105 protein-coding genes, 1 tRNA gene and 2 pseudogenes (2 of these 108 only partly in view) are annotated in these 115,343 nt (G+C 46.3%); 60 read left to right on the top strand and 48 right to left on the bottom strand.

Going from position 1 to position 115,343, the window contains the following annotated elements; all coding sequences use genetic code 11:
• On the bottom strand, positions 1 to 601 hold the start of the coding sequence (locus AC5YB3_RS02405) for a sensor domain-containing diguanylate cyclase (protein WP_494526490.1). The gene continues 1,634 nt to the left of window position 1, outside the view; only the first 601 of its 2,235 coding nucleotides appear in the window; its start codon is at positions 599 to 601; the stop codon falls past the left edge of the window.
• A 465-nt stretch (positions 602 to 1,066) separates the two neighbouring features.
• Between AC5YB3_RS02405 and AC5YB3_RS02400 the strand changes: the two genes are divergently transcribed.
• Positions 1,067 to 1,143, top strand: a tRNA-Pro gene (locus AC5YB3_RS02400).
• 160 nt (positions 1,144 to 1,303) lie between these two features.
• Here the strand turns inward: AC5YB3_RS02400 and AC5YB3_RS02395 are convergent.
• The 15 genes from AC5YB3_RS02395 to AC5YB3_RS02325 all read right to left on the bottom strand — a co-directional run bounded on the left by AC5YB3_RS02395 (position 1,304) and on the right by AC5YB3_RS02325 (position 10,545).
• Positions 1,304 to 2,488: a site-specific integrase gene (locus AC5YB3_RS02395; protein ID WP_494526489.1), complete on the bottom strand. Its 1,185-nt coding sequence runs from the start codon at positions 2,486 to 2,488 to the stop codon at positions 1,304 to 1,306.
• 5 nt (positions 2,489 to 2,493) lie between these two features.
• The gene (locus AC5YB3_RS02390; protein WP_006082046.1) at positions 2,494 to 2,721 is read right to left on the bottom strand and encodes a hypothetical protein; all 228 of its coding nucleotides are present in this window, start codon (positions 2,719 to 2,721) and stop codon (positions 2,494 to 2,496) included.
• Between the two features lie 112 nt (positions 2,722 to 2,833).
• Positions 2,834 to 3,154 carry a hypothetical protein gene (locus tag AC5YB3_RS02385; RefSeq protein ID WP_494526488.1) on the bottom strand — a complete coding sequence of 107 codons (321 nt, stop codon included), beginning with the start codon at positions 3,152 to 3,154 and terminating at the stop codon, positions 2,834 to 2,836.
• Entirely contained in the window at positions 3,151 to 3,759 is a 609-nt protein-coding gene (locus AC5YB3_RS02380; protein ID WP_494526487.1) for a hypothetical protein, read from the bottom strand. Before AC5YB3_RS02380 ends, AC5YB3_RS02385 begins: the two co-directional genes overlap by 4 nt.
• Positions 3,756 to 3,986 carry a hypothetical protein gene (locus AC5YB3_RS02375; RefSeq protein ID WP_494526486.1) on the bottom strand — a complete coding sequence of 77 codons (231 nt, stop codon included), beginning with the start codon at positions 3,984 to 3,986 and terminating at the stop codon, positions 3,756 to 3,758. Before AC5YB3_RS02375 ends, AC5YB3_RS02380 begins: the two co-directional genes overlap by 4 nt.
• Entirely contained in the window at positions 3,983 to 4,261 is a 279-nt protein-coding gene (locus AC5YB3_RS02370; RefSeq protein WP_168825293.1) for a hypothetical protein, read from the bottom strand. The genes AC5YB3_RS02375 and AC5YB3_RS02370 overlap by 4 nt, the downstream gene beginning before the upstream one ends.
• Entirely contained in the window at positions 4,262 to 4,555 is a 294-nt protein-coding gene (locus AC5YB3_RS02365; protein ID WP_432351607.1) for a hypothetical protein, read from the bottom strand.
• On the bottom strand, positions 4,552 to 5,244 hold the full coding sequence (locus tag AC5YB3_RS02360; protein ID WP_494526485.1) for a hypothetical protein: 693 nt from the start codon (positions 5,242 to 5,244) through the stop codon (positions 4,552 to 4,554). The genes AC5YB3_RS02365 and AC5YB3_RS02360 overlap by 4 nt, the downstream gene beginning before the upstream one ends.
• Entirely contained in the window at positions 5,241 to 5,831 is a 591-nt protein-coding gene (locus AC5YB3_RS02355; protein ID WP_115334409.1) for an ead/Ea22-like family protein, read from the bottom strand. The genes AC5YB3_RS02360 and AC5YB3_RS02355 overlap by 4 nt, the downstream gene beginning before the upstream one ends.
• 10 nt (positions 5,832 to 5,841) lie before the next feature.
• Positions 5,842 to 6,006 carry a hypothetical protein gene (locus AC5YB3_RS02350; RefSeq protein WP_006083880.1) on the bottom strand — a complete coding sequence of 55 codons (165 nt, stop codon included), beginning with the start codon at positions 6,004 to 6,006 and terminating at the stop codon, positions 5,842 to 5,844.
• 36 nt (positions 6,007 to 6,042) lie between these two features.
• On the bottom strand, positions 6,043 to 6,390 hold the full coding sequence (locus AC5YB3_RS02345) for a hypothetical protein (RefSeq protein WP_006082041.1): 348 nt from the start codon (positions 6,388 to 6,390) through the stop codon (positions 6,043 to 6,045).
• A gap of 126 nt (positions 6,391 to 6,516) precedes the next feature.
• Positions 6,517 to 6,879, bottom strand: coding sequence for a hypothetical protein (locus tag AC5YB3_RS02340; protein ID WP_494526484.1), 363 nt, complete (start codon positions 6,877 to 6,879; stop codon positions 6,517 to 6,519).
• 407 nt (positions 6,880 to 7,286) lie between these two features.
• Positions 7,287 to 9,011 (bottom strand): P-loop NTPase fold protein, encoded by a 1,725-nt coding sequence (locus tag AC5YB3_RS02335; protein ID WP_494526483.1) that lies wholly within the window; start codon positions 9,009 to 9,011, stop codon positions 7,287 to 7,289.
• 87 nt (positions 9,012 to 9,098) lie between these two features.
• Positions 9,099 to 9,704, bottom strand: coding sequence for a DUF2971 domain-containing protein (locus tag AC5YB3_RS02330; protein ID WP_494526482.1), 606 nt, complete (start codon positions 9,702 to 9,704; stop codon positions 9,099 to 9,101).
• 109 nt (positions 9,705 to 9,813) lie between these two features.
• Positions 9,814 to 10,545 (bottom strand): S24 family peptidase, encoded by a 732-nt coding sequence (locus AC5YB3_RS02325; protein WP_494527215.1) that lies wholly within the window; start codon positions 10,543 to 10,545, stop codon positions 9,814 to 9,816.
• A 105-nt stretch (positions 10,546 to 10,650) separates the two neighbouring features.
• On the opposite strand from AC5YB3_RS02325, the gene AC5YB3_RS02320 reads away from it, so the two are divergent.
• The 10 genes from AC5YB3_RS02320 to AC5YB3_RS02275 all read left to right on the top strand — a co-directional run bounded on the left by AC5YB3_RS02320 (position 10,651) and on the right by AC5YB3_RS02275 (position 16,462).
• The gene (locus AC5YB3_RS02320) at positions 10,651 to 10,854 is read left to right on the top strand and encodes a Cro/CI family transcriptional regulator (RefSeq protein WP_012089053.1); all 204 of its coding nucleotides are present in this window, start codon (positions 10,651 to 10,653) and stop codon (positions 10,852 to 10,854) included.
• A 31-nt stretch (positions 10,855 to 10,885) separates the two neighbouring features.
• Positions 10,886 to 11,509 (top strand): toxin YdaT family protein, encoded by a 624-nt coding sequence (locus AC5YB3_RS02315; RefSeq protein ID WP_494526481.1) that lies wholly within the window; start codon positions 10,886 to 10,888, stop codon positions 11,507 to 11,509.
• Positions 11,510 to 11,514: 5 nt separating this feature from the next.
• Positions 11,515 to 11,841, top strand: a complete 327-nt coding sequence (locus tag AC5YB3_RS02310) for a hypothetical protein (RefSeq protein WP_006082030.1) — start codon at positions 11,515 to 11,517, stop codon at positions 11,839 to 11,841.
• A gap of 163 nt (positions 11,842 to 12,004) precedes the next feature.
• Entirely contained in the window at positions 12,005 to 12,742 is a 738-nt protein-coding gene (locus tag AC5YB3_RS02305) for a hypothetical protein (protein WP_494526480.1), read from the top strand.
• A gap of 143 nt (positions 12,743 to 12,885) precedes the next feature.
• Positions 12,886 to 13,677 (top strand): helix-turn-helix domain-containing protein, encoded by a 792-nt coding sequence (locus AC5YB3_RS02300; protein WP_494526479.1) that lies wholly within the window; start codon positions 12,886 to 12,888, stop codon positions 13,675 to 13,677.
• On the top strand, positions 13,674 to 14,357 hold the full coding sequence (locus AC5YB3_RS02295; protein WP_494526042.1) for a replication protein P: 684 nt from the start codon (positions 13,674 to 13,676) through the stop codon (positions 14,355 to 14,357). The genes AC5YB3_RS02300 and AC5YB3_RS02295 overlap by 4 nt, the downstream gene beginning before the upstream one ends.
• Positions 14,347 to 14,571 carry a hypothetical protein gene (locus AC5YB3_RS02290; protein WP_006082025.1) on the top strand — a complete coding sequence of 75 codons (225 nt, stop codon included), beginning with the start codon at positions 14,347 to 14,349 and terminating at the stop codon, positions 14,569 to 14,571. The genes AC5YB3_RS02295 and AC5YB3_RS02290 overlap by 11 nt, the downstream gene beginning before the upstream one ends.
• Positions 14,572 to 15,840 (top strand): tyrosine-type recombinase/integrase, encoded by a 1,269-nt coding sequence (locus tag AC5YB3_RS02285; RefSeq protein ID WP_494526478.1) that lies wholly within the window; start codon positions 14,572 to 14,574, stop codon positions 15,838 to 15,840. It begins immediately after the preceding gene.
• A 57-nt stretch (positions 15,841 to 15,897) separates the two neighbouring features.
• Entirely contained in the window at positions 15,898 to 16,113 is a 216-nt protein-coding gene (locus AC5YB3_RS02280) for a helix-turn-helix transcriptional regulator (RefSeq protein WP_012197023.1), read from the top strand.
• Positions 16,103 to 16,462, top strand: coding sequence for a hypothetical protein (locus AC5YB3_RS02275; protein WP_115334833.1), 360 nt, complete (start codon positions 16,103 to 16,105; stop codon positions 16,460 to 16,462). The genes AC5YB3_RS02280 and AC5YB3_RS02275 overlap by 11 nt, the downstream gene beginning before the upstream one ends.
• Positions 16,463 to 16,734: 272 nt before the next feature.
• Here AC5YB3_RS02275 and AC5YB3_RS02270 read toward each other — a convergent pair whose 3' ends face one another.
• Both AC5YB3_RS02270 and AC5YB3_RS02265 read right to left on the bottom strand, forming a co-directional pair.
• Positions 16,735 to 18,699 carry a tetratricopeptide repeat protein gene (locus AC5YB3_RS02270; RefSeq protein ID WP_494526477.1) on the bottom strand — a complete coding sequence of 655 codons (1,965 nt, stop codon included), beginning with the start codon at positions 18,697 to 18,699 and terminating at the stop codon, positions 16,735 to 16,737.
• Between the two features lie 53 nt (positions 18,700 to 18,752).
• Positions 18,753 to 18,980, bottom strand: a complete 228-nt coding sequence (locus AC5YB3_RS02265) for a ParE family toxin-like protein (RefSeq protein ID WP_494526476.1) — start codon at positions 18,978 to 18,980, stop codon at positions 18,753 to 18,755.
• A 984-nt stretch (positions 18,981 to 19,964) separates the two neighbouring features.
• On the opposite strand from AC5YB3_RS02265, the gene AC5YB3_RS02260 reads away from it, so the two are divergent.
• Positions 19,965 to 20,858 carry a hypothetical protein gene (locus AC5YB3_RS02260; RefSeq protein ID WP_494526475.1) on the top strand — a complete coding sequence of 298 codons (894 nt, stop codon included), beginning with the start codon at positions 19,965 to 19,967 and terminating at the stop codon, positions 20,856 to 20,858.
• 801 nt (positions 20,859 to 21,659) lie between these two features.
• On the opposite strand, the gene AC5YB3_RS02255 is transcribed toward AC5YB3_RS02260, so the two are convergent.
• Together AC5YB3_RS02255 and AC5YB3_RS02250 are read right to left on the bottom strand one after the other, a co-directional pair.
• A complete protein-coding gene (locus tag AC5YB3_RS02255; protein ID WP_494526474.1) occupies positions 21,660 to 22,922 on the bottom strand; it encodes a type II toxin-antitoxin system HipA family toxin in 1,263 nt (420 codons plus the stop codon).
• Positions 22,919 to 23,266, bottom strand: coding sequence for a helix-turn-helix domain-containing protein (locus tag AC5YB3_RS02250; protein WP_494526473.1), 348 nt, complete (start codon positions 23,264 to 23,266; stop codon positions 22,919 to 22,921). The genes AC5YB3_RS02255 and AC5YB3_RS02250 overlap by 4 nt, the downstream gene beginning before the upstream one ends.
• 613 nt (positions 23,267 to 23,879) lie before the next feature.
• Here AC5YB3_RS02250 and AC5YB3_RS02245 point away from each other — a divergent pair.
• Positions 23,880 to 24,434 (top strand): annotated as a pseudogene (locus AC5YB3_RS02245) (IS4 family transposase); the annotation flags it as partial.
• 452 nt (positions 24,435 to 24,886) lie between these two features.
• Here AC5YB3_RS02245 and AC5YB3_RS02240 read toward each other — a convergent pair.
• The 4 genes from AC5YB3_RS02240 to AC5YB3_RS02225 form a co-directional block, all read right to left on the bottom strand.
• Positions 24,887 to 25,843, bottom strand: coding sequence for a RexA family antiphage protein (locus AC5YB3_RS02240; protein WP_413483667.1), 957 nt, complete (start codon positions 25,841 to 25,843; stop codon positions 24,887 to 24,889).
• Positions 25,844 to 26,451: 608 nt separating this feature from the next.
• The gene (locus AC5YB3_RS02235) at positions 26,452 to 26,655 is read right to left on the bottom strand and encodes a hypothetical protein (protein WP_494526472.1); all 204 of its coding nucleotides are present in this window, start codon (positions 26,653 to 26,655) and stop codon (positions 26,452 to 26,454) included.
• Between the two features lie 1,245 nt (positions 26,656 to 27,900).
• Entirely contained in the window at positions 27,901 to 28,092 is a 192-nt protein-coding gene (locus AC5YB3_RS02230; protein WP_494526471.1) for a hypothetical protein, read from the bottom strand.
• A gap of 9 nt (positions 28,093 to 28,101) precedes the next feature.
• On the bottom strand, positions 28,102 to 29,007 hold the full coding sequence (locus tag AC5YB3_RS02225) for a hypothetical protein (RefSeq protein ID WP_494526470.1): 906 nt from the start codon (positions 29,005 to 29,007) through the stop codon (positions 28,102 to 28,104).
• A 2,481-nt stretch (positions 29,008 to 31,488) separates the two neighbouring features.
• On the opposite strand from AC5YB3_RS02225, the gene lodA reads away from it, so the two are divergent.
• The 7 genes and pseudogenes from lodA to AC5YB3_RS02190 all read left to right on the top strand — a co-directional run bounded on the left by lodA (position 31,489) and on the right by AC5YB3_RS02190 (position 38,518).
• Positions 31,489 to 33,537 carry a CTQ-dependent lysine 6-oxidase LodA gene (gene lodA, locus AC5YB3_RS02220; RefSeq protein ID WP_494526469.1) on the top strand — a complete coding sequence of 683 codons (2,049 nt, stop codon included), beginning with the start codon at positions 31,489 to 31,491 and terminating at the stop codon, positions 33,535 to 33,537.
• Entirely contained in the window at positions 33,537 to 34,676 is a 1,140-nt protein-coding gene (gene lodB, locus AC5YB3_RS02215; protein WP_494526468.1) for a lysine-epsilon-oxidase maturase LodB, read from the top strand. Before lodA ends, lodB begins: the two co-directional genes overlap by 1 nt.
• Before the next feature lie 159 nt (positions 34,677 to 34,835).
• Positions 34,836 to 34,988, top strand: a pseudogene (locus AC5YB3_RS02210) (transposase); the annotation flags it as partial.
• Positions 34,989 to 35,202: 214 nt separating this feature from the next.
• Positions 35,203 to 36,159, top strand: a complete 957-nt coding sequence (locus AC5YB3_RS02205) for an IS1595-like element ISSod11 family transposase (protein ID WP_311899235.1) — start codon at positions 35,203 to 35,205, stop codon at positions 36,157 to 36,159.
• Positions 36,160 to 36,224: 65 nt separating this feature from the next.
• Positions 36,225 to 36,632 (top strand): LexA family protein, encoded by a 408-nt coding sequence (locus tag AC5YB3_RS02200; protein ID WP_283629213.1) that lies wholly within the window; start codon positions 36,225 to 36,227, stop codon positions 36,630 to 36,632.
• Positions 36,632 to 37,888, top strand: coding sequence for a Y-family DNA polymerase (locus tag AC5YB3_RS02195; RefSeq protein WP_494526467.1), 1,257 nt, complete (start codon positions 36,632 to 36,634; stop codon positions 37,886 to 37,888). Before AC5YB3_RS02200 ends, AC5YB3_RS02195 begins: the two co-directional genes overlap by 1 nt.
• 147 nt (positions 37,889 to 38,035) lie before the next feature.
• Entirely contained in the window at positions 38,036 to 38,518 is a 483-nt protein-coding gene (locus tag AC5YB3_RS02190) for a low molecular weight protein-tyrosine-phosphatase (RefSeq protein WP_494527214.1), read from the top strand.
• A gap of 200 nt (positions 38,519 to 38,718) precedes the next feature.
• On the opposite strand, the gene ylqF is transcribed toward AC5YB3_RS02190, so the two are convergent.
• Positions 38,719 to 39,660, bottom strand: coding sequence for a ribosome biogenesis GTPase YlqF (gene ylqF, locus AC5YB3_RS02185; protein WP_012587827.1), 942 nt, complete (start codon positions 39,658 to 39,660; stop codon positions 38,719 to 38,721).
• Between the two features lie 150 nt (positions 39,661 to 39,810).
• Positions 39,811 to 40,650 (bottom strand): isopenicillin N synthase family dioxygenase, encoded by an 840-nt coding sequence (locus tag AC5YB3_RS02180; protein WP_006081351.1) that lies wholly within the window; start codon positions 40,648 to 40,650, stop codon positions 39,811 to 39,813.
• A gap of 379 nt (positions 40,651 to 41,029) precedes the next feature.
• On the opposite strand from AC5YB3_RS02180, the gene AC5YB3_RS02175 reads away from it, so the two are divergent.
• A complete protein-coding gene (locus AC5YB3_RS02175) occupies positions 41,030 to 41,935 on the top strand; it encodes a bifunctional methionine sulfoxide reductase B/A protein (protein ID WP_494526466.1) in 906 nt (301 codons plus the stop codon).
• Positions 41,936 to 42,035: 100 nt separating this feature from the next.
• Here AC5YB3_RS02175 and hemB read toward each other — a convergent pair whose 3' ends face one another.
• Positions 42,036 to 43,016, bottom strand: coding sequence for a porphobilinogen synthase (hemB, locus tag AC5YB3_RS02170; protein WP_063882850.1), 981 nt, complete (start codon positions 43,014 to 43,016; stop codon positions 42,036 to 42,038).
• Positions 43,017 to 43,367: 351 nt separating this feature from the next.
• On the opposite strand from hemB, the gene tsaB reads away from it, so the two are divergent.
• The 7 genes from tsaB (at position 43,368) to rnd (ending at position 50,189) form a co-directional block, all read left to right on the top strand.
• On the top strand, positions 43,368 to 44,081 hold the full coding sequence (gene tsaB, locus AC5YB3_RS02165) for a tRNA (adenosine(37)-N6)-threonylcarbamoyltransferase complex dimerization subunit type 1 TsaB (RefSeq protein ID WP_494526465.1): 714 nt from the start codon (positions 43,368 to 43,370) through the stop codon (positions 44,079 to 44,081).
• Positions 44,082 to 44,187: 106 nt separating this feature from the next.
• Positions 44,188 to 44,502, top strand: a complete 315-nt coding sequence (locus AC5YB3_RS02160; RefSeq protein ID WP_115334814.1) for a hypothetical protein — start codon at positions 44,188 to 44,190, stop codon at positions 44,500 to 44,502.
• The gene (locus AC5YB3_RS02155) at positions 44,495 to 45,223 is read left to right on the top strand and encodes a M50 family metallopeptidase (protein WP_259590419.1); all 729 of its coding nucleotides are present in this window, start codon (positions 44,495 to 44,497) and stop codon (positions 45,221 to 45,223) included. The genes AC5YB3_RS02160 and AC5YB3_RS02155 overlap by 8 nt, the downstream gene beginning before the upstream one ends.
• 210 nt (positions 45,224 to 45,433) lie before the next feature.
• Positions 45,434 to 46,246 carry a class I SAM-dependent methyltransferase gene (locus tag AC5YB3_RS02150; protein ID WP_494526464.1) on the top strand — a complete coding sequence of 271 codons (813 nt, stop codon included), beginning with the start codon at positions 45,434 to 45,436 and terminating at the stop codon, positions 46,244 to 46,246.
• A 21-nt stretch (positions 46,247 to 46,267) separates the two neighbouring features.
• On the top strand, positions 46,268 to 47,134 hold the full coding sequence (locus tag AC5YB3_RS02145) for an alpha/beta fold hydrolase (protein ID WP_494526463.1): 867 nt from the start codon (positions 46,268 to 46,270) through the stop codon (positions 47,132 to 47,134).
• A 201-nt stretch (positions 47,135 to 47,335) separates the two neighbouring features.
• Positions 47,336 to 49,009 (top strand): long-chain-fatty-acid--CoA ligase FadD, encoded by a 1,674-nt coding sequence (gene fadD / locus AC5YB3_RS02140; RefSeq protein ID WP_494526462.1) that lies wholly within the window; start codon positions 47,336 to 47,338, stop codon positions 49,007 to 49,009.
• Between the two features lie 70 nt (positions 49,010 to 49,079).
• On the top strand, positions 49,080 to 50,189 hold the full coding sequence (rnd, locus tag AC5YB3_RS02135; protein WP_494526461.1) for a ribonuclease D: 1,110 nt from the start codon (positions 49,080 to 49,082) through the stop codon (positions 50,187 to 50,189).
• 126 nt (positions 50,190 to 50,315) lie between these two features.
• Here rnd and minE read toward each other — a convergent pair whose 3' ends face one another.
• The 3 genes from minE to minC are packed head-to-tail and all read right to left on the bottom strand — an operon-like array spanning position 50,316 to position 52,078.
• Positions 50,316 to 50,573, bottom strand: coding sequence for a cell division topological specificity factor MinE (minE, locus tag AC5YB3_RS02130; protein WP_006081361.1), 258 nt, complete (start codon positions 50,571 to 50,573; stop codon positions 50,316 to 50,318).
• A gap of 2 nt (positions 50,574 to 50,575) precedes the next feature.
• On the bottom strand, positions 50,576 to 51,385 hold the full coding sequence (gene minD, locus AC5YB3_RS02125; protein WP_006081362.1) for a septum site-determining protein MinD: 810 nt from the start codon (positions 51,383 to 51,385) through the stop codon (positions 50,576 to 50,578).
• 27 nt (positions 51,386 to 51,412) lie between these two features.
• Entirely contained in the window at positions 51,413 to 52,078 is a 666-nt protein-coding gene (gene minC / locus AC5YB3_RS02120) for a septum site-determining protein MinC (protein ID WP_087486474.1), read from the bottom strand.
• A gap of 123 nt (positions 52,079 to 52,201) precedes the next feature.
• Here minC and AC5YB3_RS02115 point away from each other — a divergent pair, with 123 nt between their 5' ends.
• Genes AC5YB3_RS02115 through AC5YB3_RS02105 form a run of 3 tightly spaced genes read left to right on the top strand, consistent with a single transcriptional unit; the run spans position 52,202 to position 54,116 of the window.
• Complete coding sequence (locus AC5YB3_RS02115) at positions 52,202 to 52,480, top strand: YcgL domain-containing protein (RefSeq protein ID WP_006081364.1); 279 nt, start codon at positions 52,202 to 52,204, stop codon at positions 52,478 to 52,480.
• A gap of 30 nt (positions 52,481 to 52,510) precedes the next feature.
• Positions 52,511 to 53,623, top strand: coding sequence for a lytic murein transglycosylase (locus AC5YB3_RS02110; protein ID WP_494526460.1), 1,113 nt, complete (start codon positions 52,511 to 52,513; stop codon positions 53,621 to 53,623).
• A gap of 52 nt (positions 53,624 to 53,675) precedes the next feature.
• Positions 53,676 to 54,116, top strand: a complete 441-nt coding sequence (locus AC5YB3_RS02105) for a YcgN family cysteine cluster protein (protein ID WP_006081366.1) — start codon at positions 53,676 to 53,678, stop codon at positions 54,114 to 54,116.
• Between the two features lie 215 nt (positions 54,117 to 54,331).
• Here AC5YB3_RS02105 and AC5YB3_RS02100 read toward each other — a convergent pair whose 3' ends face one another.
• Complete coding sequence (locus tag AC5YB3_RS02100; protein ID WP_494526459.1) at positions 54,332 to 55,852, bottom strand: methyl-accepting chemotaxis protein; 1,521 nt, start codon at positions 55,850 to 55,852, stop codon at positions 54,332 to 54,334.
• 469 nt (positions 55,853 to 56,321) lie between these two features.
• Between AC5YB3_RS02100 and pheS the strand changes: the two genes are divergently transcribed.
• The 4 genes from pheS (at position 56,322) to lpxM (ending at position 61,054) form a co-directional block, all read left to right on the top strand.
• On the top strand, positions 56,322 to 57,305 hold the full coding sequence (pheS, locus tag AC5YB3_RS02095; protein WP_006081368.1) for a phenylalanine--tRNA ligase subunit alpha: 984 nt from the start codon (positions 56,322 to 56,324) through the stop codon (positions 57,303 to 57,305).
• Positions 57,306 to 57,320: 15 nt separating this feature from the next.
• Positions 57,321 to 59,708, top strand: coding sequence for a phenylalanine--tRNA ligase subunit beta (gene pheT, locus AC5YB3_RS02090; protein WP_115334808.1), 2,388 nt, complete (start codon positions 57,321 to 57,323; stop codon positions 59,706 to 59,708).
• Between the two features lie 3 nt (positions 59,709 to 59,711).
• Positions 59,712 to 60,008 (top strand): integration host factor subunit alpha, encoded by a 297-nt coding sequence (gene ihfA / locus AC5YB3_RS02085; RefSeq protein ID WP_006081370.1) that lies wholly within the window; start codon positions 59,712 to 59,714, stop codon positions 60,006 to 60,008.
• Between the two features lie 104 nt (positions 60,009 to 60,112).
• Complete coding sequence (gene lpxM / locus AC5YB3_RS02080) at positions 60,113 to 61,054, top strand: lauroyl-Kdo(2)-lipid IV(A) myristoyltransferase (protein ID WP_494526458.1); 942 nt, start codon at positions 60,113 to 60,115, stop codon at positions 61,052 to 61,054.
• A 157-nt stretch (positions 61,055 to 61,211) separates the two neighbouring features.
• Here lpxM and hypA read toward each other — a convergent pair whose 3' ends face one another.
• From hypA to hypB, 5 genes are all read right to left on the bottom strand, one after another.
• Entirely contained in the window at positions 61,212 to 61,565 is a 354-nt protein-coding gene (gene hypA, locus AC5YB3_RS02075) for a hydrogenase maturation nickel metallochaperone HypA (RefSeq protein ID WP_413472110.1), read from the bottom strand.
• On the bottom strand, positions 61,565 to 62,581 hold the full coding sequence (gene hypE, locus AC5YB3_RS02070; RefSeq protein WP_012089009.1) for a hydrogenase expression/formation protein HypE: 1,017 nt from the start codon (positions 62,579 to 62,581) through the stop codon (positions 61,565 to 61,567). Before hypE ends, hypA begins: the two co-directional genes overlap by 1 nt.
• Positions 62,574 to 63,713 carry a hydrogenase formation protein HypD gene (gene hypD / locus AC5YB3_RS02065; RefSeq protein ID WP_494526457.1) on the bottom strand — a complete coding sequence of 380 codons (1,140 nt, stop codon included), beginning with the start codon at positions 63,711 to 63,713 and terminating at the stop codon, positions 62,574 to 62,576. Before hypD ends, hypE begins: the two co-directional genes overlap by 8 nt.
• A gap of 63 nt (positions 63,714 to 63,776) precedes the next feature.
• Positions 63,777 to 64,022: a HypC/HybG/HupF family hydrogenase formation chaperone gene (locus AC5YB3_RS02060; RefSeq protein ID WP_011846641.1), complete on the bottom strand. Its 246-nt coding sequence runs from the start codon at positions 64,020 to 64,022 to the stop codon at positions 63,777 to 63,779.
• A complete protein-coding gene (hypB, locus tag AC5YB3_RS02055) occupies positions 64,022 to 64,849 on the bottom strand; it encodes a hydrogenase nickel incorporation protein HypB (RefSeq protein ID WP_494526456.1) in 828 nt (275 codons plus the stop codon). Before hypB ends, AC5YB3_RS02060 begins: the two co-directional genes overlap by 1 nt.
• A gap of 789 nt (positions 64,850 to 65,638) precedes the next feature.
• On the opposite strand from hypB, the gene AC5YB3_RS02050 reads away from it, so the two are divergent.
• The gene (locus tag AC5YB3_RS02050) at positions 65,639 to 66,604 is read left to right on the top strand and encodes a suppressor of fused domain protein (RefSeq protein ID WP_494526455.1); all 966 of its coding nucleotides are present in this window, start codon (positions 65,639 to 65,641) and stop codon (positions 66,602 to 66,604) included.
• A gap of 121 nt (positions 66,605 to 66,725) precedes the next feature.
• Here AC5YB3_RS02050 and hypF read toward each other — a convergent pair whose 3' ends face one another.
• Genes hypF through hyaA form a run of 6 tightly spaced genes read right to left on the bottom strand, consistent with a single transcriptional unit; the run spans position 66,726 to position 75,257 of the window.
• Positions 66,726 to 69,248: a carbamoyltransferase HypF gene (gene hypF / locus AC5YB3_RS02045; protein WP_494526454.1), complete on the bottom strand. Its 2,523-nt coding sequence runs from the start codon at positions 69,246 to 69,248 to the stop codon at positions 66,726 to 66,728.
• Entirely contained in the window at positions 69,241 to 71,151 is a 1,911-nt protein-coding gene (locus AC5YB3_RS02040) for a NiFe hydrogenase (RefSeq protein WP_494526453.1), read from the bottom strand. The genes hypF and AC5YB3_RS02040 overlap by 8 nt, the downstream gene beginning before the upstream one ends.
• Before the next feature lie 3 nt (positions 71,152 to 71,154).
• The gene (locus AC5YB3_RS02035; RefSeq protein ID WP_115334802.1) at positions 71,155 to 71,712 is read right to left on the bottom strand and encodes a HyaD/HybD family hydrogenase maturation endopeptidase; all 558 of its coding nucleotides are present in this window, start codon (positions 71,710 to 71,712) and stop codon (positions 71,155 to 71,157) included.
• Between the two features lie 7 nt (positions 71,713 to 71,719).
• Positions 71,720 to 72,394, bottom strand: a complete 675-nt coding sequence (gene cybH / locus AC5YB3_RS02030) for a Ni/Fe-hydrogenase, b-type cytochrome subunit (RefSeq protein WP_006081382.1) — start codon at positions 72,392 to 72,394, stop codon at positions 71,720 to 71,722.
• Between the two features lie 19 nt (positions 72,395 to 72,413).
• A complete protein-coding gene (gene hyaB, locus AC5YB3_RS02025) occupies positions 72,414 to 74,117 on the bottom strand; it encodes a nickel-dependent hydrogenase large subunit (protein ID WP_006081383.1) in 1,704 nt (567 codons plus the stop codon).
• Between the two features lie 3 nt (positions 74,118 to 74,120).
• Positions 74,121 to 75,257, bottom strand: a complete 1,137-nt coding sequence (gene hyaA / locus AC5YB3_RS02020) for a nickel-dependent hydrogenase small subunit (protein ID WP_006081384.1) — start codon at positions 75,255 to 75,257, stop codon at positions 74,121 to 74,123.
• A gap of 386 nt (positions 75,258 to 75,643) precedes the next feature.
• On the opposite strand from hyaA, the gene AC5YB3_RS02015 reads away from it, so the two are divergent.
• From AC5YB3_RS02015 to mepK, 10 genes are all read left to right on the top strand, one after another.
• Entirely contained in the window at positions 75,644 to 76,111 is a 468-nt protein-coding gene (locus tag AC5YB3_RS02015) for a TlpA disulfide reductase family protein (protein WP_006081385.1), read from the top strand.
• 3 nt (positions 76,112 to 76,114) lie between these two features.
• Complete coding sequence (locus tag AC5YB3_RS02010; RefSeq protein WP_006081386.1) at positions 76,115 to 76,333, top strand: DUF4266 domain-containing protein; 219 nt, start codon at positions 76,115 to 76,117, stop codon at positions 76,331 to 76,333.
• Positions 76,334 to 76,458: 125 nt separating this feature from the next.
• Positions 76,459 to 77,778 carry a DUF3570 domain-containing protein gene (locus AC5YB3_RS02005; protein ID WP_012587808.1) on the top strand — a complete coding sequence of 440 codons (1,320 nt, stop codon included), beginning with the start codon at positions 76,459 to 76,461 and terminating at the stop codon, positions 77,776 to 77,778.
• Positions 77,779 to 77,908: 130 nt separating this feature from the next.
• Positions 77,909 to 78,817: an FAD:protein FMN transferase gene (locus AC5YB3_RS02000; protein WP_494526452.1), complete on the top strand. Its 909-nt coding sequence runs from the start codon at positions 77,909 to 77,911 to the stop codon at positions 78,815 to 78,817.
• A gap of 34 nt (positions 78,818 to 78,851) precedes the next feature.
• Positions 78,852 to 79,511: a response regulator transcription factor gene (locus AC5YB3_RS01995; RefSeq protein ID WP_494526451.1), complete on the top strand. Its 660-nt coding sequence runs from the start codon at positions 78,852 to 78,854 to the stop codon at positions 79,509 to 79,511.
• An 83-nt stretch (positions 79,512 to 79,594) separates the two neighbouring features.
• On the top strand, positions 79,595 to 80,992 hold the full coding sequence (locus AC5YB3_RS01990) for an ATP-binding protein (RefSeq protein WP_006081390.1): 1,398 nt from the start codon (positions 79,595 to 79,597) through the stop codon (positions 80,990 to 80,992).
• 491 nt (positions 80,993 to 81,483) lie between these two features.
• Positions 81,484 to 83,112 carry a glucan biosynthesis protein G gene (locus AC5YB3_RS01985; RefSeq protein ID WP_071938787.1) on the top strand — a complete coding sequence of 543 codons (1,629 nt, stop codon included), beginning with the start codon at positions 81,484 to 81,486 and terminating at the stop codon, positions 83,110 to 83,112.
• Positions 83,113 to 83,135: 23 nt separating this feature from the next.
• Positions 83,136 to 85,319, top strand: coding sequence for a glucans biosynthesis glucosyltransferase MdoH (gene mdoH, locus AC5YB3_RS01980; protein WP_006086416.1), 2,184 nt, complete (start codon positions 83,136 to 83,138; stop codon positions 85,317 to 85,319).
• Positions 85,320 to 85,549: 230 nt separating this feature from the next.
• The gene (locus tag AC5YB3_RS01975) at positions 85,550 to 87,115 is read left to right on the top strand and encodes a L,D-transpeptidase family protein (RefSeq protein WP_494526450.1); all 1,566 of its coding nucleotides are present in this window, start codon (positions 85,550 to 85,552) and stop codon (positions 87,113 to 87,115) included.
• Positions 87,116 to 87,269: 154 nt separating this feature from the next.
• Positions 87,270 to 87,818: a peptidoglycan L,D-endopeptidase MepK gene (mepK, locus tag AC5YB3_RS01970; protein ID WP_006081395.1), complete on the top strand. Its 549-nt coding sequence runs from the start codon at positions 87,270 to 87,272 to the stop codon at positions 87,816 to 87,818.
• On the opposite strand, the gene AC5YB3_RS01965 is transcribed toward mepK, so the two are convergent.
• Complete coding sequence (locus AC5YB3_RS01965) at positions 87,769 to 88,203, bottom strand: hypothetical protein (protein ID WP_259521355.1); 435 nt, start codon at positions 88,201 to 88,203, stop codon at positions 87,769 to 87,771. The genes mepK and AC5YB3_RS01965 overlap by 50 nt on opposite strands.
• Positions 88,204 to 88,506: 303 nt before the next feature.
• Here AC5YB3_RS01965 and rplY point away from each other — a divergent pair, with 303 nt between their 5' ends.
• Entirely contained in the window at positions 88,507 to 88,794 is a 288-nt protein-coding gene (gene rplY / locus AC5YB3_RS01960) for a 50S ribosomal protein L25 (RefSeq protein WP_006081398.1), read from the top strand.
• 174 nt (positions 88,795 to 88,968) lie between these two features.
• Here the strand turns inward: rplY and tamB are convergent, their stop codons facing one another.
• On the bottom strand, positions 88,969 to 92,994 hold the full coding sequence (tamB, locus tag AC5YB3_RS01955) for an autotransporter assembly complex protein TamB (RefSeq protein ID WP_494526449.1): 4,026 nt from the start codon (positions 92,992 to 92,994) through the stop codon (positions 88,969 to 88,971).
• A complete protein-coding gene (locus AC5YB3_RS01950; RefSeq protein ID WP_494526448.1) occupies positions 92,991 to 94,844 on the bottom strand; it encodes an autotransporter assembly complex protein TamA in 1,854 nt (617 codons plus the stop codon). The genes tamB and AC5YB3_RS01950 overlap by 4 nt, the downstream gene beginning before the upstream one ends.
• A gap of 120 nt (positions 94,845 to 94,964) precedes the next feature.
• Here AC5YB3_RS01950 and AC5YB3_RS01945 point away from each other — a divergent pair, with 120 nt between their 5' ends.
• The 10 genes from AC5YB3_RS01945 (at position 94,965) to AC5YB3_RS01900 (ending at position 107,754) form a co-directional block, all read left to right on the top strand.
• Positions 94,965 to 95,996 carry an isoaspartyl peptidase/L-asparaginase family protein gene (locus AC5YB3_RS01945; RefSeq protein ID WP_494526447.1) on the top strand — a complete coding sequence of 344 codons (1,032 nt, stop codon included), beginning with the start codon at positions 94,965 to 94,967 and terminating at the stop codon, positions 95,994 to 95,996.
• A gap of 352 nt (positions 95,997 to 96,348) precedes the next feature.
• Positions 96,349 to 97,638, top strand: a complete 1,290-nt coding sequence (locus AC5YB3_RS01940) for a DUF2254 domain-containing protein (RefSeq protein ID WP_494526446.1) — start codon at positions 96,349 to 96,351, stop codon at positions 97,636 to 97,638.
• Between the two features lie 173 nt (positions 97,639 to 97,811).
• Positions 97,812 to 98,228 carry a CBS domain-containing protein gene (locus tag AC5YB3_RS01935; protein ID WP_494526445.1) on the top strand — a complete coding sequence of 139 codons (417 nt, stop codon included), beginning with the start codon at positions 97,812 to 97,814 and terminating at the stop codon, positions 98,226 to 98,228.
• Between the two features lie 122 nt (positions 98,229 to 98,350).
• A complete protein-coding gene (hrpA, locus tag AC5YB3_RS01930; protein ID WP_494526444.1) occupies positions 98,351 to 102,226 on the top strand; it encodes an ATP-dependent RNA helicase HrpA in 3,876 nt (1,291 codons plus the stop codon).
• 778 nt (positions 102,227 to 103,004) lie between these two features.
• A complete protein-coding gene (locus AC5YB3_RS01925) occupies positions 103,005 to 103,163 on the top strand; it encodes a nitrate reductase (RefSeq protein WP_006081405.1) in 159 nt (52 codons plus the stop codon).
• Between the two features lie 42 nt (positions 103,164 to 103,205).
• On the top strand, positions 103,206 to 103,463 hold the full coding sequence (locus AC5YB3_RS01920; protein ID WP_012089026.1) for a chaperone NapD: 258 nt from the start codon (positions 103,206 to 103,208) through the stop codon (positions 103,461 to 103,463).
• Between the two features lie 2 nt (positions 103,464 to 103,465).
• Positions 103,466 to 105,955 (top strand): nitrate reductase catalytic subunit NapA, encoded by a 2,490-nt coding sequence (napA, locus tag AC5YB3_RS01915; protein ID WP_494526443.1) that lies wholly within the window; start codon positions 103,466 to 103,468, stop codon positions 105,953 to 105,955.
• A 10-nt stretch (positions 105,956 to 105,965) separates the two neighbouring features.
• On the top strand, positions 105,966 to 106,451 hold the full coding sequence (locus AC5YB3_RS01910; RefSeq protein WP_494526442.1) for a nitrate reductase cytochrome c-type subunit: 486 nt from the start codon (positions 105,966 to 105,968) through the stop codon (positions 106,449 to 106,451).
• An 8-nt stretch (positions 106,452 to 106,459) separates the two neighbouring features.
• On the top strand, positions 106,460 to 107,047 hold the full coding sequence (locus tag AC5YB3_RS01905) for a cytochrome c3 family protein (protein ID WP_006081409.1): 588 nt from the start codon (positions 106,460 to 106,462) through the stop codon (positions 107,045 to 107,047).
• A gap of 341 nt (positions 107,048 to 107,388) precedes the next feature.
• On the top strand, positions 107,389 to 107,754 hold the full coding sequence (locus AC5YB3_RS01900) for a DUF1801 domain-containing protein (protein ID WP_494527213.1): 366 nt from the start codon (positions 107,389 to 107,391) through the stop codon (positions 107,752 to 107,754).
• Between the two features lie 253 nt (positions 107,755 to 108,007).
• On the opposite strand, the gene asnS is transcribed toward AC5YB3_RS01900, so the two are convergent.
• The gene (gene asnS / locus AC5YB3_RS01895) at positions 108,008 to 109,408 is read right to left on the bottom strand and encodes an asparagine--tRNA ligase (protein WP_006086433.1); all 1,401 of its coding nucleotides are present in this window, start codon (positions 109,406 to 109,408) and stop codon (positions 108,008 to 108,010) included.
• Positions 109,409 to 109,558: 150 nt separating this feature from the next.
• Here asnS and AC5YB3_RS01890 point away from each other — a divergent pair, with 150 nt between their 5' ends.
• On the top strand, positions 109,559 to 109,894 hold the full coding sequence (locus AC5YB3_RS01890; RefSeq protein ID WP_006081412.1) for a hypothetical protein: 336 nt from the start codon (positions 109,559 to 109,561) through the stop codon (positions 109,892 to 109,894).
• Positions 109,895 to 109,938: 44 nt separating this feature from the next.
• Here AC5YB3_RS01890 and AC5YB3_RS01885 read toward each other — a convergent pair whose 3' ends face one another.
• Both AC5YB3_RS01885 and pabB read right to left on the bottom strand, forming a co-directional pair.
• A complete protein-coding gene (locus AC5YB3_RS01885) occupies positions 109,939 to 110,526 on the bottom strand; it encodes a CoA pyrophosphatase (protein ID WP_006081413.1) in 588 nt (195 codons plus the stop codon).
• A 31-nt stretch (positions 110,527 to 110,557) separates the two neighbouring features.
• On the bottom strand, positions 110,558 to 111,970 hold the full coding sequence (gene pabB / locus AC5YB3_RS01880; protein WP_494526441.1) for an aminodeoxychorismate synthase component I: 1,413 nt from the start codon (positions 111,968 to 111,970) through the stop codon (positions 110,558 to 110,560).
• A 118-nt stretch (positions 111,971 to 112,088) separates the two neighbouring features.
• On the opposite strand from pabB, the gene AC5YB3_RS01875 reads away from it, so the two are divergent.
• Positions 112,089 to 113,633, top strand: coding sequence for a fumarate hydratase (locus AC5YB3_RS01875; protein ID WP_107950202.1), 1,545 nt, complete (start codon positions 112,089 to 112,091; stop codon positions 113,631 to 113,633).
• A gap of 321 nt (positions 113,634 to 113,954) precedes the next feature.
• Positions 113,955 to 115,343 carry the 5' portion of a dipeptidyl-peptidase 5 gene (locus AC5YB3_RS01870; RefSeq protein WP_494526440.1) on the top strand. Its footprint extends 663 nt past the window's final position, so only the first 1,389 of its 2,052 coding nucleotides appear in the window; its start codon is at positions 113,955 to 113,957; its stop codon lies off the right edge, out of view.

Here is a 115,343-nt window from a genome sequence, read left to right as displayed (position 1 = left end):
TGATCAAGGTAAATAAGTAACTGAGCTGCGAGCTAAAAGTGCGCCGGTCAAGATTGGTCAGTTTGCCTTTAAAATGCCACAGGCTTGGAATAGCAACCACGCAGAGTTCACCAATTGAAGCGTAGAGCATGCCATTAACGGCTTGTTTTATCGCGGTAAAAGGAATGTGGCTGGCGGGCATTTTAGCAATGACAGCCACATAAATGGCTAACAGCGGGATCCCCAATAACACCCAATAACTCACACTGGCATAGAGTATTTGAATATCTCGGCGCCTTGCAAAACCAAGCCATAATGCTTCGAGTAAAAACAGTAAATACACGTGCGGGCTCGACCACACGATCATGAGTCCCGTTGCGGTAAATAGGGCGGTGATCAACGCATACCAAGGCCCTAAGAGTATCGCCACTATCACTACGGCGACGTTGCCGAGAATCAATTGCACATTGGCGAATAGAGGGATGGGAAAAAGATTCAGGACTAAGCCGAATACCCCCAGAATAATGGCCAGTCTGAGATGGGCGGTTTGGAATGTGGGTAGATGCAAAGAAAAGTCCCTTTGAAAATTTGCTTCTGTTAACTGTTTGTGATTATGGCACAAATAAATACAGTGCCTCTATTTCAGAGCTTCAATTGAAGCCCCCAATATAAAGCCATAACAGAAATGAATTTGTAGAAACTGATTCTGGGAACGGATTAAAGAAACGAATTATTGATATTGAGACAAATTATAGAAAGGAATAGTGCCACCGATTTATCTAGGCAAACATAGGGTGAATTCTGGTCAGTAACAGACTGATGATTAGCAGAGTCAATGGATAAGGCCATTTCCGAACGGTTATCGACGAAAATTGTGTCATTCAGAACATAAACTAAGCAGTCGATCAAAGAGATGTAATGAAGCCCTTGCGCAGTTGCAAGGCAATTGCTACAGTTCTGGCTCACTTAAGATAAACCCCATAAACAGTATCTTAGGTGATGAGTGATTGAAGAAATTAGCTTGAAATAGCCACTAAGTTATAACGGACTAAATCAACGCTGATAATACAATTCACTTAAAAAATTTCGGTATGTAGCGCAGCCCGGTAGCGCACTGTCATGGGGTGTCAGGGGTCGGAGGTTCGAATCCTCTCATACCGACCAAATTCATAAACAAAAAAGCCTGCAATCTTAATCAGTTGCGGGCTTTTTTGTGTCTATAATTTGGCTTTTTACTGCTTAGAGGTGGTGAAACTGTGGTGAAATCGGGGTGAAACGGGTTTCAGAATTACAGTGGTCAAGTGCGCTGGTTGCATTAGTTTTATTAATGGCTGAATTTAATTTCAGCGTGAGGTACTTCGGTCCATTGCAGATGATCCCGCACATAGATTTTGGTGGACTTAGCATCGGTGTGAGCCATTCGGCCTTGAGGATCAACACCCATATCAGAAAACAATCTGGCGGAAAGCGCACGGATCTCGTGGAAGGTTGGGCGCTGGCTCATTTCTAAATGATTGAACAACGCTAACTCATCCCTTAATGCTGAAAACGCTCTGCTGAGATAATTAGGATCGAGCTGATAGCGGTGATCAGTCGCTTCACTTTGCTTATTGTGTTTGTCTGGTCGGCGATGAACCACATAAGGACAAAGCACTCCATCACGACTTTTATCAATAACGGCCTTTAATACCTCACCGATAGGGATTGCCACATGGCTGGCTTCTTGCTCTTCCACTTTTTGGCGATGAATAAATAATGTGCCGTAAATGCCATCGACAGGTTCATCAAACCATAGGCAACCACATTGGCCTTCCTTAGGTTTTTTAATGCTGTATTTTATCCGCGATACTTCAAGGCGTGCTTGGGTTGATTGCAAAGCAAGGTCCATCGCCGTTTGTAACCACAGTGGCGCAGCAGCATGGATTTGTTGATACACTTCAAAGCTTAAGCGTTGGCGTTCCTTACCTCTGGTTTTGCGTTTTTTCATCTTTCGAGAGGCCGAATTATCTAACATGATGGACTGGTCGATTGCGTAGTTAATCAGTTTCTCCAAAAATCCAAGTTTGCGGTTATGCACATTGGGGCTGGCATCAGGATGGTATTGGTTTAGATAGCCGTTGATGTGCTCAAGGCTAATATCTTGGCTGCTAACCTCAGCAAAATAGGTTTTAACCCGTTCGGCATCGTTGCGCATAGTGCTGCCCAGTTGCTTACTTGGTGCTTCCTCTTTAAATATCAACTCTAAAAGGCGGTCCACATGGCTGGCAAAGGACAGTCCATCAGCTTGAGGTGAGGCGCATGAGGCTTCAATCAATTGATCCACCGTTAACCCAACGGTAGGTCGCATAATGCGGTTGTACTCAACCGCAATTTGAATCGCCTGCACTTTATCTTTACCTAATGTTTTGCGAACACCATTTACCAGCGTAAAGCGGTAAGTGCCCTTGGAGCTATCAAACATTAGATGCTGAGGCAGATTTTTATTATGCGACTTTTTTGGGCGTACCATGTTAATTACCTTGAGGCTGCAATTAAATCAGACACCGCGCTGCTAACGGCGGGCGCGACACCAAAGTGCTGGTCTTCGTAAACATAGACCTTGTTATCTACAATGAGCCCGCGAATCACTCCACGTAAAATCCAACCTTTAATGGTACGATTTTGAGGCGCGGAATTGGCTGCAAACTCACGTTCAGACCACTCACTGGCCCTCATTAGTTTGGAAGGTTTTCTATAGGACATTTTAGACTCCTAGTATTTCAAATCGAGCGATAACGGCTTGTTCTCGGCTTTCAGTTGACGATAAATCGAACTTTGGGCGCTGGTTGAAAATTGCTGCTTCCTGCAGATTGCTTCATTCTGCTTCCTTATCTTTCGGAGCGAAGAACAGTGCGACGGGGCCATCTTCGGTGTCGTGAATGCTCAGCAAGAATGAGCCGGCCTTGTCGCAAACGGGTTGCCAATCGCTGATATCGGTGTCGCCCTCGTCAAAGTAGCGCTCGATCAGATGTTCAGGCGCGTCGAGTTCAAACCAAATCGCCACAAACTCGCCGCCTTGGCGTGCAGCCCATGCTTCACACTCTGCGCGGGTCACACCTTCATCCCACTCGGGCAAATCTGGATGGGTCCAATAACCTTCTTCACGTTCAACTGTTGCTGCTTGTATCGGGTTCATGCTGCTTCTCCTTGGCGCTGGGCTTGGTATGTTTGCCATGCGGGCAAATCAGTGTTTGATACTCGCCAATCAAGCTCGCCAGTCTTGTCATAGGCCACTGAGCCGCCATATTGAGCACCCTCAAAAGTAAATGTCGCAGTGCAATACAGTTGTGGATATGCACCGTTAAATGCCGTGAAGGTCAGATCAGGGCGCAGTGATAACAGTCGTTGCTTAAGGGCTTCGGCCTTAGCATTGTGATCCGTAATGTCAGCTTGCTTTTGTGAATGGCACGCCGCGTTGCAATAAAACGCCTCGCCGATGCAGATCACCGCTTCAATGTCCGTGGCATTGCCTTCATCGTCTTCGGCTTTAATTGGGTTGCCGCAGTGGTAACAGGTAAAACACCAACCATCCGCCAGTAACACTTGATAAGGCACGTTGCCTTGCGCAGCGTATTGGTCATATTCAGGGCAGCGAGTAACTGACATATCATCTTCAAAGGTCAGATTGAGTTCGCCCGCACCTATGCGGCGAGCGGCGGCAGCATGTTGATGAAACACAATGCACGCGGCGCCCTCGCAATGTTCTTGTACTTGAAACGCTTTAATCTTGGGTGTGCTCATGCTGCTTCTCCTTTTATCCTGAGTTTTGATTCTGCGTTGAGTGCGAATACTTCGGCGTCGGCTTGGCCGAAGTCGCTGCACTCGATGGCGTTAAAAGACTTACAAATGCCCCAACCGTGATAGTTGTTTGGGGTGTACTTCACTTCGATTTGTTGCTGATCGCACATCAAGGTGAAGTAGGGCTTAGATAGCGTAACCACGCCCTCTTTAGTGCTGAACGTATTCATGCCGCCTCCTTGTTTTGGTTGTCGCTTGTTTGGCTAACAGGTGGGTGGCAGGGCAGGCGCATTGGGTGATATCGGTACGAATACACTATGGTGCGGCTAATGCCCTTGGCTAAGTTGGTTAAGCCGTTGCCCAATGCTTGCCAGTAGAGGCAATCTAACGCGCCGAGCGCCAGCGCGATTTTGATGCTGTCGCCCGTTGTGGCCTTGAGTAACAGGCTTAACTTATGGCTGCGGTAATGATTTAGCAGATGGCGAAACGCCGCTGATTGAGTCATTTAGGCCACCTGCTTCGGTTGCAAAGGGTTTGATTGCAAATGAGTTAATTGCAGCTTGGCCCAGTCGATGGCCTTAATGGCCTCGACCGTGGCGGCGATTTGCTCTAGCTTCTTTTGCCCGCGCATAAAGTTTGAAAGCTCAATACCGTGGCGAGCCGCCGCACGTTCGGCGGGCAGGGCGCTGGTGTAATGCAGCGTTAACGCCGCAATCACCTCGGGCGAACTAATGCGGGTGAGTGACAGCAATAACGCAACGCGCTCTTGTGATTCAAAGCCTGGGAGTAAGTGGTTCATGCTGCACCGCCTGTGGTGCTGATCACCTTGAACTCGATAACCCATACCCACGGGTTGGCATCCCAATTTTCATAGATTGAGTTCCATAGGGACTTAAAAGCATGTTGTGGGTTTTTATACCAACGCCAATGAGGCGAATGAGGCTTATGGCTTGAATGCTTTTCAACTCCGCCCCATTGTTGGTAAACGGAGCTATATTGCAAACCTTCTGCTTTTGCATCTTGCTCGCTGATATCATTTAGCCTTTCTACCCGAACGGCAGTGACTTCCAGCAGAATACGCGCCGCCCAGCGTGGCATGTGGATAGACGGAATAAACCCGCGATACTCAGCGCCACGATAATCAAAGTCTTCATCACCCGTGCCTGCCGTTAATCCGCCACAGACATAATGCAAATCAGGCCAGTGTGCTTTGGTCATTGCCTCACGCACCCACAGCAGATCGCCAAGCGTGCCGAACGGTGAAACAAACGCGCAATCCTCACTGCTAACCCCAAAAACATCATCTTTTGCGGGTTGATAGAATCCGCGCTTATCAATGACTGTCGGTGTATACCATTCGGCATTTTTAGAAAATGGCGCCCATTCATCATGCGGTTGAGCTTTAAACATTCTCCGCGTCTGTGTTTTACGGCCATCAAGAATGGCGCGCACCATTTCGGTGTTGAAGATAATAGGGCGCTGTTTCATGCTTTCACCTCTGCCTTAGTCAGTGACAGGATCCAGTTGCGTAGCTCAATCATTTGAGGGCACAAATACATTGACGCGACATAGGTGTATAGATGTGGGTAATCATGCTGTTTACGCCTGATAAACCAATTCGCATCGGCTTCGGTGAGGCAGGATTTAATGACCTCTTCAATTTCTTGAAAGTGAAGTTTTGTGAGGTTTGATGGCAAATCGTAATGATCTGAATCAACATCAAAATCTTCGATAAATGCTTGAGTGAATACGTCGGCAAATGATTCGATTTCGTCGTGATAAGATTCGATCTTGTCGTTCTCGAATAACCACGTTTTGCACCATTCGGCATCATGCTCTAGCAACCATTCAGCAAGGTTACTTTTATCGCCATCATCAGAGCGATAGAGCGTTGAATAATCACCATCTTCCCCGTAAAAAATCTCCCAGTGATGTTCGTTGTAGTCTTTTTCGGTGAGCAAATAGCGCTTGCAGCGCACTTGCCAGATTGGCTCCGCAGTAATGCGATTATCTTGTTGGTGCATTTGCTGAGACATTTCAAGCAAGAATGCGGGGATTTCGATGTGTTGGCTCATGTTGATTTCCTTATCTTCTAACCAAGAAACGGTGCAGACCTTTGGCGGCACGAATGGCGACAGTGCGGTCGGTGGTAAACTTGCCACCGGGCAACATCCAACCTTCCTTAAACGCGACGATATGGCCAACGCCGATTTTGATATCGCTGTGTAGCGGTTTGTCATCAGTTAACATGCTGCTTTCCTTCTCTCGTCATCACACACCGCAGGGCTAAGCTGCGGCTTCGCCGTTAAACACCACCAGATTGATGATGGGTTTCTTGGTTTTTGGGTTCACCTTGTCCGACAGCTTGTGATAGCGAATATGCACATCGCGGTGGGCTTCTTGGGTCATGGCTAAAACTATGTATTGCTGGCACAGCGCGGGCGTCGATAACGAATGCGACAGGCGTTGTGGCTTCATGGTTTCAAACAAGTGCTGCGCCATATCATCCAACTTAGCTTGGTACTCGTCGGGGCTCAGTTGACGGCGGTTAGGGTGCGCGCCTACTGAGGTGCTGCACTTTTTGGCCGCTTGATTTTTCGCTAAGGTCATGGACACGCCGTAAACAAAAAACATAATTGCCTCCAACAAGGTGAAACTGTTGCCGTTATTGTTACAGGGATATGGACCATCACCCCTTGGTTGCTTTGCCTAGATAGCCTAAATCGTGAATGTTCGCGGCGGTTCTGCGGCTCTACCGCGTTAGCGGCCGACGGGCGCGGCTGTCGTCATAGTGTGCAGCGGATGCACATTAGTGACGGTTTGCGAGTCGTTACGCCACACCATCACCTTGCCGTACAAACCTTGTAGGGGCTCGGTAAAGCGCAGGCTGAAATTGAGCCCCAGTTCGCCCGTGTGGCGAATGAACTGGCGGTAAAAGGCAGGGCTTGGGTGGTGATAGGCAAAATGCTTGACCAGCTCGGCGCAACGGGCTTGCACTCGTGGGCAATCCATCGGGTCGGTGTGGCCCTTGGCCAGCGCCATCAAGCAGGCAAAACGTATTGCAACCAGTAGACGAAACTCATCGCGTTGCTTAGGTGTGGTGTGAACTTTCGCTAGAGTCATTTCCTTGTCCTCGGTAGTACCCATTGGGAGCAGAGTTCGAAAGGGCTGTCAGTCGTTTATGGTTCAGAATGTCAGTGCTTGGGATTCGCTTTCTGTTGGGGAGCGATTCATGCTAAATGTTAGTTATCTAACTTTGATGAGTCAAGTGAATAAGTTAGTTTTCTAACTTTTTATTGTGATTAAATAACTTTAGATATGTAGATTTGATGGTAAGTGGTTGAGTAAAAGGGTTTTATTGTGCGAGTGGATTAAAGGCTTTTATCTTTTATTGAGGAGGTATAGGTAGGTTCATTTCTCTACAGATAGTAAGAGGTATCAATGAATGACGACGTCATTGATTTTCTTGTGAAAACCACCATCATGTATAGCGGGCGGCAGGGCTTGGCACGAGAAGCACTGTATTGGATTCACTCAACGTCATATATAGCTCTAACTCGATATCTGTTGAGCTCATTTTCTGATGCGATGGCTTCGAGTGCTGCAATTACATTAGCTGTAATATTTTTAAATTTTTCATCATTGCTTGAGTGAAAGTCTTTAAAGGTAAGTAATCCACCTCTCACTTTTGTGACGAGTTGTTCTGGGCTGCTTTTCATCCACTTAATATAATCTTCTTTGGTTAGTGAATTTAAAAAATTAATATCTTCTGAGTTCCATGAACCATTTGTAGCAATTTTTAACGAAACTTCATCAAGGTTATAGTTTTTCGTATTATTATGTAATTCCTTTATTTTCTTCTTTAAATAATTGCTCTTGATTCTTCCAATATCCCATGAATTGATTGGGTCTATACTAGAAAGTGAATCAGAATTAATTTTCATGTAATGGTCAACGAAAGGGGTTATATCCTCTCCGAAATCTTCTAGAATATCTATGGCTGAGTAAAAATCTGAAAACTCTATTCTTGAAGTATCTTCATTGATTATTTCAATCAGAGAGTTTTTAAAGTCATCAATATTATCTAAAAAGGAACCTGAATAAATATTCCATGCCCTCTTCAACCTTGCACTAACAGCATAAATACGGACTTTTTCATTGCACTCAGCTACAGTGATTTTTAATTCTTCTTCGTTAATGTATCCATTCTCCAAAAAGAATGCTATATGATCATCGAATACAGAACTGCTTAACTGTATGTTTGATGTCAAATTTCTAAACTTTTTTTCACCTGCTGAGATATCAGTTTCTTTATCTGTTATAAATGATAACCATGAGTTTTCTGCAAGCTGTTCCCTCAATAGGGTAAAAGTCAAATCATTATCTCTAATGTAATAAAATCTACAAAGTAGTGCTGTGTGAACGATTAGTTCATCAATTATTTGAATGTCACTATTGCGTACATATTCATATAAAGATTCAAGTGCCCATTTTATTTTTCTAATAACTCTTATATTTCTGATGTTTAGAATGCGTGCTACATTTTCAAGTGTAGAATAACCTGTATCCTTTTCAGAAAAGATGCAAGCAAGATTTTCTTTATATGTTGGATTGTAATTTATCTCAATATCAACAACTTTCTCTCTGTATGAATCAAACTGATTTTTATCATCTTCATTGTCAAATGAGCTTTCATTGAAAATCAGTATAACCTTGCATTTTTTTCGATGAGCTAGCTCATCGACAAGACCCATGATTTCTTTTACTGCCAGTCCTTTTCCTTTTCTTTCCATGTCGTCAATGCAGACAATATAATTTTTAACTAAACTATATTCTAGGTTGGAAATTAGTCCTGAGTATTTTGAAACAATAGGAAGGCTTTGTGATTTTCTAGAAAACCCATTTAAAGAAAGGAGTTTTCTTTTTATTTTTTCTATACCACCGTGAACCCAATGTAATTTATTAGATAGCAAGCTTGACTCGTTGAACTCATGATCAAATGATTGATTAACGGCTTTGTCACTACCTATTGCTTTTGCATTATGAAATACTCTTTTTCTTACATCTTCTAATGAAGAACTACCAAAAAGGGAAATATAACTATATGCTAGCTGATGCAAACTACCTGAACCTATCTTTCTTGAAATGTATTGGTCCCAAAAATAGGTTTTTCCTACGCCCCAGTCGCCTTTTATAACAACTACTTTTGCTTCACTTTCGAAGAACGCTTGCAATGACTTTTCAAGATTATTCATAATTCTCTCTAAAGGTATAATGCCGCAGCTTAAATATAAAAGTTTCACTAAAATTAGCGTGCGATGAACACAAGTCAAGAGTTAAATCTAATAGCCATAAATATCTTTCGTGGTTTCAGGGACTACTTTTCCTTGAAAACCATCAAGTCTCATTTGAATTACTTGAACATGAGAAGGTAAAACAGACCTTAAAATTCGAGCTCTATCCGGAGGTATTTTGTGGCCTAAATAGACTTTGCTCACTGAATTTGGAAGCTCGTAGAACTGATCCTTACAGATAATCCTATATTCTTCTTCATAGCTCCAGTCTTGAGTCTTGACCTCAAATAAATTTCTTTGATCTCTCATGCTTTCAGAAATGTGTGTGAAAATTGGAGAAAATGGGCTGTAACTGACCTTCGTAAAGTCCTTGTTATCATCGGGTATGTCTATTTCTATGGCAATACCTTTATGTCCTGAAGCGTAGTGAGACCACAGCAAAAAACTATCAATTGAGCCAGAAAAAGCACAAATTCGCCATTCATTACGCCTGATATCAACTTGCTCATTGAATACATTACCAAAGCTAGAGTCATAATATCCTTCTAAAGGATCGTTTAAGGAGTCCCATTTAGAACACCAAACTCTATTATTAAGAATAATATCAAGTGATAACCACAGGTCATCTATCGCACGGTATTTAAATAGACGCATACTCTCTCTCAAAAACTAACAGTTTAGTTGTGATATAGGCTACGTACTTTGGAACAAATAACTTTTTGAAATCTATCTATAAATTTTTAGCCTTGGTACGTTTAAGTGTTTAACTCCAAATATTTAGTACAGACCACCAAAACACCCAACCAATAATTTTTATATTACTCATTTGTTCAGGTTGAATGAATTCATCTGGGTACTCATCATTGTTATAGCTTTTAATGCGAATACCACCACCTGGCATACGATAGAGGATTTTTACCCTTAGCATGCCATCGTGATCTATCGCATACATTCTTCCATCGATAATATTCCTCTTGCTGGTATCAACGCCGACAGTGGTGCCATCTTGCAAAACCGGTAACATACTATCACCTGAAACTGTGACACATGCTGCATATTGGGGATCGACATTGCTCTTTTTGAGGGTAGATTTAGCAAAACGAAGTTTGCAACCGCCATTTTCTTGCACAAAAGTGGAACCATTACCTGCGGCCAATTCGACTTCGCGGTAGAAAGGTAATGCGACTTCATCATCCCTTAGCGGTGTATCCCCATCCCAAAGATCAAAACCAGCGTGCCATTCTGCATTTGATTCAACAGTTGAAACGCGTGCTTGATTATCTTCTTTGCCTGAAAGAAGCCATTCAGGAGAGCAATTGAGTGCCTTACTGAGGTTTATGAGGTTCTTACCCTTTGGAGTGCTCATTCCTAGCTCCCATTGAGTAATAGAACTAGGCGTGACTTTGACAGTTTCAGCCACGTTTTTTTGCGTGAGCTTTAATTCTTTTCTTCGGCTTCTTATTCGATCGCCAATCATCTCACCTTGATAACTCATAAACTCAATTTCGCTAGTCAAATCTTGATAGTTAGATATCTTACATTTGTTTGACATTAGAATCCTTTTGTTGGTAATGTTAGAAAACTAACTTTTGAGGTGATTATGAAAACATCTGATGCTGTCGCTTTCTTCAAAACCAAGTCAAATTTGGCTAAGCAACTCGGTATTACCCACTCATCGATTTCTCAATGGGGTGAAGACGTTCCCGAACTCCGCGCTTATCAAATCGAGCGCCTAACCCACGGCGCCCTCAAAGTTAACCCCATCATTGTTTTAGATAATCCTAAGTCGGCGAGTGTGGCTTAGGTTCACTTTAGGTTGAAGGAGGTAAGTACACATGAAAACCAATTCACGTAAAAAAGATAGCCGTTTGAGTTTGTTGATGAAAACGATTCATCGGGTGTTGGAGTTACCCAAGATGACGCGCTTTGCATTGGCAATAGATTTTGTTGCGGCGGTTGAGCGCCTCGGGCTGAGTGAGGTGCTGGCGGCGGAGGGCATTAGCTTTGCCAGCAGTCAAGACGTGCACAACGATGCGCGGATCAATGCGCAAAAGCTGTTCCGTTGGCTCGGCCAGTACGAGGGTCAACATCCGCAGGCTGATCGCTTGTTTCATGTTGAGCAAGCATTGGTGGCGGCGCTGCCTGAGCATTTGCGGGTGCAGTATCTCAACGATGTATTTGGTTGCACTGGGGTGACGGTGATTGCCGACCGCATGAGTGACGGCCATGTGTTGCATGTGGCCGATATGGCAGCGTCGATCACCAAAGAGAACGCCGAGGCGCAAGTGGCGGTGATCCATTTGGGCTGTGAGCCCAAACGCGAGCAGTTAGTGGCGGCGCACCGCGAGTTAAAAGAGTCGGCGGCAACCACGCAAGCGAGCATGGCAGCGTTAGAGCTGGCGTATCCGTATTTAGCGAGTCATGGCGGCAAGGCGGCGCAATACGCGGCCGAGAAGTGACCGCGATGCCGCAATCGAACCTTAACATCAATGTTATCGCCAGTGCTAAGACCGAGTTGCATCAGCAGTTGGTCCGCTTGGGCGACATGATCGGCGACGGTTTGCACTTAGAACCCGATGGCAAATGGATTGCGAAAGAGTATGTAAAAGTGGCGCGGGCGTTAGGTTATCGGCCTAAACGCGCGAATCACAGTGCACAGATTAATGCGGTAATGCTTAAGCGGGTGGCTGATGTGCCGTGTGGCCAGTGCGGTTTGGCTTTAAAGCAAACCAAGTCGGGCTCAAAACGCGCCGTGTGTGCCAATGGGCATAAGTGGCAGTTGTTGAAATGAGTTGTTTGAATGACTTGTTGAAATAAGAGAAGGAGTGAATGACATGTTCACAAATCAGTTAAGTGATAACTGGGCGCGTAAAAAGTGCCGTTATCAAATTGCCCGCCACTGTTTGGCGACGAACGCGGGCTTGATACCTAAGTGGCTGTGAGGAGGATAAACGATGTTTGATCCTGAATGTTTAATTTGTTGTTTGGAGGGCGGCGCCGCGTGTTCGGTACATGGGCAAGTTAGCCGTGATGATGGGCCCGCCGTAACCGCGCTTACCGAAATGGAAACCGCGCAAGTGACGTTACTCGTGATGCAAGCAAGGCAGTTAATGCTTAAGGCGATGGCGCTTAAAGCTAAGTCGAACATGCCTAATAGTACTGAGCCTGACGCCAAAGATCTTAGCGCGGCAACCTCTGAACGGGCTGCGTTAAGTGGCGTGAACATGGGCAAAGATATTGCCTGTTTTCATGGGCATACCACGGCGGATTTGTTTAGACGAACGCAGGTGGGCCGAATGGTTGAGGTGTTAAGGAACTGCGATGAATTGCAGCATAGTCGCCCCGAGCGTTTGGCGGTTATCGCGACCGACATCGTGGATAAGGCGTTGCTGGGCAGTGAAAAGCAGTTGTTGCTGCCGACGGTGAGCATCGATTGGATTATGAATTATCTGCTGATGGAAGAACAACGCGCGGAGCGTTCTATTGCGCTATTGGCGGGTGATGTTGGCGCGGCTGATATGAGTGCAGCTAATGTGAATGCCGCTGATATGAGTGCAATCGCGAAAAGCCGCAACGTGCACATTAAACGGCGTGATTTTTTTAGCCAGTTGCGCAGTAACTTGGCGCAAAGGGTTTACTTGCTTGGCAGTGAAGGCGAGCGAGCGGAGGGCAACGGGGCGCATTGCAGTTGACCCGTTGCTGTAGACATAAGAAAGCCCGCTGAAGTTTTGGCGACGAACGCGGGCTTAATACCTAAGTGAGGCAATATCATGTTACTGAAGCATAGAGTTTGCGTCAATTCGAGTTTGTGGGTTGCTCCGTTTGGGGGTGACTTATGAGTATGGAATTGATGGTAAAAGCGATGAAGGCCAAGGTGGGGAATCCACTGCGCAAGCTGGTGTTAATCAAGCTGGCTGATAACGCAAACGATAATGGTGAGTGCTGGCCGAGCCATCAGCATATTGCTGACCAGTGTGAGATTGGTCATAGCACAGTGAGAAAGCACATTGCGGCCTTGGTTGATATGGGTTTTGTCACGGTTAAATATCGTAAGGGGCCTAAGGGAAATTTAACCAATATTTATACAATTTCAATCTGCTACGAGGTAGCACCCCCTGTGCTAGCAGATAGCATAGGGGTGCTACCAGATAGCAGACCCCCTCTGCCACGAGATAGCACAGGGGTGCCACCAGATAGCATAGGTATGCCACCAGATAGCAGACCCCCTGTGCCACCAGATAGCACCGGAATCAGTCACTCTTTTGAACCTATCAATGAATCTTTAAAAGATAGTTGTCCAGCAACGAGCGCTAAGTCGGTTTTCAATGCGTTTTTCAAAGCCTATCCCGCCCATCGCAAAGGCGGCTCGGATTCGGCTGCGTGGAAAGCGTGGAAGGCCGAAAAGCTAACCGACGCCGATTGTGTGTTGGCGGTGACGTGGTTGAAGGACGCTGCGGCGCTCGATACGAGTTGGGGCTTTAGCGCTAACGGCCAGTTTGTGTTGGGTATTACCAAGTTTATCCGCGAACGCCAATGGCTGACGCCGTTGCCAAGACCAATGGCAACGGCAGTTGGGCAAGTGGATTGGAGCTACGCGGTGTATGACCCAGAGGACCCCTTGATATGACTGCCAATCAAAATACGAGCATGAAATCACTGCAGACCTTGATACGCCAGCCGCTGGTTGGGCAGGGGCGTGTTAGCCAACCTGAGCCCACGGCGATGGACATGGCGATTGTGGACAGCGTGTTTAGCAAGTTGCGGGTGTTGTTTCCGGTGAGTGCGCCACGGCCTGAGGACGAAGCGACCCACAAAGCCGAGTGGCTTAAAACGTTGGCGGCGCAGGGGATTGCGAGCCGCGAGCAAGTGCAAGCGGGGCTGAATCGCGCGAGACGCGAGCAGGGCGATAGGCAGTTTTGGCCGACACCGCGCCAGTTTGCTTTGTGGTGCCAACCGACGGCCTGTGATTTAGGGCTGCCCAAGTTAGAGGCGGCGTTTAAGGAGGCTACGCGCCATTACCATCACCCTGATAAGCATACGTGGAGCCATGATGTGGTGCGCTTAGCGGTGCGCGAGACGGGCAGTTGGATGTTTGCAACAGGGCTCGAAAAGGACGTATTGATGACCTTTGAGCGCAATTACAAAGTCTTATGCAGACGTTTTAGCCGTGGCGAGTTGACCGATGTGGCGTTGCCAAAAGCACTACCCGAAACGGTGACGCGGCCGACTGAGGCGGCAAAGGCCAAATCAATTATTGCCAATTTACGAACCAACCTTGGACTTAAGGGGGCAAACGATGGCGACTAAACCACTGACCCAGCGCGAACGCTTGATGCGCATCATCACAGGTAAACGGTTTTGGACCCTGTTTGAAATCCAGCAAGAAAGCTTTAACCGCTTTGGGGTTCACGACAGTGAGACAGCCTTAAGTGCGCGGTTTCGGGATATGCCGATGAATCAGCGAGTAAAGCGCATACGCTCGGGTACCCATCACACCTTTGAATATCGGTTGGAGGGCTAGATGGCGCAGGTGATGACAGCAACAGGCGTGGAGCAAGGCAAGTTAAACGATGCAGTATTGCGCCGTTGGTTGCGGGCAGGGATAACACGGGACTTTCGGGACACGCAGTTTCCGGCAGTGCGGTTACGCGCCTCGACCGATAGACGCCAAGCCTCGGTGTATTTAGTGATGAACGAGGCGGGTAAAACCGTGTGGCAAAAGCAGGGCGTGTGGCCAGTGATGTGCTTGAAGACCTTTTTAACCGAGTTACCCAGTTTGCTCGCCAAACGCAGCATGGGACAAACGGTAATCAGCAACGAGTTTGCGACCGTCGCGCAATTGCTGGCGTGGTTTGTGAGCCATGTGGAGAGCAACCGCACCTTAAGCAACAGCTGGCGCAGTAACTGTAAATCGTTGGTGAGTAAACATCTCAGCGGCTGCTTTGGTGAGTTAGCGCTCAACGAGCTGAACTTTATCGCGGTGGACAGCTATTTAATCAAACCCATGTTGGCGCAGGGTTATTCGGCCAATTACATCAAAGCGGCGGTAAAGGTATTAAAGCGGGCGTTATCGGTTGCGGCTGATTTGCGAGTGTTAGACACCAATAGCTTGGCGGGGTATCGGGTGCAAATGAGTTTGAAGATGCCGCCTTTGGTGGGCACGCAGTTAAGCGAGTCGGATGTGGGGCCGTTATTTAGCGCCCTACGGAATGCAGCAAGACCGGTGGCGATGCTGTTTGTGCTGATGTTGATGTTCGGTACCCGCATAGGTGAAACCCGTTTAGCACGTTGGGACCACTTCGCCGGCGATTACTGGTTTATTCCCGCTGAGAATGCCAAGAACCGCCAAGAGCACCGACTACCCATGACGCCCACAGCCAAGAAGCTGATAACCCATTACGCCTACTGGCAATACACGCATGTGGGCAAGCGGGCGTTTTTGTTCCCAGGCGAAGTGGGGCCGGTGAGCATTCGTACTGCGCAGTATTGGAGTGAAACCATTCGGTTTAAGGCATTTACCTCCCACGCACTAAGAAAACTGTGCCGCACCATTATTGCGGATATGGGGGTAGATACGATGGTGGGTGAGCGGATTTTGAATCACACCTTGCCATTACTGCTGCGCACTTACGTCAACAGCACCTTAGATAAGGGCATGCTGATGGCGTTAGATGCCTACCATGCGCACTTAATCACGCTGGGGTTTGATGATGTGGCGCCCGAGATTATGCGCCAATCGACCATTGAGCCGAGTGAGCCAGACGAGCCAATGTTAGTGGGGTGGTTATGACGATGACAATTAGAACAACTAGAACAACTGGGTTATGGCCTGAGTACAGGGGGATTTATGGCTAATCGCGCTGCGGATGTATTGAAAGTAGGGCGCCGTTTACGGGGCATGACCCAAGACGAAGTGGCTGAGATTTACGGCATTAGCCGCAACACTTACCAACGTTGGGAAAATGGCCGTACTACTGCGCCCTATGACGATGTGACATCGATATGCATTGATGTGTTTAAGCTTTCCATCGAGAAGATAAATGAGGTGGCTAATGGGCTTTAGCGATGAACCCGAGCAGAGGATGAACATTAAGGCGTTGCGGCTAGGGCTGTATCGCTGGGGCCGTTATTGGGTGTACCAAGAATTGGGCAAGGGGTTTTCAAACCGCAGCGCCTGCGACCGTTTAGGTGAAGCGCTGGGCGGCGGCAACTTAAAGCACGAACTCAACGTGCCTGCCCACGTCGCCCATTTTGACCAGCTCGTTGAGCAGTTATCCATTAACTGCAAACGCGCTATTCGCGCCCATTACCTGTGTAAAGAGCAGTGGGCCTTAATGGGATTTGACAGCAAAAAGTCTTACATCTTCTGGCTAAGAAAAGCCGAAATGGCACTGCTGGATAGGATGAATTAGAAGGAACGCCCTCTTACGAGGGCTGGCGGGTTAGCCGGTTGTCCACCAAGACTGCTAACCCGTTGACTGGATTTTATCAAAGGTTCGGACAGATACCTATGCGAAATAATTCGCTATTCAAATACAAACACATTTGCCCCTTTCTGATTTAACGTAAATACTCAGTGATAATTAACACTTCCAAGCTTTAATACATTTTCTCATGTGAAACAATGAATAAAAAGGCACCCTAAAGAGGGTGTCATATGGCACTGCAAATGCACGGTTCTAAATCATTCAAATTGATCAAAATACACTTGTTCTGCAACTTCGGTTTCGTCAATCAATCGTTTCAAGACATGTTGAAGTGCGGGGTGATCTTTGAGCGCGCAAGTTTCATTAATCATGTCTATAAGATATTGAACTAGCTCCAAGGAAGTATCAGAAATCGCTATGCAGGAACGGAACCCCTGTGCTTCTTCTTCAAGCTTTAGTAAAACAGAAAGATTACAATCACTGTTCTTATCTAATGCAAGGTCTGTAAGAACACCATACAAAGAAATCGTTCTGATATAATAGGGCTCTGCTTGAGTGTTACAATGTCGGAGCCACACATCTTCATTGATAAAGGATTCCCAGTTCTTTAATTTTCCTTTAAGCAACAACATTTGCTCCTCAATTTCTTCTTTGACTTCTTCTGGAAACGAGGCTTGTTTGTTTCTGGAAACGGCATGTACTGTTGAAACTTTAATCGGTTCACTGGCAAACAAGTCTGCAAATTCATCATAGGGGCGTATCTTATACATCTTAAGGAGTGTACTGAGCTTATTGAGTACTGGTTGACACTCACCATAAAACCATGAGGCTCTTAAAGACAAGTTGTCGATCATACCTTGCTCATATTGATTTTTTAAAAGCCTATCAATCACTTCATACAGACTATCTTGGCCCACATAGCAACGATATAGATGACTAACATAAGGGTGTTTGAAAAATTCAAGACTTCCTTTACTGTATAATAATGGACCTTCTTGGACTGATCTGGCTTTCTTCCTTAGTTGAGCCGTCGCCAGTTTTGAATTGTAGTTATTGACAAGAGCCAGTATGTTGACCTCTTGCTGTAAAGATGGTGTCATCAAGCCAGTTATGAAGTAATAGCTATCTTCTTCAATACTCAAAGATGATTCAATAATACTATCGATCATCGCTTGTTCGTCTGCGTATTCTTTGGCAGTAATGTGCTCCGCTAGCTTTAAGAATAGACTGCTCCGTCTAACTTCTATATCGCTTTTGCGAAATGTGTTTAGCATTGGTAAATAGTTCTTAGTGCCATCGTGCGGACGATAGTCATGTTGAGGCCAATGGTACAATCCTTTCGTAGCAAATTTCACGAACGACAAGTGGATTGTTGAAAGCTGCTCCTCTTCGATATCCATTCTTTCATTTAGCCAGTGCTCTTCTGCATTAATCGGGTGTGCAATGGATCCTGAATAATCAGTTTGAGCATACAGCTGATTGAGAGATTTAGAAGATATTTTAAGTTTGTAATGGTAAATTAATGCCAGAATTACGTATGCAATACCGTTCTTGTTATCCATCTCGATAGATACTTCTAACGCATCTATAGCGTCATCTATTTCTCCGATAAGGTATAACTTCTCGCCAAGGTAGCGGAAGGTCTCGCTATCAGCATTACCATTACCAATCTCTTCATGTAACGAAATGATTTCGTCCCAAATACCAGTGGTATAGCTATTGCCCAAATCAGGGAGCTCATTAGGACAGCGGTTAATCAGATCGCGTAGAGAATCCTTCTTTATATCAATGGATGGATTGTTTTGCACTGCAGCAGCGAACGGTCCAAGCTGGTTTAAGCTATCTTGAGTAAGTATAAGGTGCCTATTCAACTTTCTTTTATGTTTGATAAAAGGCTCAAGAAAATCTGATTTCCGTTCATGACTTATTAATGTTCTGTAAGGAATATATTGGTGATTGCAACCTTCCTTTGCTTTGCCAAATACTGTGTTGTAAGGCAGAAGGATAGCTATATTATCAACTAATATTCGGCTTTCTTGCTTTACCAGAATTCGCTCGGGGCGACGATTGCTGCTTGGATCGTCAACTATGAAGCGGTCGAAATCCTCTTTTGTTTTTAAGATGTCTCGCACTTTATTTGACAATACTGTATGGTTTTTATAGCCGAGGCTCTTTATGAGGCTGGTGAGCGCTATAGGGGATGAGTCTGTGGATATTTCCATTTAAATCTCCTTAAAATACATGCCTGCTACCGATGATTTCAATAGACTTAGTATCAACGTAATCTATTGATTCTCCTTACGTAAGAATCATGGTTGCAAACGTAGGACTTTCCCTTTTGAGATAGAAGTAATCTATACCCCTTAGATAACTTTATCGTATAGTACTGCTCTAAAGTACGCAGCTTTCTTCTGCGTCGGAATCCATCTTTACAACGCGCAATATCTTTTGCTTTTTCTTTAATATGGTTGGGGCAAAATCCTAAAATGACGAGTTTACACATGTTCTATCCTCCAATTGAACGAGCCTTAAACCCAATTGGAGGTGCTACCAAGTTGGTAGCATAGCGTTTTTTTCTGGGATTTCATTTTATAAAGGCGCTAAATAAACTCACAGGGCTAGGCATGCCTGAAACTCAACATGCTATATGATATTTAAACAATTAAGAGGGATTTTGTGCCAAAATTCGATTTTGGAAATAAAGCCACGATCAGTTTGTTATAATCACTCATCACATACCAGATTTATATTTGCATGACATTATCTAGTGGTACGGTGAATTTGGTCACTACAGTTCTCTGTGTACTAAAGGAATTAGACAGCTCGATCAAGGTAGGCGTGAGTTGCAAGCCTAATCAATAGCTCAAGTTTACTCCGCCAGCCAAGGCCGGTTCCGTGTGACTTGCGCGTGGCGAAAGCCCCTTAGTAAAACGTTAAACCCATAGAAATTGTAATCCGAAACTCATTATTTAGAGCAAATAACCTAACATGTTTCTATACAAAAAATGAGCCTTTGAATCACTCTACACCAGACTGATCACGTCAACTGCTAAAACCCGCCTCTAGAGCACCATTTTCGGTTATCCTGGGGCGTTTTCCCTTAAAATGAATCAAATCTCTAGAGAACTGATTCACACAGATACCCCTATGTTGCAACCAAAATTAATATTGTTATTGGGGCCTGATTTCATTAGCTAGCAGACGATTTTAAAGTCGTTATGTAGCTTGGCCCAGTGAGCTTTTAAACAACATCTATATAACTACCACACCATTAACGCAGGTGTCCTTGTTTTATTTTGACTTGAAATAAGTTGTTAATCATAAGCAAAGTTTATGCAAGCGTTTCAAGTGTGGTTAAATATTGTTATCAAATGATATTTTTTGAACCAATTGTTTGCAGTCTGAGGCGTTTCCCTGTAATCAGTTAAAGGGTGATTCACAATAGAAACGCTTTGGATGCTATTGTTACCAACAACAAGGAGTTAAAATGAGAAAAAAAATTAAATTCAAAATGGGCAATAAACTTAAATTACTTAGTTTGCCTTTATCTATTTCCCTAGCTATTTGCTCATATAATGTAAGCGCAGAAGCCACGCCAGAAGAGTATAATCTGATATGTTATCAGAGTGATTGTAATTCATTGCAAAATGTAAAGAGTTTCATTAACGGCCAGCCAGATAAAACTTTCAACGATGCTGATGTTTTTTATATTTATGACGATGATGTAATTATTAACTCAACAACTTACTCAGATTATTTGATTAATGTTGATAAGTTTCGGACTATTTCAAAAAGAGATGCTGCACTTAATTGCAGTTTCGATTCAAACTATTCGTGTAGTGATTGGAAAAAAGATCCTAGTACAAGATATCTGGTTAATTATATTCAGAATGTCAAATGGAATACCGCCCCGTTAACACAAATCCAAGTGCAGTTAGATTCGTATCTAAATTCGATAGGAGCTACTATAGCTGTAGGCTCTTTATTAGCTACACCTGTTCTTGGAGTTGAATCCTTATCTGTCATTATGATCCGAATCGGTGGGCAGTATTTCGCTAAAGTTGTAGGTAATAGTGTATCTGGTGTAATTGGTACAACTATAGCTTTTGGATTAGATTTACAGACAGCATCAAAATTTTTACCAGGGGACGTGTTGATTTTCCAAAATGGTAAAGTAGTAAAAGTTATCCGCAATGGAAAAGAAATTGATATTAAAGACTTACCTTCAATCCCTACCAGTACTGGTGGGCAAAATGGTGGTGGTGGAGGCGTTGACAGTGGTGGTGGCGGCACAACTGGTGGCGGTGGAATAGTCGGCGGAGGAGGCGGTGGTGGTTGCTTCGTTAATTGTGGTTCTGTATATATAAGAGACATGAATTAATACTAATTCATAGTTATCCAAAAATACCGCCTTGGGCGGTGTTTTTGTCCCTTTAGGCTATAAAGAACACTTTTTATTAGAGTAAACCAGAGGCTATAGTGGATCACATATGTGTTGGTGTAGCAGTTATCGAATTCTTATGTTTATAAAAATAATCAATATGATAAAGTTGTTGGACATGAATCTTGATTATAATTTCAAATACAATACATTGTTAATGTAACCGTTATTTAAATAAATGTAAGTCATCAAGGTCGGTGGCTACTTAATTAAGTATCTTTAATGGATAAGTGAATTATCACCTATATAAATAAAAGGCTTTGTAATATGATGAATAAGTGCCCGCATTGTAATAAGTTGAACTTTAACAATAGGATTAATAAAAGAGTTAACAATTTCAAATGTAAAGCATGTGATAAAGTTTATTTTTCAAGATTAAATAAAATTAAATTTGTAATTTCCTCCATATTATTATGCTCTATTTTTTTTATTGAAAAAGAAACTATCAATCAATTAAACACTTCTGTATTGTGGACGTTTATAACATTTACATTAATTTCGTATTTTTCTTATTTTGTTTCAGAAGAGTATTACAAAATCGAATAGTCACCATTTTTCCTATGAATAAGTCTCTCTCAGACTGATTCATGCTCCTCGAAAAGCTCCGCTTGTGCCCCTTTTACACGATTCTGGGGCGGTTTTTTCCCTTAAGATGAATCGAATCTCTAGAGAACTGATTCACACCGATGCCCCTATGTTGCCACCGAAATCAATATTGTTATTGGGGCCTGATATCATTAGCTAGCAGAGAATTTTAAAGTCGTTATGTAGTTTGGTCCAGTGAGCTTTTAATATCGCTTTATGCTCTTCATGCATGGGGAGTTCAGCAAGTGCCTCTGGCCAAAGAGTACGGGCTTGTTGCATGGCATCCAGTAAATGAGCCTTTATTGCAGGCCATGGTAGGCCTGTTCTCGTTGCCCATGCTTGGAAGGTGGTGATATCAATGGCGTACCATAGCTTTTGTTTATTCATGTTGAGGGCAATGGCGGTTTCGCCTTCTATGTAGGGTAAGGTGCTCACAATATCGTAAGCGGGCGAGAGTATCGCATTTTGGGTATCTGGGTAGATAACACTCCAATTTTTTAAGTGGGCATCGCCGTTGGCAAGCAAGATATTGGCCAGCAACCGCCTTGCCATTTGCTGCACATCTTTTAATCCATTGTAGCTGCTCATGTATAGAGCTTTAGCTATGGCTTCGTAGTTGTATTTACCGTATTTATCATGAGCGTAAACTTCGAATATTTGGGCAAAGTCCTCTGCATGAATGCGGCCCGTATCACTGCGGTCAAAGCGCTTAATTGCATAAGCCGTTGGCTCATCTGGTAGTTTGATGTTGGGTAGATTATCCAATGCATTAAGCGAGATGAGCTCAATTTCAGGGATGTTCACTTCGATTATTTGTGCCAATTTCATTGCAGTGTATTCATTTTGCGGGACGTTGCGGTGTACTGTTGAAGGCGTCTTGATAATCCAACTATCTTGGCCTTCTTGATTGGCATTTATGTTGAATCGTCCATCGTTTCTGCTTGTCGAGAATTTCATTTGAACACCAGCAAGTGAGAACTTATTACTGGTGTGGGTGATGTCGATTAAAATAGCTTCTGTTCTTTCCCGTGGTGATAGTGCCCAGGCTGGAATATCTTCTTTTGCTATGGCTGATGCGATTAAGCCGCCGGGAAGATTGTTCCCTGCCCATGCCAATATGGGAAATTCGTCGTTCTCATGTACTTTTAGCGCGGCAGACATCCAATGCCGCAATGCGCCCTCGGGGAGCAAGTTGGACAGCACCGGTGATAATCTTTGTGTTCTGACTTGTATTTTATCGATGTAGTGGGGGTCTAGCAGCTGGGTGAGCGTTAATGTTGGTCGAAGTGCTTTTGGCATCGCGATATATTCAGGGTCAAATTTCAGAATGTTTTTACCCCCAGAATAATGGGTGAGTATCGCAATCCGTTGATGATTTAAATAAAGCGCGAGGGCCTCTACTGATTCAGCCGGTTTCATAGATTATCTTCTCTATCATCAACTGAATGTAGGACCTTATCCCAAGATGTGCCCGTCTCTGTCGTTAAGTTGTTAGGCGAGTGACGGTCAATTTCTGGTTCTAAAGTTGCTTGGTTAATGAGTGCTTTTACTGCACTTATGTGCTGTTTAGGAACGAGCATCATTTCAAGATTTAATCCTTCCAAGACTCTCAGTAATGTCGATAAGCGAGTATCACTGCCACTTTCAATTCGTTGGTATTGTTGCTGTGACATACCAATGTTCAACAGCATGTCTTTCTGACTTAGTGCTAGTTGTTCTCGGTAGTGCTTGAGTTCTGTGGCTAATTCGCTGAGGTACTTCATGGTGTTGGCTCGGTTATCTTTTACTCATAAACATCATATTAGTTGTTATTTGCTATTAATTACAACTAATACGATGTTATTTTGTATAAATACAATCAATTTGTTGTTTACGCGTATGGATACAACATATTCGTTGTATACGTGTCTTTGATGTCGTATAAGATTTTGTCATAGATGAGGCGGTGGCGCTGGTTACATTATGGCCGCGCTGGAGTATGTGATTAGGCTTGATTGCGCGCGAGAGACATTAAAGAGTCGTAATTTAACATGGGCAATGTTATTTATTTGCTAGTTTTAGGCGGTGATATTTATAGTGGGTCAATTTAGCCTGCTTACACTTCGGTGCGGCCTAGATAATCCCTAGATCTCCTTCAAAAGTTGGGAGTACTCAACCCCATGCAGCAGTGGGGCACAGTCGAGTCATTGCATCAACCCTACAGGAGGATGCAATGACGTGTAATTGTTTGTATTAATATTTTTCGCGCGAAAAGGTCAGGGGAATTGCGAGATATTAAGTTGGTTTATGTGAGCTGCAAGTGCTCAATCTCCACTCGACATCACACTTCGGGACAATTTCGAGTTAAAGCCTTAATTCTAACTCGTCAGTTTCGGATTAAAATTAGCACGCAAGTCTCCGCTACAATGTTGCCTGCACTTGTTTAAAGCTTAGCCTAAGCTGCGTAAGGATAAACGTTCTTCTAAGGCTGGGCGAAATCACACCGCACAAAAGAGTTACAGCTTAGGGAGTAAAGAGCCTTGGCTACTCGCAACAAATCTACCGCCGGACTACTTTGACCCTTCAAAGGTCGTCGATTTATATGCTAAACGAATGCAAATTGAAGAAACCTTCCGCGATTTAAAAAGTCCGCAATATGGCATGGGCCTCAGACAACGCCGCAGCCGTTGTCCAAAGCGATATGATGTATTGCTGCTCATCGCTATGCTCGCTGAAATTGTGTGGTGGTGTATTGGGTTAGCAGCGCAACACCTTGGATGGCAGCGATATTTTCAAGCCAATACAGTGAGAAAGCGTGCAGTGCTATCAATTGTTAGACTTGGAAAGGAAGTACGCAAAAGAGACAAATATCCTGTAAAGGAGACAATGTTTCGCTGGGCATTAATCGAATATATAAACTTAGTTCATGACGCTGGAAGACCTCAATTATGAGGGGATCCCCCAGCGCCCGTTTAAGGGGCAGACAACGCTACTACCAACTTACCGTATACCACCACAATCACAAAAACCAACGCATAATAAAAATGCCACGCGTTGGCTGTACCTCTTGAAGCGTTTATTAGTTGCCTTTTTTTCGAAATATCAGGCTATAAGATGCAATAGAGATCATTAAAATTTGTACTAGAGATATAGCTACAGCAACCACTACCCATGGCATTAAACTCGTTAGTACAACTGTTATCGATGACAGTACGAACGTTAACAGCAAAGTTATCAAAGTCACTAAGTACAGCTCACCAAAAACTCTGAAGAAGCCGTACTTTGCATAGCTTAAAATTCTTGGCTTATCACTCATACCCACGATCACAGCTAAAGCTGTGATCAAGAAACCTAACATCGTAAAGCTAAATGTTGCCAGTATTGTTAGCAAAACATCTGTTTTGCTAACTAACTTCTCCAGCAGAGTCTTCGATATCTCCGCTTTCAGAAGGAAGTTCAAACCGATCCCAGGCGCTAGCATTATAATAACCAGTAATATCCTCAAGCCTATCATTTGAATACCTTTCATCGTTTCTAAATTCTGCTAGCTTCAAACTCAATGGATGATTCGCTAACTTTTTCTCCGCAATCCTAGTCGCTATGCTTGTTTCTGACGGTTCAAGGTAGTCGTTTATAAAACCATTACCGGCTATATAAAAGTCTGACAACGACTCATCTAACGACTCTTTGGCTCTAACCATGTACTTCACAAGACCATGACCTGAAATCGCATTTGTGAGAGCCGGAATATGCTCCTTGATATCACAACCACGACGCGGTTTAAATGTAACTTCTATAGCATCAATCTCATCAGGAAGAGTACCACCAAACAACTGCCCAAACTGCTCGAATACATTATTTGAGGCAGATACTTCAAAAGTTGTTCTACCAACAGAGTTCATAGTCATGACATCACTTGAGCTAACCTGCACAGGAAATGGAGTAGCAATAAAGTCATACGTCAATGATAGCGATGAAAGCAATTGTTCGATGAAGTAAACAAAACTCGAGTTTTTTGGTCCTTGGCTAGTTGACGCAATAGCATAATGATCAGTCTCGATATAGACATAGCTAGCGAAACCTACTTTTTCATTGTCCTCTAAGTCATTTCTGATGTCTTCATATGTAAAGTTATCGGAGTTTATGATTTTTATAAGCTCGTTATTCTTCGTAGTTATCAGGGTAAATAAATGAGCATTATTGCTAGGAATTAAGAAAATTGTTTCGCCTGAACGCGATACAAATGACCGTTTCAAATGTGCAGGAGCATTCTGAATGTATGCTCGCAGCAAGTCTAACACTGAATGGCGATATTGATTATCATTACGCTTAAAGTAGTAAGAATAGTAAGTTAGTTTCATAGAAATTAGACACCTTTATATTTTGGTGCAACATTACAAGTTAATCACCAAAACACCAAATGAAATACAGTAAGTAGATGGATGAGGCAACTAACTTCTTAGTATTTATGCGCTGCGTTGTTGCAGGGCATAAATCGCTTGTTGGACTTGACCGATGCCGTATCCAGATTAATTGGTATGCTTCATGCTATAGGAATTTGCTTTTTTGCGGTAGCGGTTTTTTATATAATTGAATGGGTAATCACTTGATATCGTTTTAGCTTTCTCATTCTTTCATGCTCACTTTTGACTCATTATTTACCTTGATTGACGGCATTTTGGCCTTGCATTCAGGCTGATACTCGTATGACATTTTCTCATTGGCAATCATAATTGTGGTTGGATAACGGATAAAGCCAGAACTTTTTAGCATTACTAAAATTGGATCAATGTTCTGATGTTGGAGTTAGCTCGATGCCACGTTGCTAACTCAGAAAGGGCATCGTCGAAATAGAATCAGACCCACTCGCCAAGGGCGACCCCAAGTCATCAATTGATGTCCACTCCAATCGACGTTAAACTCAGTCTGCGTAATCGGTGGCGATTCAAATCACAAGGCATACATCAAGCTATTTGGGGTTAACTTTACCTTCCGTTACAAGTTCATCACAGCGTAACTTTGCTATTGATTTTCGCTCTTTCTTACCTTCGATAGCGGTGAACTGTGAGTAAAGTGCAGCAACACAACCATCATAAGTTTTCAAACTTTCCTCATTAAAGAAGGACCATGCGATATATATTATTATCACTATGACAATAATCTTCTTAACCATAACTCGCCTCCTGAAGATGAGTCATATAAATCGCCACCGATAGAGTTGTCACTTTGTAGGATTACAAAAATCTGGTCAGCAGTATTATTCGAAAGCTGTCAGCGAGCAGCGCCGAAACAAGAAATGGGGCAGAAGTGAGTTAAAGCTACCTGTCGGATCTAATTGCATCGTGCGTTCTGTTTGACCTGTTCTTAGACCACTATCTTCACCTGCAGATGTGTCACCCAATCTCGTTACGCTTTTGTCCAGTAGTCGGCTTTACCCAATCCCAATGCGCATCATGAGTTGTGGGCAGTAATACGCTAATGACGGTCGATGATGGCCGGTACCTAAGTATGGTGTTCCGCTTGGTCCTACGAGCCAGCCGTGTATACCTGCAGGTGTGTCCGTTAATTTCACGCTGGCTAATCGCTTGTTGAGATAACGGGATGGATAGGGCTGATACCTAGCATCAATGTGAATGTTTACGTCTTTGTCAGCGGCTTTACCTTTAGGTGCGTTAGTCGTTCAAGCATTTGCTGATGTCTGTGGGTGCAGCTGGCATTGATAGGGCTGATATAGGCGTGTTGTGCGACGACGGTGAGTGACGATACCGCACGTTTTCTTAGTCTTAGTTGTTGCTGATATGTTGTATTTCAATAAGAGTATTACCCTATTAGGGTTCAATAGTTCTTTGATGTGGCCTAGATAATCCCTAGATCCCCTCAAAAAGTTGGGAGCACTCTAGCCCATGCAGCAGTAGGGCTACAGGCGAGTCATTGCATCAACCCTACAGGAGGATGCAATGACGTGTTTTTGTTTCTTTTGTGTTAATTATTTCCGTTCGAAAAGGTCTGGGGAATTGCGAGATTTTGAGATGTCTTGTGTGAGCAGTATGCGCTAAATTGTACAATCTCCACTCGACATCACACTTCGGGACAAAACCTTGTTAGATAATTCACTCTTATTAGCCAGATTTGGATTAGCTATTCTAATAGTAATGCTTCGTTTGGTTGCAAACTAACCAACACTCGATATCACCAGTCGGAATCGGCATAACAGGGACATGAATCAGTTTTGATACATCTTAAGGGAAAAAACCGCCCAGAATAACCTTAAACGGGGGACTAAGGCGGATTTTAGAGGATAGCTTGAATCAGTCTGGTGTAGAGTGATTCATGGCGCGATTTTAGGCTGAAATTTGCAACAAATATAATCATAATTTTTCTTATTAGATGGCCAAATTCAGTTTTCCACTACAAAGACTCAGCTGATCACCACAATGTTGGTATAGTGCAAAGTCAGGCGAATGGAATTACCGCCGTTTGGGTTCGCTAAAAGCGTTACCAAATCGCCAGACACACCTATAATCTTGGCACTCACCGCCGAGCCATTGAGTAAGATGGATAAATTGCTTTTGTTGGCGAGCAAAAATTTACCAAATTCACTGTTATCCATGTGTTCCTCCTATTTGAATCCTTCCTGTAAATTCTTCAGGTCTTCGCTGTACTTAATTTTGCAATCCGATAGCTTCGCCTCGTCAGTACCAGCTGCCGTCTTACAGGCTGCCAGTTGCTTATCCAAACTCGCGGTGTAGGTCGCTAACAAAGTGCGGTTGGTGTTTGCTTGAGTCTTCTTGAGGCTTTCTTCCGCCTTTGCCTTGGCTGCAGCAGCGGTATTCTCTGCAGCTTTAGCCTCGCTAGCTTTTGCTTCTGCTTTCAATCTGTCGGCTGTCACCATTTCGCTTATGACAGTGATAATTTGTTTGATATTCGCCTGAGCTTCACTGGTTGGCAATTCTGCATCCGTTGGTTTACCGGTGAAGCCATTGGCAGCCAACATGCAGTTGGCAAACAGCATTTCACGGGACAGCAACACCAGATCATTACGGCCACCAAGATTCACCATAGTACTGGTTGTTTCCATCCCCAGTTTTAGGGTCTGGCTTAGGGTGTTATTCACACTGTTATTGGTGGAAAAATCATTTGACCCAGTTGCCCCACTGCTGCCAGATGCCGCGCTACCATCTTCTGCTGTTGAATTACGGCTTAAGCTTCTGTCTCGCTCAACCTGATACTCAAGCGCCTGACTCACTACAGCAGTAAGATTATTCACGGCTTCGGCTGTCGCCTTGAACGTTGTTGACGCCGCAACATCCGGTACAGGTTCAGAACAAACAACTTTCTCGCCATTGTTCTTGGTCCAGATATAGACATTGCGCAGTTGTGCAGGTAATGAGGCGACTTCTAATCCTGGCGCATCAGTCTTACTCAACTCCGACACCTTAAGTTTCATGGTTTTCTGTTCAGTGATCCCCATTGAAGTGCAGCCAGCGGTTATTAACACTAAAGGTAAGAGATGTAGCAGTTTCATTCCAGTTCCTTGGAGTCAACCTATTCTTAGCAAAGCCTAGCTAAATGTTGCTAAAAAGTAAAATAGCTTTTTGTGAAGCTAATTTTTGGGGATAGAGAATGAAGTGCATCTTGAATAGCCACTACCTCACTAGACGACTTTTTGCCTCTTCGTATATGTAGGAGGAACTGAACACCATGAAATTCCGTATTAATGCGGCTTTCATGGCATCACCGCAAAAAAACGCATCTTGTGATTATCTTGGTCATTAAAACCAATTTTTGCCGAGTTGGCTTCGTGATCTGAACCACTAATAGTGGACACTTTTTATCATTACTAAAGTTAGGTCAACTAGGCCGGTAACAAGACTCAGAATAAACTCGACACTAACAAGTTTTGGGGCAGAAGTGAGCTAAAGCTACCTGTCGGATCTAATTGCATCGTGCGTTCTGTTTGACCTGTTCTTAGACCACTTTCTTCACCTGCAGACGTATCACCCGAGCACCTTACGCGTCATGCCTAGTCGTCAGCTTTATCCAATCCCAATACAAATCATGAGCTGTGGGCAGTAATGCAGTAATGCACTAATGCGGTGGTCGAGCATGGCTGGTATCTAAGAGTGTTGTTCCACTTGGTCCTATGATCCTGCCGTGTTGATCTGCATGTGTGTCGCTAATCTCACGCTGGCTAATTGCTTGTTGAGATAAGGGAATTGATAGGGCTGATACCTCGCATCAATGTGCATATTTACGTTTTTGTCAGCAGCTTTACCTGCAGGTGCGTTAGTCGTTCAGGCATTTGCTAATGTCCGCGGATGAAGCCGGCATTGGTAGGGCTTATATAGGCGTGTTGTGCGACGATGGCGAGTGAGAATTCCGCACGTTTTCTTAGTCGTAGTTGTTGCTGATATGTTGTATGTCGATAGGGGTATTACGCCATTAGGGTTCAACAGTACTTCGTTGCGGCCTAGATAATCCCTAGATAGCCTCAAAAAGTTGGGAGCACTCAAACCCATGCAGCAGTAGGGCTACAGGCGAGTCGTTGCATCAACCCTAGAGGAGGATGCAACGGCTCGCTTTTGTTGCTTTTGTGTTAACGCGTCAAGGGCGTAAAGGGGAGGGCAAAAGGTGAGTTTTTTGGTAGTTCTGGGTGAATTGATGGCGCCTAAATGGATCCTTCTATTTGGCTCGCTGTTTCGGTCGCGGCCTCATCCTGCGAAGGCGTTATCCGCTCGCCGTTTTTGGTTATGAAAAGCTGGCGAACTGGGATGATCTGCACACTGTTTCTGGGTGATTGAACGCGTTTTTAGGCTCATGCTGCCTTAATCTGAATTGTTATTGATATGTTTCTATTTGATGGGTGTTGTTCAGTGTGTTGCACCAATATGGTTCAACCGTTTTTGGATGCGGCCTAGATAATCCCTAGATAGCCTCAAAAAGTTGGGAGCACTCTAGCTCATGCAGCAGTAAGGCTACAGACGAGTCATTGCATCAACCCTAGTGGAGGATGCAACGGCGTGCATTTGTTGTTCTAGTGTTAAATGTTGGCGATAGGCTGAAGAGGGTAAAAGCTAAGGTTTTAGACGGTTTTAGGTGAACAGCAGCTGTCTAGGCCTAGGCATACTTTAGCCGAGTGCTAGTTTACCTATATTAGTCATCCTGCATGGATAGGAATGGAGCGATGATCATGTGCAATTATGATGAATTTAGATTTTCAGATGGTCGGATTTTGTGTCTCGCCGATGCTCACGGTTTGGTTGAAACTGAACGCGACACTTTATGATGATGAGAATCACTCTCAACTCGGTATAGATGCGAACCATTATCATCACGGGTCCTTCTGGCGCGGTTGATTGCGGGGGCGGCGACACGCAGTGCTTCACTACATATGAGGATTTTAGAGGGCTTGGTTGTTGTTTTATTAACGGACTTTTAGGGGGCGTTCATAATTTTGAACGCTATTTATGGCGTTGATTTTATTTGCTTATTATTCCTATTTCCTCAGGAGTTCAAAAAATAGCTGTGCTCGGATATACCAACTTCAACAGATCGATTTTATGATCCTTTGATCTTTGTTGAATGGGCCGATATTTTGCGTCTCTTGGTAAGTGAGTCGCTATATAAAGTGGAGAACAGTGAGGGAAGAAACTTACCTTTAGTCTGAATACATCAGAGCGTTGCCGCCTAGGCATATCGATTCTTTTAAGTTTCATCTCAAAATCACTTAACTGATAACTAAATCATTCAAATTGGCTAACCGGTTAGTGTTGTATATGGTTACTGTGATTTTATGCAGTATCCGGTGGGGCATATTCTTCCTTTTATTCCAGTCTCTGCGCATGCTGGGAAGTTTGTTCTTTGGTGGTGAAAAATATTTAATAATTTTTCAGTACTTTTTTTGCTGTTGCCTATACTCAGTGCCGAGTGCTCGTTGACTGCTAGCATTTAGCCAAGGAAGAACTCAAAGGATCTCATTATTCATTGATGAACATGGAGTAAGGTTATGACGTTGCGAATACATCCCTCTGTTGGTGTTGGGCGTTTAGGAAATAGCGCCGAAGAATTTTACCTCGCCCCCGATGCGATTGGTGGCTTACCGATTGAAGCAGACTCCTACGGGAATCCCATCGGTCCAGTGGTCAACTTTAAAGACGGTGCTGGTCAGGTTAAGCGACAAGGACAACCATTTAAAATTCTGTCAGATGATGGCAGTGAACTCACACTCAACTCCCCTAATGTAGCCTCGATAGTATGGACGGTACATGTGGCCAATAAAAAGGCTGCTTGGTATCAGTACAGTGAACTGGAAGGCAACCTTTTATACGGGCTAGATAACAGCTATCGCAACCGTGATGTGCCGCTGCGTAACCCTGACGAAGAAGATCGTCTAAGTCTTATTATTGATCCTGGTCCGCGTAGTGTGTCAGGGGTTCAACAAAAAGTCATGATTGATCAAGCTACTGTGCCCGCTGGGTATCCAGCGACTTTTCCACCGGATCACGTTCAATATGGTACGGCTGTGCTGACACTCGGTGAGGTGCTTACGGACGACAAAGGTCGCTTGATCGTATTGGGTGGCTTCGGGCATGCGGGTGGTAATGAGCCATTAACCAGTTATGGTGGTTCGAATACCTGGCACGACGATGTTGCCGATGGGCCAGTCTATTGCGAAGTGACCTTTAATGATGGTACTCCATCTGCGCTCTTACAGGCATGGGTTATTATAGGTTCCCCGGACTTTGCCCCAGAAATTGTCAATATCTCTACCCTTAGCGATACCATGTTCGATGTGGGGGTGAGGGCGTTTAACCTGATTCCTGAAATGTGTTTTGATGGTGTATACCAATCAGATTACAGGGTAAATTATCAGCGGGATATACTGCCGATAGTACAGCGTTTTAGAGGGTATCAGTGGGTGTCTAATGTGCAATCCATGACTGCCTTTGCATCTAATGAGTTTGACTATGCTGATAATCGCGAGGAGAATCGCTACAATCGCGAGCAGTATTTTGAGTATTTCCGCCAGCCAAACGATAAATCAAACCCCTCACCAGATCAGTCGCAACAGCAACTCTTTGCAGAAAACACCTCAGCGGGCCTAATGCCCATGATGCCGTTAAATTCTGGAAGCAATTCCGTTAGCAATGAAAATATAGTTAAGTTTTTGGCACTTAACGAAACCCAATATTTCCAATTGTACCAATGGGCTAAGGGCGAATTCGACAATAACCCGAATTACAACCCTCATCCGGTTGCTGCAGAAGACGCGGCTAGTGTGGGTAACTGCGTCGGCTTACCCATGTGCCCAGGTATCGAAGTGACTTGGAGCCTACAAAATCCTGAAATTTACGCATCTCCATATGTGATTAAAGATTACCAGGGTAAAGATGGCTATAACAAAACTGGGCTCACCCCTTCCCGTGATGAATGTGAAGGCGGTGGTTGTGAACCTGGGGATTTAACCAAACGCATGGCGTGTCCTTGGCAAGCGGATTTCTTCCAATGCACAGTACAGCCAGTGAACTTTACCAATCCTGCGATCAATAAAGCGGTAGATAGTGAGGGTAACAAGGCACCGCTACCACCAACCTATTACTCATACTGGTGGCCGCCACAAAGCCCATGGGATGTACTCACCACTGGGCTGACGGAAGAAAGTCAGGCGGAATCCCATGTGCCAGCTGGGCAGCAAATGAACTATGCTCGTGGCATTAATTCCTTTGTTCAGATGGTGGAATACTGGTGGTCATTGGCGTTTATTCGCAATCTAAACACGGGCAATGCAAGTTATCCTTACTTCACAGAAACTGAGCGCAGTAACGAGGTGTTTAGTTATCAAGAAGTGGGTGTGGGTACCATTAGTGGCAATCCAGATGATAATGAAACCACCATTCCGGTGTTTTATATCGAGCGCGATAAAGCCACAATTAAGGCGAAAAGCAGCCGAGCGGTGAAACTAGTTGCGGCGCTGGAGAAAAAGGCCTTTAAACGTATCGCCATTGCCTCTGGCGGCTTAGGCCTACCACGCTCTGGCACACGGACGCGTCGCTAATGGAAAAAACGACCACTGTCTATGAAACAGAGGTCTTGGTGGTTGGCGCAGGCCCTGCTGGTTGCGCCACAGCCTTAAGTCTTCTGAATTACTCTGATACCCAAGTGATGCTGGTAGAGCAGGGGGATCTGAGCCAAGTGCGTGTTGGTGAACAGGTATCAGCCACGATATTCAAGTTTTTTGATTATCTCAAACTGAACGAGGAGGATTTTAACCCAAAAGACTATATGCCCTGCTACAGCAGCATATCCTATTGGGGCAGCCATCGACCGAGCACGCGTAATAGTATTTTCACCACGGAGGAGGCGAATTATCAACTGAATAGGGAGGCGTTTGATCTGTCCTTACTTACAAAAGTATCGGCTTTGGGAGGCTGTGTATTACCGCGAACCAAGGTTCAAGCGATTCGATCATGTTCTGATGATCGCTGGGAAGTAGATCTCTTGCATGCCACAGAAGGTCCATTGCGTATTCTTGCAAAATATCTAGTGGACGCCACTGGACGCAACGCAAGTATCAGCCGACAGCTGAAGGTCGAGGTGCAAAAACACGACAAGCTAATGGGATTAGGGTGCTTTTTTACCTTACCAAAGGGCCACCCAAAGGACTATGGGCATGTACTAGAATCCTGTGAGGATGGATGGTGGTATTGCGCTCAGTTACCGGATAATCAAATGGTGTTTAGTTTGTTTACGGATGCGGATATTATCTCCAACAAACGTCTTAACCAAAAACAGCATTGGCTGGAAGCGCTTTCCCGCACGCATCATATTACCGATAGTTTACAAGGCGCGACCTTAAGCGCCGATAAGCTTTGGGTAAGAAATGCCTGTTCGCAATTAGCGAGCGGTAAACTGCCGAATAACTTCCTAGCGGTTGGCGATGCGGCCTGCGCATTCGATCCTATTTCTTCCATGGGTATTGGTTTTGCGCTGTCTTCGGGTTGTCAGGCGGCTATCACTATCATTTATCATGAGGCTGATTCGTCCGGCGAATCGTTTGCTTTATACCAGCAAGATCTACAGCATATTTTTGATAACTACTTGGCCACACGTCAGACAATTTATGGCAAGGAGCAACGCTGGTCAGAGTCAACCTTTTGGCGCAGAAGAGGGTTTAGTATGGTGCCAAGCGAGTAAATGGTAGATTTTTGAATACTGATCTAGTCTAAAACGAGCTCTTTGGGAGAATCCTTCGAGTATCGTTTTTTTGATTTGAACTAAATTCGAGCCACCCAGATTAAATCGCATGATTTAGGAGCCTTCACTAGACTTAATAAAAGTGTTGATGGGTTTGCTATGCCGCGCCCAAGAAGAACTCAGATCAGTGTTGATGACTCGTCTTTCTACCATTGCTGCAGTCGTGTCGTCCGTCGCGCCTTTTTGTGGGGTAATGATACTTATTCTGGTAAAAATTATGATAATCGCCGCGCTTGGGTCCACCCAGTGTTGATGATTTATCTGAACTAAATGATATCGTTGCAAAGATACACCAGACGGGTGACACCACCGCGGTGAATTTTGACGTGGGGTTTGATAAAGAAAAGAACCAATGGTGTTACATCGAAACATCACAATAATTCTTGCCAGTTAGCTAACAACGCCTATAATTACTGTATATAAAAAAGGGCTATCCATTTAGCGCCACCAGTGTCAATATGTAGTAATGAAAACTTCATCGTATCTATTAAAAGCTGGCGTCGATTACCCTACAAATTGGGACGAATTTGTTGATTGGTTTCATGATGAACAATCTTGCACCAGCTACCTTTATGCACTTCGTTGGCCAAACGGATTCATTTGCCCAAGCTGTTCGAGCCATCAATCACCTTATCAGTTAAGTAATGGCAAGTTAAAATGTCATGCTTGCCGTTCTCAGTGTTCAGTAACATCAAGTACACTTTTTGACAAAACAAGAACCCCCATGAAAAGTTGGTTTGCAGCTGTCTGGTTTATTACAAATCAAAAGAATGGGGTCAGCGCTCTTGGGATCCAAAGGCTATTAGGTCTTGGGAGTTATCAAACTGCTTGGTCTTTAATGCACAAGTTAAGATATGCCATGGTTGATCCTGAAAGAGATAAACTGTCCGGCATCGTAGAGGTTGACGAAACATTAATCGGTGGTGTCATTCCAAAATCATCTATTAAAAATCAACAGGGTAAGCGTAAAACTGTAGTTTTGGTTGCTGTTGAGCTGCTATCACCCTCTGGATTTGGGCGGATACGTTTAAGGCAAGTAGAAAGTGCAACTAAAGAACATATCCATCAATTCATTCAAGATGTAATAGAACCTGGTAGCACAATTTGTAGTGATGGTTCTCAAGCATACAAACAAATAGACAAAAAAGGATATGAGCATAATCGGATAGTGCATTTAGGTTCATCTGTACCTGCACATGAAACAATGGCTGGGGTGCATCGAGTCTCATCATTATGTAAAAGATGGCTTTTAGGTACGTATCAAGGTGCGGTAAAGGCTAAGCAACTTGATTATTATTTAGATGAGTTTACATTTCGCTTCAACAGAAGAAAGTCAGATTCACGGGGATTATTATTCTACAGATTGCTTGAGCAAGCTGTGCGTTCTAAGCCGATAACGTACCAATCAATTAAAAATCGATAACCACAATATATAGTGGTTGGTCGTGCTAAGTGGATAGCCCTTATATAAAAACAGTGGTGTTGACTATGCGTATTATCCCCATCTATGCCAGTGCCGGTATCACTGGCTTCGAAAGCCCTGCAGCTGAATATAGTCAGTTGGGTCTCAGCCTTGATGAGCTGTTAGTTGTGCATCCCAGCGCGACTTTTATTGGTGTCGCAAAAGGTGACTCAATGCAGGGCGTGGGCATTTTTTATGGCGATTTACTGATTGTTGACCGCCAAGAAACCGCGCGTCATGGTGATGTGATTGTTGCCAATTTCAACGGTGAATTTGTATGTAAAATCCTCGATAAAACGCATCGCATGCTGCTGTCATCGAATGAACAGCACCAACCTCAGCCTATTCACGATTACGATAACTTTACGATTGAAGGTGTTGTTATTCGTTCTGTTCGTTGTCATCGCCAAAGTCCATTATTAGCGGACATCTGATGTTTGCCTTGGTTGACGCCAATAGTTTCTATTGCAGTGCCGAGCAGGTATTTAGACCTGATTGGCGTGGTAAGCCAATGATTGTGTTGAGCAACAACGATGGCTGCATTGTAGCGGCAAACAAGCAAGCGAAAGAACGGGGCGTTCCTAAGTTTGCACCATACTTTCAAGTCAAAGACCTGTGCACGAAATTAGGTGTCATTGTTTGTTCAAGTAACTATGAACTCTATGCCGATTTATCTGCAAAGATGATGAATATCATTGGCCGATTTGCACCAGAGCAGCATGTCTATTCGATTGATGAAAGCTTTCTCTCCTTTAAAAATAGTTACCCTGCCATTAAGTGCTTGCGAGCCCAAGGTCAGTTGATTCGAAAAGCGGTTTGGAAAGAGACACGTTTACCGGTTTGTGTCGGCATAGGCTCAACACTCACACTGGCTAAAGCAGCCAATCATGCGGCAAAGAAGTTACCTGGCTATCACGGTGTGTGTGTTATCGATAATGAACAAGACAGGATTTCAATTTTACAATCAATGAATGTGAATGATGTCTGGGGCATTGGACGCAGGATAAGCAAAAAACTTGAATTGATGAACGTAAAAACCGCTTATGACTTAGCAAAAATCCCTGCAGGTTTAGCGCGAAAGCAATTTAGTATTGAAATAGAACGCACTGTACGTGAACTCAACGGGCAAGCGTGCAAAGTGTGGGACGAGGCGAGGGCGGATAAGAAGCAAATATTCTCGACTCGTAGTGTGGGCGAGCGTATTACCGAGTATGAGGATTTACTGCAAGCCTTAAGTAAACATGTGGCGATTGCCGCAGCGAAAGCGCGTAAGCAAGGTTCAAGCTGTAAAACCATGTTGTTGTTTGCCAGCAATTCCCCCTACGATGAACGCCCAACAGGCTTTAAGACCTTAGTGCACTTTGCTTGTGCTACCGATTGCAGCATTGAACTCACTCAAGGTATGACACAAGCAGCATCTCAACTTTTTCGTGCCGGCGTTCGTTATTATAAAGTTGGTGTAGGACTGATTGATTTGGTCAGCACCCAGCATGGCCAGTTAGATTTATTCAATGTCTCAAAAGCCAAACCAGCATTAATGAAGACCCTTGATGGCATCAATCAACGTTATGGCACAGACACCTTATTCATAGCCGCCCAAGGTATCGAGCAAAAATGGGCCATGCGCCGTGATCTACTCACACCGCAATACACGACTAAATGGAAATGTCTGCCAGAGATAAAGTGTTGATTAGTTGAAATAGACGTCTAGTTTTGGCCTATTAAGGAGCATTATTCACACTTTCTCTCTCCAAAACCCAAAATAAGTAATTGATTAAAATAGCATTTAAATTTGTTCAATGCTCTCTATAAAAACACTTCAAACAGCATTTAATTAATTGATTTTATTGTGATTTATCTTGTTTGTTGTGTTTATATGGGCAATATCTGCCGTTCACCGACGGCAGAAGCTGTGTGTCGCTTTAAGGTTGCGCAGCGCAGGCTTAATATTGAGGTGGACTCTGCGGGTACTATTGGTTATCACCAAGGGGATAGGCCTGATAGCCGTGCTATGGCGGCGGGGAAAAAGCGGGGTTTTAGTTTCGATGGAATGCGGGCACGGCAGGTTGTGGATGTCGACTTTGAACACTTTGATTTAATTTTGGCGGCGGATAAGGCCAATTTAGCGGATTTGCGTAGCCGTTGCCCGCTCGAGTATGAGTACAAGTTACAGTTAATGCTCTCTTATGCGGATACGCAAGTCACAGAAGTGCCGGACCCTTACTATGGTGGCGAGCAGGGCTTTGAACTGGTGTTGGATTTATTAGAGCATAGTATGGATGCCTTGCTTGATAGACTGACCTCTGGTCCACAAAAGTAGTTGCGCGTGACAGTGTTTGTTAACGCTATTATTTAGGCGAATAAAAAAGCCAGCATATTCAATATGCTGGCTTAAATTTTAAATTTGATGAATTAGCCTAATAAGCTTGAATATCAAAGTCATCAGCGCCTTATCTTCAACACACTCCGCGTGTTATTTTCAACGCTCGCAGAGTCGCAAGCTGATTTAGTCGTGATGGCTTAGTCGTTATGGCGTTTGCCTGAACGTTTCAGCTTTTCATTCGCCAGTTTGGCTTCTTTCTCGGCTTCTTTTATGGCCATGATGCGGGCGACTTCAATCTTCTCAAGCTCGGCCATCGCTGGCGTTTCTAACGAAAGGAGGCCGATTTTGCCTGAGCGGTATTCATGCAGCAATAACTCAGATGCCTTGTGCATATCGATGCGACCACCGGGACGTAGTGCGCCACGTTTACGGCCAATCGCTTCGAGTAAAGCCACATCATCCTTTGGTAGTTCACTGAGGTTATAGCGCTCACAAATCTCTTTTGGATAAGCGGTTAAGAAATACTTAGCGGCGAACAGGGCTACATCTTCATATTCCATTGCGGTATCTTTGATAGCGCCAGTGACGGCGAGGCGATAGCTGCTCGCTTCGTTATCCACTTTGGGCCACAAAATCCCTGGGGTGTCTGAGAGTACGATACCGTTACGTAAATTGATCCTTTGCTGGGTTTTGGTGACCGCTGGTTCGTTACCGGTTTTGGCGATAACACGGCCAGCTAAGGTATTGATGATGGTGGATTTCCCAACGTTGGGGATCCCCATAATCATAGTGCGAATGTCTTTTTCGGTTTTATCGCGACTTGGCACTAACTTACGGCAGATATCAGGGATCTTTTTCACCATCGCCGCTTGCAGTGTGGTGATCGCGGTGGCTTTAACGCCTTGTTCGCGTTCTAAGTATTCAATCCATTGCGCAGTGATCTCTGGATCGGCCAGATCAGATTTATTGAGCAGTTTGATACAAGGTTTGTCGCCTCGAAGCTGAGCCACCATGGGGTTTTCGCTACTGTAGGGAATACGCGCGTCCAGCACTTCGATAACAAGATCGACCTGAGGCATTGCCTCTTCAATCTCTTTGCGTGCCTTGTGCATATGCCCTGGATACCACTGAATTGCCATGATAACGCCTTGTCCTAAATAACTTAAAGAACGGCTATTCTACCTTGAAGGTGGCGAATGTCATAAAAAAAGCGCCCTAAGGCGCTTTAATCGCTTAATCCTTGACTGTCTCTTGCGATTGTCACTCTGATTAATGGGCGGTATTAAGGGTTAAATAACGCCAAGCTCGCGCAGTCTTTCCATCAGATAACTGTCGGCGGTATAACGCTCAGACAGCACGACAGCAGGGTTTGGATGCAAAAATAACGGCAAAGAGATCCTTGGCTTGGTTTTATCCGTACCTTCAGGATTGATGACGCGATGTGACGTCGACGGGAAATAGCCGCCAGACGCTTCCTGTAGCATGTCACCGATATTGATAATGATGCTGCCAAAATCACTGGGGACATCTAACCAAGTGCCATCTTTGGCTTTCACTTGCAGTCCTGGCTCATTGGCGGCAGGTAACACAGTGATAAGGTTGATATCTTCGTGGGCTGCAGCGCGAATGGCGCCCATTTCTTCACTGCCTGTCATCGGCGGGTAATGCAGAATGCGCAGTAAGGTTTTTTGGCTGTTGGCGATCATTTCTGGCAATGGCATTGAAAACTTGGCTTTTACGTCTTCTGGAGAGTAGGTTTCAATCCACTCTAAAAGCTCAGCGGCCAGCGCGTTGGCTTTGTCGTAATAGGCGAGAATATTGGCACGCAGTGAATCGGGGATCCGCCCCCAAGGGTACACGTGGTAATACTCTTTAATGTCTTTGACTGTGTTGCCTTTGGCTGTTTCAGAAATCGATGCGGGGAAGAAACCGTCGTGGGTTTCCTTTTTAAACATGTAGTCGTTTTTGGCTTCTGAGTTAAAAAAGGCTTGCCACTCGGTGTAGATGTCTTCAACTAAGCGCTTATCAATCGGATGATTAGATAAAACACCAAAGCCAGTTTCCCTAAGTGATTCAACGAATTGCTGGGCACTGTTTTCAGCGCGGTAATCAATGGTTTCTAATTTCATTGTGGTTTCTACTTGTTATATTTAGTTGTAATTTGACCCGCTGCAAGTGTAGCCGTGCGTTGGAGCGGGTGCAAATACTCAGCGAGGGTGAGTGAGAGCAACTGCTGTATTTTCCGTCATTTATGTTGTCGCTTAATGCGCACTGATTTAAATGCTTAGATTAGGACTCACTTAAGTGGCAAGATTTTAGCCGTTAAACCCGTTAGTATGGGTTATTGGATTTGTTGTGATTGGATGGATGTCAGCCGCATTTTGAACCCGAGTGCAAGATATCTTGTTCGGAGTGGGTCTTATGTTGGCTTTTTATGGAACAGCTGCTTAATCAACTTAATCAAAGAGTATCAAAATAGACAACGACGTGAGTCGAAAGGGCATTAATATGAACAAACTGACTGATTTTGAACGCTATGTTATCGAAGATAAAGGCACTGAACGCCCCTTTAGTGGTGAGTATTATGATCATGATGCCAAGGGTTTGTATTTGTGCAAAAAATGCCATGCGCCCTTGTACCGCTCTGAGCATAAATTTAATGCCCATTGTGGCTGGCCAGCTTTCGATGATGAAATCGCCGGTGCTGTAACGCGCCATGTCGACGCCGATGGCCGCAGAACCGAGATTGTCTGTAGCCAGTGTGGTGGTCACTTAGGCCATGTTTTTGAAGGTGAGATGCTAACACCCAACAATATTCGTCACTGTGTTAACTCCGTTTCTATGGTTTTTAAAGGGATGGATGATGCTGTTGAACCTGCATCGAACAGCTTTGCGACTTTTGGTGCGGGGTGTTTTTGGTGCGTCGAGGCGATCTTTCAAAGCCTAAAAGGCGTGGTGAATGTGACTTCTGGCTATGCTGGCGGTGATGGCCATGATGCCGATTATAAATCGGTTTGCTCGGGCCAAACTGGCCATGCTGAGGTTGTGCATGTCGAGTTCAACCCAGAGGAAATTGATTTTACGACGCTGTTGCAGGTCTTTTTTGAGAGTCATGATCCGACCACGCTCAATCGTCAAGGCAATGATAAGGGGCCACAATATCGCTCCGTGGTGTTTGCCCATAATGCTGAGCAGATTGAGCAAACCACTGCTATGTTGACTCAATTAGCGACGGCCAAGGTTTTTGATGCGCCGATTGTGACCCAAGTGTCAGCATTTGAGACGTTTTATCCCGCTGAAAACTATCACAATGACTACTTTGCTTTACACGGTGAGCAACCTTATTGTCAGATGGTCGTGCGCCCTAAAGTCGAAAAAGTGAAAGCCTTGTTTGCACGATTGCAAAAAGCTTAAGCAATTCAGCGCAGGATGCTAAATACAAAAACGCCACCGATAAAGGTGGCGTTTTTTTATAGATTTTTTAATGTCCGCAACGTAGTTACCGAGGTAACTATCAACTCTCGGCTAACCACTGGGCGTATTGTTTGGTGTAATAGCTGACAATCAAATCCGCTCCGGCCCGCTTTAAGCCGACAAACGTTTCAGTCACCACTGCACGCTCATCCAACGCACCTGCAAGGGCGGCAAACTTGATGCCCGCATATTCGCCGCCGACTTGATAGGCGGCGAGTGGCAAGTGGGTTTCTTGTCTTAAACGGCTTAACACATCCAAGTAGGGCGTACCGGGTTTAACCATTAGGATATCGGCGCCTTCGGCTTCATCTAATGAGGCTTCTAACAGGGCTTGGCGACCGTTGGCATAATCAAGCTGATATCCCTTGCGGTTACCACTGAGTTCACAATCGACCGCCGCTCTAAAAGGACCGTAGAAGGAAGAGGCGAATTTTGCCGAGTGGGCCAGAATCGCCACATGCTCAAAACCTGCGGCATCGAGCCCTTGGCGAATGGCTTTCACTTGACCGTCCATCATGGCCGATGGCGCTAGCATGTCGGCGCCCGCTTTGGCGGCAGTCACAGATTGCTTAACTAAATTTTCGACTGTGAGATCGTTGCAGACTTCATTATTGTGCACCACGCCGCAATGGCCGTGATCTGTGTATTCACAAAAACAAATGTCGGGGATCACCATCATCTCAGGCACGGCGGCTTTAATGGTGCGCACCATGCGGGCGAGCAAGCCATTGTCATCCCATGTGTCACTGCCTTTATCATCCTTAGTGTGCGAAATCCCAAAGGGCATTACATAACGGATCCCTAGGGCGTAAAGTTCGCGAACTTCATCCGCCAGTGCACTCTCTGGTAAACGGCTGATACCAGGTAGCGTGGAGATAGGCACTGCGTGGGTGATATGTTCTTCTATGAACAGGGGATGGATGAGATCGCTTAACGAAATATGGGTTTCGCGCAGCAGATCGCGCATCGCTTCTGAACTACGTAAGCGTCTTAGGCGACGCAATGGAGGCGTGTTTAACATGAAATATCCTTATCGAAGGCGGGTTAGTGCAATCGTACAATAGTAAAGGAATGGCAAGGAATGAATTCAATCCAGACTTGTCTGCTCTGACAAGCAAAGTTGAAAAAGTTTCCCCAAGCTGGCGGTATTCCTTAATGAGTTTATCGATCATTGACTTAGATCACATAAATCCATCAAGTCCTGATTTGCTACTGGATATCATGCGGGCGCTATTTTAGCTGACTTGCTTGCTTAGCCCTTTGTTTTCGGGCATTTGATGTTATTATTTGCGCCAGTTTACTCATGGCATATTCGCACAATACCGAAATGGTCAACTTGATGCGAAATCTTGCCCGCTAATCCGGTTTTGAAATGACAATAACACACGAACACTCTGCTTGTATTCTTGCCTTAGACACTTGTACCGAATCCTGCTCAGCTGCGCTGCAATATCAAGGTCAGATTTATGCTGAACTTGCCGATGCGCCGCGTGAACACAGCCAGCGTCTGTTGCCTATGGTCGATTCGGTGCTCAAACAAGCGGGCATTAGCTTAGATAAAGTGGCGGCGATTGCCTATGGTCGAGGTCCTGGCAGTTTTACGGGGATCCGTATTTGCACTAGCATGACCCAAGGTCTGGCACTGGGGTTAGATTTGCCTGTGATTGGTATTTCAACCTTAGCGGCAATGGCACAAATGGCCATTAGCGAGCACCAAGCCGAGCAAGTGCTGTGTGCCATTGATGCGCGCATGGGCGAAGTGTATTGGGGGCAGTTTGTGGCCGTCGATGGTATTGCGACATTAGTCGGTAAAGAAGTGGTCAGTGCACCTGCCAAAGTACAACTTCAGCTTGATACTGAAGCGCCCATTGTGGCTTGCGGCACCGGTTTTGATGCTTATCCGGATTTACTGGCACTCGGCAAAGGGATTTTAGCTCTCGACGCCGTGAAATATCCCGATGCAAGGGCTATGCTGATATTGGCTGAGACAGGTATCAAAGCAGGGCTAACAACCTCGGTCGATGAGCTTGAACCTGTGTATTTACGTGATACAGTTACATGGAAAAAGTTACCCGGTCGTGAATAAGCTGTTCTTTGCCTGAGTATCTGCGATAGAATCTCAGGCAATTAATGCTAAGCATTCTTTACGATGAATGGCTTAACGATGGATAGTGCAAACTTAAGGCTTCTTGATGCAAGTTAATGTGAATCAAATGAGTTTGACGAATGCTGTAGCGAGTAATAGACCCGCTATCGCTCAGGGGCTAACCGCACCTGAATCGTCACGCCCAGTGATTGATCAAGATGCCGTCGAAGCCCTTAGTTTAGAGACTCAGCCTAAAAGTAAAAGCGCAGCGGGAAATTTACAGTCAAGGCTCGGCGCCCACCTAGAGTATGAGCAAGACACGCGTGGCCATCAGGGGGCGATAGCCCAATATTTACAAACTCAACATGCCGCCAAACGCGATGAAATTCAGCAAATGGTTGGCGTGGACTTGTATGCTTGAACATCAACAAAAGCCTCCCCGTTCTACCTCGCGATTTTCCTCTTCTAAATTAACAGGTTTAGCCGCCAGCGGTGTGCCAAGCCGAGGCTTGTTTATTATCGAGCTGGTGGTGGCGTTACTCATCACTCGCATTCCCTATTTAAGCGTGCCGTTTAAATGGCTTGAAAGCTATTTCCATGAATTATCCCACGGCATTGCGACGATATTAAGCTCGGGCGTGGTCACCCATATTCAGTTGTTTCCTAACGGCGCAGGCTTTTGTTTTAGCCAAGGCGGTTCGCCGATGTTGATTGGTTTTGCTGGGTATTTTGGCGCGGCCTGTTGGGGATATTTAATCTACTTGCTCGCGACTTGGCCAAAGGGGATCCGCGTGAGTTTTGCCTTGCTGGGCGCTTTAGTGGTGCTAAGCGGCTTGCTTTGGGGAAGGGACATCCTCACGCTGGCGATTCTAGCCGTACTCACTATTATTTTGTTGTTACCGCTTAAACTCAGTCAAAACAAGATGCTGACCCAGTTTCTACGTATTATTGGCTTGATGATTATGCTCAATGCGCTGGCAAGTCCAACTGTGTTGCTCGGGCTTGATGGCCAAGGTGATGCGGTGATGTTGGCAGAACGTTCTTGGATCCCCGCGTGGATCTGGGTGGGACTCTGGTTATTAACCAGTGCCTGCGCCTTGTATTTTGCGTGGCGCCGTGTCGATAACGCTGCAAGTCGTTAGTCATCAAGGTTAATTAATACCTCAGGCGTATTGTGTTTCCTCTGGCTTTTTTCCGCTTTGCGCTTTATTGGTTTAGCTAAAGGTGAATTGACTCATCACTTTGAGCCATAACCACTTATGTCACTCAAACCTAGGTTTTACGACTTCTATTCCTTGGATTTTTGGCCATTGGCTGCTAGCTTAAGCCTTCGGTATCCATGGAGAATTACAATGAAAAAAGTCACCTTAGTTGCCAGTCTATTGCTTGCTGGTTTATGTTCGAGTGTTACCTACGCCGATGAAAGTTTAGATAAAGTCTTAAAAAGCGATTTTCGCCAGGCTAAAAATGCCAGCCGTGACGTTTATCGCCATCCCGCTGAAACCTTAAGTTTTTTTGGTATTACCCCAACACAAACTGTGATTGAACTCTGGCCAGGTAATGGTTGGTATAGCGAAATATTAGGGCCTTATTTAGCCAAAGAAGGCCAATATATCGCCGCCAGTTTTGAAACTGCTCCCGCGACGGACACGCCTGGGAATCGCTATCGCGCCAACGCTGGTACTAAGTATGCTGCGTGGATGACGGCTAATAAAGACGTCATGGGCAATGCCAAAATGGTCACTTTCGATCCCCCAAATAAGATGGACTTAGGCGCCGATGGCAGTGCCGATCTGGTATTAACCTTCCGTAATCTTCATAACTGGGCATCAAGTGATCAGTTAGAGAATGTGTTTGCCGCGTCATATAAAGTATTGAAAGACGGCGGTGTCTTTGGTGTGGTGGAGCATAGAGCCAACGAAAGGATGAATTTTAGCACTGGCTATATGGATCAAGCGGCCATGGTTGCTCTAGCCAAAAAAGCCGGTTTCACCTTAGTTGAAAGCGCCGAAATCAATGCGAACCCCAAAGATACTAAGGATTACGCCAAAGGTGTTTGGACGCTACCGCCATCCTTTGCTTTGGGTGACACGGATAAAGAAAAATTCCAAGCGATCGGTGAAAGTGATCGTATGACACTCAAATTTGTCAAAAAATCATCTTAATCACCTGACATCAGAGGCATTATGTGGCAATCTCTCGCCCCCAAAAATCAAATCGAATTTGTATTACCTCATATTAAGGTCGCGGGCCGATTATGGGGGGCGAAGGATAAACCTTTATTACTGGCCTTACATGGCTGGTTAGATAACGCCAACAGTTTTGAGCCCTTAGCGGCACATTTACTCGATTATCAAGTGCTCGCCATTGACTGGCCTGGACACGGCTTTTCGATGCACAGGCCGGGGCATTATCCGCTGCATTGGATTGATTACTTGTATGATTTGGATGCACTGTTAACGGCATTACCGCAAAAACCTGTGGCCATGGTTGGGCATTCGCTCGGTGGCATTATTGCCTCGGCGTATACGGCGACCTTCCCTGAAAAGGTCAACAAGCTGGTATTGATTGAAGCGTTAAGCCCCTTGTCTGAGCCGCCAACGCAGGCGAAAGCACGACTAAGGAAAAGCTTCTATCAACACGAGAAGTATTTAACCCAGAAGCATGGGCAGGCAAAAATTTACGACGGCATAGATACCGCTGTACGGGCGAGGGCACATTTAACAGGACTTGCCGAACCTTGGTGTCGTCTGTTGCTCGAGCGTAATATGCAGCCCGAAGGTGAGGGCATAGGTTGGCGCAGTGATCCTCGATTGAGATTAGATTCACCCCAACGGCTAACCTTCGCCCAAGTTGATGCCTTGATGCAGGACATCAATATTGAAACCTTATTAGTCTGCGGTAAACAAGGATTTAGCCAGTTGCAGACCGCCATACCTAAGGCGCGAACTTGGTTCAAACATTTGTCTGAACATATAATCGAGGGCGATCATCATGTGCACATGGACAATGCTGAAGGTGTTGCACGCTTGATCCGCGAATTCGTTAAATAGGCTGCCTTTGGCGCCCTAAAAAAGACGCTAGGTTTTTTGTTTTTTTTATGTGATGATGATCAAAATTAAAACGCTCGTATGATTTATGACGAGTCAATCAATAACTATAAAATGTAAGCCGGTATTTTAACTCGGTATTTATCGAGTCTTGACGCTTGTATGGATATTGTTTCCGCAGTTGTGGGGATTTAGGAGAGAGTAGTGGATCAGCCTTGGATTAATCATTTGCCAAAAGATGTGCCTGCTGAAATTAATGTGGAGCAGTACTCATCGCTTGTTGATATGTTCGAAACAGCGGTGGCTAAGTATGAAGACCAACCTGCATTTATTAACATGGGTGCCACGCTAACCTATCGTAAATTGGAAGAACGCAGCCGTGCATTCGCCGCGTATCTACAAAATGAATTAAAGCTTGAAAAGGGCGATCGCGTCGCCTTGATGATGCCAAACCTGTTGCAATACCCGATTGCACTGTTTGGGGTTTTACGTGCCGGTATGGTGGTCGTTAACGTTAACCCGCTATATACCCCGCGCGAACTAAAACATCAGTTGATTGACTCGGGCGCCAAAGCCATAGTTGTAGTGTCAAACTTCGCCCGCACCTTAGAAGAAGTTGTCGAACAAACGCCCGTTGAAAGCGTCATTATCACCAGTTTAGGAGACCAATTAAGTGCGCCAAAACGCACCTTAGTGAACTTTGTGGTGAAGTACATTAAGAAGCTCGTCCCTAAATACGACTTACCCCACGCCCTATCGATGCGCGATACCTTATCAACCGGTCGTCGCATGCAATACATCAAGCCTGACGTCACTAACGACGATTTAGCGTTTTTGCAATATACAGGCGGCACAACTGGGGTGTCTAAAGGCGCTATGTTGACCCATGGCAATATTGTCGCCAACGTATTGCAGGCCGATGGCGCTTATTCGCCCGCCTTAAACGATGGCAGCGAGTTTGTTGTAACGGCTTTGCCGCTGTATCACATCTTCGCGTTGACCGTGAATTGCCTGCTGTTTTTGCACAAAGGCAGCCAGAACTTACTTATCACCAATCCTCGTGATATCCCAGGATTTGTTGCCGAGTTGAAAAAGTATCCTTTCACTGCATTGACTGGGGTAAACACCTTGTTTAACGCGTTAGTGAACAGTGATGAATTTTCCCAGTTGGATTTTTCACGCTTGAAACTGTCTATCGGTGGCGGCATGGCGGTACAAAAAGCCGTCGCGGATAAATGGCAAGCTATCACTAAGACCCGTTTACTCGAAGGTTATGGTCTGACTGAAGCCTCACCTTTATTAACCTGTTGCCCATATAATTTAGATGGTTACAACGGTTCAATTGGTTTCCCTGCACCTTCGACGCTCATTCAAATCCGTGACGATGACGGCAAGGTATTAGCTCAAGGCGAAACCGGTGAGCTGTTTGGTAAGGGCCCGCAAGTGATGAAAGGCTATTGGCAACGTCCTGAAGAAACTGCCAAAGTGATTGATACCGACGGCTGGTTAGCCACGGGCGATATTGGTTACATGGATGAGAAAGGCTTCTTCTATATTGTCGATCGTAAGAAAGACATGATCTTAGTTTCAGGCTTTAACGTATTCCCCAATGAAGTCGAAGAAGTGGTCGCACTGCATCCTAAAGTGATTGAAGTGGCCGCTGTTGGTGTGCCAAACGACGCCAGTGGTGAGTTAGTGAAGGTATTTGTGGTGGCAAAAGATAAATCTTTAACCGCTGAAGACATCATTAAGCACTGCCGTATTCATTTAACGGGATATAAAGTACCGAAGCTGGTAGAATTTAGGAACGAGTTACCTAAAACCAACGTGGGTAAAATCTTGCGACGAGAGCTTAGAGACGAAGCTAAGCGCGCGTAAGATTGAAGCCGGCATTTGCCGGCTTTTGTTTTTATGGACTGTGATTGACCCACAGGATCTGGAGAAGAATTTGTCAGCGTTTCAATATGTGAGTGATGAAGCAAGCCTTAATGCCCTCGTTGCCCAATATAAACAGAGTAAGATACTCGTTTTAGATACCGAGTTTGTTCGTACTCGTACTTATTATGCCAAGTTAGGTTTGATCCAAGCCTATGATGGTAAAACCTTAGCTTTGATTGATCCGGTGGCTTTACCTGATTTAGCCCAGTTTTGGGCGCTGTTATCGGACCCTAATATCATTAAGTTAGTGCATTCATGCAGTGAAGACTTAGAAGTGTTTGCCCACTACGGTAAATGTCAGCCTACGCCTTTGTTTGATAGCCAAATTGCCGCCTCTTTGTGCGGTATGGGCCACGGTGTGGGTTATGCCAAGTTAGTTGAAACTTGCCTTGGTGAAGTGATCGATAAAGGCGAGTCGCGTACCGATTGGATCCGCCGTCCTTTAACGGAAGCACAGTTAAGCTACGCCGCTAATGACGTCTTGTATTTGTATCAGCTCTATCCTCAACTGGAAGCGAAACTCAGCAGCCAAGGGCGTTTAGCTTGGTTATACGAGGAAGGGGAGAGGATGACTCAGGGTAGGCTTGCCGATCCTGATCTCGACACTGCCTATTTGAAAGTGAAAAATGCTTTCCAACTGACTGAAATCCAATTGGCTTACCTTAAAGTGCTTGCTAAGTGGCGTCTTGAAAAAGCTTTAGTGCGTGATTTAGCTCTAGGTTTTGTGGTCAAAGATCATGGTCTTATCGCATTAGCGAAGAAGCAACCTAAATCCTCGGCCGACTTGTTTAAGCTCAATGATTTGACTGAACAAGAAAAACGTATTCACGGCAAAGACTTATTACGTGTGCTGCAAACCGCTGATTTGGTCAATTTACCCGAGTTAGTGGATGTGTTAGCGTTAAAATCAGGTTACAAATCGGCCTTTAAGGCGATTAAAAGCTGCTTAGTCGAGTTGTGCGAACAGCATGATGTGCCGCAGGAAATGCTCGGTTCTAAACGTCATATCCATGAGTTTTTGCAATGGCGTTGGGATAAGCAACAAGGGGATTTGCCCGCGGTGTTATGCGGATGGCGGGGCGAGATTGCCGCTGAGTCCCTAGCTAAGCTTGAGGTCTAAGGCTTTTAATCTAGTATTTAAATCTTGCGCGTGAAGTCTTGTACTTTATGCGCAGCATTTAAGCTGGAAAACAGCCAACAAAAAGCGTCATCTTCCACAGAAGATGACGCTTTTTGCGTAATCGACTTATCTGTCAGGCAATGTGACGTTAAGTTCGAGTACCGACAGGTTCGCGTCGTTTTGATCTAACTGCACAGAAACTTGATCATCAGAAATCTGCACATATTTACGAATAACGGCGATGATCTCTTGTTTCATCTGCGGGAAGTAATCGGGAGTGTCCCTTTGTCCACGTTGATGAGCCACAATGATCTGTAGGCGCTCTTTAGCCATTACCGCAGTGCTAGGCTTTTTCTTGCTTTTGAAATAGTCGAGTAAAGACATAATTAGCTACCAAATATCCGTTGTAAGAAACCTTTCTTTTCTTCCGTAATAAAGCGTACTGGTACATCTTCGCCCAGTAAACGTGCAACTGTGTCACTGTAGGCTAAACCTGCATCACTTTCTTGATCGATAATCACAGGCACGCCTGAGTTAGAGGCTTTCAGTACCGATTGTGATTCAGGGATCACGCCCAGTAATTCAATGGCCAGAATCTCTTTCACGTCGTCGACACTCAACATTTCGCCCGATTTTACACGGCTCGGTGAATAACGCGTCAGCAGTAAGTATTCTTTGATAGGCTCAAGGTTTAGCTCTGCACGACGGGATTTGCTCTGCAGCATCCCTAAAATACGGTCTGAGTCGCGCACTGAACTGACTTCTGGGTTCGTGGTCACAATGGCGATGTCGGCAAAATACAGTGCCATCATAGCGCCTTGCTCAATCCCCGCAGGTGAATCACACAGAATAAACTCAAAGTCTTTGGCTAAATCGTCCAGTACACGGCCGACGCCTTCTTTGGTCAGCGCATCTTTATCGCGAGTCTGTGAAGCGGGTAACACGAATAACTTGTCGCAGCGCTTATCTTTGATCAGCGCTTGATTTAAATTGGCTTCACCATTGATCACATTGACGAAGTCATAAACCACACGACGCTCGCAACCCATGATCAAGTCTAAATTCCGTAAACCAATATCGAAATCAATAACGACTGTCTTGTGTCCTTGCATGGCAAGACCGGTCGCAATCGCAGCACTCGATGTGGTTTTACCTACGCCGCCTTTACCTGAAGTGACAACAATAATTTGTGCCATGTTTCTCTCTATCCTTTGTTCTGCCATTTAGAGGGGCAATGATTCAACCATAAGCGACTCACCGTCTAGGCGAATGCAGCCGCTTTTATCTGAGCTATGTTGTTGTAGATTTTCAGCGAGCCAATATTGCCCTGCTATTGAAACGAGTTCGGCCTCCAGAGAGTGGGCTATGATGACGGCGGTGGTATCGCCCGCCGCGCCTGCCATGGCTTTCCCTCGCAATGCGCCATAGATATGAATGCTACCATCTGCGATGACTTCTGCGCCATTGCCTACCGCACCAAATATGATTAAATCACCATTTTTTGCGTAGACTTGTTGGCCTGAACGAATATTTTGCTTCACTATCTTAGTTTGACGCGGTGCAGGCGGTGGCGTACTGCTCTGTTTTCCGGCTTTGACTATGGCAAGGCCTAAGTCTTTAGCCTGTTTACTGAGTACGGTTGTCGCGCCCGTTATGCCAACAATCACTAATTGACGTGAGATCAGCAGATCCTTTAACGCACTTAAATTTAAGCTGTCGTGTTGGATCGCACTCAGATTGACGACTAAAGGAGCACCCAGAAAAAACTGAGGAGCTTGTGCCAACTTACTGTCTAATTCAGTCATGACAGCTTGTAAATCGCTGCTATTAATATGAAGCACTGAAAGAGTAAAAGAAGCGCCTTTTAACTCTAAGCTAGGTTTTGACATCCCGGCACTATTCTCCAGAAATCATCAGTCGGTTCGCTGATTTTACAATTAAATTACTAGGCGACCATGTTATAGTGTGCCCCATTGACTGGCAAGTTTGAACTATTGGATATTTGTACTCTTATGCTATGTGCCGTTTATAAAAGTAGCCGAAAGGCTGATACTTATTTATTTGTGAAGAAAAGAGATTGTTTTGATGATGTTCCAGCGCCTTTGATGGAAATGTTCGGCGTGCCAAAGCTGGTGATGGTATTTCCTATTGCGAAACGTGATGCGTTAGGCATGGCAGATATTCAAAAGGTAAGAGCTGCGATGGAAGAAAACGGCTTTTATTTACAAATTCCGCCACCTCAGGTGAATTTATTGGCCGAGCATAAGCTCAGTCTTGGGATCAAAGATTAAGCCAATAGCATAAAAATAACAGGAAGGTATATGCATCGATACCGTGCTTATCGAACCCAAGCTTATCAAACCAATGCTTTCCCAGTTAAGGTTTGTCACTTTGGGGTTTATCAGAATAAGCTTTATCGACTCGCAGCATATATCTTCGCTCCCATCAGGGCATTTGTCTGTTTCATCATTTGGCTGAGTGCGTGCAGTTTGCCAGCCATGGCGCAGCAGCCGGATGAGAAAATCAGCTTTAGTGATTATTTAATTCAGCTAAAGCAAGAAGCCCGTCTTCAGGGTATCAGCCAAACGACCTTAGATTTAGCCTTTCCCCAGATCAAACTCTTCAAAAAAGCCCGAGCTACAGACAGCCCCCAGACTGACAAAACTCACAACCTCGATACTTATCTCGCCGACACTGTGCCCGAGTGGAAAGTTGACACCGCACGTGTGCTGTTTAAAGAGCATGAACAACAACTCAACGCCATCGCCAGCCAATACGCTGTTCAGCCACGCTTCTTAGTCGCGCTCTGGGGGCTTGTCTCCGACTTTGGTGAAGCTTCTGGCGATTATCCTGTGATATCTGTGACGGCGTCACTGGCCTTTGGCGGCGAGCGCGAAGCTTTCTTCAAAAAAGAGTTTATGGCAGCGCTCAGCATAATGGATAAAGATCATATCGGTTTTCAAGATCTTAAAAGTCGTTGGAATGGCGCCATGGGACAAACGCAGCTGATGCCAACGGGTTATCTTGCCTATGGGCAGGACGGCGATGGTGACGGTAAGAAAGACATTTGGCACAACACACAAGATGCGTTTGCCTCCGCGGCGTATTTGCTACAGCAACTCGGTTGGAACGGCGATGATACTTGGGGGCGACAAGTACAAGTGCCTGCAACGCTTGATTTGGCAGTCGCTGGATTAGATAAACCCCAGTCCTTAGCCCAGTGGCAAACTCTCGGTATTCGCAAGTTTGATCATACCGATTTGCCGTCCCGCGAAGAAATCAAGGCCTCGCTAATCATGCCCGATGGTGTTACCGGTCGAAAATACCTCGTTTATGGCAATTACCGCGTATTAATGCACTGGCAGAATACCGATTATTTCGGGATTTCTGTCGCGCATCTGTCCGAGAGAATAAAGTATCCGCCGATAAACTAGTGTAAAATAGCTCGCATTAAGCGGGCTTTTTATTGAGAAGATACAGTTAATCATGGCATTTTGGCAGAGCAAAACATTAGCGCAGATGAGCGCAACCGAGTGGGAATCCCTGTGTGACGGTTGTGGTAAATGTTGTTTAAACAAGTTGATAGATGATGAAACCGAAGACTTGTATTACACCAATGCGGCCTGCCTTTTGCTCGATCATCAAACGGCGGGCTGTCAGCATTACAGTGACCGTTTCACCCATGTACCGCAATGTACTGTGATCACGATTGATAATATCCATGAGTTAACTTGGCTTCCCGACAGCTGCGCATATCGCCGCTTAGCGGCAGGACGTGAGCTACCGAGCTGGCATCCGCTGCTGACTGGCTCTAAAGAGGCGATGCATTTAGCGGGCATGTCGATCCAAGGTAAAGTAGTCGATGAAAGACGCGTGAAGGATATTGAAGATCATATCGTGCTATGGCCACTCAAAGATGTGGATTAACAGACGTGGATTAATTTTTACCGTCGCGTTGTCGATTGAAAAGTGACTTATTGATTGAAAAGTGAATTATTGGTTGAAACGACACTGGTTGATTGAAAAAACAGTAGTTGATTGGACCGTTACCGTCAAAATGAAAAAACAACAAGGGAGCGATTATCGCTCCCTGGTGCATTTTGGGTGTTAAGTGAATTTAAATTCCATCAAATAATGCTCGACTAGATTTTTAATCCCACCATCAACTGATCAAGCTGCCCAGCTGTTGCTTGCAGCTCATCACAACCTGAAACCGACTGGTTCGCCGATTGCTCCACATCGTGGGACTGGTTGCGGATTTCCATCAGATTAGTCGCAATCTCGTTGGCCACAGCCGATTGTTCTTCGGCCGAGGTGGCGATTAGCACACTCATTTCAAACACTTTATTACTGTGGTGGGCGATAAACTCTAAGTCTTTGCCCGTTTGCAGTACATGTTGTTTGCCTTCATTCGCTTGATTCACAGTACGGGACATCACTTGGGTTAGATTGCGCGTACCCGATTGCAGCGATTCGATCATGGTTTTGATCTCAACCGTCGCGGCTTGAGTGCGGCCCGCTAAGGTACGCACTTCATCGGCGACCACGGCAAAACCACGACCTTGTTCACCGGCGCGCGCCGCTTCAATCGCCGCGTTGAGGGCGAGTAGGTTGGTTTGCTGGGAAATCGCATTAATAGTTGATACCACTTCATCAATTTTACTGGCGTTGTCATTGAGTACGCCCACCGCATTCGAGGCTGAAGAAATTTCATCCGATAACACGTCAATAGCTTTGACTGTGGTTTCAATGTCTTTACCACCCGCGCTAACCTGTTGATTAGCCTCTTGGGTTTCGGCAGAAGATTGCTCGGCATTGCGGGCGACTTCCTTCACTGCGGCGGTCATTTCTTCCATCGCCGTTGCTAGGGAGTCCAAATGTTGTCTCTGGTTCACCGCCAAGGATTGACCTTGCTGCGCTGTACTACGAAACGAGGACACTACCTCGCGGATTTTCGTTGTCGACTCGGCGATTTGTTTCACTAACAGATGCTGACGCTCCACTAAGGCATCAATGCTGATGGCTAAGATACTGAATTCGTCCTTTACCTCGAAGAAGTTTAAACGTCCGGTTAAGTCACCCGATGCGGCGCGTTTTAATGCCATCACTGTGGTATAAAGTGCGCCGCCCACGAAGGTCGAAATGTAGTAACTAAATAAAAACAACACGAACAGAAGCGCCGCCATCAGGCCGTAAACCAGCAGGTTATCTTTGGCGAGCAAGGCATCAATTTCTTTGCTGTCTAAGGGAATAATCGTGATCAGGTTTTGATCGTTAACGCGACTCACAGCTCGAGGTTGCTTACCGCTATCATCAATACCGCCACCGCTGCGAGCTAAGGATTGCGCTTTGCTGTCGGCTTCATTCACCGAAATAATGCTGACATTGCCTTTGATTTCGCGACTTAGCTGGCTAAGGATAGTTTGGCGTTCTTGCTCTGGTAGTTTGTTATATAAGCTGCCAGTGACTTGGTTGATTTGTTGTGACGCATTTTGCAGACTGTTGAGCTGTCCTTGCACTAAGGTTTGCTGGGATTGGTTATCAAGAAAAATCGCCAGTCCAACAATCATTAGCATGGGAACGATAGAGAGAATAGCGAATTTAGTTTTTAAGGTCATATGGATAAGATATTGATCTATCCAGCGAAACTTTACTTCTTTCATGAGTGCCTCGATAAAATGGGCTGTGAACCGAATGTATATCGGTTAGTTTGCCATAGACTTGATAGTTTTCTGTTTTGTAATGATTTATATCGTTAATGTAGTCTAATTGCAGTCATTATTGTGTTGTTTGCTGCAATTTTGGCAGGGTACAGGCATTAGTTTACAGTTTAGTTACAAATGCTGCTAGTGGCTGAATAGGGAACTTGTTTCGGTCAGAATTGAGGTTTGGATTTCACCTTGAGCAAAACTCAGGCTCTGAACTGGGGTAACACATGAATTTGCATGATAAAAACCCCCAATAAGCCCTAGTAATATGCCGCTCGCTCGCGTAAAATTTCTATCCTTTTATTTCGTTATAGCTAGCAAAGCGTCTGGCATTAACGCCCGATAACCTGAGCACCCAAATAGCCTGAAAGTTTGGCGCCCATAGCACTTGTTTATCAAGCGCGACTATGCAGTGGAAGAGAAAATGCAGCAGTTAACTGAGATCGTAGAACAAGCCTTAGTCATTATTGACCAGGCCAGTGATCTAAAAGCACTGGATGATATCCGTGTCGATTACCTGGGTAAGAAAGGTAAGATCACCGACATGATGAAAATGATGGGTAGCTTAAGCCCTGAAGAAAAGCCAGCCTTTGGCCAAGCGGTCAATGATGCTAAACAGGCGATTCAACAAAAATTAACTGAGCGCATCGATGGTCTGAAGAGTTCGGAACTGGAAGCCAAATTAATCGCTGAAAAGATTGATGTGACTTTGCCAGGCCGCACCCAAGAGATCGGTGGCTTACATCCAGTGACGCGTACCATTGAACGTATCGAAACCTTTTTCGGGGAATTAGGGTTCTCGGTAAAGCAGGGTCCTGAAATTGAAGATGATTTCCACAATTTCGATGCACTGAATATCTCTGAACACCACCCTGCCCGTGCCGATCATGATACCTTTTATTTCAATCCTAAACTGATGCTGCGTACCCAAACCTCGGGCGTGCAAATCCGTACTATGGAAACTGAAAAGCCACCATTACGCATTATTTCACCGGGTCGTGTTTATCGTAACGATTACGATCAAACGCATACGCCAATGTTCCACCAAGTGGAAGGGCTGTTGGTTGATGAGCATGTGAACTTTGCCGAATTGAAAGGCATTTTGCATGACTTCCTGCGTAACTTCTTCGAAGAAGATCTGCAAGTGCGTTTCCGTCCATCTTACTTCCCATTCACTGAACCTTCAGCGGAAGTGGACGTGATGGGCAAAAATGGTAAATGGCTAGAAGTGCTTGGCTGCGGTATGGTACATCCGAATGTGCTGCGCAGCGTTGGCATAGATCCAGAAAAATACTCTGGTTTTGCTTTTGGTATGGGTGTCGAGCGCTTAACTATGTTGCGTTACGGCGTAAACGATTTACGTGCGTTTTTCGAAAACGACCTACGTTTCCTAAAGCAATTTAAATAACGGAGCTGTAATAGCATGAAATTTAGCGAATCTTGGCTTCGTGAATGGGTAAACCCTTCAGTCAGCCGTGAAGCATTATCCCACCAGATCACTATGGCCGGTCTCGAAGTCGATGACGTTGAAGCCGTCGCTGCCGACTTTAGCGGTGTGGTGATTGGTGAAGTGGTTGAGTGTGGTCAGCATCCCGATGCTGATAAACTGCGCGTGACCAAAATCAACGTTGGTGGTAGCGAACTTATCGATATCGTCTGCGGTGCACCAAACTGCCGTCAGGGTCTTAAAGTGGCCGTGGCTATGGTCGGTGCCGTATTACCTGGCGATTTCAAAATCAAGAAAGCTAAGCTGCGTGGCATGCCATCAGAAGGCATGTTGTGCTCGTACAGTGAGCTTGGCATTAACGTCGAAAGCGATGGCATTATCGAATTGCCATTGGACGCGCCACTTGGCACTGACATCCGCGATTATCTGCAACTTAATGATGCCGTTATCGATGTAGATTTAACGGCTAACCGTGCCGATTGCTTAGGCATGGCAGGTCTTGCCCGTGAAGTAGGCGTGTTAAACCGCCAAGCTGTGGTTGAGCCACAGTGGCAAGCCGTTACGCCAACGACAGATGCACAGGTCACGATTAACGTTAAGGCGCCAGCCGCTTGTCCACGTTATTTAGGCCGTGTGGTTAAAAACGTTAACGTTAAAGCGCCTACGCCATTATGGATGCAGGAAAAACTGCGCCGTAGCGGTATTCGCTCTATCGATCCTATCGTTGATATCACTAACTTTGTGTTGATTGAATTCGGTCAACCTATGCACGCTTTCGATCTTGCCAAGTTAACGGGCGATATCCAAGTGCGTTTAGGCACTGGCGAAGAGAAAATCACCCTGCTTGATGGCAGCGAAGTGACCATCCCAAGCGATACCTTAGTGATCGCCGATGATGCGCGTCCATTAGCCCTTGCAGGCGTGTTTGGCGGCGAATATTCAGGCGTGAGCGACACGACCCAAGACATACTGCTTGAATGTGCGTTCTTCGCGCCTCTTGCCATTATGGGTAAGTCACGTCGTTTAGGCTTGCACACAGATTCATCACACCGCTTTGAGCGTGGCGTTGACCCTGAGATGCAACACAAGGTTATTGACCGTGCGACCCGTTTAGTACTGGATATCTGTGGCGGTGAAGCAGGCCCTGTGGTGGAAGCGAAATCAGAGGCTGATTTACCCAAACCTGCACAAATCGTTTTACGTCGCAGCAAGTTAGATAGAATTTTAGGTCACCACGTGCCAGACACGGATGTGGTTGAAATTTTACAACGTCTAGGCTTCAATGTGGTTGCTGGGCAAGATAGCTGGCAGGTCACCACTGCGACTTATCGTTTCGATATGGCGATTGAAGAAGATTTGATTGAAGAAGTGGCGCGTATTTACGGTTATAACAATATCCCGAATATCGCACCCGTTGCCGCGCTGCGTATGTCAGATCATAAAGAATCTGACTTGAGCTTAAAACGCGTGCGTGCCTTATTGGTCGCTCGTGGCTTCCAAGAAGCGGTAACCTACAGCTTTGTCGATCCAAAACTGCAAAATCTGGTTCACCCTAGTTTAGAGGCAATGGTGTTACCAAACCCAATTTCCAGTGAAATGTCGGCCATGCGCCTGTCAATGTTCACCGGTTTATTGGCCGCCGTTGGCTACAACCAAAGTCGTCAACAGAGTCGCGTGAGACTTTTTGAAACTGGCCTGCGCTTTGTTCCTGATATCAATGCAGAATCCGGTGTAAGACAGCAAGCAATGCTCGCTTGTGTCATTACTGGGCTCCAAAATGATGAACATTGGGCTATGGAATCGAAAACTGTTGATTTTTTCGACCTTAAAGGTGATTTAGAAGCAATTATCGGCTTGACAGTTTCCGCATCAGAATTTAGCTTTAGAGGAGCGACGCATTCTGCTCTCCATCCGGGGCAATGTGCTGAAATATTGAGAAATGATCGAGTGATCGGTCATATAGGTGCAATCCATCCTAGTTTGGAGAAGCCTTTTGGACTCAATGGTAAAACCATCGTTTTTGAGTTGGAATTGGATGCTTTATTGCATACCAGTTTGCCGCTAGCCCAAGCTGTATCTAAGTTTCCAGCTAATCGTCGTGACATCGCAGTCGTAGTAGATGAGAGTGTATCTGCAGGTGATGTAATGAAATTGATAAGAAAAGTTGGCGAAAATCAGTTGGTTGGCATAAACTTGTTCGATGTATACTTAGGTAAAGGTGTTGAACCCGGCAAGAAGAGCCTGGCGATAGCACTTACATTACAAGACACTACTCGTACGCTTGAGGAAAAAGAGATTGCTGAGACCGTTGGTTCAGTCGTTTCTGCCCTTAAGTCCGAGTTCAACGCATCGTTGAGGGATTAAAGTATGGCACTTACCAAAGCCGAAATGGCAGAACATCTTTTTGAAACACTCGGAATGAACAAACGTGTCGCCAAAGAGATGGTTGAGTCGTTCTTTGAAGAGATTCGGGGCGCACTTGAAAGTGGTGAGCAGGTCAAGTTATCTGGCTTTGGCAACTTTGACCTTAGGGACAAGAATCAAAGACCGGGAAGGAACCCAAAAACAGGCGAAGATATCCCAATTTCTGCTCGTCGTGTCGTGACTTTCCGTCCCGGCCAAAAGCTGAAAACTCGTGTAGAAGCAGCAAACACGGGTAAGTAATTTCGTTTGTTTGATGGGAAAGCCACTCCTTAGAGAGTGGCTTTCCTGTTTATTTTTTTGTGCAATATCTCCATTATTTCTATCCACTGTCTGAGGTGAATTCTTTGTCAAGACAGCCCAAACATTTTGACCGTCGCTTTAAACTCGCCTTATTACACCCTAAATACTGGGCCACTTGGTTGGCGATTGGTCTATTAGTGATTTTCGGACTCATGCCCGCATGGCTGCGTGATCCCATTGCAAGATTATTGGCAAGATTAGTGATGCCGATTGCCAAAAAGCCCATTAGTGTTGCGAGAGCCAACTTAAGAGCGTGCTTTCCTGAACAATCTGCCGCCGAGAGCGAAGTGTTAATCCGTGAGAACGTACAAAACTTCGTTTTAGTCTTGTTAGCTCAAGGCGAATTGCTGGTGCGCTCAAAAGCGCATTTGCGTCGTCGAGTGAATTTAATCGGCTTTGAGCATGTGACGAAAGCACAAGCTGCGGGGCAACCGATCATTTTCATCATGCCCCATGTGTGGCCAATCGATTATGCTGGTTTACGCCTTAACCTTGAGTTGCCTATGGTGACTATGGCCAAAGCCCATAAGAATGGCTTATTCAATTGGTTTAGTAATCGTGTGCGCAGCAGTTGTGGTGGCCATGTATACATGCGCGAGGCGGGAATTCGTGCGTTGTTAGCTGAGCTTAAGCGCGGTAACAGTTTCTTTTATCTACCCGACGAAGATTTAGGCCCAGAACAAAGCGTGTTTGCGCCATTTTTAGGCACAGTGAAAGCAACTCTGCCTGTCGTTGGGCGTTTAGCACAGGCGGGTAATGCCCAAGTGCTACCTGTAAAGATTGGTTACAACCAAGCGACACGTCAGTTTGATCTCACTGTGATGACGGCCGTTGCGCCTGAAGACATGGTAGGCAAGGAAAACGAGGCGTTGGCGCTGAACAAAGTGGTCGAGCAAGTTATATTAGCTTATCCAGAGCAATATATGTGGTTCCTACGGGTGCTCAAGACGCGCCCAGAGGGGGAAGCTTCAATCTACGGTCTATGACGAGCCTATTAAGTTAATATGGCTAAAAATGGCTTTGAGCGCTCGGTGCTCAAAGCCATTTTTGTTTTGAGGGGTATTCTTGTTGATGGCACTTTTTATTGATTGAGATCTTGATCAACTCTGCTGTCGTTAACAATGCCAATTACAAATGAGGCACCTAATCTTCATCCTGCTCCATTTCAAGTTGCATCAGTAGCATGTCTTCGCCATCGAGTACGCGGGTGCGATAGCTTTGACACGCTGGGCAGACGACGGTGCGTTCACTCAGCACGGATTCGCTCTGGCAGTCTTGGCAAAGTATTACTAGCGGCTGAATTTGGATATTGAGCTGGGCAGCTTTGCAAATGCTATCGAGCTTAAAGGTATCGAAGGCGGTTTGTAGCAGGCTAGGTTCAACCCCGCTCATGACTCCTAGTTTGATATCCACTCGGGTGATTTTAGCGGCGTGATTGGCCAGCGCGTGCTGCTCGCATTGCTCAATCAGGGCACTCACAATCGAATATTCGTGCATCAGCAAATCCTTGGCAGCAGTTCACCCTGGGGAAGATCGAGATAACGCTTAGTATTCCATGGCGTTCTTAGTACGACTTTCCCCACTAAATCCTCACTCACTGTGCCGATTATCGCTGCATGCTCACAGCGGCCAAAGCGTTGCATGATCTCGAGCGCACCTAAGGCGATGTCGTTGGGGACGGCGAGGATGAAAGTGCCTTCGTTGGCAAGATCCATGGCTTCGAAACCATAGAGTTCACACAGGCCTTTGACTTCATCGCTGACGGGAATACTGGCCTCATTGACAGTAATGCCGACATTGGAGGCGACGGCCCATTCATTGAGCACAGCCGATAAGCCACCGCGAGTCGCATCGCGCATCGCATGAATGGGAATATTGGCGGCGATCAATTGCTCGACTATCGGCCAGAGCGTCGCGCAGTCACTTTGCAATGCCGATTCGAGCGTGAGTCCTTCACGCGCCATTAAAATCGCCGCGCCGTGGCAGCCAATATCACGGGAGACGATAATGGCATCGCCCACTGCAATGTTTGCCGCTGAGATGTTGGGACGCAGGATGCGACCAATGCCTGAGGTATTAATAAATAAACCATCGGCACAGCCCTTGGGCACAACTTTAGTGTCGCCGCAGACAATCCGCGCGCCACTTTGTTTGAGCTCTTTTGCCATGCTGCGGACAATAGTCGTTAAGTCATTGATAGAAAAGCCTTCCTCTATGATCACGCTACAGCTCAGATATTGAGGCTCTGCGCCCATCATAGCGAGATCGTTGACTGTGCCAGCGATAGCAAGTTTGCCGATATCGCCGCCGGCAAAAAACAAAGGTGAAACGGTAAAAGAGTCAGTGGTAAAGGCGTTGGCGCCGTGTAAATCGAGTTTGGCAGCGTCTTCTTCGCAACGAAGGATTGGATTATCAAATTCGGCAAAAAACAGATCACGGATCAGTTTATTCATTTCTTTGCCGCCACCGCCGTGGCTGAGTTGAATGGATTTATCTTTTAGCGTATCAGCCATGATGTGGCTCCTTGATATCGATACCTTGATAGCGGTAATAAGCGTTGCAAGCGCCTTCGGAGCTGACCATGCAGCTGCCTAGGGGCGTTTCGGGATTGCAGCCGCGGCCAAAAACTTTACAGTCCTTTGGTTTAGCAAGCCCACGAAGAATGTCGCCACACTGGCAGGCTTTGTGATCGTCAATTTCCTTCACGGGTAAGCGGTCTTTAAAGCGCAGTTCGGCGTCTCTATGAGCATATTCGGGTTTGAGCTGCAGCGCTGAATTGGGGATTGGGCCAAGGCCACGCCAGCGAAATTGTGGTCTGACATTAAAGAATTGATTCACTTTGGCCTGCGCCGTGAGGTTACCACCTTCCGATACCGCGCGGCTGTATTGGATATCGAGCTCCGCTTTGCCCGCGGCTTTTTGGCGCACAATCCGTAAAATAGACTCCATCACATCAACGGGTTCAAATCCTGCGACGACCACTGGCGTGCCATAGTTTTCGACTGTGCTGCGATAGATTTTGGCGCCGCTGATCACGCTCACATGGGCGGGGCCAATAAAGGCATTCACTCTGGCTTTCGGGTCGTGCATCACGGCATCAATCGCGGGCGGCACTAATACATGATTAATATGGAATAACAGATTTTCGAGTTTTTCGTGCTCGGCCAGCTGCAATAAAATTGCTGTCATTGGGGTTGAGGTTTCAAAGCCAATGGCGAAAAACACCACGGTTTTATCGGGATTATCGCGGGCAATTTTGAGCGTATCTAAGGGATCATAAATCGGCCGAATATCGCAGCCTTTCGCCCTAAAACTGGCTAAGGACCCCTTAGAACCGGGCACTCGGATCATATCGCCCAGCGTCACTAAGATGACATTCTCCTGGGAGGCCAGCGCCGCCGCTTGGTCAATGCGCTCTTTCGGCATAATGCACACAGGACAACCTGGGCCGTGGATAAACTCAATATTATCAGGCAGTAAATCCAGCAAGCCGTATTTCATAATAGTGTGGGTATGGCCGCCACAGACTTCCATGATATTGATTTGTTGCTTAACCAATTTAGCGGTTAACTGAATATCCCGCGCTAAATTGGTAATCGTTTGGGGATCGCGAAAGCCTTGATAGAGGTGTTTTAGTTCAAGCATGCTCTTTCCTCGGTGCACTCGATAGAGTGCGTGCCTTGCTACTCAATCTTGCACTGTTGATGGTCAGTGTATGGCTTCGTTTTCGAGTTTAGTGACGATTTCTTGGTATAGGTCAATGCTTTGCTGCGCATCTTCCTTATCGATTTTGTTCATCACAAAGCCAATATGGATCAGCACATAATCGCCAATTTCCAGCGGCTCATTCATTAAATGACTGCTGACATCGCGGCGCACGCCTAAGGTATCGACCGTGACACTCTGGCGTTCAATATCGACCGCCACCACTTGGGAAGGTATGGACAAGCACATTATTGTGCACCTCTAATATTGTCTTTAAGCCAAGCCGCCACAGCCTGCATGGAGTTGCCATCTTTAATGGAGACTTCAATGATTTGAGTTGCTGGATTGAGTTTTTTAAGCTGTGCTCTGGCTTCGTCCAGCTTGAAATCAAAATAGGGCAGTAGATCGCACTTGGTGATAAAAACTACATCGGCGCGGCGGAACATCACGGGATATTTTTCAATCTTATCATCGCCTTCAGGCACTGACAGCAGCACGATATTTTTGTGGGTACCCACGTCATAACTGGCTGGGCAGACGAGATTACCGACGTTTTCAACGAAGCAAATATCCAGTCCATCAAGTGGTAAGTGATGCAGGGCACCGTGCACCATAAAGGCGTCAAGGTGACAGGCCGAGCCCGTTTGAATTTGATAGGCTGTAATGCCTTTCGCGATTAAGCGGTCGGCATCTCGGGAGGTTTCTAAGTCGCCTTCAATCACCGCATAGTTGAGCTTGGTGTATTCTTTGAGATTTTCTAATAGGGTAGTTTTACCGCTGCCTGGACTACTCATGATGTTGAAGGTCGTGACCTTATGTGCCTCAAAGTGGGCACGGTTATGACCGGCTTCGACATCATTTTTATCTAAAATCTTGTGGATGACTGACAAGGTTTTTTTATCGTTTAACTGAGGATTGGTGTGTAACTCGCTATGACTATGTGATGAGCTATGGGATGCGTCATGCTCATGGCCGTGCCCGTGATCATGGCTATGGTCATGACTATCAACATGTGAGTGCGCGCCTAAATGATCATGATCTTGGCGGGTAAGGGAGCAGCCGCAGTCTTTACACATTTTACCTCTCCTTGAATCGGCAGAGTGCGAGGACTTTGCCTGACGAATTGTGAATGCTGATATACGGATCGTTAATTTGGTTACGCTAATGTTGAGTGTGATACAAATTGCGCTGCAGATCTTTGATGTTCGTCAGGTTTATGGGGATAAAAAATGACCGCGCGATATTCGTCGGTCATTTAGTGTGATCGTCTATAACAGGTAGAGGCTCAGACTCAGTTGAGCAACAGTCATCTATTGAAAGGTGAAAACTACTTTTGGTGGATTGCTCGCAAGAACAAAGGTGCAGCAACAGAGTTTACTGGTATAAAGTATTGAATATAAAAATATTATCCAGGCTCTCCAGTTTGGTTATGTCATGAATTAGAGATGGTTTTTAACCGTTAAATTCACTGGAGTAAAACCATTCGCTAAAAATTTGGCATCAGCAAATTCTTATCAATATTTCAAAAATAATATGCGGAGAAAGCTTAAGAGCTAAAAATTAATTCAAAGTATAATGTATCAATGCGTGATTATTCTGTTTATTAGGGTGAGGATTTGAGTCCAAGATAAATCTACAGGAGAGGCTTTCTTAGTGATTTGATTGATATTGTGTTAATTTTGATAATTAACTTCGGTAATTAAATACCTACTGTTCAATCTCATATTTATTAATGTGTTTTTAGCGAATACGTTCAGTTTAAAAACTATGTTATTTACTTATTTCGTATTATTGACTCTGCCTCGTTCGAGCCTAAAATTACGCAGGTTAGGATATATTTAACATGGAATAGTGAGGTTTTTTAAATGCAAGAAATGATAAAAAATGTGTATGGTGATACCACTGCCGTTGAGTTCAAACCAGAAATTCCGTTTGATCTTGGTGGAGATCAACCGCTTGACTGTATTTCTGCTTATCACATTACGGAGCCAGTATCACATTGGTTGTATGTTACCGAAGGATTTAAGCAATTTGGCTTTGAGCTGACTTTTCGTTTGAAATCAAATGATGAAACAGCGCCAGAATGGCCTATTTCAATGCTAAATGGACTTGCTACTTACGTATTCACACAAGAAAGACATCTTACAGTCGGTGAGATGATTGACTTCAAAAGACCATTAGTCAATCAGCCAGATTGTTTTCTTACAACCTTGATGATGACTGAAGAGCCAAAACTTAAAAGTGCTGACGAGTCGGTTAAAATTTTACAAATCGTGCCTATTACCCCTGATGAAGCAATGGCTGCAAAAGGCTGGTTAACCGAAAAGTTTTTAAAACTGATCGAAATTCAGATTAAATATGGACTCACTGATCTGAGACGTTTCAGTCTGTTAATTCAAGATAATATTGCTAATGCAATAGCACGGGGACGAGATAAAGACGGCTCAGATACAGATAGCGTTCCATCATCAAAAATTTATTTTAATATTTCAGAGCCGCGTAAGGCTCGTGTTGAATTTGATGCTTTAGCAGGTTTCCATTTACTTTCTGTTATGCCAGGTCGTATTCCACATGAGAAAGAACTGCATATCATTAGTCCAGAGCACAATATTACTTTTATTCCAAGTGACGAAGGTATGGTTAAAGGCGTTAATGACACTTGGGTTGAAGTCTATATGACGCCGGATATGTATAGAGAGTTCTATGACAATCTTGAGGTAAAACGGAAGAAGTTTTACCTTTCAGGTTTTGATGGAATTGAGTTTGCCGTTAATGATACTTACTTGCGAGATCATGAAGGTTCTATCAGTGGCGTGCAACAGTGGCGTTAGTTTTTTAAGAACGCTGTAGTGAGCACTCTGTGCTCGCAATTGTGTTGAAGAATAAAACGAGCCTCAATGAGGCTCGTTTTTATTTTCTTCATCACTGCTACACGCTTAGGTTTTATCGTGATTAGTTTCTATGCATCCCATACCAGAGTTGGCCTAGGGCGATGCCGCCATCATTGATGGGGATCTGTTGACTGGATAACACTTGATTGCCTTGGGTGCTTAGCTTGCTCAGGCAGTATTCCAATAGGTATTTATTTTGGAATACGCCGCCGCAGAGTACGGTTGGGAGGTGTTTGTACTGGGCGGCATAGTCGCAGATAGCATCGCCTAATGTGTGTAAAAAGGCGCGGGCGATGGCATCTCGTCTGTTGTCTGTTAGCGGTTTTTCAGTCATTAATTTAACAATCTGCTTGAACATTTCACTGCTGCGCCACTGGTCGACGTCAAGAGGTAAGTTAAGCGAAATGGCTTCAAGGGCTAATGCATCGGCGCGATTGGCCGCAGCTTCTATCGCCATTCCCGCTTGACCTTCAAATTGTGTGGTTTCGATTAAGCCTAAGCCTAAGGCGCAGGCGAGGGCATCGAACAGTCGCCCGACAGAGGAGGTTTTTATCGCGCTACCGTTCTGCCAGATCTTATGTAAGTTAGTCAGAGTGTTTGGGCGCATGTTGTTTAATATAGGTAATTGCAATGCGAGTACAGCATCAAGGCTCATTTGCTCGAACAATAATGCCAGTAATAACCTCACTGGTTGCTTAATGGCTTGCTCGCCGCCCAGCAGGGCTATAGGTTCAAAATGGGCCAGTCGCTGCGCTTTATCCAGCGTGGTTAATAGCACTTCACCGCCCCATAAACTGCCATCGTCGCCAAGCCCAGTGCCATCAAAACTAAAGCCCAATACGGGATCTCGATATTGATTAACTGCCATTACACTGAGCACATGGGCATGGTGATGTTGCACAGTGAAACATTGGCTTTGGCTGGTATTGATGAGTTCTACACTCGAGTTTGAGTGCATTTCAGCCCAGCGCGATGGGGCATAATCTGGGTGTTTATCGCGAACAATGAGATTGGGCGCAAAGTGATACAGCCGCGCGAAGGTCGCTAAGGTGCGCTCAAAATACTGCTCGGCGCTGACACTGAATAAATCGCCAATATGGGGACTTAAAAACACATTATTGCCAAAGCCTAGGGCGATAGCATTTTTTTGCTGTGCGCCCACGGCCAAAATTGATTGGGTTAGCGGTGTATCAAGTGGGAAACTTAAGGGCGCATAACCACGGGCGAGACGCAGTATTTGCAGCTCTGCAGGCGAATCCATGTTGGGCTGAATTACCTGCACCACACTGTCATCGCAGCCATTAATAATCGGCCGATTATGATCGACTATCGCATCCATCACATGGCTTAAGTGGTGAATAAGCTCATCACAATCTGTGATGATTGGCTCACCTGACACATTGGCGCTGGTTGCGACCAATGGCCCTTTGAAGAGATCTAACAGCAAATGATGCAGTGGAGTGTAGGGCAAAAATACCCCGAGTTTATTCAGATTGGGGGCGACCGCTGGGCTTAGATCATGTTCGGCACGGCTATTCATCAGCACTATGGGTCTTTCCTGCGAACTCAGTACTCGCCACTCGGCATCCGTACCTGTGACATAGTGCTGCGCCATCTGGATATCCGCCATCATCACCGCTAGCGGCTTGGCTTGGCGCTGTTTTCGCAGCCGGAGAGTGTTGACTGCTTTGTCACTTCGGGCATCACAGATTAAGTGAAATCCGCCCAGTCCCTTAATTGCTAGAATGTGTCCTTGGTGTAACCTGTCAGCCGCCGCTGTCAGTACCGCAAGGTCCGTACTCAATTCAGGTGCGCTGACATTTGAGGTATTGGGAATGATGTATTCCCCTTGCGGTGTTTTTAAACTGAGCCTGGGGCCGCAGACTGGGCAACTGACTGGCTGAGCATGATAGCGGCGGTCGAGTGGGTTTTGATATGCTTTGGCGCACTCGGGGCACATGTCAAAATCGGCCATGGCGGTACTGTGGCGATCATAGGGTAAGGCATTGATTATGGTGTATCTTGGGCCGCAATTTGTGCAGTTGGTAAAAGCATAGCCAAAGTGGCGATCATCAGGATTATGCATGTCGTTCAAGCAATCTTGGCAGGTACTTTTATCCGCAGATACCGCCACCTGCGCGCCTATCGGTGAACTTGGGTCATCGTCCTCATGGCTGTCGCTTTTTATAATTTCAAATGTGGTTTCGCCTAGCAAAATCGGCAGCGGTGTTTGGGTGATATTGTCGATACGGGCCAGTGGCGGCGGGGTGGTATTGAGCGTTGTGATAAATTGCGTGAGGTTTTCTTCCGTGCCTTGCAGCTCAATGGTCACGCCCTTGGCATTGTTGAGCACAGTACCTGTCAGTTGACACTCAAGGGCATAACGATAGACAAAGGGGCGAAATCCCACCCCTTGCACTATGCCAGTGATGTGCAGCTGACAACGCTTTAGCGCGGCACCCTTGTGGACAAGGTATTCCAATGCCAGCCTGCGCTTTATCTGCAGATCACTGTGTTTTTTGTGGCGACTATTATGTCTATGTGGCTGCATGCGTTGTGACTTAACTTTTGGCCTCCTAATCATGGGTATTCAGTTGGCGCTGCTTAACGTAAAGTGCGCCAACGGCTAAGTTATCGCCGTCTAAATCTAGACTACGATTGATCACTAAGGGGAAGTTTTTGCCTAAGCGTAAACTGATGCGTTTACACAGGGTTTCATTCGTTAATTCATTGCCCGCTAAGGCAACATTGTGCACGCCGATATTTAAATCGATATGTTCTAACCAGTTAGAAAGATAGTCCGCCAGCGAGTCTTGAATCGCAAAGGCGAGTTGACTCGGGTCGTCATTACCTGCGATACGAAAACTCAAGACTGTGCCTAAGGTTTTACACCAATTTAGGCTGCGGTGGGCTTCACCTTTGGTCAGGGGATAATCGATACGCGGGGCATTGGCACCGTGGTAACGCATGGCGGCGGCCATCAGTGCATCGCTGAGTTTTTCTTGGCTTTGCGTTTCTTCTTGGGGATTGAGGCCAATTAAAATGGCGGCAATGGCCCACAGACTTTGCAAGTTGTCCCGTCTGCCGTGAAGCTTTAGGCTCAGGAGTTTTAGGTAATCGTCGGGGAACAGGCTTTTAAACTTCTGTGCCACGGCTTTTTGTGGGCTGCTGTCCAGTTGATGGAAAATTTCGTAACCGTTATCCGGCAGCTCGGGCAGTGCAAAGAAGAGTTCAGTGTCGCCCTTATTATCGCAGGTGACAATTTGACTGGCGTGGGTATGGCTTAAGTAAATGACCGCGGCATTTTTTGCCTGTCTGTGGCTGGTAAATTTACCGTTGAGTAAGGCACTGAATAACGCTGCGTCCGCGATGGTATGATTTTCGGTATCGCTAGCGTGTGGCGTGCCAGCATGTTCAACTTCAGTGTGAGCTGCTTCTGCGTTAGCGGCAAAGGTGTTAGCAGCATGAGTCGCTTCATTCGATTGAGGTAATACCGCCACACTCAGTTCGCCTTGATGGGAACGTGACCGTTTCGCCGCCTGCCATTGGGCTTGATAACAGTGAAGGCTGACTTTTTCCCTTAAGGGTTCTGGGGCGATAAAGTGCTTGGTTTGAGCCTGCGTTGAGCCTAAATCTTTGCTAGCAATTTGCGCCCAAGCGCCATCGACCCACGCGAGTTTCGGCCTATTATGCTTACCTTGGATATAAACCCAATCGATCCCTTTTTGCCGCAATACTTCGGCAAGTACTAAAATCACCCGGCTGTAGGCAAAGCAAATGTCGTACAGTGGCGCACTGAGTTTGTCGTGCTCTTGCGTGGGTCTGGCGCAGATAAGCGGCTTTTCAATACTGGAAAGCGCGAGCACCTGTGAATCGTTCAGGCAGAAATGGGCGTTTAGCGTATTGGGATTACAAATTAACAGTTGTGGCCGCTCGCCTAAGGGCTGAGCAAACGGTGTCAGACTAAGTTGCAGATCATCGGCGGCCGCTAATGCCAGTGGGCCTTGTGTCAGCAGCCCCTGTGCCATGGCTTTTATATCTGACAAGGTTAAGGCTTTTTGCGCTGGCGTTAATTGTGTTTCGCCCTTGCAGCAAGGGCAGGCTAAATCTAGCATGCCAAACTTCGCCGATTGATTATCGCCAATCAGCGGATAACATTGCTGGCAAAAAGGCGCGATGGCAGGACTTGATCCAGACTGTGAGTAGGGCAGTAAGGTTTTGCCGCCTTGGGGCTCGTCGATGACCTTAATGCCGGAGTCAATCAACCAAGCAGAAATCAAAAAGTCCGCGGCAATGGCATCGGCCAGTTGCTCGAGTTGAGTCTGCTCGCCCTGGGCTTCAATAAAGTAACTGTGCTGACCAAAGTCATGTAGGCCATCACAGCCTATGCTGATGTTCAGCGCATCGTAATTTAGGTATTGATTACATAAATGCGCGTACAAAGGCACCTGACGTGAGCAGGTAAAATCGAATCTGATGTTTTTCATTTTCTATATACTTTCACCAGTAGTAACGCCGCGTTTATAAGAGTCAGGGATCAGCGAGTCGATACTGTGATCGGCAATACGCGTCGCAGTGAACCCAAGGGAGACTAAGTGGGATAACAAGCTTGATTCCATTAACGGCACTGCGGCGGCGACTTTAGGGGTCAAGCCCAGCACCATAGGTTCGAGCACGGTTGGGGTGACGCCCAGCACAAAGGTCTTAGGTCTGTCGCCAACCATTTCCATCATATTGAGGGTTTGCAGCATTTCGACTTCATGGGCGCTGCCTTGCCAGTCGATTTCCTTCGGAGCCTTATCAAAATCGAAGAAGTAGACCTCGCCCGCTTCTACGCCATTGGCATTGACAGTATCGACCACGATTAAATAATCATATTGGCAAATAATGGGAATGAGTCCCTGAGCCAAGGTGCCGCCATCGAGCAGCTTCAGCTGGTGAGACTCATGGGTAAACTGATAATTATCAGCTATATAATTGACAAAATGTACGCCGATGCCTTCATCGGCGTACAGGACATTGCCAATACCGAGTAGCAATATCTTCATTGGACTCCTAGTGGTGTGAGTCTGGCTTTGGGTAGTCATAGCCAGAGACAATCGAGTCAACTGAGTTATGTTTGAAGCGTATCCCTGACCAAACCGCCATATAGACGTGGATAACCACAAAGATAACAAATGCCCAAGTGAGGTAGTGATGGAAAATCCTAACTTGTGCCAGCCCACCCATTTGTGCCGTAATCCAAGCGGCGCTGCCCCAAAGCATCCCACCTAAACCTTGGTGATACACATTGGCGTACAACACCAGACCCGTTATACATATCACGAGAGCGACCAGTGAGATTGCTACATAAGTCACAAATTGCAGCGGTCCATATACACCCGCTTTATGTAAGTGACCCATCCATAAGTAAGATTTCAGCTGAGTGATCCAGCTTTTTACACTCATCACATCGCGAAATGAGCGTCGCTCAATGTCACTTCGACTGAAAAAATACAGGTAGAAGCGGACTAAGGTGATCGCGGTCAATACAAAACCGCAGATCAAATGAGCGAAGCGGATCCAGCCTTGTACGAGCACATCCGTACTTTCAGGCGCCACAAGAAACGGCCAAGCAATATAGAATCCGGTGATCACTAGCACTAAAATTGATAGTGCCCTGAGCCAGTGGAAAATCCGTATTGCCGGACTAAAAACCAGTGTCCGAATGCGGGTTGCAGAATGGTTCATTTTGCGTTCCCTCCCTCGATTATTGACCATTGGGACTGACACGGAACTCGCTCAATGCCTGACCTTTAAAATCCATCACGTGTACAGAACACGCCATGCAAGGGTCAAATGAGTGAATAATACGTATCACCTCAAGGGGTTTAGTAGGATCTTCCAGTTTCAAGCCAATTAAAGAGGCTTCATAGGGACCCATTTTGCCGTTGGCATCCACAGGTCCTGCGTTCCAGGTCGTCGGTACCACGGCTTGATAGTTCTCAATCACTCCATTTTTAATGCGGATCCAGTGGCTTAACATGCCGCGTGGCGCTTCAATCATGGCGTGACCTATGTACTCTTTGCTCGGGTCGATATTGGGTTTCACATAAGTTGATTCATCAGACTGGATATTCGTCAGCAGCGCATCGAAGGTTTTTAATCCTTCTTGGGCGACGATAACTGTCTGTAACATACGGGCTGCGGTGCGACCTAAAGTGGTAAATAGGGCGGCAACGGGTAAGCCAGTGCGAGCAAGCAGGGCATTGACCGAATCCACAACCACTTTGTTACCACGGGCATAACTCACCAATAGGCAGGCTAATGGGCCCACTTCAACAGGTTCGCCTTGATAACGGGGGGATTTCACCCAAGAGTATTTGCCATCACCATCCAGCGTTGGCAATTTGCCGTAGACGGTATCGCGTTCAACAAACCCCGTGTAATTAGGGATCGTTGTACCGTCATAGGGATGTTGCGGCGCATCGGCGCTATACCAAGCATGGCTGACGTCTTCAGCAATCAGATCTGGGTTTACATCGCTGACACCGGCAAGGTCGCCATTCATGATCACGCCTTGATTGAACATGTATTCGCCATTGGCTAACACAAAGTCATCGGTCGCCATGAAGTTTTTCACATTCACGCCGCCCAGCACGCTTGGTTCAGTACCAAAGGCTTCGGCCGCCATCACGATATCCGCTTGATAAGCACGCAGGATAAAGTCAGTCACGGTCGCATGTTTTTGCTTCCATTCCTGCAGGCGAGCAGGGCTTAACATGTCACGCACCGACGTCACACCACCAACAACAACGGATTGTGGATGTGGTGATTTACCGCCAAAGATGGCCAGCATTTCTGCCGCAACACGTTGTACTTCAAGCGCTTTAAGATAGTGAGATAGCGCGATAAGGTTTTGCTCTGGAGTAAACTTATAGGTGCCATTGCCCCAATAAGCGTTGGCGAAGGGGCCTAATTTACCCGTTTCGACAAAGCCTTTGACTCTTTCTTGCACGGCTCTTAAATCACCTTCACCCGCGGCTATGGGTTTGTCTGTGTATTGCAGCGCAACTTGTGCAGCTTTGGCCGGATCGGCGCTCAGTGCAGACACCACATCCACCCAATCAAGACCGTGTAGATGGTAGAAATGCACAATATGGTCATGCATGTATAAAGAGGTTTGCATCAATGAACGTAAGTATCTCGCGTTCAACGGAATTTGAATTCCCAGAGCGTTCTCAACTGCTTCAGTGCCGCAGCGGTAGTGGGAATAGGTACAGACACCACAGATACGTTGCACAATAAGGCCAACATCCATAGGTGTACGGCCCTTGAGGATGACTTCAATACCGCGCCAGAGTGTGGAGGATGACCAAGCCTTGCTGATGACGTTATTTTCATCAACTTCAACTTCGATACGTAAGTGACCCTCGATACGTGTGATAGGGTCGATAACAACGCGCTTGCTCATGGGTTATTCCTCCAGCGGTTTGGCAAAAATACTGGCAACGGCATGGGCTCCAATGCCCACCACAGTCGCGCCTAAAATCACCGCACCAATAGTATCTGCGGTCGCATCCAATCCATGGAGGAGTTGACGGCCAAGGGGTTTTTCAAAGTCGGCCATGTCATCCCAGAAGTTAGGTTCTGAGCAGCCCATACAACCGTGTCCAGCGAGAACTGGCCAGCTGGTGTGATGGTTAAAGCGCTCGGTAGGGCAGTTGTTGTAGGTGTAAGGACCTTTACAACCGACTTTATACAGGCAGTAGCCTTCTTTCGCGCCGTGATCGCCAAATTCTTCAACGAATTCACCGGCATCAAAGCGGCCGCGACGTTCACAGTTATCGTGTACCCGTGCGCCGTAAGCCCATTTAGGTCTGTTAAACATATCCAGCGCAGGTAATTTGCCGAACATGATGAAGTACATCAAAGTGCCGACTATGTTCTTTTCGCTCGGTGGGCAACCGCCTAAGTTAATGACGGGTTTACTGACCACTTCGTGCACGCCTTTCGCCCCCGTTGGGTTTGGATAGGCAGCTTGCACGCCACCAAACGCCGCACAGGTGCCGACAGAGATAATCGCGGCGGCGCCTTCTGCAGCATGTTTGATGATTTCTAATCCTGTGTGACCTTTACAGCCCACAGTGAGGAAGCTGCCGTTATTGGCGGTCGGAATCGCCCCTTCAACGGCCAGTAAATAGCGGCCCTTGTAGGTTTCGAGTGCATTTTCGAGGTTTTCTTCGGCTTGCCAACCCGCAGCAGCCATTAAGGTTTCGTGATATTCCAAGGAGATATGATCAAAAATCAGCGAATCTAGATTGGGGGTATCGGTACGAATTAAGGATTCTGAGCAGCCAGTACATTCGGCCATGTGTAACCAGATTAAGGGTACACGGTCGGCTAATTCGGCAGCTTCGGCTACTAAGTTACTAAAGGGGAGCGGCAATGCGAGCATGCTCGTCACCATGGCACTCCACTTCATAAAATCACGGCGGCTAATGCCGTGCTGTTGCATTTTCTCAATCAGCGATTGTTGTTGACGGGGAGCGAATTGGCGTAACGCATCTAAGCGCGCCTTTCCCTGTTCATATAGGGCTGCATGTGTGTCCATGGGTCAACCTTTTTTGTTATTTAAATGTAAATTGGTAAGGGTTTACATAATTGACAGGGTCAGTTTAGGCCGTTGGAGTGTAAAGATTCTTGATGTATATCAAGAATTTTCAAGAGATGTGATAGAACTGAATTTGACATTTAATTAACATGACGCAGATCTAATTTCACTTTTCCTAATGGGACAAAATGTCTCATATTTGCCATTTTGGATGAAATCGGTCACTTAATCGGCGCTCATGTTATTAAGGTTGCGCTGTTGAAAATGCCGACCTTAAGTGGGGGGAGTCTGTGCATACGGCTTAATTGGACTTATATCAGCTTGTTTAAGAAAACCTTAAGATTCAGTTAATAGATTCAAAGGTAATCGTTAACGCGGAATATTCTATGAAGAAAATATTGTTGTTACTCAGTTTAATGGCCGCTGGCGTACAAGCCGCGCCGTCGTTGGATCATCAAGTGTTTAACGCGCAAAACCAAGCTGTTTCCCTGAGTGAGTTTAAAGGTAAAGTCGTCTATGTCGATTTTTGGGCCTCTTGGTGTGGGCCTTGCCGTAAATCCTTTCCGTGGATGAATGAGATCCAAAAAAAGTATCAAGATCAAGGTTTGGCCGTAGTGGCAATCAACCTAGATACAGATAACGAGTTAGCCCAAGAATTCTTAAAACAAGTCCCCGCCAATTTTTCAGTGCGTTTCAATCCAGAAGGTGATGTCGCGCGCAGCTTCGATTTGCTGGGTATGCCGAGCAGTTTCATGTTCAATCGCCAAGGTCAGTTAGTGCAGCATCATGTTGGTTTTTATGCCGATAAAGCCGCTGAATACGAGCAAGAGCTCGTCAGTTTACTGAAGGAGTAATTTATGCTTAAACCCGCATTAGTCGCAGTCACACTCATTATAGGTTTGAGTGGTTGTTCAAATTTAGGGGTGCAGCCGTGGGAGAAAGGCCAGTTGGCACGCGCTGATATGGCGCTCGACAGTGAAAAACTCGATCTGGCGCTCGATGATCATATTTATTTTAGTAAAGAAGGCAGTAGCGGCGGTCGCGCCTTTGCCGGTGGTGGATGTGGCTGTAACTAAACTCTCCGTTGGTAGTTAGTTGCCCTTAGATGTAACGAATAGATGTGATGAGCAGATGTAATAAAATCAGGGGCGAAATCCCGCGGTATTGAATAGATGAAAGTGACCTACAGGTGTTGTCAGCTATGACCCAAAAAAAGAATCAAATAAATGCAAGACAATCGAAACAGATTGCGGGTGCGTTAGCCTTAGCCAGTTGTGGATTGTTTGCCACAAGTGGCCACGCGACTGAATTATCTAAAAAAGCTGACGACTGGAAGGTCGATGCCGCTTTAATGTATTACGGTGAGCAGGATAGAGTGCAGGCCGTTGAAGCCATAGGTACAGCGCAAAAAGCCTTTGGCGATGATAGCGTGCTGGATCTTAAACTGGTGGTCGATAGCTTAACCGGTGCCTCGGCTTCGGGCGCTGTGGCTCAAAGTACCAGCCAAACCTTTACTCGTCCTTCGGGCAATGGCCAATACAGTGTGGCAGCGGGCGATACACCGCTCGATGACACGTTCCACGATACCCGCGTGCAAGGCAGCGTTAACTGGGCCCAAGCGCTTAATTCAGACTGGAAAGTCAACGCTGGTGTCTATGGTTCAAAAGAATTCGATTATATGTCAATGGGGCTCAATGCCAGTATTGAGCGCGGTTTTAACAAAGACAACACTACGTTATTTTTAGGCACAGCTTACAGCTTCGATGTGGTCGATCCTGTCGGTGGACGTCCGGTGGATTTATCCTCCATGGCGGTTCGCGATAACTTCGCCAGTGAAGAAGCCTACCGCACCGCATTTGATGCGACTCGCCAAAGTGGCAGCGATAATAAGCAAACCGCCGATGTGATGTTAGGCATCACCCAAGTGCTCAGTCAGCGCTGGTTGTTGCAGGCCAATTACGGCTTATCGAGTGTCAATGGCTATTTAACCGATCCCTACAAAGTGCTCAGTGTGGTGGATAATAATGGCATCACTCAGGATCTCTTGTATGAGAGCCGCCCCGATGCTCGCTTGAAGCATAGCTTTTACGTGATGACTAAAGGCGCGTTAGATGCGGGCGTGGTGGATTTTTCCTATCGTTATAATACCGATGATTGGGATCTCACATCGCACACCTTAGAAACCCATTACCGTTATTATTTTACGGGCAATTTTTACGGTCAATTGCATCTACGTTATTACCAACAAACGGCGGCTAACTTCTATCAACCTTTCTTGATGGCAGATACGCCACTGCCCGAGTTTGCCAGTGCCGATTATCGTATCGGTGATATGTCGGCTTATACGATAGGGATTAAATTTGGTCATCGATTATCGGGCGGTCATGAGATGTCGTATCGCTTAGAGTATTACCAACAGGATCCGAAAAATAACGGCACTACGATCCCCGGAGAGCTGCAAAACTTTGATCTGTTCCCGACGCAGAAGGCAATAACAGCACAGTTTAGTTATTCTTTTTAATACGAAATAATGCTACTGACTCAGATAGCAAGGCGTTAAACTGTATGGGTAGCTTAGCTACCCATACTCAATTTACCCCTGAGCTTATTTAAGCTGAATTCCAGTGGGGTGCCATGTAAAGAGGTGATTTATGATGTCGACATCATCCCTAAAAACCGCACTTTATTCGCTGCAACGCCGTGATTGGGGTTATGTGGGCGAATTTAGGGCCATGGCGAGTCCCTGTGAAATACTCATAGCATGCGATCAACTCGATATTGCCGACGATATGTTGGATATGGCGGTCACTGAAGCGCTGCGTATTGAACATAAGTACAGTCGCTTTATTGCGCAGAATTGTCTGTGGCAATTAAACCATGCCTATGGTCATAAGCAGCTTATCGATGAAGAAACCTGGCAGTTATTGGCTTTTGCCAAACAATGTTTTCAGCTTAGTGATGGATTATTTGATATCTCTGCAGGGCCGTTAATGGAGCTGTGGCGCTTTGATCCCAAAGCCCAATTGCCCGAACATGCCCGCATACTTGCCGCGAAAGCCTTAGTGGGGTTTGAGCGTATCGAGTTTGATTCGCGCCATATTGAGATGCCATCGGGAATGAAATTGGATTTTGGCGGCATTGCTAAGGAATATGCGGTCGATAGAGTCGCCTATGAGTTGGCTGAATGTTATCCAGATATTCCTGTGTTAGTGAATTTTGGCGGCGATATCGCCTGTCCTGTGTCCAAAGTGAACCCATGGCAGGTGGGCATTGAAGATCCCCGCCATCTCGACCACGCGGCCAATATACTGGCGATCAGTCAGGGCGCATTAGCGACCAGCGGCGATACACGGCGCTTTTTTGAAGTCGATGGAAAGCGTTACGGCCATATTGTCGATCCGCGTACTGGCTACCCTGTCGTCCATGCGCCGCGCTCCGTGACTGTGTTAGGGCCAAATTGCGTGACCGCGGGAATGCTGGCGACTATGGCCATGCTACAGGGCCAAGATGCGGAAGCATTTTTACAGCAACAAGATGTTAAGTTTAGTATTTTCCGTTAAGGGTTCTTTTAAAAGGCTCTGTTAAGGACATTGAATGCGTATTATGTTGGTTGAAGACAATGAGTTATTGGCCCAAGGGATTTGCTTGAGTTTGGCAAAGCTGGGCATGCAGGTTGATCACCTTAATAGTTATCAGCAAGCATTACAGGGTGTTAAAAATGAAAGCTTCAGTGCCATAGTGCTCGATCTGGGTTTACCCGACGGTAACGGTAAAGAGTTACTTAAAGCTTGGCGTCAGCAGGGAGTGTCAATTCCTACAATAGTCCTGACCGCCAATACTGATTTTGACACTAAGCTCGAATGCTTAGACATGGGCGCCGATGATTATCTCGGTAAACCTTTTGATGTGCGTGAATTGGCCGCGCGCATTCGCGCCATTGTCAGACGCCAGTACGGGCTCGATCACAACAGTTTGATTATTGGCGCGCTGTGTATTGATTTAAATACCCGTGAAGTGATCTTTCGCGATCAAAATGTGCTGCTTTCACGGCGTGAATTCCAATTATTGCTTGAACTCGCACAATCAGCTGGGCGCGTATTGACGCGCAGCCAACTGGAACAGTTAACCTATGGTTGGGATGAAGTCGGCAGCAACTCGATTGAAGTACACATTCATCATTTGCGTAAAAAGCTCGCCAATGAGCTGATTAAAACCGTGCGTGGAATCGGCTATACCTTGATTGAAATAAATTAATTCGCTGAATTAAGTGACAATACTCACGTTTGTGGGTATTGATACCTCAGTGATTAGCTGAGGGTAAACGTTAGGAAACTAAAGTGATTCGATTAAAGGGGCTGGATGTGTATTCACTGCGTTTGGTACTGACATTATTGATTTTGTCAGGTATTTCAGTGTCCGTTGCTGTCTCTAGCTGGTTGAGTACTCGGGATTCTAAGCATCAAATAGAAGAACTCTTCGATGCGCAAATGCTGCAAACCGCGAAAATGCTGGAGCTGTTTTATCACACTGAGCCCGGTGCGACGCCCCAGAGTACCGCGAGACCGCAAGTGCTCCACGTTCCCGATAGCCAGATCAGTTCCTTTGCCGAAAAAGCCGATGCCCTGAAACTCGCCTATGAGCATAAATTGGCGTTTCAAATTTGGAGTGAGGCGGGCGAAGCCTTAGTGCTGTCGGACAATATTGGCCATCAACCTATCACCCGATTCGTGCAGGGTTATCACAAGAAAGTGTTCGAAGGTGAACTCTGGCATGTGTTCAGTTTTTTCTCGGTTAAAAATCATGTTTGGATTGTCACCGCTCAGCAGGATGAAGTGCGCCAAGAGCTCGTATCGCAAATCATGCACAACGCGGTTATCGTGCCCTTGATTGTGGTGCCTTTGACACTACTTATCGTTAGCCTATTGTTTTATCTATTGTTCCGGCCATTAAAAACCTTCGAAAGGGAGTTGATTGGGCGGGCGCCGAACGATCTCACGCCGCTGACTATGTCACTACCGAAAGAGCTCGTACCCGTTCGCCGTGCATTAAACTTATATATCAATAGCATAGCTAGATTCATTGCCCGTGAACGCCGTTTTAGCGCCGATGCCGCCCATGAACTTAAAACACCATTATCTGTGATTAAATTACATCAACACGGTTTAGAGAGCCTGATTGACGATGATCCACAGCAGAAATTTCATCTAGCCGCGATTGATGCCGGCGTGGTGCACATGAGTCATACCGTTGAACAGTTACTCGTGTTAGCGAGGGTGGATTCGATAAATGAGCTCAATGTGTCATCCCACGCTATCTTGCCTATGGTTGAAGATGCGCTTAATCAATTGATGCCACAAATCACCGATTATGAATGGAATATCGATATCGCGCCCCAGCTGACCGTGACTTGCGATCGGTTCTATCTGCTGCTGGTGCTAAAAAATATTATCGAAAATGCCTGCAAATACAGCCCGCAGGAATCAGAAATCTCAGTGTCGGCCCATTCACTGGGTGATGAGATTAGTATCTGTATTGCGGATCGTGGCCAAGGTATGACAGAGGAGCAGATTGCTAATGCCACAGAGCGTTTTTATCGTGTGAATGAAAATGAAGGCATAGGTGCGGGTTTAGGTTTGTCTATCTGCCATCACATCATTGAATTGCACCAAGGCCGTTTAGTGATAGCGCCAAGGGAGCAGGGCGGATTATCTGTGACTCTTTTTCTGCCGCAATAGTTCAGAAGTTAACATCTTAAAATAGATCCGCAGTTTAAGTGACATCACCTCAGTGGTTTTGATACATTTGGGTGAGTGTAATTGTGAGTTTGTCTGCTATCTTAGAAAAAATCCTTAGGTTTACCAACAGATTGGTTCGCTAATTGTGTTTTTTCATCTAAGATCATCCACACTAAAATGAGACTTTAAAAAGTCTCATTTTACTTTCAAAAATGTAGCATTTGGATCACTTAACCTGCTTTTGTAACTGTGAAAGCAGAAATATGCATGATAATGTTATTTTTATATTCCTTTTAGGTATAAACTTATTCTCAAATAGTATTGTGTAGAAGGGGTTAACTGCATCTTTATTTATGAGTTTTTTTCTCCTTCTGATATCTTTCGCGATATGTAAGCAACTGTTTTTTTTCGCCCCTAAGCGAGGATGAAAAAAATTCACTGTATACATAAAAAACATTGATTTCTTAGTTTATTTTTTAGGTTACCTATCTATGGTTAGCTTGTTGCGTTGCCCATCGTCCAAACCTTATTCGTCACTCATTTGTTCACTGACGCTAGGCGCTGTTGTCGCCCTGTCTGGTGTCGCGTACGCTGAAGAGACAAAACCCGCCGAGACAGTTCCTGTGGTAACTCCGCCGAAAGTGATTTCTCAGCCCGCTACAAAAAATCAAGTGAGATTCACTAAAACAGGCGCTTTCGATAGCGATACTGTGGTGAAGATTGCAAAACGTTTGGCAGCGAAACCGTATGTGGCCCTTAAAGACCCGTTACCGGCCGGCCTAGCTAAATTGTCATACGATGAATACCGTGACATTCGTTTTAACCCGACTGCGTCTATTTGGCGTGATCAGGGCGTGCCTTTTCAAATGCAAATGTTCCACCGTGGCTTCTATTTCCAAGATCTGATTGAGATTGCGATTGTGGAAGGACAAAATGCAACGCATTTGGCCTACGAGCCTAAGTATTTCACCGCGGGTGAAGTGATTACCCAAGCGTTACCCAATGACGACATTGGCTACTCAGGTTTTCGCATTCATAACCAACTGAATACTAACGGTGTGTTTGACGAACTTATGGTGTTCCAAGGTGCGAGTTATTTCCGCGCTTTAGGTAAAGGTAACGCCTATGGTTTATCTTCACGTGGTTTAGCGTTAAAAACCGCCGATGCCGAAGGGGAAGAATTCCCAATATTTCGCGCCTTCTGGGTTGAACGTCCATACAATGACAGCAACTTGATTGTTGTGCATGCCTTGCTAGATAGCCCAAGTGTGGCGGGTGCTTATACTTTCTCTGTCCGTCCTGGTGATAACACTTTGATTGACGTTGAAGCGACGCTGTTTCCGCGAGTTGAGCTGAGCAAAGTTGGTTTAGCACCCAGCACGAGCATGTTCCTGCATTCACTCAATGGTCGTCACGATACCGATGACTTTAGACCTGAAGTACATGATTCAGACGGTTTATTGATGTTAAACGGCCGTGGTGAGCATTTATGGCGTCCATTGGCTAACCCACGTCAATTACAGGTCAGTGCGTTTTCTGACAACTCGCCACAGGGTTTTGGTTTGATCCAACGTGAGCGTGATTATGCGTCTTACCAAGATTTAGAAGCACATTATGAACGTCGCCCAAGCCTGTGGATTGAGCCTGTGGGCAACTGGGGCCAAGGTTCTGTGGTGTTGACTGAAATTCCGACTGAGTCTGAAATTCATGACAACATCGTTAGCTACTGGAAACCTCGTCAGCCTATTCCTGCGGGCAGTGAATTCCATTTTGCCTATCGCATGAGCTGGGGTGAAGAACCCGCGGCTAGAGTCGGTGCTGTACATGTGTCTCGCTCTGCCAGTGGCCGTGCCGATATCGCTAAAGCAACACCAAGACGTTTATTTGTGGTCGACTATCAAATTGAAGGTCCGATGACAGATGAAATGCCAGTTGCTAAAGTAGAAGCGTCTGGTGGTGTGGTCACCAATGTGGTGATTGCCCGTAATGCAGCCAAAAATGGCTATCGCTTAGCTTTTGAATTAGAGCCAGAAGATAAAGAACTTATCGAACTGCGCGCTGAACTCAAGTTCCCAACTCCTCGTCAGGTTGAAACCTGGCTCTATCGCTGGACGCTGTAAGGTTCATGACGGAGCAACATGATATGACTGTATCCGAAAACTCGGTACTCGAGACGGAAGTCCTCGTGGGTGGTAGTGCTATGCCAAATGAACGGCCTGGCGCTATGGAACCCCAAAATTTAAGTAAGATGCCAGAGGGATTCCCTCGCCGTAGTACAGTGGCGAATGGAGTACGTTCGCGTGCTTCGCGCCGCTTCTTAGTGGTTGGCGGTGCTTTATTACTGTCTTTATTCGCTATTTATGAAATGGGCGCGGTATTTAGCATTGGCGGAATTACGCCTCTTGAATATCTCGTGTTGGCGTTATTTGCGGTCAACTTTTGTTGGATCGCCTTAGCGTTCTGTAGTGGTATTGCGGGTTTTTTAATTTTGCTGCGCAAACCGCGGGCAAAAGATCTGCAAGTGACTGAGCTGCATACGCGCACTGCGATCTTAATGCCGACCTATAACGAATCCCCTGACAGGGTATTTTCGGCGGTCTCTGTGATGGCAGAAACCTTGTCGCAAACGGGTCATGGTCATGCTTTTGATTGGTTTATCTTAAGTGATACTACAGATCCTGATATCGCCTTGCTCGAAGAGCAGGCTTTTTTGGTGTTACGTCAAGAAACCCATAAACACTCGCGGGTGTATTACCGTCGTCGTCGTAAAAACGTCGCCCGTAAAGCGGGTAACGTGGCGGATTTCTGCCGCCGTTGGGGTTCGCGCTATGATCACTTGTTAGTGCTTGATGCCGACAGCTTGATGGAGTCTTCAACCATCACAGGTTTGGCCCAGCGTATGCAGGCCGACCCTGATGCGGGCTTGATCCAAACGATTCCGTCGCTGATCAACGGCACCACTTTAATGGCGCGTTTACAGCAATTTGCGGCGCGCATTTATGGCCCCGTAATAGGCACCGGTTTAGGCTGGTGGGTACAAAAAGAAGGTAACTTCTGGGGCCATAACGCCATTATCCGTACCGAAGCTTTTATGACTGCGGCAGGATTACCCAACCTTAAGGGTAAGCCGCCTTTTGGTGGTCATATCATGAGCCATGACTTTGTTGAAGCGGCCTTGATTCGCCGTGCAGGCTGGAGTGTGGTTATTGCCTATGACTTACCCGGTTCATACGAAGAATGTCCACCGTCAATTATCGACTTAGCAGTACGTGATCGCCGCTGGTGCCAAGGTAACTTGCAGCATTCACGTATTTTGCCAACTAAAGGTTTGCACTGGGTGAGCCGTTTGCATTTACTGACGGGTATCATGGCCTACTTATCATCACCTTTCTGGTTGATGTTGATTTTGACCGGTTTGATGTTAGCCCTGCAAGCACACTTTATTCGACCTGAATATTTCACCGATCAATTTTCACTGTTCCCCACTTGGCCCATCATGGACTCGGATAGGGCATTGAGATTGTTCTACATTACTATGGGCGTCTTGTTCGGCCCTAAAGTATTTGGTGTCTTGTTGCTGCTTAAAGACGGCGAGTTTGCTCGCAGTGTTGGCGGCCGGATTAAAGCGATATTCAGTGTGATCTTTGAGGTTATACTCTCAGCGTTGATCGCACCTATCATGATGTTCATCCATTGCGGTGCCGTGATGTCAATTCTGATGGGCCGCGACAGTGGTTGGTCGCCGCAACGTCGTGATGACGGCAGTATGCCTTGGATGACGTTAATTTATCGTCACCGTTGGCATATGCTGGCGGGTGTGATGTTAGGTTATGCTGCTATTTTGGATTCTCTAACCTTGTTGGCTTGGATGAGTCCTGCCTTGATTGGTCTGTGGATTGCCGTGCCTATTTCAGCATGGACGGGTTCTGTCAAAATCGGTGAAGTGTTTAAACGTGCGGGGATTCTTGCGACGCCTGAAGAGCGCAATCCTGCGCAGATTTGCCTGCAAGCACATGAAGCCCGTGCCGCTTACCAAAAACACATCGCTGAGCCTTGGACATTGGCACAGGTCCTTAAAGATCCTGCGTTGATGGAGCTGCATTTGGCTATGGTGGATAAACAGCCATTGCGTGCTGCGGGGACTCCGATTGAAGCGATGGAAGCCATAGTGCATGTGAAAGTGCATGAAGCTCGCTGCCAACAGAGTGCATTAGCAGTACTGAATCGCCAAGAAATGGCGATGGTGTTAGCGAATCCTTTGATGTTACGTAGCCTGCAGAAATTACCAGAGCAGTTTGTTGAAGAAGATCTGGTGTCTTTTTGCTAACGAATATCTAACGCACAGCGACCCAACATTAGCGCAGTGTTTGCTCGCAAATGGGTTTGGTTGTAATGATAATGAAAATGCCACTGACGACCTCAGTGGCATTTTTCTTTTCATAATCTACAGTTTGCCCCTAGTAATTAACTGATCCCCATGAAATAGTCGTATGACAGTGTTATTGACTGACATGATCGCTGGCTTTCAAGTGACCTTAAATAGCGAAGGGAGTATTTATGGTATTGCACAAGATCATCCAGTATTTCTCACCGTTTGTACGCGCATCGCAAATTAAACGTATGCCCATGAGTCGCTGTTTGGGACTGTTAGTGCTGAGCGTTATTGTCTGTTTTCCTATCACGTCAGTGGCAATGGCTACCGATGATACTCAAGCCATTTCATCGAATCCCAGCATTGGGGCACAGCAAGACATGCTGCAGCTAAACAGTGTGCAACCAAGCACTGAGAGTAAAGCCGATGAGCCCGATGCAGCCTTGCCACTTACGGCATTAGTGCCGCAGGTGTTGCTGCTGGATCTTGCGGGCGTTAATCCTGTTTTTGGTCTGTATTATCGCGAATTAACATTATCACCAAATACCTTATCTGCGGCCGAAATGGCGCGGGTTCAAGCTGATGTGGCGGGCTACTGGCGTTATATCAAGACCTTTGCGCAGTGTAATAACGGCGCTCCCGTAGACACAGTATCAACCGTTATTCCAACCGATGCCCAATATCAAAGGGTGCTAAAACAAGTCACCCATTTAGTGCAATTGGATGCCACTGAACCTTGGGAAACCTTAGTGCTGGATGAAAAGTTAACGGTCGGAATGAGTCATCCACTCCTTGATACCATAGCCAAACGCTTGTGGCTCTTGGGTGATTTAGCCATTGAGCCAATGACGAACCTTGTCTATAGCGAAGAATTGGTGGTCGGTGTTAAGCGTTTCCAACATAGGCATGGGTTAAAACAAGACGGGGTGATTGGCAAGCAGACCTTGTATTGGCTGAATCAATCGCCAAAGGCGAGGGCAGTCTTATTAGCTAAAAATACTATTCGGCAACGAGTGTTTGAAAGTAAGTTGGAGCCAAGCTACTTGCTGATTAACGTGCCCGCCTTTGAGATGATCTTAGTCGATAATGGCACCACAGTGCTCAATTCCAAAGTGATTGTGGGCAAATCTTCTCGGCAAACCCCGCTGCTGGATAGCCAGATTTCCAGCGTGGTCCTCAATCCCAGTTGGCGAGTGCCGAGCAGCATTCTACGCCGAGATATCCTGCCGCAGATTCGGCGAAATGGTCATTATCTTAATGAACGCCAATTTGATGTGTACGACTATAACGGCCAACTAGTGCAACACATGCCAGAAGAATGGCAGGGTTTAGCCAGCACTTCGTTTCCCTATCAGCTAGTGCAACGCCCAGGTGCGAAGAATGCATTAGGCAAATATAAGTTCCACTTTGATAACAGTTTCAGTGTCTATTTACATGGCACTTCTGAGCCAAGTCTCTTTAGTAAGGACGATAGGGCACTATCATCAGGCTGTATTCGGATTGAAAAAGTCACTGAATTAGCCCAGTGGTTTAAAGAACATTTAGTTAAAGATAAGCGTTTATGGGACAAATTAGCCCCAGATGTAACGGAGCCGCAGTGGTTTTCACTTTCTCAAAAGCTGCCAGTGCATCTGGTGTATTGGACTGCATGGCTGGATGACAGTGGGCAAGAGCAATACCGTAGCGACATTTACCATTTAGAAGCTGAGTTGACGAATGCCGTGCCTGACACGGTTTTAGATCTCAATTAAGATTTTGGCGCCATAAAGCTGAGTAAGATAACAAATTGAACTCGCAGGGTATTTTAAAATCTTGGGCAGAATGGGGTGGGCAAAACTTGATCTTAGGGCTTATTCAGTATAATTTGCTTGATTAGTGACCAAAAAGCATACAAAAGGTGATCATGTGACTTTGATATGTCCTGCCCGTAGGCAGTTATTGTTAGGCCTGAGTGGTGTGGCATTATGTTCTCTTATTCCCTCAAAAGCAGCAGCCAGTCGTTCAACTAAAGGGATCCGCGAGTTAAGTCTGTTTAATCGCCATACCGGTGAGCGCGATGACGGCAGTTACTGGGTTGATGGTCATTATCAAAGCAAGGTATTAAACGATTTTAATCATTTACTGCGGGACCATCGCCAGAATGTGGCGGCGCCTATGGATAAACGTTTATTCGATTTACTCTATTCCCTTAAAACGACTTTGAATGTCGACGATGAAATCCATGTGATTTCTGGTTATCGTTCACCCAAAACCAATGCCATGCTTGCGAGTCACAGTGGCGGCGTCGCAAAAAAGAGTTATCACATGCGCGGCATGGCTATGGATATCGCGATCCCAAGCGTTAAGCTTAAAACCCTCAGAGAAGCGGCTTTATCCCTAAAACTGGGTGGAGTGGGCTATTATCCTAACTCTGGCTTTGTGCATGTCGATTGTGGGCCGGTACGACATTGGTAGCGTGAATAATTTGTTGCTGAACTCGTTGATAGAATCCTTGCTCTAGGGCTTGAGATTCTGTCAGGTAATGCCTCAGCAGCGGGATAAATTGCTGGTTGAGCTTGTTCATTTCTCTATGCTGTTGCCAATCACAGATCAATAAACTCAAATGTTGTGAGAATTGATACTGCCTTTGCCTTTGTAACTCAATGTCGACCGACTCAATAACCTGCATGAGTAAAATTAAGCTGCGGTTTTTCTGTTGGGTGCAGGCAAGCAATTCTAAAAATTTTAATTCAAGGGTATTTTGCTGGTAAGGAACGGTTTCGATAAGTGAGACAAGTTCACGGGCCAGTTGGCATGAAAGTCTGTTTTCTTGTTGTAACTGGTATAGCGCATGACGCATTTTTTGACACAGCAGTTATCGAAATTTGCCCGAGCTTATCAGGCTTCTCAATTTCCCAGTGTGATCTAGATCGCGTGTTTTTTGTTTGAGATCAAAGCCTTTTCCCAGCTGTAACAGCCAAGATACAAGTTCTTCAATTTGATAAATTGCTACCTGTTTTACTAACGCAGCGGCGGACAAATTGATGGGTTGCGGGATTCTTGTGCGCCTTGGGTATCTATGTTAGTATTCGCGCGCTTTATATGAGCCGTCATTGGTCGAAAATGCCGGCAACTTTTTACTCTAAATTTAAGTGAGAAACACATGTCTTACACTATCCAAGCACAAACCCGCACTGAAATAGGGAAAGGTTCGAGCCGCCGCCTACGCCATGCTGGTAAAGTACCTGCTGTTATTTATGGCCAAGGCAAAGAGCCAGTTTCTATTGTTTTTGATCACAAAGATATCATCAACATTCAAGCTAACGCTGATTTCTACACTTCAACTTTGACTATCGTTGTTGATGGCAAAGAAGTGGGTGTACGTGCACAAGCTATGCAACGCCACGTGTTCAAACCACTTATTGAACATGTTGACTTCGTTTACGCTTAATTGTCGTAGCTGAAGCAAAAAAGCGCCTAAGGGCGCTTTTTTTGTGGCTGATTTTCACGCGACAGATTTTCATCTGATGGAGCGGCGTGACTCATTTTATTGTGGCCTAATACTTATCATAGACAGGCAGAGTGTATCGAACTCCACCTGAATTTGAGTCTGAGTCTGACTTTGCTACTTGATATTGAAGTTGTAATAGATATCAAGGGATTGGCCTAAGGTACCCGATACGGTTTCAAGATAAAGCTGCGAGAGCAGGTAATATCTGACCGTCATCTCATAGCCAGGGTTAAACACGCCCACCCCGTATTTCACCATCAAGTTCTCGCCGATAAAGCCACTGATCGCCACACGGCCCTCATCGTTGGTGTCGAGTTGTACGTTAGAGAAACCAAACTCTTCAATCAATCCGGTCGCGGTATTCCCTATGTTGTTAATGGCGCCGCCGCCCACCTGCGAGCTTAAACCTAAGGCTGCGCCCATCATCAATGAGTTATTTTGCTCATTGTTGGCACTGTTAAAACCACTGCCTTTGATAATGTAAGACAAGATTTCGGCCTGCTCTTTGGCAGGATTAGAGAACAGGGTCACCACAGGGCGGGCAGGAGTGCCAGTGACGCGCACACCCGCGACTAAGTCTTCACTCTTAATCTCGCGTATTGCCTCAATATTCAGGTTAGGCACTGACGTTGGCCCCACAAACTGCACTTCACCAGTACGGATCCTCAGGGTTTGACCCATAAACCGGTAACTACCCTGATTAACTCTAATATTACCGAAGAGCAAAGGCGGACGGAACGCTTGCTGTTGCAGTTTTAAGGTTCCTTGGAGCCTACCAGTGAGGCCCATACCATCAATCCTGAGTTCGTTGCCCACACTGATATTCAGATCGGCCACAATTGCATAGGGGCTGGTTTTAGGTTGCGTGGCGGCAATGGAGTCGTCAAATACCACGTCATCAGATGTGGCGATACCGCCTTCCGCTAATGGCACAATTTTAATGTTGCCAGAAGGAACGGCTATTTTGCCCTTTACCGTTAATTGTTTACAGTTGAAGGTTAAATTGATGTCGGGTGAAACATCAAGGATAGCCAGTGGCGGTTGGATCACGGCGAGTTTGTCACCTTCAAGGGCTAATTCACCGCTAAATTGACCTTGGGGCCATTGCAGCTGGCCAGTCACTCGACCCAAGCCATTGCCCATCATCCAGCGGCCCTTGAGCTCGGCTTGTTGACCCGCGAACGACATTGACAGGTCAATTTTGTCGATTAGCGTCGGGTTTGCCGTCAGGGCTAAGGAGCCCTCCGTTAAGGCCATGCTTCCCGACACTTCTGGCGCCTCTAGACTGCCCGCAAAGTTAAGCTGACTGGTCAGCAAGCCTTGTACCGTATTGAGTCGCGGGAAAAATTCTCCCAGTGGTTGTAAGTTGATTTGCTTGATATTGGCAAAACCTGAGAGCGCACGATCTGGGGTGACATTAACGTTGATCTCACTCTGCCAACTGGCCACGCCTTCAGATTCAAAATTTAATACTGTTGCAAGCCGTTTAGCATCTAAGGTCGCCAGCAATGACAGATGTTGGTAATTAATGGTGACTTCACGATTCTTATCCCGCTTGAGCATGATACTGCCGGGGGCAAAATCAAAGTCCACATCGGCAGTGGGTTTACGACCCGCAGCCCAAGCAAAATTGGCTAACAATGAGGCAGGACCATCCCAGCGCATATTCGTTGGCAATATCGGTACGAGTAATTGCCCTGGATTACCCGAATAGCTCACCTGCGCGCTGCCTTTTTTGCCGATTGTCGTCTCGCTGTTTAGGCAGATGCGGCTGTTCGGGTTCATGAGGCAAAACGGCGTGATGCTGCCCTGATTCTTGTTTTGATCCCAAGCGAGATTAATGGCGTTATCGAGCTGCCATAGGCCAACGGGGGTATTGAGATTTAGACGTTCGACATCGAGCCGTAGCCGCGACTTTTTCACATCGTATTGGCTACTCACTGTAGTATCGAGGCCAAGATCGCCCGTGGCATTCAGGGTCAGCTTTTGAGCGTCAATCGTGCCTTTCGCCCCCAGTGTCACTGTATCTAAATTCTGATCCGCAATCTGTAAGGCTTTCGATTTCAGCGAGATAGCAAATTCATGTTGATCTAGCGGCTTGTAATAGGCCTTTAAGTTGGATTCTTGCAGTTTAATGTTTTGATAAAACAGTTCAGCGAGTTGAGCGGTTAGTTCAACTTGAGGGTGTTTTTCATCCCCTGTGACATTAATTTGCGCCTGCAATTGGCCGCTGGCCTTAGGCAACCAAAGACCGAAGTCGGGCACTTGCAGCTCACCCTGTAGATCCCAGTTGGCGTTGGCTTCGCCTTTGAGTGCCAGAGTCGAGCCCAGTACTTTGGCGTTCAGCCCCTTAGAACTGACATACAGGGAATCATTCACACTGATATCCCCTGTGATATCGAAGGGATAACCTTGCAGGGTGCCCGTGAGCTCAGTGTCGTTCAGGGAGACTTGCCAGCGAGGATCAGCAAATGAGCCTTGAGTGCGTAATTTTCCTGAAATCAAACTGTCCGGTAGACTGGTTGCTGCTTGCGCCGTATCCGTTTGTGGCAGTTGTACTTCCTGCAGTTTGACGTCATTGAACCAGAGATTGGCGTTCCAGCGAATGGCTTTTTGATAATCGAGTTCGCCCGTGAGCTTGACCTGACCAATCGCGCCTGTTGCATCAAGATTATTAATGGTTAACTTCGCATCTTGATGCTGAAGGCTAGTGCCTATGTCTAGCACCTTGTGGAACGGCGTCGTCAGCTGGCCTTTAAGGCTTGCCTCTTGACGATTGAGATCGCCTTGACTTTCCAGTGCTACATCGCTGACTGAGTATTCAGGGCTTTTTAGCGGCCACTGCAGCCGTGTCTGTTCAAGTTTTACCTTGTAGGGCAGGTTAGGATCGCGAAGCGTTATCTGCCCATCTAGCTTGAAGTCGGCATCGCCCTTGGCGACAGCGTTTACCTGCAATTGCCCTAAGCTTTGGCTCAGCTTTATATCTAGCGCTTGGTGAGTCAGCTCAGGTAATTCGGCTAATTGGTTAAGGGTGAGGTTGGCTTCTAAATCGAGTGGATAATCGTTATCGAGCGTTAAACTGCCTGTGATATCCGCGCTGCCATCTGTATGGCTGATGGCGAGATGATCTAAGGTCAATTGATATTCGCGGAAACGACCTTGCAGCTCGGCATGGCTAAAGACATCTTTACGATCGCCGATTTGCAGCGTGGTGTTATCAAGCGTGAGGGCATTAACCGTCACAGGAAAAGGCATAAACACTTGTGGTAAGTGCGCTAGAGCCCACTCTGCACTACTGTTTATTGCTGGCTTGTCTTTTGCCGGCGAGTTGGCCGATGGATCAGGCGTTGGATTAGCTGTTGTGCTGGCCGCTGCGTTGGGTGTCGTACTCGCGGCTATGTCGGCGTTAGAAGCCGTCGTTGTCGCTGCTTGGTTCGTTTGTGCGGCATCGGTTGCTGTGGGGATCAGCACGAACAATCCTTCACTGGAAAGCTGTTTAACCGACAAGCCTTCGGCAAACCACTTTGCCTCTGCGTTAAGGCGATTGGCCGTAAATTGCATCTCATCCACTTGGATATTCACAGCCTTGAGCTCCGCGGAGTCTAACTCAATATCAAAGGGTAATTGCAGCTCGTTGGGCTCTTCATCGAGCGGCACTATCGGGGTTTCGTTTGTGTCGGCAGACATGGCTAAGGTATCAATAGTCACATCGACTTTGGCCGCAGATAAGCCATTCACACATAAACGTTTTTGTAGTAAACAGGCGGGTTGCCACAGTAAATGCAGATCCTCAAGTTGCACCTTGATGCCAGCCATAGACCAAGACGCATGGGACAGGGCTAAGTCTTTATTAATGGAGCCTGAGGTGTAAGTCAGATCAAGATCGGGCACAAACTGATCGGCTAAGCCTACTGTGATGCGCGAGCCAAACTCTGTGCCGAGTAATAGGGCGATTAACACTAAAAGCCCTAATGGCACATAGATGATAATCCGAGTCCAGAGTTTGAACTGTCGCCACAGTTTTTGAATGAATGACACCGATTGGGTGACAGAATTCGCAATGGCTTCAGTAACTTCCGTGATGGGGCTGTCTACGGCGTCTTGTTCGGTTGGCTTATGATGTTCTGGGGGCTGGCTCATAGATCTGTCCCCATGGTCAGGTGAATTCGCCATGATCTTTCAATGGTATCGGTTTCTTTCAATCCAACCCCTAAATCCAGTTTGATTGGGCCAATGGGGGAGATCCAATGGATACCGCCACCGACTGAGACAACAGGTTCAAATTGATTATTATCGAAGGCGTTACCCGCATCGATAAAGGTACCGACCCGCCAAGTGGGGGTCACGTAATATTGATATTCTAAACTGCCGACCATTAAATAGCGGCCACCTATGACCTCGCGATTGGTTTTGCCATCATCGGCGACATAATCCAAATAGGGGCCCAATTCTTGATAACCATAACCCCGTACACTCTGATCGCCGCCGGCAAAATAGCGCAGTGAAGGCGGGATAGAGGCCAGATCATTCTCGTTGGCTAAGTTGGCGGCTAAATCGATACGTGCAACGATCCTGTGATTGTCGAAGAAGGTATCAATCCATTTAAATTTAGCTTGGAGGCGCGCTAAGCGGGTTTCTGAACCTAAATAGGGATCGGCATAATCTAAGCTGTAAATCTGCCTAAAACCGGACTTAGGATCGAGTGAATTATCCCCGCGCGTTGTCCGCGAAAAGTTAATCCCAGCCAAATAAAACGACGGCATATAATCGACGTCAGACTGAGTATATTCTTCGCGAATAGCCTCAAGCGAATAACTCATTAGCCATTGGTTTTCGAGTCTTTGTTGGCGTAATAGCCCAAGAAGATATTTAGTCGATTCAAGCTGACCTGTGTTACTAAAATCGCGATTCTCGGCGTCATACACTTGGGTCACACCGTATTTGTCCCGTAGCAAACCGACGCGGATTTTTAATTGATCATCTAAGGGATGCGTCAAGGGGATAGTATAAGTGGTTAATAACTTTGGTCTATCTGGAGACCATTCGAGGCTGGTTTCCTGTGAGTGACCGTATTTATTGATTTGTGGCGTCCGCCAGGTCACGCGCACTCTTGGGTCGAAAGCTTGATCCGTCTTGCCAATATCACCACCAAAACCGAGCTCAATGGCGTGGCTCGCCTTAGGGGTTAATTCCACCAGCACAGGAATATGACTCTCTTCGACACCGTCGATTTGCGGGATCACTTTAATATTGGCGAAATAGCCCGTGTCTAATAACTGGCGATTCAACGCGCCCACACGGCGAGTCGAGTAGGAAGCGCCTTCTTTAAAGGGGATAAGTTTTTCTAAAATTTCAGGTTCTAAAGTATGGCCTTCGAAGCTGACTTGGCCAAATTTATAACGTTTGCCTGAGTCAAAATGCAAACTTACCTGCGCGGTATTGATGTCGCGGTTAACTTTAATCTGTGATTCCGTAAATTCGCCATCGAAGTAACCTCGGGCCAGAGCTAAGGTGATCAGTTGCGATTTTACGTCGCTATACACACCGTGGTTTAGCACATCGCCAGGCTTAAGGTTGACCTTTGCCAGCCATTGATCGAAGGCGCGATCATCGAGCATTTCGCCACTGAAGTTAATATCGACCCACTGCACTATGGTTGGCTCGCCGGCAGTGATCACCAGTTTTAGTTCCCACGGTCCCTTGTCATGTTCGGTCAGTTTTTCTTCTACTTCGCCATGATAGTAACCCATGGATTCTAAGGCTGTGCTGACATTGTCATCGACATTAAACAGAAAGGCACGGCGCTGCACCTCGGATTCGGGTAAGGTGCCTAAGTGCGCAACTATGTTACGTTGCAGAGCTTCATTCACGCCTGTGACAGATAATTTAATAAATTCATCTGCCGCCGCAGCGACGGATGTGACTGAAATCAGACTCAGAAATAAGCAAAAACGAAAGTAATGTGAGGTGATTTGCAAAAATGGCTGCACTTTATAGTCCCTGTGATGTGGCATCATTGTCGCCAGAATAAAACCAACAGGCAAGGAGATGATTGAAATTACACGATGAAATGGTTACAAAGGACTCTACTTTTTAAGGGGATGTAAAGAATGAAAACAAAATTAGCCACCTTTAGTTTAATTATCTCGGGTTTACTTTTTATGTCACACAACACCTTGGCCAATGACAAACCGTTCGCGATTGCTATCCACGGCGGCGCTGGCACGATTTCTAAGGCTAATCTCACCCCTGAACAACGCCAAGCCTACAAAGATAAGTTAAAGGAAGCCGTTGATAAAGGCTCAAAAGTGTTAGAAGAGGGCGGTGACAGCTTAGTCGCGGTGCAAACAGCCATTAATATTCTCGAAAATAGCCCACAGTTCAATGCCGGCATAGGCGCGGTGTACACCTATGACGGTGGGCATGAGTTAGATGCGTCCATTATGGATGGCAAAACCATGAATGCCGGTGCAGTTGCTGGAGTGCGCCATATCGCCAATCCCATTGATCTCGCTTTAGCTGTGATGAATAAGTCTGAACATGTAATGCTCTCGGGCGCAGGTGCAGAAGAATTTGCCCTGACTCAAGGCTTTAGCTTAGTGCCAAACAGTCATTTTGATACTGACGAGCGTTATCAGCAATTACTCGATGCACGGCAAAAACTGCAAGTTGCGGCTAAATCAGAGCAAGTCGCGGGTGTTGAGATGAAAGATCTCGATTACAAATTTGGTACCGTAGGTGCCGTCGCCTTAGACAAAAATGGCAACTTAGCTGCTGGTACCTCAACCGGCGGCATGACGGCAAAACGCTTCGGCCGCATTGGAGATTCCCCTGTGATTGGTGCCGGCACCTATGCTGAAAACGGGGTGTGCGCCGTATCGGCAACCGGACACGGTGAGTTCTTTATTCGTTACCAAGTGGCGGGGGACATTTGTGCCAAGGTGAAATACCAGCAGAAATCCATTATTCAAGCCGCCGATGAAGTGATCAATCAACGCCTTATCACCGCAGGTGGTTCGGGCGGTGTGATTGCCGTCGATCAGCGCGGTAATATCGCTACGCCATTTAACACTGAAGGCATGTACCGCGCTACCCGTAGCAATGGCGAACCCGCCCAAGTGCTGATCTGGCAAGACCAATAACTTGAATTGTAAAAGCAGTTGGTTCGAGACGGACATTGCTTACAAGATTGTTTAGAAGATTGCTTACAAGATTGTCTAGAAACATCACTTATAAACCTTAAAAAGCGAGTGCTGCGAAAGTGGCACTCGCTTTTTGCTAGCGGTTTTTTGCTTTAAGAGTGAATAAGAAGCTGATAAGTTTGAGCTATTACGAATAGTTAATGGTATGTGGGGTGTCGCCCGTTGTTTGATTTCATTAGCGGTACAATAGTCATACGCAAAGCCGCACTTAACTCACCGTCAAAGCTGCAGTTTGTGTCCAGCGAACTCATCGCGTTTGCATGAGGTTGCACTCAGCGTAAAGGATATTTACATGATTTCTACCGTGTTAACCGACCGCGTCAGGGTTTTCCTCAATCGGTTTAGCCATCGACTTTGGGTGAAACCACTGCTTGTTTGCCTATTATCGATTGCAGTCGCCTTTGCCGCAAAATTGGCAGATGGTACTGAGCTTGTTGAGATTGCACCTAAGGTGTCATCGGCCTCCATCGAGGCGCTGTTATCCGTCATGGCTTCCAGCATGCTGGTTATCGCCACTTTTTCCGTGGGTTCTATGGTCTCGGCCTATGCTTCGGCGGCTAACACGGCAACACCACGTTCATTTATTTTAGTTGTCGCCGATGATGCCTCTCAAAATGCGCTATCGACCTTTGTTGGGGCATTTATCTTCAGTATTGTGGCACTCACTGCGGTTAAAAATGATTACTTTCAAACGGCAGGTCTGTTTATCCTCTTCCTGCTGACCACGTTTATTTTTGGCATGGTGATCTTTACCTTTGTACGTTGGGTTGATCGCATTGCCCGTCTTGGCCGCATGGCAACCACAATTGAGAAAGTTGAAAAGGCGGCGGCCGATGCCCTGACACGGCGACGCAATACCCCACATCTTGGCGGCGTTTCTGTGCGTCCCCAAGCGCGTGGACGAGCCGTGTACGCGGCTAACGTCGGTTATGTTCAGTACATTGATATTGCTGCGATGCAGCGCTGGGCAGAGAAAAACGAGGTGCGAGTCGTGATTGCAGCCTTGCCGGGCACGTTCGCCACGCCCAATCGACCATTGGCATACATTAGCGCCGATGGTGCGGAGCAGACTGAGATTGATTGCACCTGTGTTGCCGAGTCATTCCAGATTGGCGATACCCGTCTTTTTGACGACGATCCGAGATTTGGTCTAGTGGTACTGTCGGAAATCGCTGGCCGCGCCTTATCACCTGCGGTCAATGACCCTGGTACGGCCATTTGCATTATAGGCACACTGGTACGGCTGTTTACCCTATGGGGTGAACCCGCGGCAGTTGATGACAAACCCGCGCCAGAGTGCGATCGCGTAGAAGTCCCTCACGTTTGTGTACAGGACATGTTTGATGATGCGTTTACCGCCATAGCCAGAGACGGCGCGGGAGTGGTGGAAGTCGCTGTACGGCTACAAAAAGCGCTTGAATCGTTAGCATCCAGTGGTGACGGGGAAATACGCGCGGCGGCCGAGTACCACGGGCGGCTGGCACTTAAGCGTTCACAAAAGGTGCTTGATATTGAAGAGGACTTACAAGCCGTACAAGACGCCGCCAAGTTTGCCGAGTCAGCAGCTTCGTCTAACACTTAACGAGACATTTATTATCTCATCGTGCTGTGTATCCGTTTGTTGTTTCTTTCTATTCTGTCAGCACTTTTTGACATTCGGTTTACACACTAGATAAGCGCAATCGATATAAATCGCACATCCTTGCCGATATTTTGACTAGACTTCAAACGTAGGGTTAATTCGAGGGGAAGACTATGGACTTAATTAAGATTCGTGACCATATGGATCGTCAGCCCGTGTTACTGCGCGCGAATATGTCGCTGGCGACCGCGGTCGAAAAGCTGTTAGATAATAATAAAATGGGTGCTGCAGTGGTTGATGATGCGGGCGATTTGGTGGGCTTTTTATCCCAGCAGGATTGTCTGGCTGTGATGATCAAGAGTAGCTATCACTGCGATATGACATCAGTGGTGAGGGACTGTATGCGCACTGAAGTGCTGTTTGTCGGGCCTGATGACAGTATTTTGCAACTTGCTGAACAAATGCTCGGGCCTAAACCTAAGGTTTACCCTGTGGTTGAACACGGTAAAGTGATAGGCACGATAAATCGTACTAATGTGCTCAAAGCGATGAATATCTATATGCAGCAATGTTATCTGTCACCGGTTTAATCTGAGCCGCTGTGGACATAATCTGACAGCCTTTATCCTGAGTGCAGAGTAAATTAGCAATACCATTGCGCCACTTTCCTTGCTAGGATCGCCGTTTTTGATGCTAGCAATGGAATTTGGATTTGAACTCAGACAAACATCCGCTATCGAACGCCTTTCTTAATCTTTGTTATCAGGCTGATGCGTCTAGGATCCGTCGTCGTTTATTTAAGCTCAATAAAGAAGCCGACTCAGATAAAAAGACCCAAGTCTTAGCCCAGCTGAGTGAGCAAGCGCAGGCGGCGTTTGAGAAGGTTGAGCAGCGCCGTAACGCTCGCCCTAAAATCCAATATCCTGAAAACCTTCCCGTTTCTTTGATGCGCGATGACATTGCGCGCGCGATTGCGGGCAATCAAGTGGTGATCATTGCCGGTGAAACGGGCTCAGGTAAAACCACGCAGCTCCCCAAAATTTGTTTAGAACTCGGCTTAGGTTGCCGTGGCATGATTGGCCACACCCAGCCAAGACGATTGGCTGCCCGCAGCGTGGCGAGCCGAGTTGCTGAAGAATTACAAAGCCCGCTCGGTGAAGTGGTCGGCTTTAAAGTGCGGTTTGCCGATGCACTTAAGAGTGACTCTTATATTAAGTTGATGACCGACGGTATTTTACTGGCGGAATTGACCTCAGATCGCAATCTCGATCAATACGATACCATCATCATAGATGAGGCCCACGAGCGCAGCCTCAACATCGATTTTATTCTGGGCTACCTTAAACAAATTCTTAAAAGACGCCCCGATCTTAAAGTCATTATCACGTCGGCGACCATAGACGTTGAGCGTTTTTCTAAGCATTTCAACAATGCGCCTATTATCGAAGTGTCGGGCCGTACCTTTCCGGTCGAAACCCGTTATCGACCATTAGTGCAAGATAGCGATGCCGATTTAGATCAAATCGAAGGCATTTTTGCCGCCGTCGATGAGCTGGTGGCCGAAGGGCTGGGCGACATTTTGATTTTTATGAACGGCGAGCGGGAAATTCGCGATACGGCCGAGCAATTGAGCCGACGTAATTACCGCGATACCGAAATTTTGCCGCTGTACGCACGTTTATCCTATGGCGAGCAGTCCAAAGTCTTCAGTAGTCACAGAGGTCGGCGGATTGTTCTAGCGACGAACGTGGCGGAAACCTCGCTGACTGTGCCGGGCATTCGCTACGTTATCGACCCAGGTACAGCGCGTATCAGCCGTTATAGTTATCGCACTAAGGTGCAACGTTTACCGATAGAACCTATCTCGCAGGCGAGCGCCAATCAGCGCCAAGGCCGTTGTGGTCGTGTGGGACCGGGTATTTGTATTCGTTTGTACGATGAGGCGGATTTTAATAATCGTCCGGCGTTTACCGATCCTGAAATTCTGCGCACTAACTTGGCATCGGTCATTTTGCAGATGCTCGCCATCGGTTTGGGTGATATCGGCGGCTTCCCATTTATCGAGCCACCCGATCCACGCCATATCCGCGATGGTTTCTTGCTGCTCGAAGAATTACAAGCGGTTGAGAGCAAACACGGCAAGCTAGTATTGACGCCACTTGGGCGTAATTTGGCGCAAATTCCTGTGGATCCGCGTTTGGCGCGTATGGTGGTTGAGAGTCAGCAGTTAGGTTGTTTGAACGAAGTGCTGGTGATTGCTGCGGGCTTATCAATTCAAGATCCCCGCGAGCGTCCGATGGAGAAGAAGCAAGCCAGTGATGAAGCCCATCGCCGTTTTGCCGATCCCAGTTCCGATTTCGTTAGTTGGATAAATCTGTGGCAGCACTTAAAAGATCAGCAAAAAGAGTTATCTGCTAGTCAGTTCCGTAAAAAATGCCGCGATGAGTATTTGGCCTATTTGCGCGTTCGCGAGTGGCAGGATTTATACGCCCAGCTTAAACAAGCTGTACACGATTTAAAATGGCGCTTAAACGATACGCCCCCAAGTTACGATACCTTGCACCGTGCGCTGTTGTCGGGCTTGTTGAGCCATGTTGGTTTTAAAGATAACAATAACGAGTATTTAGGTGCGCGTAATCGTAAATTCTTTGTGTTTCCCGGTTCGCCGTTGGCCAAAAAAGGCCCTAAGTGGATCATGGCCGCTGAGCTTACCGAAACATCGCGCTTATTCGCTCGCTGCTGCGCCAAAATCGAACCCGAATGGCTAGAGCCCTTAGCGGCGCATTTGATTAAGAAAAGCTATGTAGAGCCCCATTTTGAGGCAAAACCTGGCAGCGTTATCGCCCTTGAGAATCAAGTGCTCTACGGCTTGACGGTTGTACACCGTCGCAAAGTGCAATACGGCCCCATCGATCCCGTTGAAGCGCGTGAGATTTTTATCCGCAGCGCTTTGGCAGAAGGGCAGTTGCAAACCCAAGAAGCGTTTTTTGTCGCTAACCAAAAGCTGCTAGAAGACATTGAATCACTTGAGCATAAATCCCGTCGCCGCGATATTTTGGTGGACGAGCAAGTGTTGGTGGACTTTTACGAGCCGCGGATCCCCGAGGGGATTTACAACGCCCAGCTGTTTTTTGGCTGGTGGAAGAAGGCCAAGCGCGAGCAACCGGATTTACTCGATTTCAGCAAAGCGTTGTTAATGCAGCGCAATGCCGACCATATTTCGACCTTGGATTTCCCCGATACATGGCACAAGGGCAATTTGCGCCTGCAGCTGAGTTATCACTTTGAACCCGCTGCGGCGGATGACGGCGTGTCGGTGCACATTCCGGTGGCGCTGCTCAATCAAATCGACGATAGCGATTTTGATTGGTTAGTGGCGGGGCTGAGGGAAGAAAAGTGCATCGCGCTGATCAAATCTTTGCCTAAGAGTTTACGACGTAACTTTGTGCCCGCGCCTGACTATGCCCGCGCCTGTGTGCAGGCCATGGTGCCTTTTAGTGCCAGTTTGCTTGAGGCCATGTGCAAGCAATTATTGCGCATGAGTGGCACGCGTATATCGCCGGAAGATTTTGATTTAACGCAACTGCCTGCGCATTTGCAGATGAACTTTAAAATCGAAGACGATAAAAACAACTTAGTGGCCGAAGGTCGGGTGCTCGATACCTTAAAAGCCGAGTTGCAGGGCGTGGTGGCGAAGGCCATTCGTCAGGTGGCGGATAAAGGTATAGAGCAAGAAGCGTTAACTGAGTGGTCCTTTGGCGATTTGCCGCAGCAATATCAGCAGCAAAAAGGCAATTACCAAGTACGGGCGTTTCCGGCGCTGATCGATAAAAAAGACAGTGTTGCGATCAAATTATTTGATGATGAATTTGAAGCCTTAGATGCTCATCGCCAAGGTCTGCGACGCTTGTTGCTGTTAAACATTCCATCACCGGTAAAACATTTACAGCAAGCTTTGCCGAATAAGGCGAAATTGGCGATGTATTTCAATCCCTTTGGTCAAGTTCAGATCTTAATTGATGACATAATTGCCGCCGCTGTACAGCAATTGTTGGATGAAAAAGCCCTCGATGTGCGTAATCAAGCCCAATTTGAGCAGGCAAAGGATTGGGTTCGCCAAGAACTCAACCCGACCGCAGAGCAAATTGCCCTGAAGGTTGAGCAGATTTTGACCTTATATCAGAGCATTAAAAAGCGTCTCAAGGGCAAAATTAGCTTAGATATCGCCTTTGCTATGAGTGATATTCAAAGCCAATTAGACAAACTAGTGTTTAAAGGGTTTGTCGAATCCTGTGGCTGGAATCGTTTAGCTGATGTGGCGCGTTACTTAAAAGCGATTGAAATCCGTGTCGAGAAGTTACCTGTCGATCCAACTCGCGACCGTTTGCATATGCAGAGTATTAACAAGGTGCAGGAAGCATTGAATGCACAATTGGCGAAAGTGCCACGTTCTATGCCGACACCGCCCGCGTTAATTGAAGCGCGCTGGATGATTGAAGAGTATCGCGTCTCCTGTTTTGCGCAGGTGTTAGGCACGGCTTATCCGATATCGGAAAAACGCATTTTGAATCATATCCAACAGGTCTAATGGTTTGATTTAAGTGTTCAGTTGAATACCTTGGTTGGTTTAAAGGGCTGAGTACACTAATGCGAGCCATCATCGAGCAGACAAGCGTGTAAAAATACCTTCGCGAAAAACCGAGTAGAACTAACCTTTTACTCGGTTTTTTATTTCCCTAAATTCCTGCTATTTGAACGATATACACGTCAGTGATGCGCCGCGAATTGCGCCATGCACTGTGCTTTAGCTTTAGCCTCATCTCCACTCCTGCCCACGTAATCTTGTTATCTTCTGCGGTAAAACACTCACCTCCGACATTACTCAGTTATTCATCGATAAAACTGCTGTGCGGCGCTTAGTCAGTCTTAGTGGCTATCTTGGCTTGATGCCAGTCATGCTTTTATAGCGATTTTCTTACTTTTTAGATCAAGTAGTTAACTCTCGTACTTTCAAACCTTCCTACCATCTACTCCTTTATGAATACCCAGTGTTTTTTGGCGACTTTTTCGGGATGTTCTCGCGGTAATTCTTCTATTTTAGCCACTTTCTAATCTTTAAACCTATTCAACTTACTAAGTTGTAATCTTCAAAAGCGTTTGAAAACTGAGATCTGACTAATACTCGCAGAAAATTGATGATCTGGATCAAGCATCATCCGCTTTACCAATTTGGAGGTATACATTTTGTTAACAACTAAAAGGTATGATCGCTTCGTGATCCAAAGATGCAATAGATATACATAAAACTTGCCGCGGACGCTTGTCCCAACGCGCAACGTGGCAGGAACACACCTCTTGGAGGATGCATGAGTGCTAGCACCGCAGAAGAAAAATCCCTAGAACTGAAAATCTTTATCTTTTTAACCGTGTTTCTCGCGCCGTTATTGTCTGTGCTGCTGGTCAGTGGCTTGGGCTTTGCAATTTGGTTTAGTCAGATTTTGACTGGACCACCGGGAGTGGGTTAATCGCTTTATTATCAGAATATTAAATAAAGAGTGGAATGTCGGATGAGCAAAGAACTCCATATCACCAGTTTAGTGGTGCAGGTCTTACCGCAGAAAATGGCAGACGTTAGACAAGAGATCATGACCATTGAAAATGCCGAACTTTCCGTCAACAACGAAGTGAAGTTGGTCGTGGTCATCGAGGGCGAGACTCAGCGCGCCTTGATGGACAGTATAGAAGCGATCAATGCCATTCCGGGCGTGTTATCCGCCACTATGGTTTACCACCAGAGTGAAGTGCTCGAAGAGGGTGAAGAATGAATATGAACAGACGTGACTTTATTAAGGCTAATGCGGTGATTGCCGCCGCAGGGGCCGCAGGTTTAGCTTTGCCCGCAGGCGCAAGCAACCTTATTACCAGCTCAGAACAAACCAAATTAGAGTGGAACAAGGCGCCGTGCCGCTTCTGTGGTACAGGCTGCTCTGTGATTGTCGCTACCCGCGACGGCAAAGTGGTCGCCACCCATGGTGATGCCAACAGTGAAGTGAACCGTGGTCTTAACTGTATCAAAGGCTATTTTCTGTCGAAGATCATGTACGGCAGCGATCGCTTAACCACGCCCATGCTGCGAATGACGGATGGCAAGTACGACAAGCACGGTGAGTTTTCGCCGATAAGCTGGGACAGCGCCTTCGACATCATGGCGCAAAAGTGGAAAGAAACCATTAAAGCCAAAGGGCCAACGGCAGTGGGCATGTTTGGCTCAGGGCAATGGACTGTGTGGGAAGGTTACGCCGCGGTTAAGTTGATGAAGGCGGGCTTTGGTTCAAACAATATCGACCCTAATGCACGCCATTGTATGGCTTCAGCCGTGGTCGGGTTTATGCGTACCTTCGGTATCGACGAGCCTATGGGCTGCTATGACGATATGGAAGCCGCCGATGCATTCGTGCTTTGGGGCTCGAATATGGCTGAGATGCACCCGATCCTGTGGAGCCGAGTGACTGACAGACGCTTGAGTGAACCCCATGTCAAAGTGGCTGTGTTATCGACTTTCCAGAACCGCTCCTTCGATCTGGCGGATATTCCGATAGTGTTCACCCCGCAAACGGATTTGGCCATGTTGAACTTTATTGCTAACTACATTATTCAAAACGATAAAGTAAACTGGGATTTCGTTAAAAAGCACGTGAATTTCCGCCAAGGCACGACTGATATCGGCTACGGTTTACGTCCGACTCATCCCCTTGAGCAAAAAGCTAAAAATGTGAAAACCGCAGGGGATTCAACGGCAATTGATTTTGAAGCCTTCAAAGCCTTTGTTGCCGAATATACCGTCGAGAAAGTCAGTAAACTGTCTGGGGTGCCAGAAGATAAACTGATCGAATTGGCTAAGTTATATGCCGATCCCAATGTCAAAGTGACGTCGTTCTGGACCATGGGATTTAACCAACATACCCGTGGTGTGTGGTGTAATAACCTGATTTACAACATCCATTTGTTAACAGGTAAGATTTCAACCCCAGGTAACAGCCCATTTTCGCTGACCGGTCAGCCATCGGCCTGTGGCACGGCACGTGAAGTCGGGACTTTCTCCCATCGTCTACCCGCCGACATGGTGGTGACCAATCCCGAGCACAGAAAACGTGCCGAAGAAACGTGGAAAATTCCAAGCGGCATCATTCCGCCCAAACCCGGTTATCACGCCGTTGAGCAAAACCGCCGCCTTAAAGACGGTGACTTGAACTGCTATTGGGTACAAGTGAATAACAATATGCAGGCGGGTCCGAATATCAACGAAGAAGGGTTGCCGGGCTATCGTAATGCCGAAAACTTTATCGTGGTGTCCGATGCTTATCCTACCGTCACCACCCAAGCTGCCGATCTGATTTTGCCCACTGCGATGTGGGTTGAAAAAGAGGGCGCTTACGGTAACGCCGAGCGCCGTACTCAGTTCTGGCATCAAATGGTGCAAGCGCCGGGCGAATCGCATTCGGATCTGTGGCAGTTGATGGAATTTGCGAAACGTTTCACCACAGATGAAGTGTGGCCCAAGGATGTATTAGCGGCGAACCCTGAGTTCAAAGGTAAAACGCTTTTCGAAGTCCTGTATCAAAATGGCCATGTCGATAAGTTTCCGTTGGCCGATGCCGATCCTAAGTATCTGAACGATGAAGCGAAACATTTTGGCTTCTATGTGCAAAAAGGTCTGTTTGAAGAGTACGCCTCCTTTGGCCGTGGTCATGGCCATGACTTAGCGCCGTTTGATGCCTATCATGAGGCCCATGGTCTGCGTTGGCCTGTGGTCGATGGCAAAGAAACCAAGTGGCGTTTCCGCGAGGGGAGCGATCCTTACGTGACAGCGGGCACAGGCTTTGAGTTTTATGGTCATCCCGATGGCCGTGCGGTGATCTTTGCGCTGCCCTATGAGCCCGCCGCCGAGTCGCCAGACGAAGAATACGATATTTGGTTATCAACGGGCCGAGTGCTGGAACATTGGCACTCAGGTTCTATGACCCAACGTGTGCCTGAGCTTTATCGCGCTTTCCCTGATGCCGTGTGTTTTATGCATCCAGAAGATGCCAAGAAGCGCGGTCTGCGCCGTGGCGATGAAATTCGTGTGGTGTCACGCCGTGGTGAAATTAAGACCCGAGTTGAAACCCGTGGCCGTAACAAACCGCCTGTGGGCTTAGTGTTTGTGCCTTGGTTCGATGCTAGCCAGCTCATTAATAAAGTCACTTTAGATGCGACAGATCCCTTGTCAAAACAAACTGACTTTAAAAAATGTGCGGTGAAGATCGTCAAGGTTTAAGGAGAACACGATGAAAACTCTACAATTAGTCTCAGCGATCGGTTTACTGGCATTCGGTTCATTGATGATGACGAGCGTATCTGCCGCCAGTATTCCCGACGAAAAAATAGCGACCCTGCGACAAGCGCCAATTGATGTAGAACCGACGCCGCCGGCGATGCAAAACGTGCGTAATACCGATGTGAAGGAAGTGCGCAGCTACCCCATGCAGCCGCCTGTGATCCCGCACAAGATCGACAGTTATCAGCTCGATCTTAAAGTGAACAAATGTATGGCCTGTCATGCCCGCAACCGCATTGGGGAATCCCAAGCACCTATGGTCAGCGTCACGCATTTTATGGATAGGGATAATAACTTCTTAGCCACATTATCGCCGCGCCGCTATTTCTGCACTCAGTGTCATGTGCCGCAGTTGGATGCCAAGCTACTGGTCGAAAATGACTTTGTGGACATGGAACATCTGATCAAAGCCAACACTGAGCAGAAAAAACACTAGGAGTTAGCATGTTAGATAAACTGAAAAAAATCTGGCAGGTACTTAATCGTCCGAGTGTGCATTACAGTTTAGGTTTTTTGACCTTAGGTGGCTTTGTGGCTGGAGTGATTTTCTGGGGCGGCTTTAACACTGCCCTTGAAGCGACCAACAAGGAAGCCTTCTGTATCAGTTGCCATGAAATGGAAAACAATGTCTATCAAGAGTTACAGACGACAATTCACTTCACTAACCGCAGTGGTGTGCGGGCAACGTGCCCTGACTGCCATGTGCCGCATAACTGGACCGATAAAATCGCCCGTAAAATGCAGGCATCTAAGGAAGTGTGGGGTAAGGTTTTCGGTACGATTAACACCCGTGACAAGTTTGAAAGTAAACGGCGTGAACTGGCTGAGCATGAGTGGGCGCGATTAAAGGCCAATGACTCGCTCGAGTGCCGTAACTGCCATAACTTCACTTACATGGACTTTACCCGCCAATCACCCAGAGCGGCGCAGATGCACTCAACGTCACTGGCGAGCGGCGAAAAGACCTGTATCGATTGCCACAAGGGGATTGCTCACCATCTCCCCGATATGGCAGGTGTGAAGGGCTTTTAATCTTAAACAGAGTAAGACCTCGTGTGGCTTAGCGTGACTTAGTCTCGTGTTACTTCTTGATATTGCTTAGTGTTACTTAAGGTTAGTTAGGCATCTCCAGCCAAAGGCCAAGCATACCTGCTTGGCCTTTTTATTGATTGTAATGGCAGCACGGCATTGCGACTTCACTTGGTACTTGGCATGCTGAGATAACGTTCAAGCGATTGATTTTGTTTATGAGTGCCTGACGGGGTTTTATTCAGTTCACTGCACAGGATACAATCGACAGAGAATCATTATTGGGTGATAGAGGTCATTGTGGAAAGGCCGCTATGGAAAATGCTATTACGCAGGAGGCGATGATGAATGAACAACTTGAAAAACTCTTAGAAGACATCGGTTTTATGAGCCCGAGCTTGCTTGAAATCGTGCAGGGCGTGCGCCAAACCGTTAACGCCACTGCCGCCGTATCCTCGCTCGATATCTCTGAAACTGTTAAGTACGGTGGAATACTCTTTAGCGCGAAGAGCGCTTTTGGTGGGGTGTTCGCCTATAAACAACATGTGTCATTGGAGTTTAGCTTGGGCGCAAAACTTAGCGATCCACACAAGGTACTCGAAGGCAGTGGCAAATTTCGCCGCCATATCAAGTTAACTTCAACTGATGATATTACTGCCAAACACGTGGCGGAATATATCACGCAGGCGCTGCATCAAGAGGATAAGTAACAAGCGAATGAGTGGCTGTTTCGCCTTATGATGTTAGGTAATAGTGTTAGGTCGTGATGATAATTTATGGTGCTAACTCATGGTATTAGCTCAGAGTATTAGCTAAGCATGCTAGCAAAAGCGCAGAAACAAAAAAGAGCTGAATATTCAGCTCTTTTTTTGTTTTGCTAAGGCTCAATAGCGACGCCTTAGGTTATATTCTAATGTTGAGCTTGTTACTCCCCAAAGAGTCACAAGCCCAATCAAAAGGATATTAGAAGTTCGCAGTGCGCGGTGCACGTGGGAACGGGATAACATCACGAATGTTGTTAACGCCCGTCACGTAAGACACTAAACGCTCAAACCCTAGACCAAAACCTGCGTGTGGCACTGTGCCATAACGGCGCATATCACGGTACCACCAGTAATCTTCTTGGTTCAGATCCATTTCGGCTAAACGCATATCCAGCACGTCTAAACGCTCTTCACGTTGAGACCCACCGATGATTTCACCGATACCTGGGGCTAACACGTCCATCGCGGCAACTGTTTTACCGTCATCGTTTAAGCGCATGTAGAAGGCTTTGATATCTTTCGGATAGTTCTTCACTACCACAGGGGCTTTGAAGTGTTCTTCGGCTAAGTAACGCTCGTGCTCAGAAGATAAGTCGATACCCCAAGACACTGGGAACTCGAAGGTTCTGCCACAGTTTTGCAGAATTTCAACCGCATCTGTGTAATCCACTTGTGCAAAATCGCTTGAAACGAAAGATTGCAGACGGTCGATCACTGTCTTATCAACGTGCTGGGCGAAGAAGGTTAAATCGTCCATACGCTCAGTCAATACGGCATTGAATGCGTATTTCAACATAGCTTCGGCAAGGCCAGCGATGTCGTTTAAGTTAGCGAAGGCCACTTCAGGCTCAACCATCCAGAATTCCGCTAAGTGGCGGCTAGTGTTTGAGTTTTCAGCACGGAAAGTCGGGCCAAAGGTATACACTTTTGACAGTGCACAGGCGTAGGTTTCAGCGTTCAACTGGCCAGATACGGTTAGGAAAGCTTCTTTACCGAAGAAATCTTTATCGTAATCGACTTTTCCTGCATCAGTACGTGGCAGGTTTTCCATATCTAAGGTCGATACGCGGAACATTTCACCGGCACCTTCACAGTCAGAGGCGGTGATAAGTGGGGTCGATACCCAAATAAAGCCTTCTTCGTGGTAGAAGCGGTGAATCGCTTGGGATAAACAGTTACGCACGCGGGCAACGGCACCAATAATGTTAGTGCGTGGGCGTAAGTGAGCTAATTCGCGTAAATGTTCAATCGAGTGACGCTTAGCGGCCATTGGGTAAGTGTCTGGATCATCAACCCAGCCCGCGACTTCAAGTTCAGTCACTTGCAGCTCAAATGCTTGACCTGCGCCTGGAGATTCCACCACGTCGCCTGTCATCACAACAGAACAACCCGCAGTCAGCTTTAACACTTCGTTGTCGTAATTATCTAAGCTATTGGGCACGACACCTTGGATAGGATTAAAGCAAGAGCCGTCATAAACAGCTAAAAAAGAGATGCCGGCTTTAGAGTCACGACGGGTTCTGACCCAGCCACGAACTGTGACTTTAGAACCGACGGCGTGCTCACCTTTAAATACAGATGCGACAGATGCGATGCTCATTGTTGCTTAATTCTCCAACGAAACGTTTTATATGAAAATTTTGGAGGTTTATATTACCTTGCTGGTGGCTTTTCTCAAGCTGAAAAAGGTATCCTGAGGCTAATATTACCGATATTTAGCGATATAGTTAGTTAAACGGCGGGAGGCAGTATGAGTAAAGTTAGAATATTTCAAATTATCCTCGCGACATTATCCATTTTAGGCTGGGCGTTGGCCGTCTATGCGTTATTAGTGTTCGGTGATGCGAGGCCTGACCGCGAAGTCGGCGATTATTTAAGCCGTGGCGCGACATTTAGAGTCCATTGGGATCCACACGAAACCCAGTTATTACAGTATTTGATTTGGACCTGTGGCGGCATTAGTTTGGTCAGTTTAGCGTTTAACTATTATGTCGCCCACCATAGCCGTATGGGATATTGGTTTAACATTCCCATGTTGCTGTTAACCTCGATTGTCGCCGGTTTGTATATTCACTTGGTGGTTTAAATTAGCCAGTTGGCTTTTTAACGGTTTAGCGATGGTAAATTAAGTCAGAGAATATCGGCAGGAATGCTTAACTGGCGGCACAGATGGTCGATAATGGCGGCGGTCGCGCCCCAGATAAAGCGTTGTTGATAGGGAATAAAATGCACGCTGTAGTAGCGCCCTTGGCGTAAAAAGCGTTTTTGGTGGCGATTGCTCGGCTCAATAAAAAAGCTTAATGGCACAGTAAAGCAATCGGCTACCTCACCGGGATCGAGTTTCCAATCAAAGGCCTGCTTGATAATGCCGACCACGGGCGTGATTTCAAATCCGGTAAAGGTATTGTGGGCCGGAAATGTGCCCACCACATCGACGTTATACCGCGATAATCCAATTTCTTCTTCAGCTTCCCTTAACGCAGCCGCAATTGCATCGACATCGTAGGGCTCAATTTTACCGCCGGGGAAACTGATCTGTCCTGGATGGGCGCGAAGGTGCATCGGTCTTTGAGTCAAAATTAGATTCAGTTCACCGTTGATATCCTGCAGCGGGATCAACACCGCGGCTTTGCGCAGTCCAAGGTGTGGGAAGGCCGCCGGATCTTGCAGCGCTAAAGGGTGCAGATTAAATCTGAGTCTAAATTCCGCTTGATCCATCGACGTTCTCGTTACTGTTTAGTATGAAAGCTTACGGCTTTTGCGGCTCTGCGCCAAGCAAAGGCAAAATCCGGCTGATCTTATCGAAGGTTTCTTGGTATTCAGCATTCACTTCAGAATCCGCCACTATGCCGCCGCCCGCCCAGCAATAGAGTTTCCCCTGCTCAGCCACAATAGTGCGAATGGTGATACTGGTATCCATTTGGCCATCTTGGCTGATATAGCCCATAGAACCACAGTACAGACTGCGCCGTGAAGGTTCGAGCTCTTCAATAATTTCCATGGCGCGAATTTTTGGTGCGCCGGTAATTGAGCCGCCGGGGAACGCCGCGCGCAGCAAATCGCTGGCGCTGTACTTAGCATCAAGCTTAGCCGTCACTGTACTGACAAGGTGATGCACGGCAGGAAAACTTTCAATCTCAAACAGATGCGGTACTCGTACCGAACCAGCAGCTGCCACTTTGCCGATATCATTACGCAGCAAATCGACAATCATGACATTTTCGGCGCGATCCTTTGGCGAGCTGGCAAGGGTGCTCGCTGCTTTGGCGTCGAGCGCGGGATCCGCGTGACGCGGCAGCGTGCCTTTGATGGGTTTAGTCTGAATATCATCACCGCGAAGTTGAATAAAACGCTCAGGTGAAATTGATAAAATTGCGTTATGTGGCAGACGCATAAAGGCCGAGAAGGGCGCTTTATTGGCATTACGCAGTTGGCAATAGGCCGACCATTCGTCGCCTTGATAGCCAGCTTCAAATCTTTGGGTTAAATTTATTTGATAGCAATCGCCGCTGTGCAAATAGGCTTGTACTGCCTCAAATTTGGCCGTGTATTGGGCTTTATCGATTTGTGCTGCCCATGGGATTGTGAGCATGAATTCGGCGGTATTTGGCTTATGCGCCATTTTAGCTTGAATTTTATTCAATTCAATGTCGAGTGCTGCTTCACCTAAATAGTGCAATAAATGCCAACACTGGGCTTGGTAATCATAAACTAACGCCCAGTCGTAAAAGCCGATGTTCATCTCCGGCAGTTGAATATCTTGCTGGGCGCTTGTTGGCAGGGATTCGATGCGACGGCCTAAGTCGTAACTAAAGCTGCCCATGGCGCCGCCACTGAAGGGCAGAATGCAATCAAAAGATTTTGAATACCAATGATTTAATAAAGTGTTGAGCAGGTCGAAGGGATCACGGTTTGGGTCCATCGCCTCGGGTAAGCTCAAGCTCGTATCGATGAGCTTTATATCGCTACGCTCGCCCTGAGTCACTAATGTTGCGATGGGATTGGCGCAAATGATGTCAAATCTGGCGTCCTGATGCGGCGCGTTCGCCGAATCTAACAGGATTGCCCATGGGTCATTGGCAAAGTGTTCGAACAGTGCTGCGGTGCTTAATGTCCAGTCAAGTTGGCGTGATGCAAGCTGTTTTGACGCCCTAATTGCCATCGATTAACCCTATTCAAAATGTGATGTAGCCCAAAAAGATGGGAAAGAGTATCATATTGGCCCAGAAAGAATTAAACAAAATAAGTTAGGCCGCAAAGGCTGCTGGAGCGCTCCTACTATGTCATCTAACCATGAAATGTCTGTCAATTCTGTGATTAAGCAAGCCGACTTTATTGAAAGTGTGGCGGATGCTTTGCAATACATCTCTTATTACCACCCGAAGGATTTTGTTGATGCCATGAGCCAAGCTTATGAGCGTGAACAAAGTGCGGCGGCGAAGGATGCCATTGCCCAGATATTAATTAACTCGCGTATGTCGGCCGAAGGCAAGCGTCCTCTGTGTCAAGACACTGGGATTGTGACCACCTTCGTTAAAGTGGGTATGGGTGTCCAATGGGACAAAACCGATATGACAATTCAGGAAATGGTCGACGAAGGTGTTCGTCGTGCCTATACCAATCCTGATAACCCACTGCGTGCATCAATAGTGTCAGATCCTGCGGGCAGCCGTAAAAATACCAAAGATAACACGCCATCTGTGGTGCATATCGACATGGTGCCAGGCAACCACATCGAAGTAGCGATTGCGGCCAAAGGCGGCGGCAGTGAAAATAAAGCTAAGATGGTGATGTTAAACCCATCTGATGATATCGCCGCTTGGGTAGAAAAAACGTTACCGACGATGGGCGCAGGCTGGTGTCCACCGGGTATGCTGGGTATCGGCATTGGCGGTACGGCAGAAAAAGCCGCCGTATTAGCCAAAGAAGCACTGATGGAAAGCGTGGATATCCATGAGTTGATGGCCCGTGGCGCGCAAACGACCGAAGAAAAGCTGCGTTTAGACATTTTTGAGCGCGCGAACAACTTAGGTATAGGTGCCCAAGGTCTCGGCGGTTTAACCACAGTGTTAGACGTTAAAATCAAATCGGCGCCAACCCACGCGGCTTCAAAGCCTGTGGTGATGATCCCTAATTGCGCGGCCACTCGCCACGTACATTTCCATTTAGACGGCTCAGGTCCAGCTGAATTAACGCCACCATCATTGTCAGATTGGCCAGAAATCACCCGTGAAGTGGGTGATGATGTGCGCCGCGTTAACTTAGATACTGTGACCCAAGCGGATATCGAGCAGTGGCAGAGCGGTGAAACTATTCTGCTGAGCGGTAAAATGCTCACAGGTCGTGATGCGGCCCATAAGCGCATTCAAAGCCTCATCGAAAGTGGTGAAGGTCTGCCAGAAGGCGTGGACTTTACCGGTAAATTTATTTACTACGTTGGCCCCGTTGATCCAGTCGGTGCTGAAGTTGTCGGTCCTGCGGGACCAACTACGGCAACCCGTATGGATAAATTCACTGACTTAATGTTAGAGAAAACGGGCTTGATGGGCATGATAGGTAAAGCTGAGCGCGGCCCAGCGACAGTTGAATCGATCAAAAAACACAAAGCGGTTTATCTGATGGCTGTTGGCGGCGCTGCGTATCTGGTGTCTAAAGCGATTAAACATTCTCGCGTTGTGGCCTTTGCCGATTTAGGCATGGAAGCGATTTACGAGTTTGACGTGCAAGATATGCCAGTGACTGTGGCTGTGGATTCAAATGGCGTGAACGCCCATGAAACTGGCCCAGCAATTTGGAAAGTGAATATCGCCAACGCGAAAGCCTAAGTGGGAATGAAGCTAAGGCGTAGCGGATTGAACTTGATGGCTTTTTAAGCAAAGCCGTTTAAATTTGCGCTCTGATATCGGTTGCTTCGGTAATCTGATATCAGTTCCTTAGACAAATCATTGCGCCACTGACATTTTGTCACAAAAAAATACGCTCAGGTTCGCCATTTGGCTTGCCTGAGCGTTTTTGTTTCGATAGTGTGGCAAGCTTATCTTCAAAAGATACGATCTCAGATCGTTTTTAACATTCGTGTTTGCAGCAATGATGATTATCGAATATTTGCAAGCCTCGAACTTGTTCAACAAAAGACGGACATAACAATGAAAATAGCTCCTCTCCTATTGGCGCTCGGCGCCGCAGGCTTGGCGTTATCAGCCCAAGCGGCCGATCCAACGCCTTTTACTGTGCAACAACTCATTAAACTCAATAAGATGCATTCTGCGACTGTGTCCCACGATGGCACTAAATTAGTTTATGGTCTTAAAACGGTAAACGATAAGGGAGAGGGCAGTTCTGATCTGTATCTATTGGATCTGACTGACACGAAAGCGAAACCGTTACAACTGACCTCTGCTGCGGGCACTGAGCACGATGTGAGTTTCGCCACTGACGACAAGTCGATTTATTTCCTTGCCGGTCGTAGCGGTTCAAGCCAGCTATTCCAACTGCCATTAACGGGCGGTGAAGCGGTTCAAGTTTCTGATTTACCTTTGGATATAGATGGTTACAAACTATCAAACGACGGTAAACAAGTTGTACTCAGCATGCGTGTATTCCCAGCGTGTAAGGATTTAGCCTGCTCAAAGGATAAATTTACCGCTGAATCTGAGCGTAAATCGACTGGCCGCGAATACAAGCAGTTAATGGTTCGCCACTGGGACACTTGGGAAGATCACGCCCGTAGCCACTTATTTGTTGGCGCAGTCAACGGTGAAAAACTGACTAAAGTTGTTGATGTCACCCAAGGGTTAGACACTGAAACGCCGCCAAAACCATTCTCGGGTATGGAAGAAGTGACCTTCACCCCAGACGGTAAGTTCGTCGTTTATAGCGCTAAAGCGCCGAGCAAAGATCAAGCTTGGACCACTAACTATGATTTGTGGCAAGTGCCAGTCACGGGCGGCGCCGCAACTAACTTAACTAAAGACAATCTCGCATGGGATGCACAGCCAACGTTTTCGAGCGATGGCCGTTACATGGCCTATTTAGCGATGAAAAAACCGGGTTTTGAAGCGGATCGTTACGGCATCATGCTGCGTGATACTACCACTGGCCAAACCAAAGAAGTGGCGCCATTGTGGGATCGTAGCCCAAGCTCACTGATGTTTGCCCCTGACAATCGTACCTTGTATGTCACGGCGCAAGACATAGGCCAAGTGTCTATTTTCCAAGTGAATACTCAATTTGGCGATGTGCGTTCTATCTACAGCGATGGCACAAACAGCTTAATTGCGGTCACTAACGATGAACTGATTTTCGACAGCAAAACCTTAGTTGAGCCAGGCGATCTCTACAGTATCACCACAGATGGTCAAGGCCTTAAGCGTCTGACTGAAGTGAACAAAGACAAGTTAGCCGAGATCAAGTTCGGTAAGTTTGAACAGTTCAGCTTCAAGGGTTGGAATAACGAAGACGTCTACGGTTACTGGATCAAACCGGCTAACTTCCAAGAAGGCAAAAAATACCCGATTGCCTACTTAGTGCATGGC

Source organism: Shewanella sp. 1311 (assembly GCF_059338235.1).
The sequence above is the reverse complement of the archived record's forward strand: the minus strand, read 5'-3'. Positions and strand labels throughout refer to the sequence as shown.

Coding starts and splice junctions, on each gene's coding strand:
- hypA (WP_413472110.1), bottom strand. CDS start 61,565: ATGCACGAATATTCGATTGTGAGTGCCCTGATTGAGCAATGCGAGCAG.
- AC5YB3_RS02005 (WP_012587808.1), top strand. CDS start 76,459: ATGACCCAAAAAAAGAATCAAATAAATGCAAGACAATCGAAACAGATT.
- AC5YB3_RS02230 (WP_494526471.1), bottom strand. CDS start 28,092: ATGGATAACAGTGAATTTGGTAAATTTTTGCTCGCCAACAAAAGCAAT.
- AC5YB3_RS01925 (WP_006081405.1), top strand. CDS start 103,005: ATGAGTGCTAGCACCGCAGAAGAAAAATCCCTAGAACTGAAAATCTTT.
- AC5YB3_RS01900 (WP_494527213.1), top strand. CDS start 107,389: ATGAATGAACAACTTGAAAAACTCTTAGAAGACATCGGTTTTATGAGC.
- minD (WP_006081362.1), bottom strand. CDS start 51,385: ATGGCACAAATTATTGTTGTCACTTCAGGTAAAGGCGGCGTAGGTAAA.
- AC5YB3_RS02060 (WP_011846641.1), bottom strand. CDS start 64,022: ATGTGCTTGTCCATACCTTCCCAAGTGGTGGCGGTCGATATTGAACGC.
- AC5YB3_RS02340 (WP_494526484.1), bottom strand. CDS start 6,879: ATGACTCTAGCGAAAGTTCACACCACACCTAAGCAACGCGATGAGTTT.
- minC (WP_087486474.1), bottom strand. CDS start 52,078: ATGTCAAAACCTAGCTTAGAGTTAAAAGGCGCTTCTTTTACTCTTTCA.
- AC5YB3_RS01975 (WP_494526450.1), top strand. CDS start 85,550: ATGGTATTGCACAAGATCATCCAGTATTTCTCACCGTTTGTACGCGCA.
- hemB (WP_063882850.1), bottom strand. CDS start 43,016: ATGTTAAACACGCCTCCATTGCGTCGCCTAAGACGCTTACGTAGTTCA.
- hypF (WP_494526454.1), bottom strand. CDS start 69,248: ATGATTAGGAGGCCAAAAGTTAAGTCACAACGCATGCAGCCACATAGA.
- AC5YB3_RS02300 (WP_494526479.1), top strand. CDS start 12,886: ATGAGTATGGAATTGATGGTAAAAGCGATGAAGGCCAAGGTGGGGAAT.
- AC5YB3_RS02235 (WP_494526472.1), bottom strand. CDS start 26,655: ATGGTTAAGAAGATTATTGTCATAGTGATAATAATATATATCGCATGG.
- AC5YB3_RS02320 (WP_012089053.1), top strand. CDS start 10,651: ATGAAAACATCTGATGCTGTCGCTTTCTTCAAAACCAAGTCAAATTTG.
- AC5YB3_RS01905 (WP_006081409.1), top strand. CDS start 106,460: ATGTTAGATAAACTGAAAAAAATCTGGCAGGTACTTAATCGTCCGAGT.
- AC5YB3_RS02345 (WP_006082041.1), bottom strand. CDS start 6,390: ATGTTTTTTGTTTACGGCGTGTCCATGACCTTAGCGAAAAATCAAGCG.
- AC5YB3_RS02325 (WP_494527215.1), bottom strand. CDS start 10,545: ATGAGTTATCAAGGTGAGATGATTGGCGATCGAATAAGAAGCCGAAGA.
- AC5YB3_RS02295 (WP_494526042.1), top strand. CDS start 13,674: ATGACTGCCAATCAAAATACGAGCATGAAATCACTGCAGACCTTGATA.
- AC5YB3_RS02255 (WP_494526474.1), bottom strand. CDS start 22,922: ATGAAACCGGCTGAATCAGTAGAGGCCCTCGCGCTTTATTTAAATCAT.
- pabB (WP_494526441.1), bottom strand. CDS start 111,970: ATGGCAATTAGGGCGTCAAAACAGCTTGCATCACGCCAACTTGACTGG.
- AC5YB3_RS02100 (WP_494526459.1), bottom strand. CDS start 55,852: ATGAAAGAAGTAAAGTTTCGCTGGATAGATCAATATCTTATCCATATG.
- AC5YB3_RS02105 (WP_006081366.1), top strand. CDS start 53,676: ATGGCATTTTGGCAGAGCAAAACATTAGCGCAGATGAGCGCAACCGAG.
- AC5YB3_RS01945 (WP_494526447.1), top strand. CDS start 94,965: ATGAAAACAAAATTAGCCACCTTTAGTTTAATTATCTCGGGTTTACTT.
- asnS (WP_006086433.1), bottom strand. CDS start 109,408: ATGAGCATCGCATCTGTCGCATCTGTATTTAAAGGTGAGCACGCCGTC.
- minE (WP_006081361.1), bottom strand. CDS start 50,573: ATGTCTTTACTCGACTATTTCAAAAGCAAGAAAAAGCCTAGCACTGCG.
- AC5YB3_RS02305 (WP_494526480.1), top strand. CDS start 12,005: ATGTTTGATCCTGAATGTTTAATTTGTTGTTTGGAGGGCGGCGCCGCG.
- AC5YB3_RS02050 (WP_494526455.1), top strand. CDS start 65,639: ATGCAAGAAATGATAAAAAATGTGTATGGTGATACCACTGCCGTTGAG.
- AC5YB3_RS02115 (WP_006081364.1), top strand. CDS start 52,202: ATGCTATGTGCCGTTTATAAAAGTAGCCGAAAGGCTGATACTTATTTA.
- AC5YB3_RS02040 (WP_494526453.1), bottom strand. CDS start 71,151: ATGAAAAACATCAGATTCGATTTTACCTGCTCACGTCAGGTGCCTTTG.
- AC5YB3_RS02260 (WP_494526475.1), top strand. CDS start 19,965: ATGAGAAAAAAAATTAAATTCAAAATGGGCAATAAACTTAAATTACTT.
- AC5YB3_RS02370 (WP_168825293.1), bottom strand. CDS start 4,261: ATGACTCAATCAGCGGCGTTTCGCCATCTGCTAAATCATTACCGCAGC.
- AC5YB3_RS02310 (WP_006082030.1), top strand. CDS start 11,515: ATGCCGCAATCGAACCTTAACATCAATGTTATCGCCAGTGCTAAGACC.
- AC5YB3_RS01910 (WP_494526442.1), top strand. CDS start 105,966: ATGAAAACTCTACAATTAGTCTCAGCGATCGGTTTACTGGCATTCGGT.
- napA (WP_494526443.1), top strand. CDS start 103,466: ATGAACAGACGTGACTTTATTAAGGCTAATGCGGTGATTGCCGCCGCA.
- pheT (WP_115334808.1), top strand. CDS start 57,321: ATGAAATTTAGCGAATCTTGGCTTCGTGAATGGGTAAACCCTTCAGTC.
- ylqF (WP_012587827.1), bottom strand. CDS start 39,660: ATGGCAATTCAGTGGTATCCAGGGCATATGCACAAGGCACGCAAAGAG.
- hypE (WP_012089009.1), bottom strand. CDS start 62,581: ATGGCTGATACGCTAAAAGATAAATCCATTCAACTCAGCCACGGCGGT.
- AC5YB3_RS02035 (WP_115334802.1), bottom strand. CDS start 71,712: ATGAAGATATTGCTACTCGGTATTGGCAATGTCCTGTACGCCGATGAA.
- hypD (WP_494526457.1), bottom strand. CDS start 63,713: ATGCTTGAACTAAAACACCTCTATCAAGGCTTTCGCGATCCCCAAACG.
- AC5YB3_RS02110 (WP_494526460.1), top strand. CDS start 52,511: ATGCATCGATACCGTGCTTATCGAACCCAAGCTTATCAAACCAATGCT.
- AC5YB3_RS01885 (WP_006081413.1), bottom strand. CDS start 110,526: ATGGATCAAGCGGAATTTAGACTCAGATTTAATCTGCACCCTTTAGCG.
- AC5YB3_RS02355 (WP_115334409.1), bottom strand. CDS start 5,831: ATGAGCCAACACATCGAAATCCCCGCATTCTTGCTTGAAATGTCTCAG.
- AC5YB3_RS02175 (WP_494526466.1), top strand. CDS start 41,030: ATGAACAAACTGACTGATTTTGAACGCTATGTTATCGAAGATAAAGGC.
- AC5YB3_RS02195 (WP_494526467.1), top strand. CDS start 36,632: ATGTTTGCCTTGGTTGACGCCAATAGTTTCTATTGCAGTGCCGAGCAG.
- hypB (WP_494526456.1), bottom strand. CDS start 64,849: ATGTGTAAAGACTGCGGCTGCTCCCTTACCCGCCAAGATCATGATCAT.
- AC5YB3_RS02270 (WP_494526477.1), bottom strand. CDS start 18,699: ATGGAAATATCCACAGACTCATCCCCTATAGCGCTCACCAGCCTCATA.
- AC5YB3_RS01875 (WP_107950202.1), top strand. CDS start 112,089: ATGTCATCTAACCATGAAATGTCTGTCAATTCTGTGATTAAGCAAGCC.
- AC5YB3_RS02390 (WP_006082046.1), bottom strand. CDS start 2,721: ATGTCCTATAGAAAACCTTCCAAACTAATGAGGGCCAGTGAGTGGTCT.
- AC5YB3_RS02365 (WP_432351607.1), bottom strand. CDS start 4,555: ATGAACCACTTACTCCCAGGCTTTGAATCACAAGAGCGCGTTGCGTTA.
- AC5YB3_RS02155 (WP_259590419.1), top strand. CDS start 44,495: ATGCTTGAACATCAACAAAAGCCTCCCCGTTCTACCTCGCGATTTTCC.
- AC5YB3_RS02350 (WP_006083880.1), bottom strand. CDS start 6,006: ATGTTAACTGATGACAAACCGCTACACAGCGATATCAAAATCGGCGTT.
- AC5YB3_RS01965 (WP_259521355.1), bottom strand. CDS start 88,203: ATGCGTCATGCGCTATACCAGTTACAACAAGAAAACAGACTTTCATGC.
- AC5YB3_RS02280 (WP_012197023.1), top strand. CDS start 15,898: ATGGCTAATCGCGCTGCGGATGTATTGAAAGTAGGGCGCCGTTTACGG.
- AC5YB3_RS02335 (WP_494526483.1), bottom strand. CDS start 9,011: ATGAATAATCTTGAAAAGTCATTGCAAGCGTTCTTCGAAAGTGAAGCA.
- AC5YB3_RS02290 (WP_006082025.1), top strand. CDS start 14,347: ATGGCGACTAAACCACTGACCCAGCGCGAACGCTTGATGCGCATCATC.
- AC5YB3_RS01995 (WP_494526451.1), top strand. CDS start 78,852: ATGCGTATTATGTTGGTTGAAGACAATGAGTTATTGGCCCAAGGGATT.
- AC5YB3_RS02285 (WP_494526478.1), top strand. CDS start 14,572: ATGGCGCAGGTGATGACAGCAACAGGCGTGGAGCAAGGCAAGTTAAAC.
- AC5YB3_RS01890 (WP_006081412.1), top strand. CDS start 109,559: ATGAGTAAAGTTAGAATATTTCAAATTATCCTCGCGACATTATCCATT.
- AC5YB3_RS02385 (WP_494526488.1), bottom strand. CDS start 3,154: ATGAACCCGATACAAGCAGCAACAGTTGAACGTGAAGAAGGTTATTGG.
- AC5YB3_RS02330 (WP_494526482.1), bottom strand. CDS start 9,704: ATGCGTCTATTTAAATACCGTGCGATAGATGACCTGTGGTTATCACTT.
- AC5YB3_RS02225 (WP_494526470.1), bottom strand. CDS start 29,007: ATGAAACTGCTACATCTCTTACCTTTAGTGTTAATAACCGCTGGCTGC.
- tamB (WP_494526449.1), bottom strand. CDS start 92,994: ATGAGCCAGCCCCCAGAACATCATAAGCCAACCGAACAAGACGCCGTA.
- AC5YB3_RS02010 (WP_006081386.1), top strand. CDS start 76,115: ATGCTTAAACCCGCATTAGTCGCAGTCACACTCATTATAGGTTTGAGT.
- AC5YB3_RS02145 (WP_494526463.1), top strand. CDS start 46,268: ATGTGGCAATCTCTCGCCCCCAAAAATCAAATCGAATTTGTATTACCT.
- rplY (WP_006081398.1), top strand. CDS start 88,507: ATGTCTTACACTATCCAAGCACAAACCCGCACTGAAATAGGGAAAGGT.
- AC5YB3_RS01935 (WP_494526445.1), top strand. CDS start 97,812: ATGGACTTAATTAAGATTCGTGACCATATGGATCGTCAGCCCGTGTTA.
- AC5YB3_RS02380 (WP_494526487.1), bottom strand. CDS start 3,759: ATGAGCACACCCAAGATTAAAGCGTTTCAAGTACAAGAACATTGCGAG.
- AC5YB3_RS02265 (WP_494526476.1), bottom strand. CDS start 18,980: ATGTGTAAACTCGTCATTTTAGGATTTTGCCCCAACCATATTAAAGAA.
- AC5YB3_RS02395 (WP_494526489.1), bottom strand. CDS start 2,488: ATGGTACGCCCAAAAAAGTCGCATAATAAAAATCTGCCTCAGCATCTA.
- AC5YB3_RS02015 (WP_006081385.1), top strand. CDS start 75,644: ATGAAGAAAATATTGTTGTTACTCAGTTTAATGGCCGCTGGCGTACAA.
- AC5YB3_RS02200 (WP_283629213.1), top strand. CDS start 36,225: ATGCGTATTATCCCCATCTATGCCAGTGCCGGTATCACTGGCTTCGAA.
- lodB (WP_494526468.1), top strand. CDS start 33,537: ATGGAAAAAACGACCACTGTCTATGAAACAGAGGTCTTGGTGGTTGGC.
- AC5YB3_RS02180 (WP_006081351.1), bottom strand. CDS start 40,650: ATGAAATTAGAAACCATTGATTACCGCGCTGAAAACAGTGCCCAGCAA.
- AC5YB3_RS02205 (WP_311899235.1), top strand. CDS start 35,203: ATGAAAACTTCATCGTATCTATTAAAAGCTGGCGTCGATTACCCTACA.
- AC5YB3_RS02160 (WP_115334814.1), top strand. CDS start 44,188: ATGCAAGTTAATGTGAATCAAATGAGTTTGACGAATGCTGTAGCGAGT.
- AC5YB3_RS02275 (WP_115334833.1), top strand. CDS start 16,103: ATGGGCTTTAGCGATGAACCCGAGCAGAGGATGAACATTAAGGCGTTG.
- AC5YB3_RS02150 (WP_494526464.1), top strand. CDS start 45,434: ATGAAAAAAGTCACCTTAGTTGCCAGTCTATTGCTTGCTGGTTTATGT.
- lodA (WP_494526469.1), top strand. CDS start 31,489: ATGACGTTGCGAATACATCCCTCTGTTGGTGTTGGGCGTTTAGGAAAT.
- mdoH (WP_006086416.1), top strand. CDS start 83,136: ATGACTGTATCCGAAAACTCGGTACTCGAGACGGAAGTCCTCGTGGGT.
- AC5YB3_RS02360 (WP_494526485.1), bottom strand. CDS start 5,244: ATGAAACAGCGCCCTATTATCTTCAACACCGAAATGGTGCGCGCCATT.
- ihfA (WP_006081370.1), top strand. CDS start 59,712: ATGGCACTTACCAAAGCCGAAATGGCAGAACATCTTTTTGAAACACTC.
- AC5YB3_RS02315 (WP_494526481.1), top strand. CDS start 10,886: ATGAAAACCAATTCACGTAAAAAAGATAGCCGTTTGAGTTTGTTGATG.
- AC5YB3_RS02000 (WP_494526452.1), top strand. CDS start 77,909: ATGATGTCGACATCATCCCTAAAAACCGCACTTTATTCGCTGCAACGC.
- AC5YB3_RS01920 (WP_012089026.1), top strand. CDS start 103,206: ATGAGCAAAGAACTCCATATCACCAGTTTAGTGGTGCAGGTCTTACCG.
- pheS (WP_006081368.1), top strand. CDS start 56,322: ATGCAGCAGTTAACTGAGATCGTAGAACAAGCCTTAGTCATTATTGAC.
- tsaB (WP_494526465.1), top strand. CDS start 43,368: ATGACAATAACACACGAACACTCTGCTTGTATTCTTGCCTTAGACACT.
- AC5YB3_RS02250 (WP_494526473.1), bottom strand. CDS start 23,266: ATGAAGTACCTCAGCGAATTAGCCACAGAACTCAAGCACTACCGAGAA.
- AC5YB3_RS02375 (WP_494526486.1), bottom strand. CDS start 3,986: ATGAATACGTTCAGCACTAAAGAGGGCGTGGTTACGCTATCTAAGCCC.
- hyaA (WP_006081384.1), bottom strand. CDS start 75,257: ATGGACACACATGCAGCCCTATATGAACAGGGAAAGGCGCGCTTAGAT.
- AC5YB3_RS02240 (WP_413483667.1), bottom strand. CDS start 25,843: ATGAAACTAACTTACTATTCTTACTACTTTAAGCGTAATGATAATCAA.
- AC5YB3_RS01940 (WP_494526446.1), top strand. CDS start 96,349: ATGATTTCTACCGTGTTAACCGACCGCGTCAGGGTTTTCCTCAATCGG.
- hyaB (WP_006081383.1), bottom strand. CDS start 74,117: ATGAGCAAGCGCGTTGTTATCGACCCTATCACACGTATCGAGGGTCAC.
- AC5YB3_RS01985 (WP_071938787.1), top strand. CDS start 81,484: ATGGTTAGCTTGTTGCGTTGCCCATCGTCCAAACCTTATTCGTCACTC.
- cybH (WP_006081382.1), bottom strand. CDS start 72,394: ATGAACCATTCTGCAACCCGCATTCGGACACTGGTTTTTAGTCCGGCA.